The organism is Caulobacter sp. BP25 (genome assembly GCF_002737755.1).
Taxonomy (GTDB): domain Bacteria; phylum Pseudomonadota; class Alphaproteobacteria; order Caulobacterales; family Caulobacteraceae; genus Caulobacter.
On the sequence record NZ_PEGH01000012.1, the window covers coordinates 1 to 113115 of the forward strand.

Annotated in this window: 103 protein-coding genes and 6 pseudogenes (1 of these 109 only partly in view); 47 read left to right on the top strand and 62 right to left on the bottom strand. The window is 66.3% G+C overall.

The window, feature by feature from the left end; translation table 11 throughout:
• The 4 genes and pseudogenes from guaA (CSW59_RS08710) to CSW59_RS21310 form a co-directional block, all read right to left on the bottom strand.
• The coding region (gene guaA / locus CSW59_RS08710) for a glutamine-hydrolyzing GMP synthase (protein ID WP_143754978.1) at window positions 1-669 on the bottom strand (669 nt) is incomplete at its 3' end.
• A 43-nt stretch (window positions 670-712) separates the two neighbouring features.
• The gene (locus CSW59_RS08715) at window positions 713-1993 is read right to left on the bottom strand and encodes an RsmB/NOP family class I SAM-dependent RNA methyltransferase (RefSeq protein ID WP_099443678.1); all 1281 of its coding nucleotides are present in this window, start codon (window positions 1991-1993) and stop codon (window positions 713-715) included.
• The gene (locus CSW59_RS08720; RefSeq protein WP_369825755.1) at window positions 1993-2382 is read right to left on the bottom strand and encodes an MAPEG family protein; all 390 of its coding nucleotides are present in this window, start codon (window positions 2380-2382) and stop codon (window positions 1993-1995) included. Before CSW59_RS08720 ends, CSW59_RS08715 begins: the two co-directional genes overlap by 1 nt.
• A 9-nt stretch (window positions 2383-2391) precedes the next feature.
• Window positions 2392-2490 (bottom strand): annotated as a pseudogene (locus CSW59_RS21310) (hypothetical protein); the annotation flags it as partial.
• On the opposite strand from CSW59_RS21310, the pseudogene CSW59_RS08725 reads away from it, so the two are divergent.
• The 4 genes and pseudogenes from CSW59_RS08725 to guaA (CSW59_RS08740) all read left to right on the top strand — a co-directional run.
• Window positions 2488-2775: pseudogene (locus CSW59_RS08725) on the top strand (IMP dehydrogenase); the annotation flags it as partial. The pseudogenes CSW59_RS21310 and CSW59_RS08725 overlap by 3 nt on opposite strands.
• Window positions 2776-2784: 9 nt before the next feature.
• Window positions 2785-3174 carry an MAPEG family protein gene (locus tag CSW59_RS08730; RefSeq protein ID WP_369825755.1) on the top strand — a complete coding sequence of 130 codons (390 nt, stop codon included), beginning with the start codon at window positions 2785-2787 and terminating at the stop codon, window positions 3172-3174.
• The gene (locus CSW59_RS08735) at window positions 3174-4454 is read left to right on the top strand and encodes an RsmB/NOP family class I SAM-dependent RNA methyltransferase (protein WP_099443678.1); all 1281 of its coding nucleotides are present in this window, start codon (window positions 3174-3176) and stop codon (window positions 4452-4454) included. Before CSW59_RS08730 ends, CSW59_RS08735 begins: the two co-directional genes overlap by 1 nt.
• Before the next feature lie 43 nt (window positions 4455-4497).
• Window positions 4498-6060, top strand: a complete 1563-nt coding sequence (gene guaA / locus CSW59_RS08740) for a glutamine-hydrolyzing GMP synthase (protein ID WP_099443680.1) — start codon at window positions 4498-4500, stop codon at window positions 6058-6060.
• A 451-nt stretch (window positions 6061-6511) separates the two neighbouring features.
• Here guaA (CSW59_RS08740) and CSW59_RS08745 read toward each other — a convergent pair whose 3' ends face one another.
• Window positions 6512-7846, bottom strand: coding sequence for an ATP-binding protein (locus CSW59_RS08745; protein ID WP_099443681.1), 1335 nt, complete (start codon window positions 7844-7846; stop codon window positions 6512-6514).
• A 13-nt stretch (window positions 7847-7859) separates the two neighbouring features.
• The gene (locus tag CSW59_RS08750) at window positions 7860-8582 is read right to left on the bottom strand and encodes a response regulator (protein WP_099443778.1); all 723 of its coding nucleotides are present in this window, start codon (window positions 8580-8582) and stop codon (window positions 7860-7862) included.
• A 156-nt stretch (window positions 8583-8738) separates the two neighbouring features.
• Between CSW59_RS08750 and CSW59_RS08755 the strand changes: the two genes are divergently transcribed.
• Both CSW59_RS08755 and CSW59_RS08760 read left to right on the top strand, forming a co-directional pair.
• A complete protein-coding gene (locus CSW59_RS08755; RefSeq protein WP_099443779.1) occupies window positions 8739-9143 on the top strand; it encodes a hypothetical protein in 405 nt (134 codons plus the stop codon).
• Window positions 9144-9295: 152 nt separating this feature from the next.
• Window positions 9296-10231: an alpha/beta hydrolase gene (locus CSW59_RS08760; protein ID WP_099443682.1), complete on the top strand. Its 936-nt coding sequence runs from the start codon at window positions 9296-9298 to the stop codon at window positions 10229-10231.
• 206 nt (window positions 10232-10437) lie between these two features.
• Here the strand turns inward: CSW59_RS08760 and CSW59_RS08765 are convergent, their stop codons facing one another.
• The 7 genes and pseudogenes from CSW59_RS08765 to CSW59_RS08795 form a co-directional block, all read right to left on the bottom strand.
• Complete coding sequence (locus CSW59_RS08765; protein WP_099443683.1) at window positions 10438-10941, bottom strand: nuclear transport factor 2 family protein; 504 nt, start codon at window positions 10939-10941, stop codon at window positions 10438-10440.
• Window positions 10942-11326: 385 nt separating this feature from the next.
• Window positions 11327-12340 carry an alpha/beta hydrolase gene (locus CSW59_RS08770; RefSeq protein WP_201722753.1) on the bottom strand — a complete coding sequence of 338 codons (1014 nt, stop codon included), beginning with the start codon at window positions 12338-12340 and terminating at the stop codon, window positions 11327-11329.
• 152 nt (window positions 12341-12492) lie between these two features.
• Window positions 12493-13680 carry a carboxymuconolactone decarboxylase family protein gene (locus CSW59_RS08775; protein ID WP_099443685.1) on the bottom strand — a complete coding sequence of 396 codons (1188 nt, stop codon included), beginning with the start codon at window positions 13678-13680 and terminating at the stop codon, window positions 12493-12495.
• A gap of 28 nt (window positions 13681-13708) precedes the next feature.
• The gene (locus CSW59_RS08780; RefSeq protein ID WP_099443686.1) at window positions 13709-14812 is read right to left on the bottom strand and encodes an aldo/keto reductase; all 1104 of its coding nucleotides are present in this window, start codon (window positions 14810-14812) and stop codon (window positions 13709-13711) included.
• A gap of 27 nt (window positions 14813-14839) precedes the next feature.
• On the bottom strand, window positions 14840-15838 hold the full coding sequence (locus tag CSW59_RS08785) for an aldo/keto reductase (RefSeq protein ID WP_099443687.1): 999 nt from the start codon (window positions 15836-15838) through the stop codon (window positions 14840-14842).
• Between the two features lie 22 nt (window positions 15839-15860).
• The gene (locus CSW59_RS08790; RefSeq protein WP_201722754.1) at window positions 15861-16517 is read right to left on the bottom strand and encodes a flavodoxin; all 657 of its coding nucleotides are present in this window, start codon (window positions 16515-16517) and stop codon (window positions 15861-15863) included.
• A gap of 2 nt (window positions 16518-16519) precedes the next feature.
• Window positions 16520-17200, bottom strand: a pseudogene (locus CSW59_RS08795) (aldo/keto reductase); the annotation flags it as partial.
• Window positions 17201-17241: 41 nt separating this feature from the next.
• Here CSW59_RS08795 and CSW59_RS08800 point away from each other — a divergent pair.
• The gene (locus tag CSW59_RS08800) at window positions 17242-17775 is read left to right on the top strand and encodes a hypothetical protein (protein ID WP_099443689.1); all 534 of its coding nucleotides are present in this window, start codon (window positions 17242-17244) and stop codon (window positions 17773-17775) included.
• Window positions 17776-17814: 39 nt separating this feature from the next.
• Here the strand turns inward: CSW59_RS08800 and CSW59_RS08805 are convergent, their stop codons facing one another.
• Both CSW59_RS08805 and CSW59_RS08810 read right to left on the bottom strand, forming a co-directional pair.
• Entirely contained in the window at window positions 17815-18171 is a 357-nt protein-coding gene (locus CSW59_RS08805; RefSeq protein ID WP_099443690.1) for a hypothetical protein, read from the bottom strand.
• A 448-nt stretch (window positions 18172-18619) separates the two neighbouring features.
• Complete coding sequence (locus CSW59_RS08810; RefSeq protein WP_099443691.1) at window positions 18620-19918, bottom strand: MFS transporter; 1299 nt, start codon at window positions 19916-19918, stop codon at window positions 18620-18622.
• Between the two features lie 290 nt (window positions 19919-20208).
• Here CSW59_RS08810 and CSW59_RS08815 point away from each other — a divergent pair, with 290 nt between their 5' ends.
• The 5 genes from CSW59_RS08815 to CSW59_RS08835 all read left to right on the top strand — a co-directional run bounded on the left by CSW59_RS08815 (window position 20209) and on the right by CSW59_RS08835 (window position 28380).
• Window positions 20209-20799: an RNA polymerase sigma factor gene (locus CSW59_RS08815; RefSeq protein ID WP_099443692.1), complete on the top strand. Its 591-nt coding sequence runs from the start codon at window positions 20209-20211 to the stop codon at window positions 20797-20799.
• The gene (locus CSW59_RS08820) at window positions 20729-21727 is read left to right on the top strand and encodes a FecR domain-containing protein (protein ID WP_099443693.1); all 999 of its coding nucleotides are present in this window, start codon (window positions 20729-20731) and stop codon (window positions 21725-21727) included. Before CSW59_RS08815 ends, CSW59_RS08820 begins: the two co-directional genes overlap by 71 nt.
• A gap of 86 nt (window positions 21728-21813) precedes the next feature.
• Window positions 21814-24597: a TonB-dependent siderophore receptor gene (locus CSW59_RS08825; protein ID WP_099443694.1), complete on the top strand. Its 2784-nt coding sequence runs from the start codon at window positions 21814-21816 to the stop codon at window positions 24595-24597.
• A gap of 88 nt (window positions 24598-24685) precedes the next feature.
• Window positions 24686-26848, top strand: coding sequence for an acylase (locus CSW59_RS08830; protein WP_236632187.1), 2163 nt, complete (start codon window positions 24686-24688; stop codon window positions 26846-26848).
• A gap of 11 nt (window positions 26849-26859) precedes the next feature.
• Window positions 26860-28380: a CRTAC1 family protein gene (locus CSW59_RS08835; protein WP_099443782.1), complete on the top strand. Its 1521-nt coding sequence runs from the start codon at window positions 26860-26862 to the stop codon at window positions 28378-28380.
• Between the two features lie 102 nt (window positions 28381-28482).
• Here CSW59_RS08835 and CSW59_RS08840 read toward each other — a convergent pair whose 3' ends face one another.
• On the bottom strand, window positions 28483-29067 hold the full coding sequence (locus CSW59_RS08840) for a TetR/AcrR family transcriptional regulator (RefSeq protein ID WP_099443695.1): 585 nt from the start codon (window positions 29065-29067) through the stop codon (window positions 28483-28485).
• Window positions 29068-29171: 104 nt separating this feature from the next.
• Here CSW59_RS08840 and CSW59_RS08845 point away from each other — a divergent pair, with 104 nt between their 5' ends.
• Both CSW59_RS08845 and CSW59_RS08850 read left to right on the top strand, forming a co-directional pair.
• Entirely contained in the window at window positions 29172-29987 is an 816-nt protein-coding gene (locus CSW59_RS08845; RefSeq protein ID WP_099443696.1) for an oxidoreductase, read from the top strand.
• Window positions 29988-30034: 47 nt separating this feature from the next.
• Entirely contained in the window at window positions 30035-31060 is a 1026-nt protein-coding gene (locus tag CSW59_RS08850) for a zinc-binding dehydrogenase (RefSeq protein ID WP_201722755.1), read from the top strand.
• Between the two features lie 138 nt (window positions 31061-31198).
• Here the strand turns inward: CSW59_RS08850 and CSW59_RS08855 are convergent, their stop codons facing one another.
• The 5 genes from CSW59_RS08855 to CSW59_RS08875 all read right to left on the bottom strand — a co-directional run bounded on the left by CSW59_RS08855 (window position 31199) and on the right by CSW59_RS08875 (window position 37143).
• Entirely contained in the window at window positions 31199-31567 is a 369-nt protein-coding gene (locus CSW59_RS08855) for a helix-turn-helix transcriptional regulator (RefSeq protein ID WP_369825756.1), read from the bottom strand.
• A gap of 723 nt (window positions 31568-32290) precedes the next feature.
• Window positions 32291-32917 (bottom strand): TetR/AcrR family transcriptional regulator, encoded by a 627-nt coding sequence (locus CSW59_RS08860; RefSeq protein ID WP_099443698.1) that lies wholly within the window; start codon window positions 32915-32917, stop codon window positions 32291-32293.
• A 63-nt stretch (window positions 32918-32980) separates the two neighbouring features.
• Window positions 32981-34516, bottom strand: coding sequence for a DHA2 family efflux MFS transporter permease subunit (locus CSW59_RS08865; protein WP_099443699.1), 1536 nt, complete (start codon window positions 34514-34516; stop codon window positions 32981-32983).
• A gap of 19 nt (window positions 34517-34535) precedes the next feature.
• Complete coding sequence (locus CSW59_RS08870) at window positions 34536-35693, bottom strand: HlyD family efflux transporter periplasmic adaptor subunit (protein ID WP_201722756.1); 1158 nt, start codon at window positions 35691-35693, stop codon at window positions 34536-34538.
• A 19-nt stretch (window positions 35694-35712) separates the two neighbouring features.
• Entirely contained in the window at window positions 35713-37143 is a 1431-nt protein-coding gene (locus tag CSW59_RS08875) for an efflux transporter outer membrane subunit (RefSeq protein ID WP_099443700.1), read from the bottom strand.
• Between the two features lie 199 nt (window positions 37144-37342).
• Between CSW59_RS08875 and CSW59_RS21315 the strand changes: the two genes are divergently transcribed.
• Both CSW59_RS21315 and CSW59_RS08880 read left to right on the top strand, forming a co-directional pair.
• On the top strand, window positions 37343-37513 hold the full coding sequence (locus tag CSW59_RS21315) for a TetR family transcriptional regulator (RefSeq protein WP_236632193.1): 171 nt from the start codon (window positions 37343-37345) through the stop codon (window positions 37511-37513).
• Window positions 37431-37850 (top strand): TetR/AcrR family transcriptional regulator C-terminal domain-containing protein, encoded by a 420-nt coding sequence (locus CSW59_RS08880; protein ID WP_236632188.1) that lies wholly within the window; start codon window positions 37431-37433, stop codon window positions 37848-37850. The genes CSW59_RS21315 and CSW59_RS08880 overlap by 83 nt, the downstream gene beginning before the upstream one ends.
• Before the next feature lie 151 nt (window positions 37851-38001).
• On the opposite strand, the gene CSW59_RS08885 is transcribed toward CSW59_RS08880, so the two are convergent.
• The 8 genes and pseudogenes from CSW59_RS08885 to CSW59_RS08920 all read right to left on the bottom strand — a co-directional run bounded on the left by CSW59_RS08885 (window position 38002) and on the right by CSW59_RS08920 (window position 46837).
• A complete protein-coding gene (locus CSW59_RS08885; RefSeq protein ID WP_099443701.1) occupies window positions 38002-38547 on the bottom strand; it encodes a DUF1697 domain-containing protein in 546 nt (181 codons plus the stop codon).
• A gap of 268 nt (window positions 38548-38815) precedes the next feature.
• Window positions 38816-39106 carry an AlpA family transcriptional regulator gene (locus CSW59_RS08890; protein WP_099443785.1) on the bottom strand — a complete coding sequence of 97 codons (291 nt, stop codon included), beginning with the start codon at window positions 39104-39106 and terminating at the stop codon, window positions 38816-38818.
• 78 nt (window positions 39107-39184) lie between these two features.
• Window positions 39185-40318 (bottom strand): PepSY domain-containing protein, encoded by a 1134-nt coding sequence (locus tag CSW59_RS08895; RefSeq protein ID WP_099443702.1) that lies wholly within the window; start codon window positions 40316-40318, stop codon window positions 39185-39187.
• Between the two features lie 2 nt (window positions 40319-40320).
• Window positions 40321-42354: a TonB-dependent receptor gene (locus CSW59_RS08900; RefSeq protein WP_099443703.1), complete on the bottom strand. Its 2034-nt coding sequence runs from the start codon at window positions 42352-42354 to the stop codon at window positions 40321-40323.
• 81 nt (window positions 42355-42435) lie between these two features.
• Window positions 42436-43298, bottom strand: a pseudogene (locus CSW59_RS08905) (DJ-1/PfpI family protein).
• Between the two features lie 26 nt (window positions 43299-43324).
• Window positions 43325-45432: pseudogene (locus tag CSW59_RS08910) on the bottom strand (TonB-dependent siderophore receptor); the annotation flags it as partial.
• 172 nt (window positions 45433-45604) lie between these two features.
• Window positions 45605-46270, bottom strand: a complete 666-nt coding sequence (locus CSW59_RS08915; protein ID WP_099443705.1) for a GntR family transcriptional regulator — start codon at window positions 46268-46270, stop codon at window positions 45605-45607.
• Window positions 46271-46417: 147 nt separating this feature from the next.
• Window positions 46418-46837 carry a DUF2946 family protein gene (locus tag CSW59_RS08920; RefSeq protein ID WP_099443706.1) on the bottom strand — a complete coding sequence of 140 codons (420 nt, stop codon included), beginning with the start codon at window positions 46835-46837 and terminating at the stop codon, window positions 46418-46420.
• A gap of 813 nt (window positions 46838-47650) precedes the next feature.
• On the opposite strand from CSW59_RS08920, the gene CSW59_RS08925 reads away from it, so the two are divergent.
• A complete protein-coding gene (locus CSW59_RS08925) occupies window positions 47651-49498 on the top strand; it encodes a beta-galactosidase family protein (protein WP_201722757.1) in 1848 nt (615 codons plus the stop codon).
• 76 nt (window positions 49499-49574) lie between these two features.
• On the opposite strand, the gene CSW59_RS21320 is transcribed toward CSW59_RS08925, so the two are convergent.
• The 12 genes from CSW59_RS21320 to fucP form a co-directional block, all read right to left on the bottom strand.
• Window positions 49575-49937, bottom strand: a complete 363-nt coding sequence (locus tag CSW59_RS21320) for a hypothetical protein (RefSeq protein WP_369825761.1) — start codon at window positions 49935-49937, stop codon at window positions 49575-49577.
• 413 nt (window positions 49938-50350) lie between these two features.
• Entirely contained in the window at window positions 50351-53413 is a 3063-nt protein-coding gene (locus CSW59_RS08935; protein WP_099443708.1) for a TonB-dependent receptor, read from the bottom strand.
• Between the two features lie 394 nt (window positions 53414-53807).
• Window positions 53808-54560 (bottom strand): IclR family transcriptional regulator, encoded by a 753-nt coding sequence (locus tag CSW59_RS08940; RefSeq protein ID WP_099443709.1) that lies wholly within the window; start codon window positions 54558-54560, stop codon window positions 53808-53810.
• Window positions 54561-54681: 121 nt separating this feature from the next.
• Window positions 54682-55029: an L-rhamnose mutarotase gene (locus CSW59_RS08945; RefSeq protein WP_369825757.1), complete on the bottom strand. Its 348-nt coding sequence runs from the start codon at window positions 55027-55029 to the stop codon at window positions 54682-54684.
• Window position 55030: 1 nt separating this feature from the next.
• Complete coding sequence (locus CSW59_RS08950; RefSeq protein WP_099443710.1) at window positions 55031-55882, bottom strand: fumarylacetoacetate hydrolase family protein; 852 nt, start codon at window positions 55880-55882, stop codon at window positions 55031-55033.
• 20 nt (window positions 55883-55902) lie between these two features.
• Window positions 55903-56631: an SDR family oxidoreductase gene (locus CSW59_RS08955; protein ID WP_099443711.1), complete on the bottom strand. Its 729-nt coding sequence runs from the start codon at window positions 56629-56631 to the stop codon at window positions 55903-55905.
• Between the two features lie 11 nt (window positions 56632-56642).
• Window positions 56643-57848, bottom strand: coding sequence for a UxaA family hydrolase (locus CSW59_RS08960; RefSeq protein WP_099443712.1), 1206 nt, complete (start codon window positions 57846-57848; stop codon window positions 56643-56645).
• Window positions 57845-58141 carry a UxaA family hydrolase gene (locus CSW59_RS08965; protein ID WP_099443713.1) on the bottom strand — a complete coding sequence of 99 codons (297 nt, stop codon included), beginning with the start codon at window positions 58139-58141 and terminating at the stop codon, window positions 57845-57847. Before CSW59_RS08965 ends, CSW59_RS08960 begins: the two co-directional genes overlap by 4 nt.
• Window positions 58138-59142, bottom strand: a complete 1005-nt coding sequence (locus CSW59_RS08970) for an aldo/keto reductase (protein ID WP_099443714.1) — start codon at window positions 59140-59142, stop codon at window positions 58138-58140. The genes CSW59_RS08965 and CSW59_RS08970 overlap by 4 nt, the downstream gene beginning before the upstream one ends.
• Complete coding sequence (locus CSW59_RS08975; RefSeq protein ID WP_099443715.1) at window positions 59142-59975, bottom strand: amidohydrolase; 834 nt, start codon at window positions 59973-59975, stop codon at window positions 59142-59144. Before CSW59_RS08975 ends, CSW59_RS08970 begins: the two co-directional genes overlap by 1 nt.
• Window positions 59969-60982, bottom strand: a complete 1014-nt coding sequence (locus tag CSW59_RS08980) for a zinc-binding alcohol dehydrogenase family protein (RefSeq protein ID WP_099443716.1) — start codon at window positions 60980-60982, stop codon at window positions 59969-59971. The genes CSW59_RS08975 and CSW59_RS08980 overlap by 7 nt, the downstream gene beginning before the upstream one ends.
• A complete protein-coding gene (fucP, locus tag CSW59_RS08985; protein ID WP_099443717.1) occupies window positions 60979-62283 on the bottom strand; it encodes an L-fucose:H+ symporter permease in 1305 nt (434 codons plus the stop codon). The genes CSW59_RS08980 and fucP overlap by 4 nt, the downstream gene beginning before the upstream one ends.
• Before the next feature lie 167 nt (window positions 62284-62450).
• Between fucP and CSW59_RS08990 the strand changes: the two genes are divergently transcribed.
• From CSW59_RS08990 to CSW59_RS09005, 4 genes are all read left to right on the top strand, one after another.
• Window positions 62451-64103, top strand: a complete 1653-nt coding sequence (locus CSW59_RS08990; RefSeq protein ID WP_099443718.1) for an alpha-L-fucosidase — start codon at window positions 62451-62453, stop codon at window positions 64101-64103.
• 164 nt (window positions 64104-64267) lie between these two features.
• Complete coding sequence (locus CSW59_RS08995; RefSeq protein ID WP_099443719.1) at window positions 64268-65191, top strand: family 43 glycosylhydrolase; 924 nt, start codon at window positions 64268-64270, stop codon at window positions 65189-65191.
• A gap of 343 nt (window positions 65192-65534) precedes the next feature.
• Window positions 65535-68096 (top strand): GH92 family glycosyl hydrolase, encoded by a 2562-nt coding sequence (locus tag CSW59_RS09000; RefSeq protein WP_099443720.1) that lies wholly within the window; start codon window positions 65535-65537, stop codon window positions 68094-68096.
• A gap of 22 nt (window positions 68097-68118) precedes the next feature.
• Complete coding sequence (locus CSW59_RS09005) at window positions 68119-69471, top strand: glycoside hydrolase family 27 protein (RefSeq protein WP_099443721.1); 1353 nt, start codon at window positions 68119-68121, stop codon at window positions 69469-69471.
• A 60-nt stretch (window positions 69472-69531) separates the two neighbouring features.
• Here the strand turns inward: CSW59_RS09005 and CSW59_RS09010 are convergent.
• Together CSW59_RS09010 and CSW59_RS09015 are read right to left on the bottom strand one after the other, a co-directional pair.
• Window positions 69532-72056, bottom strand: a pseudogene (locus CSW59_RS09010) (ABC transporter permease).
• 2 nt (window positions 72057-72058) lie between these two features.
• A complete protein-coding gene (locus CSW59_RS09015) occupies window positions 72059-72742 on the bottom strand; it encodes an ABC transporter ATP-binding protein (RefSeq protein WP_099443722.1) in 684 nt (227 codons plus the stop codon).
• Between the two features lie 57 nt (window positions 72743-72799).
• Here CSW59_RS09015 and CSW59_RS09020 point away from each other — a divergent pair, with 57 nt between their 5' ends.
• Window positions 72800-73444, top strand: coding sequence for an arylesterase (locus tag CSW59_RS09020; protein ID WP_099443723.1), 645 nt, complete (start codon window positions 72800-72802; stop codon window positions 73442-73444).
• Between the two features lie 12 nt (window positions 73445-73456).
• Here the strand turns inward: CSW59_RS09020 and CSW59_RS09025 are convergent, their stop codons facing one another.
• Window positions 73457-75478, bottom strand: coding sequence for a phytase (locus CSW59_RS09025; RefSeq protein ID WP_099443724.1), 2022 nt, complete (start codon window positions 75476-75478; stop codon window positions 73457-73459).
• A 252-nt stretch (window positions 75479-75730) separates the two neighbouring features.
• On the opposite strand from CSW59_RS09025, the gene CSW59_RS09030 reads away from it, so the two are divergent.
• From CSW59_RS09030 to der, 15 genes are all read left to right on the top strand, one after another.
• On the top strand, window positions 75731-76186 hold the full coding sequence (locus tag CSW59_RS09030; RefSeq protein ID WP_099443725.1) for a DUF2147 domain-containing protein: 456 nt from the start codon (window positions 75731-75733) through the stop codon (window positions 76184-76186).
• A gap of 16 nt (window positions 76187-76202) precedes the next feature.
• A complete protein-coding gene (locus tag CSW59_RS09035) occupies window positions 76203-76766 on the top strand; it encodes a 2'-5' RNA ligase family protein (protein ID WP_369825758.1) in 564 nt (187 codons plus the stop codon).
• Between the two features lie 65 nt (window positions 76767-76831).
• On the top strand, window positions 76832-77179 hold the full coding sequence (locus CSW59_RS09040) for an ArsC family reductase (protein ID WP_099443727.1): 348 nt from the start codon (window positions 76832-76834) through the stop codon (window positions 77177-77179).
• Window positions 77180-77246: 67 nt separating this feature from the next.
• Window positions 77247-77963, top strand: a complete 717-nt coding sequence (locus CSW59_RS09045) for an HAD family hydrolase (protein WP_369825759.1) — start codon at window positions 77247-77249, stop codon at window positions 77961-77963.
• Between the two features lie 46 nt (window positions 77964-78009).
• The gene (locus CSW59_RS09050) at window positions 78010-78192 is read left to right on the top strand and encodes a hypothetical protein (protein ID WP_099443729.1); all 183 of its coding nucleotides are present in this window, start codon (window positions 78010-78012) and stop codon (window positions 78190-78192) included.
• A 10-nt stretch (window positions 78193-78202) separates the two neighbouring features.
• The gene (locus CSW59_RS09055; RefSeq protein ID WP_099443730.1) at window positions 78203-78625 is read left to right on the top strand and encodes a hypothetical protein; all 423 of its coding nucleotides are present in this window, start codon (window positions 78203-78205) and stop codon (window positions 78623-78625) included.
• Window positions 78625-79137 carry an RNA polymerase sigma factor gene (locus tag CSW59_RS09060; protein ID WP_099443731.1) on the top strand — a complete coding sequence of 171 codons (513 nt, stop codon included), beginning with the start codon at window positions 78625-78627 and terminating at the stop codon, window positions 79135-79137. Before CSW59_RS09055 ends, CSW59_RS09060 begins: the two co-directional genes overlap by 1 nt.
• Window positions 79137-79445, top strand: coding sequence for a hypothetical protein (locus CSW59_RS09065; RefSeq protein ID WP_099443732.1), 309 nt, complete (start codon window positions 79137-79139; stop codon window positions 79443-79445). The genes CSW59_RS09060 and CSW59_RS09065 overlap by 1 nt, the downstream gene beginning before the upstream one ends.
• Before the next feature lie 117 nt (window positions 79446-79562).
• On the top strand, window positions 79563-79949 hold the full coding sequence (locus CSW59_RS09070; protein ID WP_099443733.1) for a DUF6249 domain-containing protein: 387 nt from the start codon (window positions 79563-79565) through the stop codon (window positions 79947-79949).
• A 30-nt stretch (window positions 79950-79979) separates the two neighbouring features.
• Window positions 79980-80555: an RNA polymerase sigma factor gene (locus tag CSW59_RS09075; protein ID WP_099443734.1), complete on the top strand. Its 576-nt coding sequence runs from the start codon at window positions 79980-79982 to the stop codon at window positions 80553-80555.
• On the top strand, window positions 80548-80928 hold the full coding sequence (locus CSW59_RS09080; RefSeq protein ID WP_099443735.1) for a hypothetical protein: 381 nt from the start codon (window positions 80548-80550) through the stop codon (window positions 80926-80928). Before CSW59_RS09075 ends, CSW59_RS09080 begins: the two co-directional genes overlap by 8 nt.
• A gap of 84 nt (window positions 80929-81012) precedes the next feature.
• A complete protein-coding gene (panB, locus tag CSW59_RS09085; RefSeq protein WP_099443787.1) occupies window positions 81013-81840 on the top strand; it encodes a 3-methyl-2-oxobutanoate hydroxymethyltransferase in 828 nt (275 codons plus the stop codon).
• Window positions 81841-82014: 174 nt separating this feature from the next.
• Window positions 82015-82776, top strand: coding sequence for a tetratricopeptide repeat protein (locus CSW59_RS09090; protein WP_099443736.1), 762 nt, complete (start codon window positions 82015-82017; stop codon window positions 82774-82776).
• Complete coding sequence (locus CSW59_RS09095; protein WP_099443737.1) at window positions 82773-84203, top strand: PQQ-like beta-propeller repeat protein; 1431 nt, start codon at window positions 82773-82775, stop codon at window positions 84201-84203. The genes CSW59_RS09090 and CSW59_RS09095 overlap by 4 nt, the downstream gene beginning before the upstream one ends.
• Window positions 84204-84321: 118 nt before the next feature.
• Window positions 84322-86091 (top strand): ribosome biogenesis GTPase Der, encoded by a 1770-nt coding sequence (gene der, locus CSW59_RS09100; RefSeq protein ID WP_099443738.1) that lies wholly within the window; start codon window positions 84322-84324, stop codon window positions 86089-86091.
• 3 nt (window positions 86092-86094) lie between these two features.
• Here der and CSW59_RS09105 read toward each other — a convergent pair whose 3' ends face one another.
• From CSW59_RS09105 to rpsF, 13 genes are all read right to left on the bottom strand, one after another.
• On the bottom strand, window positions 86095-87597 hold the full coding sequence (locus tag CSW59_RS09105) for a PAS domain-containing methyl-accepting chemotaxis protein (RefSeq protein ID WP_099443739.1): 1503 nt from the start codon (window positions 87595-87597) through the stop codon (window positions 86095-86097).
• A gap of 196 nt (window positions 87598-87793) precedes the next feature.
• Entirely contained in the window at window positions 87794-88549 is a 756-nt protein-coding gene (locus CSW59_RS09110) for an SDR family NAD(P)-dependent oxidoreductase (protein ID WP_099443740.1), read from the bottom strand.
• Window positions 88550-88597: 48 nt separating this feature from the next.
• Window positions 88598-89581: a bile acid:sodium symporter family protein gene (locus tag CSW59_RS09115; protein ID WP_099443741.1), complete on the bottom strand. Its 984-nt coding sequence runs from the start codon at window positions 89579-89581 to the stop codon at window positions 88598-88600.
• Window positions 89582-89594: 13 nt separating this feature from the next.
• Window positions 89595-91097 (bottom strand): amidophosphoribosyltransferase, encoded by a 1503-nt coding sequence (gene purF / locus CSW59_RS09120; protein ID WP_099443742.1) that lies wholly within the window; start codon window positions 91095-91097, stop codon window positions 89595-89597.
• Window positions 91094-91723 carry a CvpA family protein gene (locus tag CSW59_RS09125; protein WP_099443743.1) on the bottom strand — a complete coding sequence of 210 codons (630 nt, stop codon included), beginning with the start codon at window positions 91721-91723 and terminating at the stop codon, window positions 91094-91096. The genes purF and CSW59_RS09125 overlap by 4 nt, the downstream gene beginning before the upstream one ends.
• The gene (radA, locus tag CSW59_RS09130; protein WP_099443744.1) at window positions 91720-93102 is read right to left on the bottom strand and encodes a DNA repair protein RadA; all 1383 of its coding nucleotides are present in this window, start codon (window positions 93100-93102) and stop codon (window positions 91720-91722) included. Before radA ends, CSW59_RS09125 begins: the two co-directional genes overlap by 4 nt.
• Window positions 93103-93173: 71 nt before the next feature.
• Window positions 93174-94256, bottom strand: a complete 1083-nt coding sequence (gene alr, locus CSW59_RS09135; RefSeq protein ID WP_099443745.1) for an alanine racemase — start codon at window positions 94254-94256, stop codon at window positions 93174-93176.
• Between the two features lie 39 nt (window positions 94257-94295).
• The gene (locus CSW59_RS09140; RefSeq protein ID WP_099443746.1) at window positions 94296-94982 is read right to left on the bottom strand and encodes a MarC family protein; all 687 of its coding nucleotides are present in this window, start codon (window positions 94980-94982) and stop codon (window positions 94296-94298) included.
• A 166-nt stretch (window positions 94983-95148) separates the two neighbouring features.
• A complete protein-coding gene (locus tag CSW59_RS09145) occupies window positions 95149-96666 on the bottom strand; it encodes a replicative DNA helicase (RefSeq protein WP_099443747.1) in 1518 nt (505 codons plus the stop codon).
• Between the two features lie 208 nt (window positions 96667-96874).
• Window positions 96875-99280 (bottom strand): TonB-dependent siderophore receptor, encoded by a 2406-nt coding sequence (locus CSW59_RS09150; protein ID WP_099443748.1) that lies wholly within the window; start codon window positions 99278-99280, stop codon window positions 96875-96877.
• 196 nt (window positions 99281-99476) lie between these two features.
• Window positions 99477-100061 (bottom strand): 50S ribosomal protein L9, encoded by a 585-nt coding sequence (gene rplI / locus CSW59_RS09155; protein WP_099443749.1) that lies wholly within the window; start codon window positions 100059-100061, stop codon window positions 99477-99479.
• 13 nt (window positions 100062-100074) lie between these two features.
• Entirely contained in the window at window positions 100075-100353 is a 279-nt protein-coding gene (rpsR, locus tag CSW59_RS09160) for a 30S ribosomal protein S18 (RefSeq protein ID WP_004615089.1), read from the bottom strand.
• A gap of 15 nt (window positions 100354-100368) precedes the next feature.
• Window positions 100369-100749 (bottom strand): 30S ribosomal protein S6, encoded by a 381-nt coding sequence (gene rpsF / locus CSW59_RS09165; protein WP_099443750.1) that lies wholly within the window; start codon window positions 100747-100749, stop codon window positions 100369-100371.
• 246 nt (window positions 100750-100995) lie between these two features.
• Between rpsF and CSW59_RS09170 the strand changes: the two genes are divergently transcribed.
• Both CSW59_RS09170 and CSW59_RS09175 read left to right on the top strand, forming a co-directional pair.
• Entirely contained in the window at window positions 100996-101511 is a 516-nt protein-coding gene (locus CSW59_RS09170) for a DUF2059 domain-containing protein (RefSeq protein WP_143754979.1), read from the top strand.
• 55 nt (window positions 101512-101566) lie between these two features.
• Window positions 101567-102226 (top strand): hypothetical protein, encoded by a 660-nt coding sequence (locus CSW59_RS09175; RefSeq protein WP_099443752.1) that lies wholly within the window; start codon window positions 101567-101569, stop codon window positions 102224-102226.
• Here CSW59_RS09175 and CSW59_RS09180 read toward each other — a convergent pair.
• From CSW59_RS09180 to CSW59_RS09190, 3 genes are all read right to left on the bottom strand, one after another.
• A complete protein-coding gene (locus tag CSW59_RS09180; RefSeq protein WP_099443753.1) occupies window positions 102201-103010 on the bottom strand; it encodes a sterol desaturase family protein in 810 nt (269 codons plus the stop codon). The genes CSW59_RS09175 and CSW59_RS09180 overlap by 26 nt on opposite strands.
• Before the next feature lie 70 nt (window positions 103011-103080).
• On the bottom strand, window positions 103081-104181 hold the full coding sequence (locus tag CSW59_RS09185) for an AraC family transcriptional regulator (RefSeq protein WP_099443754.1): 1101 nt from the start codon (window positions 104179-104181) through the stop codon (window positions 103081-103083).
• Window positions 104182-104249: 68 nt separating this feature from the next.
• A complete protein-coding gene (locus tag CSW59_RS09190) occupies window positions 104250-104792 on the bottom strand; it encodes a peroxiredoxin (RefSeq protein ID WP_099443755.1) in 543 nt (180 codons plus the stop codon).
• A gap of 110 nt (window positions 104793-104902) precedes the next feature.
• On the opposite strand from CSW59_RS09190, the gene CSW59_RS09195 reads away from it, so the two are divergent.
• The 8 genes from CSW59_RS09195 (at window position 104903) to gmk (ending at window position 111688) form a co-directional block, all read left to right on the top strand.
• Window positions 104903-105382, top strand: coding sequence for a group II truncated hemoglobin (locus tag CSW59_RS09195; protein WP_099443756.1), 480 nt, complete (start codon window positions 104903-104905; stop codon window positions 105380-105382).
• A gap of 98 nt (window positions 105383-105480) precedes the next feature.
• A complete protein-coding gene (fabD, locus tag CSW59_RS09200) occupies window positions 105481-106425 on the top strand; it encodes an ACP S-malonyltransferase (RefSeq protein ID WP_099443757.1) in 945 nt (314 codons plus the stop codon).
• 111 nt (window positions 106426-106536) lie between these two features.
• Window positions 106537-107277 (top strand): 3-oxoacyl-[acyl-carrier-protein] reductase, encoded by a 741-nt coding sequence (gene fabG, locus CSW59_RS09205; protein WP_099443758.1) that lies wholly within the window; start codon window positions 106537-106539, stop codon window positions 107275-107277.
• Window positions 107278-107417: 140 nt separating this feature from the next.
• Window positions 107418-107654 (top strand): acyl carrier protein, encoded by a 237-nt coding sequence (locus tag CSW59_RS09210; RefSeq protein ID WP_004615098.1) that lies wholly within the window; start codon window positions 107418-107420, stop codon window positions 107652-107654.
• A 165-nt stretch (window positions 107655-107819) separates the two neighbouring features.
• Window positions 107820-109100 carry a beta-ketoacyl-ACP synthase II gene (gene fabF, locus CSW59_RS09215; RefSeq protein WP_099443759.1) on the top strand — a complete coding sequence of 427 codons (1281 nt, stop codon included), beginning with the start codon at window positions 107820-107822 and terminating at the stop codon, window positions 109098-109100.
• Entirely contained in the window at window positions 109097-110167 is a 1071-nt protein-coding gene (gene mltG, locus CSW59_RS09220) for an endolytic transglycosylase MltG (protein ID WP_099443760.1), read from the top strand. The genes fabF and mltG overlap by 4 nt, the downstream gene beginning before the upstream one ends.
• A gap of 5 nt (window positions 110168-110172) precedes the next feature.
• Entirely contained in the window at window positions 110173-111054 is an 882-nt protein-coding gene (locus CSW59_RS09225; protein ID WP_099443761.1) for a YicC/YloC family endoribonuclease, read from the top strand.
• Window positions 111047-111688, top strand: a complete 642-nt coding sequence (gmk, locus tag CSW59_RS09230; protein WP_099443762.1) for a guanylate kinase — start codon at window positions 111047-111049, stop codon at window positions 111686-111688. The genes CSW59_RS09225 and gmk overlap by 8 nt, the downstream gene beginning before the upstream one ends.
• Before the next feature lie 45 nt (window positions 111689-111733).
• Here the strand turns inward: gmk and CSW59_RS09235 are convergent, their stop codons facing one another.
• Both CSW59_RS09235 and CSW59_RS09240 read right to left on the bottom strand, forming a co-directional pair.
• Entirely contained in the window at window positions 111734-111991 is a 258-nt protein-coding gene (locus tag CSW59_RS09235) for a GlsB/YeaQ/YmgE family stress response membrane protein (RefSeq protein WP_099443763.1), read from the bottom strand.
• Window positions 111992-112265: 274 nt separating this feature from the next.
• On the bottom strand, window positions 112266-113115 hold the 3' portion of the coding sequence (locus CSW59_RS09240; protein WP_099443764.1) for a sensor histidine kinase. It continues 740 nt past the right edge of the window; only the last 850 of its 1590 coding nucleotides appear in the window; its start codon lies beyond the right edge, outside the window; its stop codon occupies window positions 112266-112268.

Sequence of the window (113115 nt, forward strand, 5' to 3'; positions counted from 1 at the left end):
TTGCGAGCCGACTTGGTCGCGGATCTTCTGGACCATCTCCTGGCGGAAGGCCGCCATGGTCCAGTCGCCCTTCAGGCCGGCGATATTGAACAGGAAGTTCCGGTACATCTTGGCCCCGTTGACGGTGTGGTACACCTCGGGGTGGAACTGCAGGGCATAGATCTTCTTGGCGTCATTGGCGATGGCCGCGAACGGCGCGCCGGTCGAGGTGGCGATGACCTCAAAGCCGTCCGGGATGGCGGTGACGCGGTCGCCGTGGCTCATCCAAACAGTCTCGACTCCGCCAACACCGGCCAGACCCTCGAACATCGGGCTATCCTTGCCCACCGTCAGCTCGGCGCGGCCGAACTCGCCGGCGTGGCCGCCCTCGACCTTGCCGCCCAGCACGTCGCACAGCAGCTGCTGGCCATAGCAGATGGCGAGCAGCGGCAGGCCCAGGTCGAACAGCTTGCGGCCGATGCGGGGGCTGTCGGCTTCCAGCACGCTGGCCGGGCCACCCGACAGGATGATGGCGCTTGGCTTATATTCGTCGACGATGGCCTCGGCCTTGTCGAACGGGTGGATCTCGCAATAGACGCCGGCCTCGCGCACGCGGCGGGCGATCAGCTGGGTCACCTGGCTGCCGAAGTCGACGATCAGGACGCGCTGGTGGTTGGGTTCAGTGGTCATCGGCGAGTCTCCAGCGGCAAACATTCAGGTCTAGGCGGTCAAATCAGGGCGTGTAGGTGGATCGCTCCAGCACGGCGGCGAAGAAGCCGTCCGTCCCGGCGCGGTAAGGGGTCAGGCGCAGATAGCCTTCAGGGCTCACGTGCTGCTCGACGCCCGGCAGGGCGATCGGCTTGACGGCGAATTCGGGATGCCGTTCGAGGAAGCCTGCCACGCGGTCCTCGTTCTCGTCGGTCAGTAGCGAGCAGGTGACGTAGATCATCCGGCCGCCCGCCTTCACGAAGGTCGCGGCGTCCTCCAGCACGCTGTCCTGCTCGATCTGGCGCTTGGCCAACTGGTCGGGCGACAGGCGCCACTTGGCGTCCGGGTGGCGACGCCAAGTGCCGGCGCCGGTGCAGGGGGCGTCGACGAAGACGACGTCGATCTTGCCTTCCAGGCCCTTGAGCGGCGTCGCCTCGATCGGCGAGCGGATCTGGAGGTTGCGGACCCCTGCCCTCTGGCCGCGCCGGATCGTGTCGGCCAAGCGGCGAGCGTCACTGTCGTGGGCGAAGATCTGGCCGGTGTTGCCCATAGCGGCGGCGAGCGCGAGGGTCTTGCCGCCCCCACCCGCGCAGAAGTCCAACACCTGCTTGCCCTTGACTTCGCCCGCCACGGCGGCGGCGATCTGCGAGCCCAGGTCCTGGACCTCGAACCAGCCCTTCGAGAAAGCCGGAACGGCCTCGACCGACGGCGTGCGGTCGGCGGCGGCTGGCGCGGGGATGCGGAAGGCGTTGGGCAGGATGCCCGCCGGCGCTGCGTGGATCGGCGCCAGGGCCTTGGCGGCGCGCTCAGCGTCGGTCTTCAGGGTGTTGACCCGCAGGTCGACGGGCGCGCGTTCGGACAGGGCGCGCATCTCGACGGCCTGATCGTCGCCCAACGCGCGGATCAGCCGCTCTTCAAGCCAATCAGGATAGTCGCCGACGACCGGGGCAGCAGCGTTGTCCAACGCGATCGGGCTGGCCAGACGCTCACGCTCGGCGTCGGTCAGGGCGCCGAAGCCGTGTTCCTCGGCCGCCGCTTCGGCGATCCGCTCCGGTGCCCAGGCCCAGGTGAAGGCCAGCACGCCCAGCACGACGCCGCGCGCGCTCGCATCGCCCATCATCCAGCCCAGCGAACGCTTGCGCCGCAGACCGTCCAGCACGAGACCCGAGACGAAGGCGCGATCTTTGGAGCCTGCGTAACGCGCAGCCTCGCCCCAACGCTTCAATGCCATCTTCACCGGAAAATGCCGCGCCTCGATCTCGGTGAGAACCTCGATCGCCGCTGAAACCCGTCCTCCGTCCCGCATCAGACGACCAGAGCCAGCAGGGTCAGGATGATCCCTGTGAAGGATACGCACCAAGCGATGCTGCGCACCCAGGGCACGCCCAGCACGTAGAGCGGCAGGAAGGCTAGGCGGCCGCCGACATAGAGGCCGGCGCCCAGCATCGTCAGCGCCCCGAACCGGCCGCCCAGATAGGCGACCAGCACGGCGACGGCGAAGAACGGGAAGCTCTCGCGGTAGTTGGCGAACGCCCGCTCCAGCCGCGCGGCCAGGCCGCCGACCGGAACGGGTTCGTCGCGCGGACCGGCGCTCCACTTCAGCCCCCGCTGCGAAGCGCCCGCCACGGCCGCCGCCAGCAGGTGGACGAGGCCGATCAGGACCGCCACGCCCAGCATCTGAAGTTCGAACGCCATCTGCATCGGCTAGACCGCGCTCGGATAGTTCGGTGCCTCACGAGTGATCATCACGTCGTGGACGTGGCTCTCACGCAGGCCAGCGCCGGTGATCCGGACGAACTTGGCCGCGGCTCGGCCGACCGGCTACTTCAGAGGAAGTGACAGACAGCTTCAAGCTGGTGCGGCGGAAGGCATCGAGGGCCAGACCCCGTTCAAGGGGCCGATCTCACCAGTGCTGCACCAGCTGGTCGGCGGTCTGCGCGCCGCCATGGGCTATGTCGGTGCGCCGACCATCCCGAGCTGCAGAAGCGCGCCAAGTTCGTCCGGATCACCGGCGCTGGCCTGCGTGAGAGCCACGTCCACGACGTGATGATCACTCGTGAGGCACCGAACTATCCGAGCGCGGTCTAGCCGATGCAGATGGCGTTCGAACTTCAGATGCTGGGCGTGGCGGTCCTGATCGGCCTCGTCCACCTGCTGGCGGCGGCCGTGGCGGGCGCTTCGCAGCGGGGGCTGAAGTGGAGCGCCGGTCCGCGCGACGAACCCGTTCCGGTCGGCGGCCTGGCCGCGCGGCTGGAGCGGGCGTTCGCCAACTACCGCGAGAGCTTCCCGTTCTTCGCCGTCGCCGTGCTGGTCGCCTATCTGGGCGGCCGGTTCGGGGCGCTGACGATGCTGGGCGCCGGCCTCTATGTCGGCGGCCGCCTAGCCTTCCTGCCGCTCTACGTGCTGGGCGTGCCCTGGGTGCGCAGCATCGCTTGGTGCGTATCCTTCACAGGGATCATCCTGACCCTGCTGGCTCTGGTCGTCTGATGCGGGACGGAGGACGGGTTTCAGCGGCGATCGAGGTTCTCACCGAGATCGAGGCGCGGCATTTTCCGGTGAAGATGGCATTGAAGCGTTGGGGCGAGGCTGCGCGTTACGCAGGCTCCAAAGATCGCGCCTTCGTCTCGGGTCTCGTGCTGGACGGTCTGCGGCGCAAGCGTTCGCTGGGCTGGATGATGGGCGATGCGAGCGCGCGCGGCGTCGTGCTGGGCGTGCTGGCCTTCACCTGGGCCTGGGCACCGGAGCGGATCGCCGAAGCGGCGGCCGAGGAACACGGCTTCGGCGCCCTGACCGACGCCGAGCGTGAGCGTCTGGCCAGCCCGATCGCGTTGGACAACGCTGCTGCCCCGGTCGTCGGCGACTATCCTGATTGGCTTGAAGAGCGGCTGATCCGCGCGTTGGGCGACGATCAGGCCGTCGAGATGCGCGCCCTGTCCGAACGCGCGCCCGTCGACCTGCGGGTCAACACCCTGAAGACCGACGCTGAGCGCGCCGCCAAGGCCCTGGCGCCGATCCACGCAGCGCCGGCGGGCATCCTGCCCAACGCCTTCCGCATCCCCGCGCCAGCCGCCGCCGACCGCACGCCGTCGGTCGAGGCCGTTCCGGCTTTCTCGAAGGGCTGGTTCGAGGTCCAGGACCTGGGCTCGCAGATCGCCGCCGCCGTGGCGGGCGAAGTCAAGGGCAAGCAGGTGTTGGACTTCTGCGCGGGTGGGGGCGGCAAGACCCTCGCGCTCGCCGCCGCTATGGGCAACACCGGCCAGATCTTCGCCCACGACAGTGACGCTCGCCGCTTGGCCGACACGATCCGGCGCGGCCAGAGGGCAGGGGTCCGCAACCTCCAGATCCGCTCGCCGATCGAGGCGACGCCGCTCAAGGGCCTGGAAGGCAAGATCGACGTCGTCTTCGTCGACGCCCCCTGCACCGGCGCCGGCACTTGGCGTCGCCACCCGGACGCCAAGTGGCGCCTGTCGCCCGACCAGTTGGCCAAGCGCCAGATCGAGCAGGACAGCGTGCTGGAGGACGCCGCGACCTTCGTGAAGGCGGGCGGCCGGATGATCTACGTCACCTGCTCGCTACTGACCGACGAGAACGAGGACCGCGTGGCAGGCTTCCTCGAACGGCATCCCGAATTCGCCGTCAAGCCGATCGCCCTGCCGGGCGTCGAGCAGCACGTGAGCCCTGAAGGCTATCTGCGCCTGACCCCTTACCGCGCCGGGACGGACGGCTTCTTCGCCGCCGTGCTGGAGCGATCCACCTACACGCCCTGATTTGACCGCCTAGACCTGAATGTTTGCCGCTGGAGACTCGCCGATGACCACTGAACCCAACCACCAGCGCGTCCTGATCGTCGACTTCGGCAGCCAGGTGACCCAGCTGATCGCCCGCCGCGTGCGCGAGGCCGGCGTCTATTGCGAGATCCACCCGTTCGACAAGGCCGAGGCCATCGTCGACGAATATAAGCCAAGCGCCATCATCCTGTCGGGTGGCCCGGCCAGCGTGCTGGAAGCCGACAGCCCCCGCATCGGCCGCAAGCTGTTCGACCTGGGCCTGCCGCTGCTCGCCATCTGCTATGGCCAGCAGCTGCTGTGCGACGTGCTGGGCGGCAAGGTCGAGGGCGGCCACGCCGGCGAGTTCGGCCGCGCCGAGCTGACGGTGGGCAAGGATAGCCCGATGTTCGAGGGTCTGGCCGGTGTTGGCGGAGTCGAGACTGTTTGGATGAGCCACGGCGACCGCGTCACCGCCATCCCGGACGGCTTTGAGGTCATCGCCACCTCGACCGGCGCGCCGTTCGCGGCCATCGCCAATGACGCCAAGAAGATCTATGCCCTGCAGTTCCACCCCGAGGTGTACCACACCGTCAACGGGGCCAAGATGTACCGGAACTTCCTGTTCAATATCGCCGGCCTGAAGGGCGACTGGACCATGGCGGCCTTCCGCCAGGAGATGGTCCAGAAGATCCGCGACCAAGTCGGCTCGGGCAAGGTGATCTGCGGCCTGTCGGGCGGCGTCGACAGCTCGGTAGCCGCCGTGCTGATCCATGAGGCGATCGGTGACCAACTGACCTGCGTGTTCGTCGACACGGGCCTGCTGCGCAAGAACGAGGCCGATCAGGTCGTCACTCTGTTCCGCGACCACTACAACATCCCGCTGGTCCACGTGGACGCCGGCGATCTGTTCCTCGGCGAGCTGGCCGGGGTCAGCGATCCGGAGACCAAGCGCAAGACGATCGGGCGCTTGTTCATTGACGTCTTCGACAAGGAAGCCGCCAAGATCGACGGCGCGCAGTTTCTGGCCCAGGGCACGCTCTATCCGGACGTCGTCGAGAGCGTTTCGGCGCGCGGCGGTCCCTCGGCGGTGATCAAGAGCCACCACAATGTCGGCGGCCTGCCCGACTACATGAAGCTGAAGCTGGTCGAGCCGCTGCGTGAGCTCTTCAAGGACGAGGTCCGCGCCCTGGGCGTCGAGCTGGGCCTCGCGCCCGCCTTCGTCGGGCGTCACCCGTTCCCCGGCCCGGGCCTGGCCATCCGCATCCCGGGCGAGATCACGCCCGAGAAGGTCAAGGTTCTGCAAGAGGCCGACGCCATCTATCTGGAAGAGATCCGCAACGCCGGTCTCTACGACCAGATCTGGCAGGCCTTCGCCGTGTTGCTGCCGGTCAAGACCGTCGGCGTGATGGGCGATGCCCGCACCTACGAGAACGTGCTGGCCCTGCGCGCGGTGACCTCGACCGACGGCATGACCGCCGACTTCTTCGAGTTTCCGTGGCCCGTCCTGGGCAAGACCGCCACCCGGATCATCAACGAGGTCCGAGGCGTCAACCGGGTCGTCTACGACGTCACGTCCAAGCCGCCCGGCACTATCGAGTGGGAGTAGGGGTAATATAGTACCCCGCTCGCCGGATCTGCATCCGTCGTCTCACACTCGGCTTGGCGGCGTCGGCGGATTGCCTTGCGCGCCTTCTCGGAGCCCTATGATCTGTAGGGAACTCCGCTCGCGGTGTCGTGTAAAGCGTCGTCCCGGTGGCGTCGTGCTCTGGCGTAGAACGACAGGCAATAGGCGGGTCCGCGGGCGACGACGACCGCTAGAAGATCGAGAGCGATCTGCCGTGGGACGACCGCACCTGACTCTTCTTCGACCTTGGGAGGGCCGCTTTCGGGCGGGGTTCGTAACGCTGCCGGCGTGGGCCGGGCCTGACTCATCGCTGACGTTGGGAAGGTCTGGTCCTGGGCGCTGCGCTGGAGCCTAAATCCAGAGCGCCCGACGCGCCCGTTCCTGACCCTTCGGAATCACCGATCGCTGATCATCATGGCTTTGCGAGCCCACCCTAGAGCGTCGGCAAGGCTATGGTCGCCATTAGCCCTCCACCCTCGCGGTTGGCCAGAACTAGCCGGCCACCGTGCGCCTGGGCGAGGGCCTGGACAATCGAGAGGCCCAAGCCCGCTCCGCCGGTGCGTCGGTTGCGCGAGGCCTCGCCGCGCTCGAACGGAGCGGTGACGCGGGCCAGCGCCGCGTCGGGCAGGCCAGGACCGCGATCCAGCACCGTGATGCGCGCCTCCCCATCCGCGACCTTGGCTTCCAGCGTCACGCCGCCGCCATACGCGACCGCGTTGTCCACGAGGTTGTCCAGCATCCGCCGCAGGGCGACCGGCGAGACAAGGGCCGTGACGGGCGCGCCCGCCGAAAGGGTCACGATCTGGCCCATATCGGCGCGCAGGGCGACCAGGCTCTCGAGTTCGCGCTGGACCTCGACGGGCCGCGCGCCCTCGCCACGCCCGGCCTCCTGGCGGGCGAATAGCAGGGTGTCGTCCAGCAGCTGGGACATCTCGGCGAGGTCGCGGGTCGCCTTGGTCCGCTGCTCGGGGTCGGCGATGAACTCGGCCCGCAAGGTCAGGCGGGTCAGGTAGGTGCGCAGGTCGTGGGCGATGGCGGCCAGCATGCGCGTGCGTTCGTCGACCAGCCCCCGGATCCGTCCGCGCATGGTGTTGAAGGCGGCCGAAAGCTCGCGGATCTCTCGAGGCCCCGTCGCGGGAAGCGAAGTCGCGTCCAGGTCGTCGCCGAACCGAGCTACCGCGCGCGCTAGACTCTCGACAGGCCGGGTGGTCTGGCGCACGGCAGCCAGGATCATCAGCAGAGTCACCGCCAGCAGGGCGGCGCAAGCCAGGGTGATGCGGCCCAGATAGCGCCGCGCCGCCTCCGGCGCGCGGCGGCGCAGGGTCAGGACCGAGCCGTCTTCCAGCCGCACCGACAGGCGCAGGGCCGCGCGTCCGGGCATGAAGCCGTCACGGAGCCGGCCGCCGCGCAGCACCTCGATCCGCCAGTAGCGCCCCGCCAGCGCCCGATCGTAGGCTCCGTAACCGGGATCGCGCGCGTCGGCGGGACGCGTACGCCGCAGCGAGGCGGGAAAGTCCGCGCCGAGCGTGGCCCGGATCACCCCGGTGTCCAGCGCCTTCATCACGGCGGGCCGGGCCGAGGGCGGCGAGGCGTCCAGGGCCTCGACCATGGCCACCGCCTCGGCCGGCTGGGGCAGTTGGTAGAAGCGCACTCCGCCGCCGTCCTCGGATGGCCAGATCAGCAGCGCCGCGCCCAGGACCAGCAGGATCATCAGGCCCGCCAGCAGGATGGCGGCGATCCGCGAGGAGAGGTTGTCCAGCATCACCATCGGCGGCGCGCCCTCAAAGCCGCTCGACCGGCGCGCTGAACAGGTAGCCGCCGCCGCGCACGGTCTTGATCAGTCCCTCGCCGCCCGCGCCCGAGGCCAGCTTGCGGCGCAGGCGGCCCAGCAGGACGTCGATCGAGCGATCGTATGGCGTGGCGCTGCGGCCGCGCGTCCAGTCCAGCAGCTGGTCGCGGCTGAGCACCCGCTGAGCGTGTCGCAGGAACGCCATCAAGAGGTCGTGCTCGCCGCCCGTCAACACCACAGGCGCGCCGGCGGCGTCGAGGAGATCGCGGCTGGCCGAGTCCAGCCGCCAGCCGGCGAAGCCATAGACCTCGCCCGGCGGCGCGACGGCCACCCGATGGATTTCGCGCGTGCGGCGCAGGATGGCGCGGATCCGGGCCAGAAGCTCGCGCGGCACATAGGGCTTGGGCAGGTAGTCGTCGGCGCCGATCTCTAGCCCGACCACGCGGTCTATGTTGTCGCCCTTGGCCGTGACCATCAGGAGAGTCGCCGTGTCGCCCGTGGCCCGCAGGCGGCGACACAGCGACAGGCCGTCCTCGCCGGGCATCATGATGTCCAGCAGCACCAGGTCGACGCGACGTCGGGCGGCCAGTCGGTCGAAGGCGGCGGCGTCCTCGCAGCCCACGGCATCCCAGCCCTCCCGGCGCAGCAGGCCTAGTGTCAGGTCGCGGATCTCGGCGTCGTCCTCGACGACCGCGATCAGGGTGTTGTCGATCATGACCGAAGCCTTGCCCCAGGTGCGCGGCGCGGAAAAGGCCAAGCGGTCCACGATTACATTTCGACACGTTTCGTCGGCGAGGAAACATCAGGGCGAGCGCGCCGGCGTGTTTTCTGTCCAGCGACGAGGGACGTCACCCAAGAGATGGAAGACACCATGCGTAAGACCGTTTTCGCCGCCGCCGGCATGACCGCCACGGCCCTGTTCATCGCGCTCGCCCCGGCCGCCGAGGCCGGCCAGAACGGCCGCACCGTCCGCGTGCAGGGCGCCTATGGCCGCGGCTACGTCCACGACCGCCATGTCAACCGCCAGCCAGGCGCCGTCTCGGTGTCTCGCGGGACCCAGACCAACGGCGGCTATGGCGTCGCCAGCCAGCGCGCCGCCAGCTGGGGCGACGGCGCCTACGCCGGAAGCGCCTCTCGGACGTTCAACAACGGCGCCTCGGCCAACCGCGCGACCAGCGTCGTCAACAACGGCGACGGCACCTACAGCTATAACGCCACCCGCACCGGCTATGACGGCGACACCCGTTCGGTCAGCGGCGTTGTGAGCCGCCCCTGATCGAGGCCGGAGCGCGTCGGCGGCGAAACCCCGCCCGGCGCGCTCCGGACGCCAGAGTCCGAGCCTGCCCACGGACGGGCCCCGGAGGCCGGCGCGCGGCAGCCCCCCTAGTATCGCGCGTCGGCCATCGCTTTCTCGCTAGAGGACTGACCTTGAAGAAGACTCGCCCGCTGACCCTTGCCCTGGCCGCCGCTCTGACCGTCTCGCTGACCGCTAGTGGCGTCGCCGACGCCCAGATCGGCCCGCGCGGCAAGATGCGCGAACGCATGATGCAGCGCCTGCAGGAGAAGAAGGCCGAGGAGGAGCGCCCGATCGACCTCCAGGCCATCCTGCCCGGCGCCCGCAAGCTGACGGCCGCGTACGGCGCCGATCCGGCTCAGGCTGTCGACATCTACATCCCGCCGAACGTCCCGCGCGACGCACCGGTGATTGTGATGGTGCACGGCGGCGCCTGGAAGATCGGCGACAAGGCCAATACCGGCTCGGTCGAGAACAAGCTTCGCCACTGGCTCCCCAAGGGCTTCGTATTCGCCAGCGTCAACTATCGCATGCTGCCCCAGGCCATGGCCTATACGCAGGCCCAGGACGTGGCCGCCGCCCTGCGCTGGACGCGGAGCCACGCCGCCGACTGGGGCGCCAGCGACCGCAACATCATCCTGATGGGCCATTCGGCCGGCGCGCACCTGGTCGCCCTGCTATCGTCCAAGCCCGCGATGGTCGGCCACCCCTGGGCCGGGACGGTGGTGCTGGACTCGGCGACGATGAAGGTCTCCGAGACCATGGTCGGCCGCCATCCGAAGTTCTACGACGAGGCGTTCGGCGGCGATCCCGCCGGCTGGGCCAAGGCCTCGCCGATGGACCAGTGGACGCCGTCCGCCGTGCAGATGATGCTGATCTGCTCGACCAAGCGCCCGGACAAGCCCTGCGACGACGCGCGCGCCTTCCAGGCCCTGGCCAAGCGCTCGGGCGTGCGGATGCCCGTCTTGCCCCAGCCCCTGACCCACGCCGACGTCAACCGCACCCTGGGCCTGCCCGGCGACTACACCGACGCCGTGGATCGGTTTATCGCTGAACGGCTGCGACGCTGAAGGAAGTCGCAGTCGCTAGCTGACTGGATGTTCGAATGTCGCGTTCCCCGAGCCACGTCAAAGTCTGCTCCTGGCGCTGAGTTGCCCGCTACTCCACGCTTCTTGCGGGGTAAAAACTCGGCCTTGGAGCTAGCTTTCCCCGTGGTGCTCTAGCTCCAAACTGCGTGGTCACAGGAGAGCCACGCTCTCATCGGAACTGCGCCAGCCTAACTAGGCGCCGCAGCGGGTGTGGCGGGAGGTCCACGGAACATCGAGAAGACGAGCGCGCCCAATTTCCACTGGCCACCAACCTTCACAAAGGTTTCGGTCACTGTGAAAGGATTGTTCGCCACGTTCCCACCCACTATCGCCTGAAGTTCAATCCTGCTCCAGACAGTTGCGGTGTCATTTATAAATCTGACCGATATGTCGCTTACAGTAGCTTTTCGATACTCGATGTCGCCGGACTTGATGACGTCAATTTCCTGAGATTTGTTCATCGTCCTGCTCATGTGAACAAAGATCGATTTCTCGTCAAATAGCTTGTCCAGCGCCGCGACATTTTTTTCGGCCATCCACCGCCATTTCTGCTGGGATAGCGCGATCAACTCATTGTCCCGCTCGCTCGACGGTGATGTTTGCTCAGGCCGCGCCTCCGCCGCGGTGGCTGAAGCTGTCGCCGCGCTGCCAGCTAGCAGCAAACGTCTCGAGATCTTGATTTCCGACGGCATCGGTCATCCTCCACGGCAGCATCATCGGTCCCGCCTCTCTGGGATCCATGTCCGATGTGTTTGAGAGGAGGAGTATCCCGGCGTCGTGGCGGCGATTAGTCGGCCCTGGTGACTTGCCCTTTTTAGCAGGCCTAACAAATCCGACGGATAACGTCATGGATCGTTGTGGGGAAGAGCCTAAACGAGCAGCGAGAAAGCCGACGAGGCGCGACTTCGGCTAGGGGCTAGGGGCTAGAGGCCTTGCCGGCGACGCCCCGGCGGTCCGACCCAAGTGAACGACCGCGTCATGGTTGGCGGTGTCACGGCGCGCAAGGTCCGAATCCCGACGTGGTCCTAGTGGCCGCTCAGGGCGCGACTTCTCCTGTGTGAGCGCCATCGCTGCTTTTTAGGATGCCAGCGTGCGCGCGAAGAACTGCGTCAAATGCCCCATCGCCACATCCACATACTCCGGAACCCAGTAGGTCTCGATGTGCGTGGCCCCGTCGATCTTGAAGAACGTCTTGTCCTTCGTACCCGTTGCCTTCGGAAAAGCGTCTTCGGTCATGTAGAGGCTGTCGGCCTTGCTGCCGGCCACCATCAGCAGCGGCACGTCGATCAGATCGATCTGGTCGGTGGCGTCCCAGCGCATCAGGTCCAGCAGGCTGCTGATGGTGTACTTGAACGTCGAGCCCGCGTGGGCGTGGGTCTTCCAGTAGTACTCATAGCCCTGGCGATAGAGGTCGAAGGGCAGGGCCGCGATCTGCGTGTCGGTCAGATTGGCGTCCCCGGAATAGAGGATCTCGCCACCGGCCGCTTCCTGGGCGCGAGCGGCCGAGGCCTGGCGTAGGCGCTCCTGGACCGTCGCAAGCGCCGAGTCCTGGTAGCCGTTGCGGCGCACCCGGCCCGAATTGAACATGCTGAGCGTGGCGAGCGACTTGAAGCGCTTGTCGCTCTTCGCCGCGGCCAGGGAATAGCCGCCGCCCCCGCAGATCCCGAAGAGACCCAGGCGCGCCGCGTCGACGCCAGGGTAGCGGGTGATAAAGTCGGCCATGCCGTGGATGTCTTCAATCCTGAACATCGGCTTGTCGACGCTGCGCGGCAGGCCGCCGCTGCCGCCCTGGTAGGCGGCGTCGGCGGCGATGGTGATGTAGCCCTGCTCGGCAAGCCGCTGGGCGTATAGGCCCGCGACCTGTTCCTTCACCCCGCCATTGGGGTGGGCCACGACTATCGCCGGGTACTTGCGCCCCGGATCGTAGCCCGCCGGGGTGTAGACGTTGGCGACGATGTCCAGGTCGCCCAGCTTGTAGGCGACAGGATGGATGTTGACCTGGCCAGGCTCGTTCTTGGTGATCGCGCCGCCATAGACCAGGGTGAAGGGGTTGCTGCTCTCGGCCGCCGCGGCGGCAGGGGTCGTGCTCATGACCGTAACTCCGAGAATTGAGCCTGAAAGGACGCGTGCGGACGCTCCAAGTAACTGCCGCCTGTTTTTGCCGATGGCGTCGTTGGCCATGGGAACTCCGTCTTGGACCGTGGGCGATGTCGCCGCCCCGCCGGTCGTTGGGAACCGCGTGCTCACCGGGAGGGGGCGCGGTATTCGGCGTCGCTCACCGGGCCCAGCCAGGTCACGCTCTTGCCGTCTAGGGCCTCGGCCACGGCGACATGGGTCACGGCGCTGGTCGGGGCGGCCCCGTGCCAGTGCTTGACGCCGGGGCCCGTCCAGACGACGTCGCCGGCCTTCATTCGGCGGACCGGTCCGCCCTCGGCCTGGACCAGGCCTTCGCCAGCCGTGACGATCAGGAGCTGGCCGAGCGGGTGGCTGTGCCAGTTGGAGCGGGCGCCCGGCTTAAAGGCGACGGTGGCGCCGCCGAGACGGGCTTGGCCGGTTCCCTTGAACGGCGAGGTCACGGTGACCGCGCCCGTGAAGGTCGCTGCGGGGCCCTGGACCGGTTGCCGCCCGGGACCGGTGATCGTGAGGCCCTCGGCCGTCGAAGGCGCCTGCGCGCCGTCCAGGTCCTTGAACACGGTGTCGGCGACGGCGACTGCGGCGGTCGCCTTGGGCCAGCCGGCGTAGAATGCCAAGTGCGTCAGCGCCTCGCCGATCTCTACGCGCGTCAGGCCGTTCCGCAGGCCCAGACCGACATGGAAGGCCAAGCCCGCTTCATCGCCGTTGGCGGCCAATGCGGCCAGGGACACCAGGCTGCGGTCGCGCGGCGCCAGATCGGGCCGCCGCCACAGGTCGCCGAGGACCACATCGTTGGTCAGCGCCGCCAGCTTGGGCGCGACCGGGCCTATGGTCGCCATCACCGTCTGGGCCCGGGCAGCGTCAGAAGCGGGGAGAGGCAGGCTCGCCGTCACCGGGGCGCGCAAGGCGGCCATGTCGACGCCCCGTTCGGTGAACACCTTCTCGATCACCTCCAGCGACGACACCGCATTGGGCCAGCCGGTGTAGAAGGCCAGTTGGGTGACGGCGCCGGCGACCTCGACAGGCTTGACGCCGTTGTCGAGCGCGCGGCCCAGGTGCCCGGTGAGTTGGGCGGTCTTGCCGGTAGCGATTAGCACTGACACGGTCACCAGGCTGCGATCGCCCGGGCTCAGCGCCGGGCTCACCCAGACATCCCCGAACAGGACGTCGTCTGTGTAGCCGGCAAGCCCCGGGGCGACGGCCTGCATGGCCTTGGGCGCGACGGACTTGCGTTCCTGGGCTTCAACCGGGGTCGCCAAGGTCAAGGCCGCCATGGCGGCGACAACGGGCGTCTTCATCGGAAACTCCTTTCCGGGCGAATGGGGATCATGTCCTGGCGGGGGCCTCGACCTCCGAGAAGGCCAGGACGCCTTCGGGCAGCCGCAGGCCCTGGATCTGGATCGCAGAAGCGGCGACCGTCAGTTCCGCCAGTTCGCCGGGCGTAAAGCGGACAGCCGAGGCGCCGGCGTTGTCGACCATGTGCGCCATCTGGGTCGTACCCGGGATCGGCACGATCCAAGGCTTCTGGGCCAGCAGCCACGCCAGGGCGATCTGGCCTGGCGTCGCCGACTTGCGCTGCGCCCAGGCCTTCAGCAGATCTACCAGGGCCAGATTGTGGGCCAGGTTTTCCGAGGCGAACCGGCCCTCGACCTTGCGGATGTCGCCGTCGGCGAAGCGGGTGCCCGCGTCGATGGCCCCGTTGAGGAAGCCCACGCCAAGAGGGCTCCAGCAGACGAAGCCGATGCCGCGTTCCTCACAAGCGGGCAGCACCCACTTTTCTGGCCCTCGCCAGAGCAGCGAGTATTCGTTCTGGACCGCGGTTACGGGCAGGGCGACATGGGCGCGGCGCAAGGTCTGCGGCCCCATTTCGCTGAGGCCCCAGTGTAGGACCTTGCCGGTCTTCATCAGATCCTGGATCGCGCCGGCGACATCCTCGATCGGCACCTGCGGATCGACGCGGTGCTGGTAGAGCAGGTCGATCCGGTCGGTGCGCAGGCGCTTGAGCATACCTTCGACCGCCACCTTGATGTGCTCGGGCCGGCTGTTGAGCTCGGGCCCGCGTCGGCCGGTTTCGGGATCGATGTTCCAGCCGAACTTGCTGGTGATCACCACCTTGTCGCGGAACGGCTGGATCGCTTCGCCTAGGATCTTCTCGTTCTCGAACGGACCGGAGGCCGCCCGAAGGATATTCACCATCTCTGGTCGGTAGGGGACGGTGGTCGGATAGGCGCGGTGCATGTTCTGCACGCCCATGCCGATGCTGGAGACCTCTAGCTTGCCCAGCTTGCGCCTCGCGCTGGCGGCGCCGGGCACCGTGGTCTTGGCCTCCGCCGCGGTGGCGCCGGAAGCGGCGGCCGCTGGCAGCGCTAAGCCGAGCGCCAGGAGATCGCGGCGACCGACGCCGGCTATCTTGGTGATCTTGTCGTCCATGATGATCTGCTTTCGTGGCGGCGTGGGTTAGCGACCGGTCTGGGCCAGGACGGCTTCGGGAAGCCGCGCCCCTTGGATCGGGATCTTCGCGGCGGCCTGTTCGATCGAAGCCAGGTCCTGCGCCGTCAGTTCGACCGCGGCGGCGCCGAGGTTCTCGGCCAAGCGATGCAGCTTGGTGGTTCCGGGGATCGGCACGATCCAGGGCTTCTGAGCCAGCAGCCAGGCCAAGGCGATCTGGGCCGGCGTCGCCTGCTTCCGCTCGGCGATCGTCTTGAGCAGATCGACCAACGCCATGTTGGCGGCCCGGGCGTTGGCGGCGAAACGCGGCGAGATCGACCGGAAGTCGGTCGGGTCGAGCTTGGTGGCCGCGTCGATCTTGCCGGTCAGGAAGCCCGCGCCCAGCGGGCTGAACGGCACGAAACCAATGCCCAGTTCCTCGCAGGTGGCGAGGATGCCGTTGTGCTCCACGTCGCGCGTCCATAGCGAGTATTCGTTCTGCAGCGCGGCGACAGGCTGAACAGCGTGGGCCCGGCGGAGAGACTCCACGCTGGGTTCGGAGAGCCCGAAATGCTTGACCTTGCCAGCCGCGATCAGGTCCTTCACGGCCCCGGCGACATCCTCCATCGGCACGCTCGGATCGACCCGGTGCTGGTAGAGCAGGTCAATGTGGTCGGTGCGGAGGCGCTTTAGCTGAGCCTCGGCCACGGCCTTGATGTGCTCGGGCCGGCTGTTGAGGCCTCCGGTCCGGGCGCCGGTCTCAAGATCGATGTCGAACCCGAACTTGGTGGCGATCACCACTTGGTCGCGGAACGGGGCGACAGCCTCGCCCAACAGGCTTTCATTGGCGAACGGCCCATAGGCCTCGGCGGTGTCGAACAGGGTCACGCCGCGGTCGAAGGCCGCGCGGATGACCGCCGCCGCTTCGCCGTGCGGCGTCGGCGGACCGTAGGCGGCGCTCAAGCCCATGCAGCCGTAGCCCAGGGCGGAGACTTGGAGGCCGGTCTGGCCGAGTTTACGCTTTTGCATCTGTGTTCTCCTGAGACTGCGGTCAGGCGCGGGCGATCTGGCCGAGCCAGTCACGGACCTGGGTCATGGTACGGCGCTCCTGGTCGGCTTCCATCGAGAAGGCCGGCATCAGGTTCGCGTTCGGGGCGTGGCTTTTGAGAACCGCCAGGCTGTCGCCCAGGCCGTAGCCGCCGTGCGTGATGACGGGACGGACCGTCTTGCCCGACAGGTCGTGGGCGGCGAGGAAGCTGCGAACGACCGGCGGGGCGGTCTCGCCCCAGATCGGGAAGCAGAGGAAAACGGTCTCGTAGGCGCCGATATTCGGAACCATCACCTTCAGCGGTGGCCGGGCGCCGACGTCCCGTTCCCGTCGTGCCTGTTCGACCGTCTGCTCATAGTCCTCGGGATAGGACGCGACCGGCAGGATCTCGAAGAGATCGGCCTTGAGCTCCCGATGCAGCTGGGCGGCGATGACCCGGGTGTTTCCCGAGCGAGTGAAATAGGCGACCAGGGTCCGCGAGCCGCGAGCCGCGAGCCGCGAGCCGCGAGCCGCGAGCCGCGAGCCGCGAGCCGCGAGCCGCGAGCCGCGAGCCGCCGGCTGTTGGTCCTGGGCCGCGCAGGCGCTCGCACCTGCGGTCAGGAAAAGGGCCGCCGGCGCGCCGAGGGCGGCGCGGCGCGACATGGCTTTGACCTCGCCCATCGTCAGCGCCCCACCCGGGCCTGCAGGTGCGCCGGGTATCGGTCGCCCTCGATGGAAACCTGAGAGACGGCCGCCTCGATCGTCGCCAGGTCCGCAGCGCTGAGATCAAGGTCGGCGGCGGCCAGGTTTTCGCTCAGGCGGTGCAGCTTGGCGGTGCCGGGGATCGGCACGATCCAAGGCTTCTGGGCCAGCAGCCACGCCAGAGCGATCTGGGCCGGCGTGGCGCCCCTCTGGGCCGCCAGATCCCTCAGGACCGCGACCAGCGCCTGGTTGGCGTCCAGGGCTTGCGCGCCGAAGCGCGGCACGATGCTGCGGAAGTCGTTCTTGCCGAAGGTCGCGTCGGCGGCGATGGCGCCGGTCAGGAAACCCTTCCCGAGCGGGCTGAACGGCACGAAGCCGATGCCCAGTTCCTCCAGCGTCGGGATCACGGCCTGCTCGGGCTCGCGCCACCACAGGGAATACTCGCTCTGCAGCGCCGCGACCGGCTGCACGGCGTTGGCTCGACGAATGGTCTCGGCGCCAGCTTCGGAGAGGCCGAAGTGCTTGACCTTGCCTTCTGCGATCAGGTCCCGAACCGTGCCGGCCACGTCCTCGAAGGGCACATCGGGATCGACCCGATGTTGGTAGTAGAGATCGATGGCCTCGACCCTCAGGCGCTTTCGGATCTTGCCGCCGACTGGACGGCGCGGTCCTGATCAGCCACTCCCAGTCGGGTCCTTTTCCTATGGACGCGGCGCTGATCGAACCAAAAGGGATCGCCGGCATCGTCTCTGTCGAGCCCGGAGCCTGCCGGGCCAGCTACACCGACGAGCAAATCTCCAAGCTGGCGAAGATCCCGACGCTCGTGGTGTTTGGTGATAATCTGTCAGTCCCGACTGGGCTGGGCGCGCTGACTTGGCAAAATCGCCTCGACGGCTGCCGCGCTTATTTGGCCCGTATCAAAGCGGCTGGCGGTCGCGTGGACATTGTCGCGACAGCGGAGCTGGGCATACGGGGCAACAGCCATATGCTCATGCAGGACAAGAACAATCTCCACATCGCCGACCTGATCCTCAAATGGATTGATGCGAAAGCAACCAGTCGCGGACCGGACCTCGCGTCTATTCGATCATCATTCAATTCGCGCGCCCCTAAAGCGGCTTGGGCTAGCCGGGCGAACGTCAGGTTTCTGCGCGTGCTCCAAGGTAAGCTCGTGTTTAGGTTTCTTGGACGCTCGCCAGGCGCGGCGATGGGTTTGCCCTCGCGGGCGGGTGTCTGAGAAAGCTCAAAGTCTGACCCGCGGGATGGAGGTATTGGCCTATGGGGAGTGGACGTGCAGGTCGATCAGGCCCGGCATCACAGTCTTGCCGGTCACGTCGATGACCTCGGCGTCGCTGGCCCAGTTGGTGGAATCTGGCGGCAGGATGGCCTTGATAATCCTGCCCTCGATGACAACGGTCGCCGGATAGGCCTTCTCGCTCAGGGCGTCGAAGACCCGGCCGCCCCTCAGCACCGTCTGGGCCTGGCGTCCGGCTATCGGGCGGCGCGGAATGCGCTGGGGATCGTCTGAGGTCAGGATCGAGGGCGGCAGCACGGCGTCGCGCGTGACGCGGGCCGGAGGCGGGCTCTGGTTCTGCGCCATGGCCGGAGCGCCCAGCGCCGCGAAGGCCGCCATCGCGCATGCCCGGGGCGAGCTTCCAAAGCAGGCGGCGGGGCGCGGCGATTGGCGCGAGCATCAAGGGTCTCCGTGTGGGGCGTGAGGTCTTCACGTCATCGAGCGCCCATCCCAGGGCCGCGTCACATGGACGGCCTCGTCTCGGTCGCTCGAGTTTGCGCATCCCTATCGAACCTGTGGGGTTTTCCCGGGCGCCAGAAAATTTGAAGGCCGCTTTAGTCGCCTCGGCCCGTGGCGAGAGCGGTCGGAGCGCACGACGCGTCGTTGTCTCGTCAGGGGCGTTGGGTGTCATGTCGGCTGGGCTTCGCCTCTCTGTGAGCATCAGTGGAGCTTAAAGCCCACTAAAATGATCTGATTAGTTTGGCCCCCGTGGAGGGGCCAAGGTCGGTCATCAGTCTGGTGAACCCCCATGCCGCCGCCGAAGCGATCAACACGATCCACCCCTGCGTCAGTCCTCTTCGATGAGGCTATGATGCTTGGTGTCGGGCATGCGCAAATAGACGACCAGCGACACGGCGATCATGGCGGTGACGTAAATGTAGAAGCCGCGCTCCAGGTGCTGGCTCTTGAACCACAGGGCCACGTACTCGGCCGTGCCGCCAAACACGGTGTTGGCCAAGGCATAGGGCAGGGCCACGCCCAGGGCGCGGATGTGAGCGGGAAAGAGCTCGGCCTTCACCACGGCGTTGATGGCTGTGTAGCCGGTGACGATCACCAGGGCGGCCAGCACCAGCAGGAACGCGACGAACGAACTCGTCGTCGTCTCCAGCGTCCGGAAGATCAGCCAGGTGAACAGCACCCCGGCCACGCCGAACCCGATCATCAGCGGCTTGCGCCCGATCCGGTCGGACAGCGCCCCGGCCAGGGGTTGCAGCAGCATGTAGATGAAAAGCGCGGCGGCGGTGATCTCTGTGGCGGCCTCGCGGCTAAAGCCCGACGTGTTGACCAGGAACTTCTGCATGTAGGTCGAGTAGGCGTAGAAGGCCAAGGTGCCGCCGGCGGTCAGAAGGATGACGGTCAGCGCTTGGCGCGGATGGTGGCGGAAGAGCGCCCAGCCGCTGGAGACCGCCGTGGCGTCGCGCTTGGCGGCGTCCCGGGCCTTGGCGAAGCTCTCGGTCTCGGCCAGGCCCCGGCGGATGTAGTAGACCGCCACCGCCAGGACGCCGCCGGCCGCGAACGGGATGCGCCAGCCCCAGGCCTCCAGGTCCTTGGGCGCCAGCACCGCCTGCAAGCCCAGCAGCACGCACAGGGCGATCAACTGACCCGAAATCAGGGTCACATACTGGAAGCTGGAGAAGAAGCCGCGGTTCTTCTTGCCGGCCATCTCGGACAAATAGGTGGCCGAGGCCCCGTATTCGCCGCCGACCGACAGGCCCTGCAGCAGGCGGGCGATCAACAGAATGATCGGGGCGGCGATGCCGATGCGGTCATAGCTGGGTGTCACCGCGATCAGCAGCGAGCCGGCGCACATCAGGGTCACCGAGAAGGTCAGTCCCGCCTTGCGGCCCTTGCGATCGGCGTAGATCCCCATGATCCAGGCCCCGACCGGGCGCATGACGAACCCGACCGCGAAGATCGCCGCCGCGCTCAGGAGCTGGGCGGTCGGGTCGTCGGACGGGAAGAAGCTGGGCGCGAAATAGAGGGTGAAGGCCGAGTAGACATACCAGTCGTACCACTCGACCAGATTGCCGGCCGAGCCGCCGATGATCGACTTGATCCGTCGACGACGATCCGAAGCTTCACGCAAGATTTGTCCCTCCCGGCGCCCGTCGCCCTGGGCGCGAGCGCCTCGCGCTTCGGCCGCTATCTGGCTCAAACGAACCGCGCGCGAATTTCCGCCATCACCCCGATCATTCGGCCGTGGCGCGGCGCGTCGGCGCCTAGAAACCTCGCGCCGGACCGGCGAATGCGTCGCGCGCCGGTCATCGGCGTTCTGTCTGCGCCCAACCATGGCTTCGTCGTCGACACCGTCGGTGGACGGAGATTTCCTGACCTGGGCGCGCCTTCGCGTCGCCCGAACGCCGGAGCAGTCCCCGCATGGACGGTCTGACTGAACGCCTGAACTGGTTCAAGGCCGTGATCCTGCCGCATGAGGCGGGGCTGCGGTCACGTCTTCGCCGGCTCTGCCCGCCAGGCTTCGACGTCGACAACCTGGTGGCCGAAAGCCTGGCCCGCGCCTATGCGGCCAAGGACATCGACCGCATTGGCGCGGCCGGGCGCGGCTATCTGCACACCATCGCCCGCAACCTTCTGATCGACGCGATCCGCAAGGACACGATCGTGTCGCTGGATTTCATGGCGGATCTCGACACCCTGCGAGTCGATGATTCCCTAGAGGCCTGCCTGACGGCCCGCGATGAGCTGCGCAAATTGCAGGCGATCATCGAGACCCTGCCGCCGCGATGCCGTCAGGTGTTCATCCTGCGTCGGGTGCACGAAGTTTCTTTCCAGGAGATAGCGGATCGCATGTCGCTATCCGTTTCGACAGTCGAGAAGCATCTTGCTAGAGCAGTGATGCTCGTGGCCAAGGCGATGGCCGAGCGCGAGGAAGGCCGTCTTGAACGCATCATCCGCAGGTCCGGAGCGCCGACAGGCGATCGAGGAGCAGGCGTCGGCGTTCGTCGCTAGGCTGCAGGGCGACGCCTGCGCGCGTGAGCGTCAAGCCATTCGTGAGTGGATTGAGGCCGATCCGCATCATGCGGTGGCCTTCGCGCGCATGGAGGCCGCCTGGGAGGCCGGCGAGCGCCTGCGGGCCTGCCCGCCGGCCGTCGAGCCCGAGCACAAATCCGAAATGGCGCAAGCCACGCGAGGCTTCCCGTCCCGGCGAACGCTTCTGGTCGGCGCGACCGCCGCGACGCTGGTCGCGGCGGTCGGTACGGCGATCTGGCGCTACGCCCAGGATGTCGAACTCTATCGCACCCGCCTGGGCGAGCGGCGACAGGTGCGTCTGGCCGATGGCTCTCGTATCCACCTGAACACCGCCTCCACGGTCGAGGTCTCCCTGCGAGAGGACAGCCGGCGGGTGCGCCTGGTCCAGGGCGAGGCGCTGTTCGAAGTGGCGCATGATCCCAGTCGTCCGTTCCTGGTCGACGCCGGGGCCGCCACTTTGCGCGCGGTCGGCACCGCCTTCAACGTCCGCATCCGCGAGGCGGTGGTCGAGCTGACCGTGACCGAGGGCGTGGTGGCCGTGGCCAAGAACCTCGCGGCCGTCCGGCGCGTCGACGCGCGCCACGTCGCGGCGGGAGACGGGGCGGTTATTCGCGGCGGCGCGGTGGCTCCCACCGTCCTGAATCCGGATCTGCTGCGCCAACGGGTGGCTTGGCAGGACGGGGTGATCGAGCTGGACGGCGAGACGCTCTCCCAGGCCGTGGATGAGTTCAACCGCTACCGCGCTCGACCGATCGTCGTCGGCGATCCACGCTTGGCCAATCTGCGCGTCGGCGGCCGCTTCGAGGTCGACGAAGCGGCCAAGTTCCTAACCGCCGTCGAGGCCAGTTTCACGGTGCAGGCTATGACGGCCGAAGACGGCAGCATCCTGCTGGTGATGCGACCCTAAAAATTTTCATTTCCGGGATGGCGGTTCTCGCCTCGGCCGCCCGTTCGACTGGTTGACACGGTTCAACCGCGCTTGGGGGCGTCGTTATGTCTAAGTCCAATTTCTGGTATCGCGGCGTCCTGATGGCCACTGTCGCCCTAGCCGCGTCGCCAACGGCGGCGGCGGAGAAGGCCACCGACTTCCACATCGCCGCCCAGCCGATGCAGGCCGCGCTGAACGCGCTCTCGCAGCAATCGGGCGTGCGGCTGCTCTATCCTTACGACCAGGTCGCGGGACTGCGCTCGCCAACCGTCAGCGGCAGAATGTCGACGCGCGAGGCGCTGGACAGGATCATCGAGCGCTCGCCGCTGCGCGTGGCCATCTCGAAGGATGACCTGATCGCCCTGACTGCCGAGCCGACGCCGGCCTTGATCAAGACCAGCGCCTCGGGGGGCTTCGCGACGCAGGAGGCCACGACCTCGGCGCCGGCACAGGCCAGCGTTCCCGAAGAGCCCGCCGAGGTCGCCGAGGTGGTGGTCACCGGCACGCGCGGCGTGGCCCGGACGGTCATCAAGAGCCCGACCCCGATCGACGTGCTGAGTTCGGCCGAGCTGGAACGCACCGGCCGGGCCGGCGCCTTCCAGGCCCTGCAGACCCTGGTGCCGTCCTTCAATCTGCCGGCCCGGGCGGGCGGCGGCACGGCGACCGTGATCGCCACCGGCGGCCTGCGCGGCCTCAACCCCGACCAGACCCTGGTGCTGGTCAACGGCAAGCGCCGCCACAAGACCTCGCTGATCAACTCGGTTTCCTCGCTCTACAACGGCTCGGTGCCGGCTGACCTGGATCTGATCCCGACCTCGTCGATCGGCCGCATCGAGGTGCTGCGCGACGGCGCCGCAGCTCAATATGGCTCCGACGCCATCGCCGGGGTGATCAACATCATCCTCAAGGACACCCCCGGCGGCTCGCTGACCGTCACGCGCGGCCAGAACTTCGACCGTGACGACGGCGAATACACCCTGGTCCAAGGCAGCTACGGGACGCGGATCGGCGATCGTGGCTTCCTGAACCTGTCCTTCGCGACCAAGGACCAGGCCCTCTCCAACCGCGCCGAACCGATCGCTTCGAACGTCCGGCTCTATCCGCTGGTCAATGGCGCGCTCGATCCGCGCGAGGCCACGGTCAATCGTCTGGTCACCCGCAACTCCGGGGTCCTGCCGCAGAACGGGGTCAATCTCGGCTACAACGGCCACTACGACGTTGGCGCCGTCGAGCTCTACTCGTTCGGCACCTACAGCCACCGGGTCTCGGACCTGCCCTTCACCTTCCGGGCCCCGACCAATGTCAACGCGCTGCCGCAGGTCTATCCGGACGGCTTCCGGCCCAATCTGGTCATCAAGGAAAACGACTTCGAGCTCGCCTTCGGCGCTCGCGGCGAACTCCGGGGCTGGTCATGGGACCTTTCCTCGACCTACGGCAAGAACCTGGCCAAGGAGCATGTCTCCGAGACCATCAACGCCAGCCTCGGTCCGAACAGCCCGACCGACTTCTATGTCGGCAAGCTGGTGTCGTCCGAGTGGGTCAATTCGCTCGACGTCACCCGGGGGCTGACGGTCGCCGGCGGCGACCTGCAGGTGTCGTTCGGCGCTCAGCATCGCCACGAGACCTACCAGGTTGGGGAGGGCGAGCCGCTCAGCTACGCCGCCGGAACCTATGTTATTCCAGCCGGCCAGCCGTCGGCGGGATCGCGGCCCGCGACCGGCGCGCAGGCCGCCCCGGGTTTCCAGCCCACCGACGCCAGCAAGTCCTCGCGCAACAACTACGCGGCCTATGGCGAGGTCGGCTACACTCAGGGCAAGCTCTTCCTGGGCGGGGCGGTCCGCTACGAGGACTATGACGACGCTTCGGGCGACACGGTGGTGGGCAAGGTCAACGGCCGCTACGAGATCACCTCCTGGCTGGCGGTGCGCGGCGCGGCCAGCACCGGCTTCCGCGCGCCGGGCCTCGCCCAGGAGCACTACGCCGCCAGCTCCAGCCAGTTTCGGCAGGTCAACGGCGTTCTCGACCTCTTGCAGATCAAGACCTTGCCGGTGGGCTCGCGAGAAGCCATCGCTCTGGGCGCCGAGCCGCTCAAGCCGGAAAAGTCGAAGAACTACAGCCTGGGCTTGACGTTGGAGCCGCTGCCTCGGCTCAGCGTCACCCTGGACGCCTATCAGATTTCCGTGGATGGCCGGATCGCCATCACCAGCACCCTGACGGGCGCGGCCGTCAGCAACATCCTGATCGCCAACGGCCTGCCAGGCTCGCTGAGCGCCCAATATTACACCAACGCCATCGACACCCGCACACGGGGCGTCGACCTGGTGACGGCCTATCGCCAGGATCTGGGCGACTATGGGACGGTGCGGCTGACCTTGGGATACAATCACAACAAGACCAAGATCACCGACATCATCGCCAACCCGCCGGAACTAGCGGCGCTGGGCGCGAACTACGTCCTGTTCGACCGTCTGAGCCGGGGCTACCTGACCACGGCGTTTCCGAGGGACAAGGTCAGCCTGGGCGCCAACTGGTCGTGGAACAAGCTCAACGTGAACCTGCGCCAGACGCGCTTCGGCAGCTATCGCATCCAGCAGAACATTCCCGCCAACGACCGCAAGTACGGGGCCAAGTGGATCACCGATCTGGAGGTGGGCTACAAGGTCCTGCCGTCGGTCACCGTCGCGGTCGGGGCCAACAACCTGCTGAACATCTATCCCTCGCGCAGCGGACCTTCGACGGCGGCCAACGCCTCCTACAACATCAATACCGGCACGGGTCAGTATCCTGGCACCTCGCCGTTCGGCTTCACGGGCGGCTCGTACTATGCGCGCCTGCAGTGGGATTTCTGATCAGCGCCCAAGGCCGGGCCGCCACAGCGACCCGGCTTGACGCCTAGCGCGAGCCCGCGGAGCGGCTCGAGGGGGATGGAGTAAGAGCATGATGATGGTTCGCCGCGCCGTCGGGGCGCTGCTGTTGGCGGCGTTGGTCGAACTGGCCGCCAGTCCGACGCTGGCCCAGGCCCCGGCCGCCCGAGCAGCGGCGCCGCTGGCGGTGGTCGCGCCGACAAAGAACGAGATCCTGTGGGACACCTATGGCGTGCCGCACATCTACGGCAAGGACACCGCGGCCGTCTTCTACGGCTATGGCTGGGCCCAGGCCCAGAGCCACGCCAACACGATCTTGCGGCTCTACGGCGAGGCGCGGGGGAAGGGGGCGGAGTATTTCGGCCCAGAGTACGAAGAGACCACGACCTGGCTGCTGACCAATGGCGTGCCGGACCGCGCCAAGCTTTGGTACAGGCAGCAGGCGCCAGCCTTCCGGGCTAATCTCGACGCCTTCGCCAAGGGCATCAACGCCTATGCGGCGGCCCACCCCGAAGCCATCGCCGCCGATGTGAAGCCGGTGTTGCCGGTCACCGGCGTCGATGTGGTGGCCCACGCCCACCGACTGATGAACTTCATCTATGTCGCCTCTCCCGGAAAGACGATCGGCGAGGGTGATCCGCCCGAGATCGCCGATCAGGGCTCCAACTCGTGGGCGGTATCGCCCTCCAAGACGGCCAATGGCAATACGCTGTTGCTGCAAAATCCCCACCTGCCGTGGGGCACCGGCTACTTCATCTACTACGAGGCCCACCTGACCGGGCCGAACTTCGAGGTCTATGGCGCCACGCAGGTTGGCCTGCCGATCGTCCGGTTCGCCTTCAATCAGCAGATGGGCATTACCAACACCGTCAACGGCATGGTGGGAGCCACCAACTACAAGCTGACCCTGAAGGACGGCGGCTATCTGTTCGATGGCAAGGTGCTGCCGTTCAAGACCCAGGCCACGACCTACAAGGTGCGACAGGCGAACGGCGCGCTGGTCGAAAAGCCGCTGAAAATCCGCTCGACCGTCCATGGCCCGGTGTTCGAGCGCAAGGACGGCTCAACGGTCGCCGTGCGCGTCGCGGGCCTCGATCGGCCCAAGATGCTGGAGCAGTACTTCGACATGGTCACGGCGCCGAACTTCAAGGCGTACGAGACGGCGATGAAGCGGCTGCAGGTGCCGACCTTCAACATCACCTACGCCGACCGTGACGGCCACATCGACTACGCCTTCAACGGGATCGCGCCTCGGCGCGGCGAAGGCGACATCAACTTCTGGAGCGGTCTCGTTCCGGGGGACACCTCGCGCTATCTGTGGACCGACGTCCATCCGTTCGAAGAACTGCCGCGGGTCACCGATCCGGTCGGCGGCTTCGTCCAGAACACCAACGATCCGCCCTGGGTCGCCAGCTGGCCGGTGACGCTCAAGCCCGACGACTTCCCCAAGTACCTGGCGCCGCGCACGCCCGAGTCATTCCGAGCTCAGAGTTCGATCCGGATGATGGCCGAGAACGACAAGCTGACCCTTGAACGCTTCAAGGACCTGAAACTGTCGACCCACGCCCTGATGGCCGATCGGGTTCTGCCCGAACTGATCCCCGCCGCGCTCAAGGACAAGGACCCGGAGGTCCAGGCCGCCGCGCGCCTGCTGGCCGATTGGGACCGCGCGTTCACCGCCGACAACCGCGCCGGCCTGCTGTTCGAGGAATGGGCCAAGCTGTTCGCCGGCCCGACCTTCGCGGGGCAGGGAGGCTACGCCATTCCGTGGACGGAACAACGGCCGATCAGCACGCCCTATGGGATCAAGGATCCGGTCGCCGCCGTCGAGCAGCTGCGAACGGCCATCGCCAACACCAAGAAGAAGTACGGCGCGATCGACCGCCGCTTCGGGGACGCCTCGCGCTTCATCCTGGACGGCGTTGACGCGCCCGGGACGGGGGGCTTCGGCAATCTCGGGGCCTTCCGGGTCATCACCTGGTCGGATCCGAACGCCAAGGGCATCCGCACGCCGACCCACGGCGAGACCTGGGTGGCGCTGATCGAGTTCTCGACGCCGGTGAAGGCCTACGGGCTGATGAGCTACGGCAATAGCCGCCAGCCCGGCACGACCCACTACAGCGATCAGTTGGACATGCTGTCGAAGGATCAGTTCCGCGAGCTCTGGCTGCGACGCGAACAGGTCGAGGCGCACGTCGCCGAGCGCACCGCCTTCAATCCGAAATCCAAGCCTTGAAAGGCGATCCGATGCAAAGAACGAGCAGGCAGGCGTGGACCATCGCGCCCCTGGGTTTGCTGTTGGCCGGGCTGATGACCGGCTCGGCCCTCGCGGCGACGGATCCGGCCTTTACCGCTATCCAGCGCGAAACCTTCGAGGTTCCCGGGTCGCTGTCCAACGCCTGGGCCGATTTCGACAAGGACGGCGACCTTGACCTGGCTGTGTCGCTGAAGGGCGGCGACGTCAGGCTGTACCGCAACGACAACGGCGTGCTGATCAATATTGGGCCGGCCCTGGGCCTGCCGACCGCCGGCAAGGAAGTCCGCGGCCTCAGCTGGGGCGACTTCGACGGCGACGGCTATCTGGATCTTCTGGGCGGGTCGAACGTCATGCCGCCGGAGCCCAACCGCTCCTTCATCTGGAAGAACGAGGGCGGCAAGCGCTTCGTCGACGTGGCCGAAAAGATCGGTCTGACCATCCCGGGGCGCATCAGCCGCCAGGCCAACTGGGTCGACTACGACAATGACGGGCAGGTCGATCTCTATGCCTCGAACCGCGCTGGTCCAAACCAGCTGTTCCACAACGAGGGCGGGGTCTTTCGGCAAGTGTTCGCCGACAACGGCGTGACGGATAGCCGACCCACGGTCGGCTCCTGCTGGTTCGACTACAACCACGACGGCAAGCTGGACCTGTTCCTGGCCAACCAGTCCGGCGCCACGGACGCCCTGTGGCGGAACGACGGTGAGAAGGGCTTCACGGACGTCGCGCCCAGCCTTGGCCTGAACGCGCCTGGGCGCGCCAAGGAAGAGGGTGGGGTGGGCTGCGCCGTCGGCGACTACGATAACGACGGCAATCTCGATCTCTTCGTCGCGGTCTATGGGGCCAGTCTTTTGTATCGCAACAAGGGGGATGGCGCGTTCGAGGAAGTCGGCAAGGCAGCTGGCGTCGCCGATCCGGGCCACGCGGTCGGAGCCGCCTGGGGCGACTACGACAACGACGGCTATCTGGATCTCTACGTCACGAGCTACGAGGGCGAGGCCGGCAAGCAAACGCCGCTGGACCGGCTCTACCACAACAACGGCAAGGGCGGCTTCGATCAGGTCCTGACGCGCGAGAGCCTGCTGAACGCTGGCGACCACGGGGTGGAGTGGGTCGACTACAACGGTGACGGGGCGCTCGATCTGTCGGTGATGCGCGGCTATAGTCCGGTGGGTGGCCACTTCCTGTTCCGAAATGACCTGCAAGGTCCGGCGCGTGGCCGCAGTCTTGAGGTTCTCGTCCTGGACTCCAAGGGGCGCTACACGCGGGCGGGCGCCGAGGTCCGGCTCTACGACAAGGCCGGCAAGATCCTGGCCACGCGCCTGGTCTCGACCGGCGGCGGCTACAACGCGCAAAGCGCGGCGCCTGTCCATTTTGGACTCAAGTCCTTTGAGCCCGTGACGGTCGAGGTGTCGTTCATGAGCAATGACGGCGTGAAAAAGAAGACCGTCCGGGGCGTCTCCCCCAAGGCGTTCTCGAAAAAGCCGCTGGTGATCCGCGAGGACGGCTGAACTAAACGATGCGAGCGGCCAGCGCAGGCTGGCCGCTCGCACACATCTTTCCCATCCTACCGCCGCGGCGGAGTTTCGCCGGGCGGCCTCAGTTGACGCCGCCTAGGTCGCTGTCGATGGGCTTGTTCTCAAAAGCGTGCGCGCCGCGTCCTGGCCCGCCGCGAGAATGCGATCGGACATCTCCCTGCTATCGACGGCGCGAGCGATTTGCAGCGTGCCGATACAGGTCGCCAGAAGCGCCACGGCGGTGGCTTCCGGGTCCGTGACTTGCGGCGGCAGGTAGGCTGCGACCTGCTTGGCGAGCGTGGCGACGCGCTCTGTGTAGGCGGCCCGAGTTTCCCGAGGCTCGCGCGCGATCTCGGCGGCAAGCGCGGAAGTGGCGCAGCCGAACTGCGGATTGTCGCGATGCTCCGGCGCGAGATAGGCGGTGATCAACCCCTTGAGACCGTCAGCGGCCAGGATCTGCCGCATCTGCTCGGCCTGGGCGTCGAGCGCCGTAACCAGGCTTTCGCGCACCAACTCCGCCTTGGACTCGAAGTGCGGATAAAACGCGCCGTTCGTCAGGCCGGCGTCCTTCATGACGCGAGACAGACCCGAGGCGGCGATGCCATCGGCCCGGAAGCGTTCCGAGGCCGCCTGCAGGATGCGTTCCCGCGACGCGTCCCGACGACCTTTTTCATAGCGCATGTGCCGCCTCCGAGATTCTCGTTGCATTATGATCATAATTGCACATTATGAACATAATGCAATCTGCAACGCCGCTCTGGCGACGGCTGCCTACGAGAAGGCTCATGACCATTCAACGCAAGAAGATCGCCCTGGTGACAGGGGCGTCCGCCGGCATCGGCCTGGCCAGCGCCCAGACCCTGGCCGCGAGCGGCTACACTGTCTATGGGACCAGTCGCCGGTCGGTCGTCAATGCGCCCAAGAACGTGCGCATGCTGGTTTGCGACGTCACTGACGACGAGTCCGTCGGGGCGCTGGTCGCCAAGGTATTGGCCGAGGCGGGCCAGATCGACGTGCTGGTCAACAACGCCGGCCTTGGTCTGACGGGCGGGGCCGAGGAAAGCTCCATCCGCCAGGCCCAGGCCCTGTTCGACGTCAATCTGTTCGGCGTGATGCGGATGACCAACGCCGTGCTGCCGTCGATGCGCGCCCGCCGCCAAGGGCGCATCCTCAACATCAGTTCGGTCCTCGGGCTGATCCCCGCGCCGTATTCCGCCCACTACGCGGCCACAAAGCATGCGCTGGAGGGCTATTCGGAGTCCCTCGACCATGAGGTCCGCGCCTTCAATGTTCGCATCTCCCTGATCGAGCCGGGCTACATCCGCAGCACCTTCGACCAGAACGCCGTAGAGGCCGACTCCCAGATTGCCGTCTACGATCAGGCGCGGGCGGGTGTCCGGGCGCTGCTCGATGAGGTCATGCCGACCGCCGAACTGCCGGAGGTGGTCGCCGCCGTGGTCCGCGCGGCCGCCGTCGATCCCCAGCCGCGCCTGCGCTACCCGGCCGGCAAGCTGGCCAAGCAGATCTCGCTGCTGCGCCGGTTCGCGCCGGCCAAGGCGTTCGACAAGAGCCTGCGCAAGCAGATGCGGTTGCCCGCCTAGCTCACGCGCGACGCTTGGCGAACCCCACGTCCTCCAGGAACACCGAAGTGACCGATCAAGCCCTCGAAATGCATATCCCCCGCAAGGGGCCGGCGACGGTGCTCACCGCAGTGGAGCGCCGTCTGCCGCCCCCGGCCGCCGGCGAGGTCCGGGTCGCGATCGAGGCCGTCGGAGTGGCCTATGCCGACATCATGATGCGGCAGGGTGTGTATGCGGGGCACAAGCCTCCGATCACGCCGGGCTATGACCTGGTCGGGCGGGTCGAGGCGGTTGGGCCAGACGTCAAGGACCTGGCCATCGGCCAGCGCGTGGCCGGGATCACCGTGTTCGGCTCCTATGCGACGCGCCGCAACGTCCCGGCGCGTTGGTTGGTCCCCGCGCCCGAGGGGGTGGATGCGGGCCGGCTGGTGGCGGCGGTCCTGAACGGCGTGACCGCCTGGCAGATGCTGCATCGGGTCACCAATGCCGCGCCCGGCGAATGGGTGCTCGTGCATGGGGCGGGCGGCGGCGTGGGCGGCCTTCTGCTCGACCTGGCGCGCATCGCCGGCGTTCGCGCCATTGGAACCGCCTCGCGCGGCAAGGCTGACGCAATCATCCAGCGCGGCGGCGAGCCGGTCGACTATGCGCGAGAGGACGTCGTCGGCCGCGCCATCGCCCTGAGCGGCGGCGGCGTGGCGGCTGCCTTCGATCACCTGGGCGGCAAGCACTTCAAGACGGTGTCGATGCCGGCGCTGCGTCCAGGCGGCGTGGGCGTGTTCTATGGCGCTTACGATGTGAGCCGAGGCGGCAAGGTCAATCCGCTGGCGGTGGCCGACCTGCTCTTGAATGCGCGATTCTCCAGCCTGGGCCTATTCGCCAAGGGGCAGGGCATGGTGGCCTATTCCAGCGAGCCGTGGCGGGATGGGCGGCCCGCCGCTTACAGAAGCGATCTCGCCACCGTGTTAAAGCTGGTTGCGGATGGCGTCCTCACGCCTGAGGTCGGCGCGACCTTTCCACTGCGAGCGGCGGCGGAGGCGCATCGCGTGCTTGAGGCTCGATCCGTGACCGGCAAGATCGTGTTGCTGAACACCTGACCGCGCCGAGCTGAACGTCCAGTTTCTGGAGGCGGGGCAATGTCCGTTCATGGCGCTTGTTGGACATAGTCGCCGCTCGGGATCACCGAGCGTTTGAGACGACGCTCCCGAGCGGCATCACTAAGTCTGCGGTTGTCCTTATTGGCCGCCAGGCGCTTTGACAGGACGCGTCCGACGTACGCGGACGTCGGGAGCTGGGGATTTCGCGACCACGTTGGCGAGCGACTCTCGTCGACGTTGTTCAACCCAAGCTTCGACTTCGGCGAGATCCCAGGCGACGCAGCGGTTTGTAAGATTGAAGCGACGAGGGAAGCGGCCCTGCATCTCGAGCCCGTAGATGGTGGTGTCGCTGAGCGGAACGAGCTGGCGAAGTTGCTCGCGACGGATGGGGCGCGTTGGCCGAGCAGGAGGTATGAAGCGCTTTGAGGCGCCATTGACGTCTTGGGTCATAGCGTTGGTCCATATGTTCCGTCCGGGAGTGGACGGTTCTTGGACGCTTTTGGTCATACGTGGCCTTGCCAAGACGGGCGGTATCTGCGCGGAAAGTCGGTCACCCGCAGTGCGCGCCGGATCAGCTTGTAAGGCGGTCGCGCGGCAATGCGCCGGAACTCGCCGAGCGTGCGGTTCTAGCGTAGAGTGGCGTGCAATGGCTGGCGCGTTTCGGTGTATATTTGACTTTTATTTCGTTATGGGGCTGCGGGGTGGCTTTGCACAGGCCAATACGATGAATAGTCAAGTGATTTTATTTTCCAATAAAAACAAAACGGTAGTAAATCGACGCCTGCTGTGACGGCTACCACATTCTTGTGAACGAAAAAGCTCAATAAAAAAGGCCCCTTGGGGGCCTTGTTGATAATTGAGTGGGAGTGACGGTAATATGGCACCGCATTCGCCAGATTCTCATCCGTCGTCTCACACTCGATTTGGCGGCCCCGGCGACGACCATGCGCGCCTTCTTCTCGCCTAGTGATCTGTATAGGAACCCGCTTTCAGCAGAGTGTAAAGCGGCATCCCAGCGGCGTCGTACTGTGGCGTGGAAGGGCAGGCGATCGGCGGGTTTGACGGCTGCGCAGACCGTTGGAAGATCGAGATCGATATGTCGTGGGGCGACCGCATCTGGCTCTTCTCTGACCTTGGGAGGATCCGCTTACGGCAGTGCTCAATCTCTCTGACCGCGGGCGGTCGTCTCGAACGCAAACACGGGAGGTGGTCTTAATACGTTCTAGCGCTTCAGCCGGCGTAGGACGTCGTGGCGTCCTCCTGTTCGATGGTAGGGCTGACGCCGTGTTCGCGCATCAGGGTTTCCCACCCCCGTATCATGCTGGTGGCCGCCTGTGTGTGGCCCAGGCTGCGGAAGCTCACGCCCGCCCCCTCAAGAAGCATCACCAGTCCATCGACCAGCACATTCGGCGCCTCGACCCGCGCCTGTTCGGCGGCTTCAAACAGATGGCTTCGCAGCCGCGTTCTGTAGAGCTTGCAGACCCTGCTGATCACGTGATGGTCTTCGTGAATCTCGACCTCAAGGTTCGACAGCAGCCAGCCTCGATAGGCGGGGTGTTCGATCTTTGCCGCCGCCGCAGTCACGATCGCGCGAAAACGCGCCATGGGCGTGACCGAGAGCCGCGTGGCGATCATCGCGAGGACTTCCAGGTCATCGAGGGCCAACTTGCCCAGACAGGCCGCGGCCAGATCGTCCTTGGACTCGAAATAGCGATAGAACGTAGACTTGGTGAGGCCGCTGCGGGCGACGATGTCGTTGACCGTGACGGCGCGAAAGCCGTGTTCATAGAAGAGGACGGTCGCCGCTTCGATGAGCCGGTCACTCGGCGTGTCAAATGTCGGGATCTTGGCGCTCATGAGCAAAAATCCTTGAACCAGGCGATAAGGCCGCCCCGGCGGCCGGGGCAATGAGGTAAGGCATTAGTGAACCGCCGAGGTGTCGACGACGCGGGTGGGGCGCGGGGCCAGCCAGATGATCAGGGCGGCGGCGATGAACAGGATCGCCATCGCCAGGAAAACCTGGTTCGTCGCCAGCATCACGCTCTGGCCCTGGACCAACTGATCAATGTTCCCCAGGGCTTGCTCGGGTGACATGCCGGCCGCGTCCATCTGGTTCATCACGCCCTGAGGATCGTTCAGCAGGCCCGATAAGCTGTCGTGGTTGCGGCTGGCGTTGTCCGACCAGACGGTGCTGACGATCGACGTGGCGATCGCGCCCGACAGTGTCCGGCAGAAGTTCATCAGGCCGGCGGCGCTGGCGGTTTCGGGCTCGTCGACGCAGGCGAGAGCCAGGCCCGTCAGCGGCACGAAGAACAGAGGCATGCCAAAGCCCTGCAGCAGAAGCCAGTGACCGATATCGAAGAAGCCCATCTGCGAGTTCGCTTGGCTGCGCATCAAGGTGATCAGGCCCATCCAGACCAGGCCGATGAACACCAGCCGTCGCGGATCGACCTTGGTCGACATGCCGGCCGCGAACGGCGCCATCAACACCGCTGTCACGCCAAGTAAGGCCGTGACGTAGCCCGCGTCCGTGGCCGTGTAGCCCATGTTCTGCTGCAGCCACAGCGGGGTTAGAACATTGATGCCGAAGAAGGCGCCGAAGGCGACGCTCAGTGTCACGACACTGGCGCTGTATCCCCGATGGCGGAATACCCGAAGATCGACGATCGGATTGGCGTCGGTCAGCTCCCAGATCAGGAAAGCGATGAAACCCAGCAGGGCGACAAGGCCCAAGCCGACGATCAAGGGCGAGGCGAACCATTCGTGCTCCTTGCCCAGGTCCACCATGATCTGCAGCGCGCCGACCCAGACGACCAACAGGCCAAGGCCAACCAGGTCGACCTTCGCCGAGGTCAGCGGGGTTTCATGGCGGCGCAGCAGCTTCCAGGCGAGCCAGCTGCAGATCGCCGCGACCGGTACGTTGATCCAGAAGATGGACGCCCAGCCCACATTGTCACACAGCGTCCCGCCCAGGATCGGCCCCAGGATCGGCGCGACCAGGGTGGTCATGGCCCAGAGCCCCGTGGCGGCCGCTGCATGCTTCTTCGGAAAGACCCGCAGCAGCAGGGTCTGCGACAGCGGCATCAACGGTCCTCCACAGGCGCCCTGCAGCACACGAAACAGCACCAGAAGGCTAAGCGACGGCGCCAGCCCGCACAGGAACGAGAAGAGTCCGAAGCCGATCATGCCGGCGACGAACACCTTCACCGCGCCGAACCGGGCCGACAGCCAGCCGGTTAGCGGCACGACGACCGCTTCGGCCACGGCGTAGGAGGTGATGACCCACGTCCCCTGGCTGGGGGAGACCCCCAGGGCGCCGGCGATGTTGGACACAGAGACGTTGGCGATGGTGGTGTCCAGCACCACCAGGAAGTTCGCGGCGGCCAGGATCAGGCCGGCGAAGATCAGCGCCGGCCCGGACAGGGTGGGCGCGGCGGTGGGCGAGGCCTGGGCCATGGTGGTGGTCCTTGTGGGCTCAGCGGCGCGTGTCGATGTCAGCCGTCATCGAAAGGCCGACCCGCAGCGGATTGGCCTTCAGTTCGGCGGGATCCAGCGCGATCCGCACGGGCAGGCGCTGAACGACCTTGATCCAGTTGCCGGTCGCGTTCTGGGCCGGGATCAGGGCGAAGGCCGATCCGGTGCCGCCCGACAGGCCCACGACTTTGCCATGATAGGTCACCGAGCCCCCGTAGAGGTCGGCCTTCAGCTCGACGGGCTGCCCGATGGCGACCTTGCGCAGCTGGCCTTCCTTGAAGTTGGCGTCGACATAGGCCTGCGCGATCGGGACGACCTGCATCAGCGTCGCGCCTGGGGCGACGCGCTGGCCGATCTGGACGTTGCGACGCGTGATCAGGCCGTCGATCGGCGCGCGGATGACGGTGCGGTCTAGGTCAAGGCGCGCCTGCTCGACGCGGGCGCGTGCGGCGGCGACCTCGGGGTTGGTCTCGACCGTGGCGCCGGCCGTCATGGCGGCGTTGGCGGCCAAGGAGCCGACGGCCGCTGCGCGGTTGGCCTGCGCCTGTACCTGTGCGGCCTTGGCGGAGGTCCAGGCCGCCTGGGCGTTGGCGAAGGCGTTCTGGGCGCGGGTCAGTTCGTCGCCGGAGACCGCGCCGTTCACGGCCAGGGCTTTGCGGCGCCCCAGGTCGATCCGGGCGCGCTCAAGGTCGGCCTGGGCCGAGGCTAGGCTGGCGGCGGCGCGCGACTGGTCGGCCTCTCGGGCGGCGATCTGGGCGGCCAGGCTGTCGTCTGTGGCCAGATAGCCGCGCACGCGGCGCTCAGCGCGGGCCAGCTCTGCCTCGGCCGAAGCGAGGGCGATCCGCGCGTCGCTGTCGTCGAGAGTCACCAGGATCTGGCCCCGCTTGACGGGCTGGGTGTCGCTGACGGCGACGCTGCGCACGGGAGCCGCGACCAGCGGCGTTACCAGAGCGACGTCGGCGGCGACATAGGCGTTGTCGGTTTCGACGTGGTGCGAGCCCACCAGGGCATACCAGGCGCCCCAGCCGAGACCGGTGACCAGCACCGCGCCCGCGAGGCCGGCGAACAACTGCTTGCGCTTGGCGCCGGAGGCGGCGGACGAGGTGGAAGCGGGCGTCATGGTGCTCGCGGGGCTTTCGCTGGCTTCGTTGTCAAACATGGAAGGGCTCCGAAAGGGATCAGGTGGCGTGGTAGCCGCCGCCGAGGGCGCGAACGAGCGCGATATCCAGGGTGAAGGCGCGGGTCTCGAGGTCGGCGACCGCCCGCTGGTTGGCGATCATCGCGTCCTCAGCCGTCAGCACGTCGAGATAGGTCGACAGGGCGCCGCGATAGCGCTGCACGGCGATCGCGTGGGCGGCGGTCGAGGCTTCCAGCGCGGCGCGGCTTTGGGCCAGGCGCGCGTCCAGGGCGCGGGCGCTGACGGCGGCGTCGGCCACGTCCTGCAGCGCCTTGGCCAGGGTTCCGTTGTAGCTGGCCACGGCCAGGTCGTAGTCTGCCGCCGCGCCGCGATAGTTGGCGCGCAAGGCGCCGCCCTCGAAGATCGGCAGGCTCACCGCCGGGCCGATCGAGCCGACGCGCGAGGTGGCGCTATCAAGGAGATCCAGCCCGAGCGCTTGCTGGCCGAAATAGGCCGAAAGGTTCACGTTCGGATAGAATTGGGCCTTGGCCTGCTTGATGCGCAGGCGGGCGGCCTCGGCGCGCAGGCGGGCCGCGACCACGTCGGGGCGGCGGCCGATCAGGTCCGCGCCGACATCGGCCGGCAGGCCGAACGCCTTTATTGGTCCGCCGGTTGGACGCGCGATCGCCAAGCCTCGGTCCGGACCGGCGCCCAACAGGGCGGCGAGCTTGTTACGAGTCAGGCCGATCTGCTCGTCCGTTGTCGCCAGATCGGCGCGAGCCGTGGCTAGGCGCGACTTGGCTTGTTCGACCGCGCCTTGGTTCTCGAGGCCGTTGGCGGCGCGCTCAGCGGTTAGGGCGACAGACTGCTGGCGGATTCGCGCGGCGTCCTGGCTGGCGTCGCGGTCGGCGAACAGCTGAGCTAGATCGGCATAGGTGGCGGCGATGTTGGTCGAGAGAACCAGGCGCGCCTCGGCGGCGTCGGCCTTGGCGGCTTCGGCGTCCGAGGTCGCCGCCGCGAGGGCCGCGCGGTTCTTGCCGAAGAAGTCCAGTTCCCAGGCGAAGTCCAGCGTGGCGCGGCCGCTGTCGTTGTAGCCCTTGGGCACGAAGGCGGCCGGGATGCCGTTGTTGTAGCTTTGCCTGACCGAGGCGTAGGAGCCATTGGCCGTGACGCTCGGCAGGGTCACCGAACGCGCCTGGGCCGTGGCCGCCTGGGCCTTGGCCAGACGTGCGCTGGCCTTCGCCAGGTCTGGCGCGCCGGCCAGGGCCTCGTCCATCAGGCCGTTCAACTGTGCGTCGCCATAGGCGGTCCACCACTGATCGTCTGGCCAAGCGGTGGTTGGCGAAGCGGCCATGCTGCTTTCCGAGGCGTAGGCGGCGGGGGTGTTCAACGTCTGGGCGGGCGGCGTCTTGGGGAGGGCGGCGCAGGCGCCAAGAGCGCTGGACAGCAGCAGGCCAGCGATCACGGCGCGGCTGGGGGGCGTGAAGGGCATCAGTCGCTCGTTTTCAAACCGTACAGTCCGGTCTATTTATATTTCCGCATGGCGCGGTCAAGTGAAAATCGTACAGGTTGGTCCAGAAAAGAAATTTGGAGATACCGAGCAGATGCGGGTGAAGAGCGAGGAGAAGCGGCTAGCCATTCTGAACGCCGCCAAGGGTCTGTTCCTGGAGCGGGGCTATGTCGCCACCAGCATGGCCGAGGTGTCGGCGCGCGTGGGCGGGTCCAAGCAGACGCTCTACAGCTACTTCGCCTCGAAGGAAGGACCTCTTCGTCGCGGTGATGTTGGAGAAGGGGGCCACGCAGGTCGAACCGCTGTTCGACGCCTTCCACAGCAGTACGGATCTGGCAGGCGCCATCCGTGATTTCACGCTAAAGTTTGTAGCGTTCATCACGACCGACGAGGTCATCGCCTTCCGCCGCATCGTCTATGCCGAAGGGGCCAAGTCGGATCTGGGCAAACTGTTCTACGAGAATGGACCCAAGCGCGGCTGGATTCGCATGGCCAGCGATTTCGCCAGGGCGATGGACGAAGGGCGCATGCGCCGCGCCGACCCTTGGGTCGCGGTGAACCAGTTCCAGGCCCTGTGCGAGGCAGGACCGATCCAGCGGCTGCTGGAAGGGTATGTCATGGTGGTCAGCGAACAGGAACTGGCCGAGGCGGCCGCGGACACTTTCATCCGCGCCTACCAAGTTCCTTGAGGCTGGTTACAAGGTCTTGCGTCACTCAGCGGACTAGCCCGCACCGTCGGCGTCTTGCCGGCAAGCGGACCTCAGAAGCGTCGTGCCGTTCGCCAAAGCCAGCACGGTTGAAGAGGGGCGAGACGATGGCGACAAGAAAGCCAGTGATGGACTAGATCGGCTCAAGCATCTCGGCGAGCGCCAGCACCGCCGTCCACGTCCGCCCCGTGACCCGCGTGCCGAGGGTCTTCTCGACCAGACTGGTCGTCAGTTTCGAGCCGCCAATACCGTCGGGATAGATCGCATAGATCTGGCGGCTTTCGGCTCGAGCCTGCTCGGTTCCGCGAATCGCCGCGCGCAGGGCGCCCATGGCCTTCTTGTCGGGGGTGTCCTTGCAAAACAGAGTCATCAGCCAGCCCGGATCGGCCGCCGCGAAGTCCGGAAACGGGTTGGCCGCGACCAGGGCCCGCCAGGCCTCGGCGGTGCGGACATAGACATCGGTGCGCAGGCCCAGGCGCGCCATCAGCTCGGTTTCGATCTGGGCCTGAAGTTCCGCGCCAGTGCGCTCGCCGCACTCGAACAGCAGGTCGCCGACCTTGGGGCCCATGCGGACTTCGGTGTGACCAAGATCGGTCAGCAGGCGGGTCAGGTCGTCGGCGGTGATCAGACGACCACCGGCGGCGTTGACGCCGCGCAGCAGGGCGATGTGGAGGGACATGGTCGGGCCTTTCGAACGCGGCGGCTGTGTAAGCGCTGGGCCGGCCGCCGTCGCGGGGGATTTGAGGCCGGCGCTTCGTACGCACGGTCCGTCGCCCTTGGCAAAGACCCTAGCTGTGGATGGGGCGGCCGACGGAGTCTCGAGAATATCCAGGCGCGCTGCTCAACGTCCTTATCTTGGATACAAACCAATGTCAGCAATTGGCGCTTGTTGGACATAATCGCCGCTCGGGATCGCCGCGTGTTTGAAACGGCGATCCCGAGCAGCATCACGAAGTCGGGGAGGGGAGGACTTGCTGGCGGCGAGGCGCTTTGACAGGACGCGTGCGACGCAGACGGACGTCGGGAGCTGGGGACTTCGCGACCGCGCTGGCGAGTGACTCTCGTCGACGTTGCTCGACCCAAGCTTCGACCTCGGCGAGATCCCAGGCGACGCAGCGGTTTGTAAGATTGAAGCGACGAGGAAAGCGGCATCCCGGCTGCGCCGACCGCTGGAATATCGAGACTAATGTGCCGTGGCATAGGCGCACTTGCCGCGCCTCGGTCGGCAGTCCGCACATCAAGCGAGGCAGGCAGCAGCGGTGGGCGTCGCTACCAAAGCCGCCAACTCCGGAGCTGATAGTGGACACTACTTCTGCTCACCGCTTCTCGCCAAGGCTGTGAGCGCGCCGCCGCCACCGCACGAATCCGAGAATGAACAGCGCGCCCGGTGCAAGGCCGACGATCACGGCCAGATATCGTCCGGGCAATCCGCCCACCGAGGCGTCGTGCAGGGGATGAATCCAGTTCAACAGAATGTCGTGGGCGCCGGCTAGCCTTGCATCCGTCACGGCTAGGACCTCGCCCGTGGCGGGGGCCACCCAGACAAAGCTATGTGGGAAGCGATGACTAGGATCACCTGGCGTCCGCATGCGCAGGCGATAGACGCCGCTGTCAGTCGACGGCGTTTCGATCCAGGCTATGCCCGCGCCAGGAAGAGCGGACTGGGCGATTGCTACGGCCCGGTCGACCGAGATGCGCGTGGCGGGATCGAACGCGGCGGATTTGTCGAGCGTCGGCGCGATGGCGGGTGGGCCGAGTATGGGTGTAAGGACCGCTTCGGACTCCTTGGGCAGGGCCAGAAGAACGCCAGTTAGGGTCAGAAGCGCCAGAAGACCAAACGACCACAACCCTGTCTGCTTGTGCCAGTCGTAGAGTTTACGAACCAGTGCGGCGCGCCGCTTGATCCGCAGCGCCTTGCGCCATCCGCCTCGGCGCGGCCACCAAGCCGTCAGGCCAGCGACCATCAGAGCCAGCATGGCCAGCCCCGACCAACCCAGGATCGCGCCGCCGGTCGCCTGTAGGAGCAGACGATGATGCAGGTCGTAGACCCACGTCATCGCGTACTCGCCCCAATAGTCGCGGCGCAGCACCCGTCCGCCGTCGGCGGAGAACCAGACCATCATCGGCGCGAAGTCGCGATCGGCGCGTTCCGGAGGCTTGTAGTAGCGCGCCGGGATGTCGCCGCCCGCCTCGGTCGCCTCGAAGCGCCAGGGTCCGGTCTTCTCCGGATAGGTGGCGCGAGCTGTCTGGTAGACCCGCTCCCAGGACGGCGGCGGGGCCGCGCCTTGCAACCGGATTTCCGGATGCAGGGCGTCGTCGATCGCGGTGTAGAGCACCAGGATCGAGCCGGTCAGCCCCACCACGGCGAACAGGACGCCGATCGACAGGCCCAGCCAGAGGTGGACCTGTCGCGCGAACGCCCGAACCGAGGGCTTCGACCGGCTGGACATGGCTAGTAGCGGACCCGAGCCGAGACGAAGGCGGTCCGGCCGTCGGCCGGGCTATGCAGGGTCTGTGCGCCGTCCCACCACACATATTCGCGATCGGCGTCCGTCAGGTTCTTGATTTGCAGCGAAAGCGCCAGGCGCGAATTGACCTTGTAGGTGGCGTCGAGATCGAGCGAGACGTAGTCGCCATAGCGGCCCCGATCGTTGCTGGTCGTTAGCTCATAGGCGCTCTGGCCGGAGGCTGAGGCCGAGAGGGTCAGTTTCTCCGTCGCGGTGAAGTCGACGCCACCAGAGAACATCCGAGCGGGCACGTGGTCGATCCTATTGCCCTTCAGGGCCGGCGTGGCGGGGTCCGGCGTGCGGATCTTGGCGCGCTGCCAGGCCGCCGCGCCCCAGACCTTCAAGCGCGGCGTCAGCTTGGCGTCTACCTGCAGATCGACGCCCTCGCGCTTGGTGGCGCCCAGATTGTCGAAATCACCGCTGGGATCGTTGAGCTTACGCTTGAGTTCGCCCGTTGCGGTCTGGCCCCAAATCGCCAGGCGGGCGGTCAGACGGTCAGTCGCCGCGTAGCGGACACCCGCCTCCCAGCCCTCGTTGATCGACGGAGCAAGATCGGTGACCCGTGGCGCGATCAGATAGGCGCCCGAGCCGACGCCAACCTGGAAGCTCTTGCCCCAGTTGCCATACACCGTGACGTCATGGACCGGACGCACGGCCACGCTGAACTTCGGCTGCTGAATGGCACCGTAGTCGTTGACGGGAGCGGCCACGCCCGTCAGGCGGTTCAGGAAACGGCCATCGACCCAGTCGATGCGCCAGGCTGGCGTCAGGGTCAGCCAGTCGGTCGGCTCGATCACGCTCTGGGCATAGACGCCACCGACCGTCAGCGAGAACTTCTGGTTGCGGGTCTGGCTGGAGACCACGCGCTCGACGGTGTTGAAGCGCAGCGAGATGTTGTCCTGGCGCTGAACGTCGCCGCCGATCTCGAACACCAGGCGTGATAGCGAGGCGATTTGGGGCTCGTAACGCAGGGCGCTCATCGCGCCCCAGTGATCTTCATCGGTGTAGCGGCGCTGCTGGCTGGTGGTCGCCGAGAACTTCACATAGCGATCATCGCGCAGCGTGTTCACGTAGATCGAGTTCGACCACGACAGGGCCGACGTCGGCGTCCAGTCCAGGTGCAGGCTATATTGGCCCATCTTGCGGGTGTCGCCGTCGGTGCGGTTGTAGGCGTTGGTCGATCGCGGCGCGCTCGCGGCCTGTCCGGCGGTCAGATAGCCGGGTTCCTGAGCCGAGCCCTTGTAGTATCGAGCGATCAGACCGGCTCGCAGGCTGTCAGTGGGACGATAGAACCACTTGCCCGCCAGGCTGAGGCGATCAAGCGCGCCATGATCGCGGTAGCCGTCGGCTTCGCGATAGGCCACCAGGTAGTTCTGGCTGATCTTGTCGGTTTCGTAGCCAGCCGAGGCTTGGGCGTCGTAGGTCGCGTAGGAGCCCGTCAGGACCTTGGCGTCCAGGTACGTGCCGCCAACCCGGGTCATGATGTTGGCCGAGCCCGCGATCGCGTGCAGTCCATAGCGTGGGTCGCTGGTGCCGCGCACCACCTCGACGCCGGCGATGTCCAGCGGAAACACCATGTCGAGATACGGCATGTTGCCGTCGTTCCCGTTCGACGGAACGCCGTCGACCAGTAGCTTCACCGCGTTGATTTCGCCTTCGCCGTTGAAGCCTCGAAACGAGAACTTGCCGCTGGTCGTGCCCTGGTTGAAGTCCGTGACCAGAACGCCGGGCATCTTGCCGATCAGCTCCCAGGCGTAGTCGACATTGGCGGCTTGGGCGACATCGCCGCCCAGACGGTCCACCGAGGTCAGTAGGGATTTGGCCGAGCCGGCGGCCCCAGCAGCCGTTATCTGAACCTCGCCGACCGTGAAAGCGACGCCATCCTGCGACGACTTGGCGGCGAGCGGCGCCTCATCGGCGAAGGCCGGGGGCACCAGGGCCAGAGACGCGGACGCCAGCAGCACGATGCGAAGAGACATGGAACAAGACCTTGTATTGTAGGCGAGAGTCTGGAGCTGCTCGAGATCGAGCGGAGGGGTTTGGGGTGTTGCGTCCGAGGCTTAGAGCGGCTTGAGCTTGTCCACCTCGGCTCGGAAGGCGGTGAACATGTCGCTCATCGGACCGCCGATGGCCGGATCGGTATTGGCCAGCGTCCCGCCTGGGAAGGGCGGCGCGGGACTGTACTCCGCCTGCAGCATCAGGGCCTCGGCGTAGGGGCGTCCGCGCAGGATTTCGACGACGGTCAGACCCAGGTCCAGGCCGGCCGAAACCCCGGCGCCGGTGATGACCTTTCCGTCGCGAACGACGCGCTGGTCGACCGGCGTGGCGCCAAACCGGGAAAGCTGCTCGCGCGCCACCCAGTGCGAAGTCGCGCGTCGGCCCTTCAGAAGCCCCGCCGCGCCCAGGATGACCGAGCCTGTGCAGACACTGGTCACGCACTGGGCCCGCGCGGCGCGGTCCGCCATGAAGGTCAGCGTAGCGGGATCGGAGGCCGCGGCGATCGTCCCGTTTGTGCCGCCCGGGCAGAACAACAGGGTGAGGTCGGCGGGACAATCGGCGAGCGTCGTCGTCGGCGCGATGGCCAGCCCCAGATCGCTTGGCACTGGAGCCAGGTTGGACTGGTTGGTGACCAGATGGACTTTCGCGCCCATCATGCAGGCGAAGAAGTAGTGCGGACCAACAAGGTCCAGCGCCGTGAACCCCGGATAGAGCAGCATTGCGACCTGTTCGTCGCCGTGCATGCGCAGGCCCGGAACCTGCATTAGCCGCTCATGGGCGTCAGCCGACAGCGCGACGGGATCCTGCTGTGCCGCCACAGCAGCGGCTGCGGACTCCAGGGTCAGGAAAGGCGCCAGGGCGGCCATCCCGGTCAATCCGCCCAGCAGGGCGCGACGATCTATTTTCATGGTTTTGCTCCGCTCATGGTTTGGCCTCCCCGGCACTGCGGGATCAAAAGCGCGTCCGCAGACTGACGAACGCCGAACGGGGCTGGGTCGGGATGACGTAGGGCCCACCGAAGTACTGGTAAGGCTCAAAGCCCTTGCGACCGGCCAGATTGACCACCGACAGGCCGATCCGGACGACGCCCAGATCGTAGGACGCTTGGGCGTCGATCAGAGCCAGGCCCTTGGCGGCGATTGTGTTGGGCAAGGTCAGTTCGCGGCTGGACATGGCGGTGAGGCCACCGCCCACCCGGAGGCCCTTCAGATCGCCGGCCAGGAAGCGATAGTTGGCCGCCAGACGGCCCGAATGCTTGGGTACGGCGCGCAAGCGATCACCCACGGGCAAGGTGTTGTCCTTGCTGATCTCGGCGTCGGTGTAGGCGTAGTTGAACAGAACCGAGAGGGCCGGGGAGGGCTCGTAGACCAGATCGGTCTCGCCCCCCTTCGACCGCTGCTCGCCCGTCTGCACCGAGGCGAACGGGATCGTCGGGTGGGCCGTAATCACGTTCTGACGGGTGATCTGATAAAATGAAACCGTGCCGGTCAGCCCCTTGATGGGGGCCGCGAACTTCAGGCCGCCTTCATAGGACTGGGACGTTTCCGGCTTGGGGGTGATACCGTAGAAGCCACCCGCGACCACGCCCTTGAAGCCCTCCGCGTAGCCGGCGAAGGCCGAGACGCCCTTGGCGATCCGATAGGTCGCGCCGATGCGCGGCGTCAGGCGCTTGTCGGTGTCGGCCGTCGCAGCGCCGACATTGCTCTGGATCTTCAGTGTCGTCCAACGCAGTCCGGCCGTGATGTCTAGGCGCTCGCCAATGGCGATCTGGTCCTGAACGAAGACCGCCGTCGTGCGCATGCGGTCGTTCTGGTCGAAGAAGAACGGCGGATTGCCGCCGAAGGCGGCATAGGGACGCGCGGCGGCGTAGTCCAAGGTCGCCCAGGCCGGGTTGAAGTACATCGCGCCGAAGTAGCGCGTCTTGTCATAGTCCGCGCCCACTAGGACCTGATGGCGGACGAGGCCCTCGCCCAGACGCGCGGTCAGGCTGCCGGTCACGTAGTTCTCGGTCGTGTCCGAAGGCAGATAGGCCGTGCCGAAGTTGTAGACCGTGCCGCCAATCTCGCCGTAGGGGAAGGACGACCATTCCTTGAACGCGCCCTCGTAACGGCTGGCCGTGACGCTGGCCTCGACCTTGTCGGAGATCTTGTGCGTCAGGTTGGCGGTCAGCTGCTTGTTGGTGATCCGGGTGCGCGGCGCGTCCAGGGCGCCGGCGAACTTGTAGCGGTCGATGATTAGCGACGGCGCGAAGGTCAGCCCCGCCGGCACCCCGGCATATTCGCGCTGCTCAAGATGGTTGTAGCGGCCGCGAACGACTAGGCGCGTCTTGCCGCTCATCTCGACGGCTAGGGTCGGGAAGATCGCGTAGCGGCGGCTGTCGATGTGGTCGATATAGCTGTCGGCCTTCTCGGTCATGCCGGCCAGGCGCAGTCCGACCTTGTCGTTGACCGGCAGGTTGATCGCCGCGTCGGCCCCTAGGGTGTTGAAGCTGCCCGCGCGCAGGGCGACCGTGCCGCCGAAGGTCTCGCCCGGATCCTGGGAGACCACATTGATGATCCCCGAGAGCGGGGCGCCTGAACCGCCGCCATAGAGCGTGCTGGTCGGGCCCTTGGCGACCTCGATGCGCTCGACATTGATCAGGGTGGCCGGGTCGGCGATGCCGGCCGGCAACTGATAGGTCGGGGCGCCGTCGAAATAGTAGCTGACCGGGAAGCCGCGGATCATCGGCGGCTGCAGCACGGTCTGTTCGGTGCTGGTCGGGGTGACGCCTGAGACGTTGACCAGGGCGCCCGACAGGGTCTGCAGCGCCTGGTCCTCGATGAGCCCCCGCGTCAGGATCTGGATCGATTGCGGGATCTCTTCGACCGGCGTAGCGGTGCGCGTGGCGCTTAGCGCGTTTGGCGCGGTGAAGCTGCCGCGTGGGCTGGTGATCACGACCTCGCTGACCCAGCTGCTCGACGAGGCCTGAGCCAGGCCAAGAGACGGCGCGCCGATCAAAGCGACGGCGCTACCGAGGAAGAGTGCGATTTTCATGGTGTTCTAGCGCCCCCCGGCGCGGTTCTGAGAGATTGCTTTTGGCAGGAGGCGTATCGACCCGAAGTCGTTACGGCCCCTGTGAGGTAAAAAGGGCGGTGACGCCGCGAACCTCCGACAAGGCTCGCGGCGCCTGGACGGCGCTCGGCTGGGCGAGGGGGAACCCGCCGCATCGCAACGCCGTCGCCCGACGGGGGCCTAAGAGCCCGTCGTTCCGTTGGCGGGTTGATCTGGCAAGAGGCTGGCGACCAGGGCCTGCATGGCGCCGATGGTCTCGCCGAGCAGGTGCGCCGAGCGCTCGCGATCCTCGGCCGTCACGGCGTCGAACAGCGTCTGATAGCGATCGATCCAGGCGTCGCGGTCGAGCACCGGAAGCTCGCTGGCCAGATAGATGCGATCGACGGCGTTGCGCAGGTTCTGGATCGTCAGCAGCGTCAGGTCGCGCTCGGCCGGGCCATAGAGAGCGGCGTAGTAGCGACGGTCGGCGGCGATCCAGGCGCGTGGGCCTTCGTCGTCCTCCAGTTCGAGCATCACAGCGCGAACAGCCCGCAAGGACCGCTGCGTATGCTGGCCGATGGCGCGGGCCAGCATGTCGCCTTCCAGGAGCCGGCGCAGGTCGAAGATCTCCAGGCAGCGGCGCGCGCTGGGCGTGGAAACGAAGGCCGCGCGGTTGGGCGAGATCTCAATCAGGCCCTCCGATTCCAGCTTGGCCAGGGCGTGGAAGACCGGGATACGGCTGACGCCAAGCTCGGCCGCGACGGCCTCCTGGCGCAGCAGCACGCCTGGGCGGAGCAGGCCTTGCACAATCTGGTCGCGAAGGTGCTCGGCGACCGCGGCGGCGGCGTTGGGGGCTGAGCGGATCATGCGCGCGCCTCAAGACTGGAGAGGGCGACGCGCGGCGACAGGGCCATTTGGCCCCTCGCAGGGAGGATGACATGCGGCATGGGAGGACACCGATCTGAGCTGACGTAGGCGTGCGCAGCCGCAAGCGGCCAGCGCGCGGGCGAGGCGTCAGGCTTGGATCGGCGGTCCGGTCTGGGGCGGTGGCCGTGCGCGCAGCGGCAGTGTCAGCTCGCGGCCGGCGAGGGGGCCAAGGCGCGCGGCGGCGACGAGCGCGGCTGGCGCTAGCGTCAGTTGCGGTTCGCTTGAGGGGGCGGCTTGCGCCAGGCCCGAGAAGCCGCAATCGGACTTGGACTTTTGATGGTGGTCGTTGTGGGACTGGTCGTCGGCGGGTTCCGGATTGGCGGGCTGTCCGCTCTGGACCGTGACCAGTTTGGGACCCGCGCCCGTGCAGATCACCATGGTGGGAACGCCATTGGCGGCGAATACCGGCATGTATCCGCTCGGGATTAGCACGTGCAGGCAGACGGCCACGAGGGCGAACGCCATCGCGAGATCGGTCCACAGAGGCTTTTGCGAGGCCTTGTCCACGCGTGTCTCGTAACGCTCCTCGAGGAGCCGGCCAAGTTCGATTCCGGCGCGCGGCCGATGTATTCGTGCATACAGTCGCCGTGGGCGGATACTGCGCCTAGGGCTGGCGACTACGCTTCAAAAGGCGCGCCGGCGCGACCTGTTCACTCTGTGTGTCGTCCCCGTCCACAGCGCCTGCGCCTGATAGCGGCGCCGATCGCCCCTTCCGTCTCAGCCGCCCCTAGGTCGGCGATGAGTGTGTCACCCGCCGGGTCAAAACACGGATGCGACTCGGCGTCCGGCGCCAAGCGCCGGCGCCGCCGAACAAGGGCCTGCTTTGCTGTCGAGAGATTTGGCTAGAAAATAATATTTATATGAGAAACTATCTTGATCGCTCTATGGGGGGCGATTTGGTGGGCCGGGAAGAGCCGAGAGCCGAGGCATACAGGGCTAGCGACGACGGGCGCGGAGGGGAATCCTTCGTGAGCAGAAGCTTGAGCGCTCAACGGCTTACATGAATTGGGAGGGGGGCTTGAACACGGGAACGCCTGGGCGCCCCTCGACCATTTCGCTGGTCGCCGCCGCTTTGACGCTCAAATGTATAGATTCCGCCTTAGCTGATGGGCTCTTCGGCCGGCTAGCGGCTCGTAGGTCCATAGCCACAACAAGGCCGTACCGCTCCACAGCGAGAAGGACGGCCGCTCCGCTCTCCTAAACGCAATCAGCGCTAAGGACGGAAATTCACCTAGGGAAGAGACGTTTCGATCCGCGCGGGTTTCTGGCCTGACTTGGCGTGCGCAGGAGGTGTTGGTTGAAGTTCGTAAGGAAGAAGATATGAGGCCGCTTTTTGGATTTATGCTTTGCGCGGCGCTTTCGGCGTCGGCGCTGGCGCCGTTGCCCGCAGGCGCGGCGGCTCCGGCGCGGCGTTTCGAGGTCAGTGGCGCCGGTTTCTTGAAGGACGGCAAGCCCTACCAGGTCATCTCGGCTGAGATGCACTATGTCCGCATCCCGCGCGCCTATTGGGGGGATCGCCTGCGCAAGGCGAAGGCCATGGGTCTCAATACCATCACGACCTATGCCTTCTGGAACGTGCACGAACCGCAGCCTGGCGTGTACGACTTCACCGGTCAGAACGATCTGGCCGCATTCATTCGCGCGGCGCAGGCCGAGGGCCTGGACGTGATCCTGCGTCCTGGTCCCTATGTTTGCTCCGAATGGGAGCTCGGCGGCTATCCGGCCTGGCTGCTGAAGGACCGCAGCGTCCTCCTGCGCTCCACCGAGCCCAAGTACACCGCCGCCGTGGAGCGTTGGATGGTGCGGCTGGGGCAAGAGGTGAAACCGCTACTTCTGAAGAACGGCGGCCCAATCGTCGCGACGCAGTTGGAGAACGAATACGGGGCGTTCGGCGACGACAAGGCCTATCTCGAAGGTCTGGAAGCGACCTACCGGCGGGCCGGCTTGGCTGAAGGCATACTGTTCACGTCCAACCAGGCGTCTGACCTGGCCAAGGGCTCGCTGCCGCACTTGCCATCCGTGGTCAATTTCGGATCGGGCGGCGCTGAGAAGTCGCTCGCGAAGCTGGAAACCTACCGCCCTGACGGTCTCCGGATGGTCGGAGAATATTGGGCTGGCTGGTTCGACAAATGGGGCGAGGAGCACCACGAGACCGACGGCCGTAAGGAGGCCGAAGAGCTACGCTTCATGCTGCAGCGCGGCTACTCGGTATCGCTGTATATGTTCCACGGCGGCACGTCGTTCGGCTGGATGAACGGCGCGGACTCGCATACGGGCAAGGACTATCACCCCGACACGACCAGCTATGACTACGACGCGCCACTCGATGAGGCGGGCAACCCCCGTTACAAGTACGGGCTTCTGGCGTCGGTTATCTCCGAGGTCACGGGCAAGCCGCCCGCGCCGACGCCCGCGCCCAACCTCGCCAAGACCTTCCCTGTCTCGTCCGTGAAGCGCAGCGCCTCGCTTTGGCGCAACCTTCCTGAACCCGTTCTCGCCGATCGGCCGCTGACGTTCGAGGAGCTGGATCAGAACTACGGCTATGTCCTCTATCGCGTCCCGCTTCGCCCGGGCAAAGGTGGCATGCTGACGCTGAAGGGCGTCCACAGCTACGCGCAGGTCTATGTCGACCAGAAGCTGGTAGGCGTGATCGACCGGCGCCTTGATCAGGAAGCCGTCACCCTGCCTGAGCGGACGGGAGCGGCGACACTGGATATCCTGGTCGAGAACACCGGGCGCGTGAACTACTCGCGCGCGATCCGGACTGAACAGGCGGGGCTGACCGGCGAGGTCACCCTGGAGGGGCAGCCGCTGAACGACTGGCGCATGTACCGTTTGCCGATGGATGACGTGTCCAAGCTGCCGATGTCGGCCGAGCCCTGCGTTGGTCCCTGCTTCTACGAGGTGGAGATGACGGTCGACCGGCCTGCCGACACCTATCTGGACATGCGCGGCCTTCACAAAGGCCAACTCTGGCTTGGAAATCGCAATCTGGGACGCTTCTGGTCCGTTGGGCCCGTGCACACCCTGTACACCCCGGCGCCGTGGATGCGATCCGGCGCCAACCGGATCGTGTTCTTCGACCTGACAGGCGAGGGCGCCGAACGTCTCACGACGGTCAAAGCGCCGATCTTCGGCAAGGTGACGAACACGCGCGAGGCGCAATAGTCGAAAGGCGACCACCCTTCGCCGGAACGGTCAGGGTGGTCGCCTCATGCGCCGGTTATCACCTCTCGGCGTCGCCTCAGCGGCTAGAGAGCATCACGACCGCGCTCTTTAGGCCTTCGGCGCGCGCCGTCAGGCGGATGTCGCCGGGTGTCTTGCGCGTTTGGACAAGCGCTTGCGCCCAGCCGTTGTAGGTGGTGCGGAAGGAGGCCTTGTCGGGCTCGTGACAATTGAGGTCGCCGTTGCCGATGCCGATCAATCGCCCTGCGCCGGTCAGTTCGAAGTCCACCCGGACGGCGGCCTTGGGCACGATGACCCCCGCCTTGTCGCGCACCGACATGTTGAGCACAGCGACATCCTGGCCGTCAGGGGTTAGGCGTGTCCGATCCTGCTCAACGACGATGCTGGCCGGGGCGCCAGCGGTGCTCTGCTCGGCTTTCAGAACGACTTTTCCGCCCTTGAAGCCATAGGCGACAAGTCGGTCGGATGCATAGGGAACTGACCATTGGAGATGGTTGTCCTTAGGCGAGCAAGGCTTGGATGAGGGGCCGGCGGTGAATAGGCAAAGGGCGTCCCCTAGCTAGTGGTGCTGCAAAGAGACGCCCGCCACGTCAACGGGGGGCGAACGTGGCGGGCAAGGGGGAGGCGGACTTGCGTCGCGCTTGCAGTCGCGACGCATTTTTTCGGCGCTATCGGTCAGATGGCGCCGATCCGGCCGCTCGGCCACGCGCCGGCCTGCAACCAGATTTCGTTGTAGACGCCACCGGTGAGCGACCTCGCTCGATATCGCCCGCCACGGTGGCTTGGAGGGGTAGGGGCCGCTCCGCTAGTGGAGCGGCCCCTCGGCCTTAGTCATCAGAAGGTGGCGCGCGCCGTCACGGTGAAGGTGCGGCCGTCGTAGTCGACCCAACGCGAGACCTTTTGGTCGTTTTCAAACTCGAACCGCGCGGAGTCGGTGAGGTTGTAGGCGTCCACCGAAAGCGTGAAGGTGTCGGTGACGTTGTAGGAGGCCGACATGTCCAGCTGGCCGCGCGCCCTGACCGAGCGTGCGCCGCCGGTGTAAGTGCCGTTGGCGTTCAGCGGGTAGTCCGAACGATAGTTGTAGACCGCCCGGATGCCATACTTTGGCGTCTCGTAGTAGCCGATCAGGTTGACGTTGTGCTTGGAGATGCCCGGGAACGGAGCGATCGCGGGGCTCTTCGACGTCGTGTAGGCGTAGTTGAAGCTGCCGCCGAAGTTCTTCCAGAAGCCGGGCAGGAAGTCGAGGTTCTGCTGGATATTGAACTCGACGCCCTCGACGGTGGTCGGCTTGTCGAGGTTGTAGGCGCCGCTGGCGTTGACGTGCACCTGCCGGGTGGCGGTGGAGAGGCTGGTGGCGTTGCAGTAGGTGCCGTCCCAGGACAGAGCGCCGAAGCCCCAGGTCGAGCCGTCCGCCGGGCAGATGATCGACGTATCCGTCGTCGTCGCGATGCGGCCGGTGATGTTCTTGTGGAAATAGGCCAGCGAAACCAGGCCGTTGGGGCGGTTGTACCACTCCAATGACAGGTCGAAGGATTCGGCCATGTAGGGGCGCAGCTTGTTATTGCCGATCTGGACCGAGACGTCATAGACGCTGACCGAGCCAGAGCTCAGACCATTGTTCAGGATCTGGCCGGGGTTGACCTTGGTCGCTGGCGAGTACTGGCGCGGGTGCGGGCGGACGTAGGTCTTGTAGTAGGCGCCGCGCAGGACGAGGTCCTCCGTGACATCGGCCACGAAGATCGCCGACGGCAGGAAGAAGTCGTACTTGTTCTTGTATTGGGTGGTCACAAAATCGTTCGGCGAACCGATCGAGTTGGCCGGCGGAGTCTTCCGGTCCAGGACCGTGATCGTATTGACGGTGTCCTCATAGCGACCGCCGAAGCTGCCGCGAACGCGATGGCCCAGAACCTCGGTATCGTACTTCGCCTGGATGTAGAACTGATTGATATCGTTCTCGTTGGTGAAGTTCTTGTCGAAGTAGGCGCCGTCCGCGTACTGGATGTTCAGGCCGGTCGGCGAGAGGCTGCCGCCCGGAAAGACCGCAACAGGGGTCACCGCGCCCAGGAAGCGGCGGATGTCCAGGGTCTGCCAGTTCTTGGTGTAGTTGCCGGCGATGCCGCCCATGAAGTCATCCACGAACGGCGCGGTGCTCAGCATGTCCGGCGTGATCTTCGACGTCTGGATGCCGTAGCCGAAGACGCGGTAGCCCGTGGACACGTACTTTTCGCGTTCCAGGCGCAGGCCGCCCTGGATGCTCGTGATCGGGCCCCATTCGACGAAGCGCTCGCCATCTAGGCCCAGGCTGTTCAGCTCGTTCTTGGCATAGCTTTGCGAGCCTTCCATCCCGAGGCGGATCGAGCTGTTGGCCGAGGTGCCGTTGTTATAATACGAGACCGGATCGTTGACCCCGCCCCAGGTCCAGGTCGTGCCGGCCGCGCCCAGCGTATTCTGCGGCGTGGAGCCGGTGACGTAGGAGAAGCCTCCGATATCGTCCAGACCGGTGGAGATCGAACCGTTGATGTTGCTGCCGCCAACGCGAGTGGGGCTGACGACGTCGACCGAGGTTTCGACCGAGGCGTTGGAGCCCGACGACAGGCTCAGGGCCGCGGCCAGGCGCCACTTTTCGTTGCTCCAGTCGATATTCCCGATGACGCCCCTGGATTTCTGGCGTTGCGAGTAGAGGCGGGTCGAGGAAAGCCCGTTCATGTTGGTGAAGCCGTAGCTCTCGTACAGGTAGCGGCCGTCATTGGTCTGGATCGGCGTGCCCGTCGGCGTAATCACCGTACCCGCGCCCGGCGTCGCGGACGGAGCGACGTAGTTGATCAGGAAGTATTGGACCGTGTCGGGCAGGTTGCGGTCGGTCGAGAAGCCGATCAGCCCGACCTTGGTGTTGTCGTTAGGCTTCCACTCGATGCCCGCCGAGCCCGACCAGACCTTCCCCACGTTCATGCGAGTGTATTGGCGGATAGCGCTGTTAGCCCAGACGCCGTTGGTGGAGGTGGAGCCGGTGTTGCTGGTCACGAAGGCCGACGCAGCGGTCGGAGACAGGCCCAGGGCTTGGCCCAGGGAGCGGCAATACGACGTGGAATTGCTGGCGCAGGCGGTCGGCGAGAAGTACTGGCCGTAGGTTGAGTTGAACTGGGTCGGCGTCAGGCCCGTCATGGCCGCCGTTAGATAGTCGTAGTTGTTCAGGCGGACCGTATCGCGGCGGAAGTTTTCTTTCTTGTAGGCGATGGTCCCGAAGACGGCGAGATCGTCGGTCAAGTGCTTGTTGTAGCCAATCGTCGCGGCCGGGGCGTTCAGGTCGCCGAGAGTGTTGTGCTCATAGGACAGTTTGGCGAAGCCGCCATCCTTGCGCGACAGCGCCGGTGCGATCTGCAGATCGACATTGCCCGAGAGGCCGCCCGAGGTTGTGTTGGCCATCGGCGACTTGGCGATCACGAAGGCCGAGAAGATGTCCGAGTTGAACGCGCCCAGCGGCGAACCCTGGTTGTCGCGCAGCAGCGCGGGGCCGGCGAACGATTGGCCGTTCAGCGTGGTGCGCGCGTACTCGCCGGGCATGCCGCGAAGGTTGATTGTGGCGTCGCGCCCTTCTGCCTCGCGGTTGATCTGGACGCCAGGAATGCGTTGCAGGGCTTCGCCGACGTTGAGGTCCGGGAAGCGGCCCAGGCCGTCGGACGAGATACCGTCGGTGATTTCAATGGCGCTCTTTTTCGAGCGGATCGCGTTGGCGTAGCTCTGCTTGAAGCCGGTCACGACGACCGCTTCCAGGGTGTCGCTCTGAGCGGCGGCTGGGGCGTCGGTTTGTTGAGCGACTGCGGCGGCCGGAAGACCGATGATCGTCGCTGACAGCAGCGCCATGCGAAGAGCGCGCGTCCGACCATTGTTGAAACTCATATTATTCCCTCCTTGTCTGGCTCGCCCTTTTTTTGGCGGCTCATATTGGCCTGACCGCTTCTGTTTCCCCGCTGCGGCCAGCTACGCATTATTTCTCATATAAATAGATTTTTTTGAAAGAAACTTTGTAGCGATCGTGTAGTATTTCTTATAATATATTGAAAATAAAGGAAAAAAATTGCATCCACCGGTTCTTTAGCTTGCCTTGGTTTTGACCTATGGTTGTGAACTTCGGGCTAAGTGATCAAATTTGGTCAGGCCAAATGGGCGCGTGAGGGGGCGGTCGTCATCGACTCATGCCCGACGCTGGTCGCGTTTAGGCGAACCCGCAGAGTGTCCAGATCGCGGGTTGCAGGCATTCGAGCGACGGCGTGTTCTCGCGCGAGGCCCGCGCCTAGCTCACGCCCTGTATCTCGCTCGATATCAGGCGAGCGGTCGTTCGCAGCAGCTCGATTGCGGTTTCGACAGGACGCGCGCCCTTGCGCGCCATGTAGGGCATGGTGAGCGCGGCGATCGCAGCGCCGTCGACCGCGACGGGGGCGGATATGTCCACGATGCCGGGCGTAAGATCACTCTCGGCGCGCCAATAGCCTTGCTTCGCAACACCCGCCGCGTTTGCTAGGAAGCGCTCCCGAGCGGCGTTGTCGACATCCGAAAAGATATCGCTCTGCCATCGGACTTGAATGGCTTCGGGCTGGAAGGCGTACAGCACCATGCCGGACGTCGCCTCTACGATCGGGCGGCGATGACCTGTCCGCACGGAGTAGCCGAAATAGCCTGGGTTCTCGATGCGGGCCACCACCACGATTTCATCATACGAGACGATGGCGAGGTGACAGGACTGCTCGGCCTCGGCAGCGAGATTGCGCATCAGGGGGAGGGCGGCTTCGAGCAGGTTCTTCACGGGCGCCCGCGCCATGCCGAGCGTGAACAGCCTGTTGGTCAGCTGGTAGCCGTCGCCGGATGGCGTCGCCTCGATAAAGCCCTTGAATTCCAGCACGTGGATCATGCGGAAGAGCTCGCCGACCGACCGGCCCAGGGCCACGGAGATCTGGGACAGTGTCATGGCCTGACCGTGCTGAGCGAGCAGATCGAGGATGTCGAGGCCCTTCTCCAGGGCCGGGGCCGTGTACTTACGCTCGGTCAAGCCAGGTTCCTATATGTTCGCATCGCGGCTGTCGCGTTGACTTCTATCGTCTCCCAAGCGCTCAGGCGACGCAGATCGCTTGGGCGGCGCGCTTCTACCAAGTTCGGCCGGACAGGCGCCCTCACGGTTGCTGGCTCAGGGCGTAGATGCGTTGCATGGCCACCCACTTCTCCCCAGGCGGGGCATGGGGCAGGGGGCGTTGAAACTCCCACATGAGGCGCTCCCAGGCCTGGACATCCTCGCTGGCCATGTCCGCAGCAGCCTTGGCCTCGGGCGAGAAGCCTGGCCCCGTTTCCATGATCAGGAAAAGCCGGTCGTGGGCGCGCCAGATCTCCATCTCGACGATATCGGCGTCGCGGATGGACCGCGTCACCGCCGCCGGAACGGCGCCGGGCGCATGCCAGGCCTCATAGCGGGCGATGGCGTCGGCGTCGTCCACGAGGTCTAGGGCAAGGCAATGGCGCATCATGTCAGACCCGCGTCTCGACGACGACCGTCTGGCGCTGGGCGCCCAGGCCTTCGATGCCCAGCTCCATCACGTCCCCTGGGACAAGATAGCGCGGCGGCTTCTGTCCCATGCCAACGCCCGGTGGTGTGCCGGTCGAGATGATGTCGCCGGGTTGCAGGCTCATGAAGCGCGAGACGTAGGAGACCAGGAAGGCGGGCTTGAAGACCATGGTCTTGGTCGAACCGTTCTGGAAGAGCTCGCCGTTGACCTTCAGCCACATGCCAAGGTTTTCGACATCGCCGACCTCGTCCTTCGTGACCAGCCACGGGCCGGTCGGGCCGAAGGTGTCGCAGCCCTTGCCCTTGTCCCAGGTGCCTGTGCCGTCGATTTGGAAAGCGCGCTCAGACACATCGTTGATCACGCAATAGCCGGCGACATACTCCAGCGCCCGCTCTTCGGAGACGTAGCGAGCCTCCGTGCCGATAACGACGCCCAGTTCGACTTCCCAGTCCAGTTTGGTCGATCCTATCGGCTGGATGACGTCGTCGTCCGGCCCGCAGATGGCGCTGGTCGCCTTGGTGAAGATCACGGGCTCGGTCGGAACCGGCAGACCGCTTTCGGCGGCGTGGTCGGCGTAATTCAACCCGATGCAGATGAACTTGCCGACGCGGCCGACGCAGGGGGCCAGACGGCCCGGAGTAGCGACCACTGGCAGACTGGACAAATCCAGCCTAGCCAGTTTGGCCAGGCCGTCGGGTGAAAGAGCCGCGCCGTCGATGTCGTTGACGACGCCGGAGAGGGCACGGACCTGGCCCTGGCGGTCCAGGAGACCTGGGCGCTCTTGGCCGTTGGGGCCGTAGCGGAGAAGCTTCATCGGTTATGCCTTCTGGGGGATCAGTTGATCCAGCCGCCGTCGATGATGTGGATTTGGCCGGTGGTGAACGCGGACTCGTCGCTTGCGAGATAGAGCGCCAGCATCGCCAACTCCTCGGGTTTGCCCAGCCGCCCCATGGGCTGACGGGCGGTGAACGCCTGATGTGCGGCTGCATAGTCGCCGGTGTCGGCCAGGCGCTGGTTCAGGGAGGGTGTGTCGACGGTGCCGGGGCAGATGGCGTTGCAGCGGATCCCCTGGCCCACGAAGTCGGCGGCCACGGCCTTGGTCAGGCCGATGACGGCGGCCTTGGTCGCGCCATAGGCGAAGCGATTGGGCACGCCTTTGATCGAGCTGGCCACCGAGGCCATGTTGATGATCGAGCCGCCGCCCGCCGCCAGCATGGCCGGTAGGAAGGCGCGAATGGCGCGGTATTGCGCCGTGACGTTCAGGTCGTTGGAGAGCGTCCACGCCTTCTCGTCGCAGTCCAGAATGGTGCCAGTGTGCACGTAGCCGGCGCAATTAAACAGGACGTCGATCGCGCCGAGTTCTGTCGCCAGCGCGTTGACGGCGTCCGGGTTCAGGACATCCAGCTTGCGCGGCTCGCAGCCCTGGACCTGAGCCAGCAGAGCCTCGTTGATGTCGGTGGCGATCACCCGCGCGCCCTCGCGCGCGAAGAGCTCTGCGCTGGCCTTGCCGATGCCCTGCGCGGCCGCCGTCACCAAGGCGGTCTTGCCGGATAGTCTTCCCATGATGCTGTTCCTTAGCTCGCGCGCCGCAGCGGCAGGCAGGCCGGACCGATCGGGTCGAAGGCCTTGTAGGTTAGAATGAATTCCTGATGCCCAAGGGCCTCGGACACCGTTCGCTGACCGCCAGCGACGGCGAGGACAAGGTCGAAGATCTCATCGCCCACTTCGTCCAGCGTTCCGCGGCCTTCCATGATCCGGCCGGCGTCGATGTCCATGTCGCCCGCGAGCTTGCGATAAGTCTCTGGGTTCGCGCAGACCTTGATCACCGGCGAGATCGCCGAGCCGACAACTGAACCCCGGCCCGTGGTGAATAGGGTGAGGTGGGCGCCGCAGGCGATCAGCTCGACGATTTCAGCGTTGTCCGAGATGTTGGGGAACCCGTACCGAACCTCGCCGTCGGGAACGACGTCCAGCAGATAGAGGCCGCCCGTCGGAGGATGATCGCCTGGCTTGAGGATGCCGACGATCGGGGCCGAGCCTGATTTGGAATAGGCCCCCATCGATTTTTCTTCCTGGGTCGTCAGGCCGCCCTCGGCGTTGCCTGGCGCGAAGCTGCCGTAGCCCATGACGGTGTAATAGGCCTCTGCCTTGCGAACGCTGGCTTCGAGTTCCGCGCCCAGTTCGGGCGTGATCGCGCGGCTGGCCATGATCTTCTCGCAGCCTACCAGCTCGCCCGTCTCCTCGAACACGCAGGCTGCTCCCGCTGCGCCCAGGCGATCAAAGGCGCGGCCCACGGCGGGATTGGCCGTGATGCCGGAGGTGCCGTCCGAGCCACCGCAGATCGTGCCAATGACCAGCTCGGACACAGCCATCGAGACCCGAGGCGTGGCGGCGGCCTGGGCTTTGAGACGGGCGACCGCCTCGACGCCCTTGCGGATGGTCTCGGCCGTGCCGCCGCTCTCCTGGATGATCAGGGTTTCGACAGGGCGGCCGCTGGCGGCGACCGTCGCCGCCAGCGCCTCGCGATTGAAGCTCTCACAGCCCAGCGAGACCAGCAGCACGCCGCCGACGTTCGGGTGCGTACCGATCGCCTGCATGACCTTGAGGGCGTAGGCGTTTGGATAGCAGCCGGGAAAGCCGATCAGGTGGACGTCGGGATCGTCGCTTCGCGTGACGATCGTGCGGGCCACGTGGTGGGCGCACTCGACCAGATAGGCCACGGCCACCACGTTGCGGATTCCCTTACGGCCGTCGGAACGGAGATAGCCTTGAATGCTCATGCCGGATCCTCGCCTGTCGCCTGGCGTGTGTGGCTGGCGATGTAGTCGCTCTTCATATTGTGCATGTGCACGTGCTCGGCGGGCTCAGCAGGGGCGGTCATCGAACCGATGGGCGCGCCGTACTTCAGCACTTTCTCGCCGATCGAAAGCGCGCGACGGGCGATCTTGTGGCCGACCGCAACGTCGCTGGCGGCGACGATGGATTGACCGTTGATCTGCAGCGTCTGGCCAGCCCGGATCGGCGCGGCAAGAACCAGGATGTTGTCGTCCGGATGCAGCAGAACCATGCTCATGCGCGCACCTCGTCCTCGGGGACGGGCGCGTCGGCATGGAGCAGCCCGGCCTGGCGCAGGTCCCGCCAGAACGCCGACGGGATCGGCGCGGCGAGCCAGCCAAGCGCCTGGGTCACCTGAGTGGCGGACGCCAGGCCTGGAATGACGCTGGTCACGGCGGGGTGGGCGAGCGGGAAGCGCAGGGCCGCAGCGGGCAGGGCGACGCCGTGGTCGCGGCACACCGCCCTAAGACGCGCCACGCGCTCGATGATCTCGCGGGGGGCTGGTTCGTAGTTATAGTGCAGCGGCGCCCCAGAGGTCGCATCCTCGACCAGGACGCCCGAATTGAAGGGGCCGCCGACGATCACTGACACGCCCTTGGCAGCGCAGATCGGAAGGAAGCTGTCGAGCGCCGACTGTTCCAGAAGCGTGTAGCGGCCGGCTAGCAGGAAGACGTCGAAATCGGTGTGGGATGAGGCCTCCAGGCAAACCCCCCACTCATTCACGCCCAAACCGATGGCGCCGGCGAGGCCCGCCTCGCGCAATTCGACCATCGCCCGGTAGCCGCCTTCGAGGAAAGTCTTCAGCTGCGCCGAGTGCGCGTCGCCGTGGGTCATGCGACCCAGGTCATGAGCCAGAAGTACGTCGACCCGGTCGCGACCCAGCCGTGCGAGGCTAGCCTCGAACGCCGCCATCACGCCGTCGTAGCTGTAGTCGAACACGGGCTCGAACGGCGCCGCGCCGGCGAACCCATGCCGCACGGCGTCGGCTGGGGCGTCGATGGGTTCGAGCCGCCGGCCCACCTTCGTGGAAATCTTGGCAGAGCGGGGAAGCAGGTCGCCCAGCCGGCTCTCGCTGAGGCCGAAGCCATAATGCGGCGCGGTGTCGAAATAGTCGACGCCGGCGGCGAGCGCGGCGTCGACCGCCGCCCGAGCGGTCCCATCCGAGACCGACGTATAGAGGTTTCCGAGCGCTGCGGCGCCAAAGCCGAGACGGGGCAGATCGGGTCGGCGGGGCTTCATCACAGTCCTGCATCCAGACGATAGAACCGACGCGCGACGTCCGAGAATACCGCTTGAGCGAACGTGGGCGCGCGCAGGGCGGGGACTCTTCTCGCTTGCTCGAGCCATGCGGCGTAGTCCGTCGCGAGGTTCACCACCGGCCAGTCACTGCCCCACATCAAACGATCCGGCCCAAACAGCGCGATCAGCTGATCGACATACGGGGTGATCACCTCCGGCGGCTGATCGGGTCTCGCCTCGGTCAGTAGGCCCGAGAGCTTGCAATGCACTTGGGGCAGGGCGGCGAGCCGGGACATTGCGTCGGCCCATTCGTCGAACGCGTCGCGAGCGATCGGCGGCTTTGCGCCGTGGTCGATAACGATCCGCAGATCGGGCCGCCGCGTCGCCAGGGTCAGCAGGTGCGGCAGGTGACGCGTGAGGACCAGGGCGTCCAGCGACAGATCATAGGTCACCAGGGCGTCGATCGCCGGCGCCAGCTCCGAGCGCGCGATCCAGGCGTCATCGGGCAGGTTCTGCAGCATGGGTCGCACGCCCTTGAACTTCGGGTGAGCGGACAGCGACGCGATCCGCGCGGGCGCCTGCGGCGAGAGAAGATCGACCCAGCCGACCACGCCAAGAACGAGGGGCTCTTCGTAGGCGAGCCGCAGCAACCAGTCGGTGTCGGCGTCGCTCGCCTGGGACTGGACCGTTACCGCCCCGACCAGATCCGGGCCGGCTACATCCCGCAGGTCGCGAGGTTCAAAGTCCCGGTGGATCGCCGCGAGATCGGATGTTGGCCAGACACAATCGTTCTGTCCGATACGCCAAAAGTGTTGATGGGCGTCGATCAGCACGAGACGATCGCCTTGATCACGCCCGCTTCGGGCGTCATCCATTGGGGCAGATCGGTCGCAAGATCGGACAGCCGGCCACTGTGCGTGTTCAAGGCGCGCATGGGCGCCTTGCCAGCACGGATCGTCTCCACCACCATTTCGAAGTCCTCCAGCGTGGCGTTTCGACTGGCCAGCAGCGTCGTCTCGCGCTTGTGGAATTCCGGGTCGGAGAACGTGATGTCGGCGCTGACGACCGAGATCAAAACGTAAGCCCCGCCGTGGCCGACATAGGCGAACCCTGCTTCCATGGCTTTCGGATTGCCGGTCGCGTCGAAAACCACGTCGAAGAAGTCGCCCTCCGTTAGCATGCCCAGTTGATGGGCGGCGTCCGGACCGAGATCGACGGTGTGGTCGACGCCGATGTGTTCGGCGCAGAAGTCCAGGCGATCGCGCCGACCGTCCAGCGCCGTGACGACCCCGCCCGCGAGCTTGGCGAACAGGGCTGCGGCGATACCGATGGGGCCCGCGCCAACGACGAGGACGCTTTGTCCAGGCGTGATCCGGGCGCGGCGCACCGCATGGGCGCCGATGGCCAGGAACTCGACCATGGCCGCCTCATCCAGGGACAGGCCCGAGGCCTTGCCCACGAACTTGGCCGGGACACAGAGATATTCCGCAAGCCCCCCATCGACGTGGACGCCGAGCACTTGGATGTTGCGGCAACAGTTGGGCTTGTCCTTGCGGCAGGCCGAACAGGCGCCGCACGACATGTACGGCATGACGTAGACGGTGTCGCCAGGCGCGAGATCGACGTTGTCCGGCGCCGAGACCACCTCTCCCGCCAGCTCGTGTCCCATGATCCGCGGGTAGGCGAGGTAGGGCTGCGTGCCACGGAAGATGTGCATGTCCGTGCCGCAGACTCCAACGCGGCGAATACGGACCAGAACCTCGCCCTCGGCAGGAACGGGGCGAGGGCGTTGCTCCAAGACTAGCTCGCCCGGCGCTGTGCAAACCAGGGTGTTCATCATGCGAGAGGCGCCTTCGGAGCGGAGTTGGTGTCGGTGGACAAAGCCGCGCGCGCCGCTGACAGGCCGTAGGCCGCGACGACCGCGAAGCAGGCGCTGGGGATGAGGATGGCGTAGTTGATGGCGCTGAGGTCCGAGACCGCGCCCATCAGGGCGGTAAAGACCGCGCCGCCAATGATCGCCATGACGAGGAACGACGATGCGGTCTTGGTCAGTGGACCAAGGCCCTTGATGGCCGTCGCGAAGATGGTCGGGAACATGATCGACATGAAGAAGCTGGTCGCGGCCAGAGCGAGGAGGCCAGACTCGCCGCCGGCAAACGCCGCGAAGAGCGTCAAAGCCGTATTGATCGCAGCGAACGCCGCCATCAGCTTATTCGGGCTGACCTTGACCATCGCCGCGGTCCCCACGAAGCGTCCGACCATGAAGCCGACAAGCGACCAGGTGAGGTAGGTTGCAGCCGTTTTCTCGCCCATGCCGACCTCGTGCTGGGCATAGCGGATCATGTAGCTCCACACGCCGACCTGCGCGCCGACGTAGAAGAACTGCGCCATCACGCCGAACAGGAAGTGTGGGCGACGGAGCAAGGCGGCGATCGCCGTGCTCGCCGACGGGGCGTTGGCGACGTCTTCCTTCTGTGGCCGGGTTGCGGCGGCGGGGAAGCGCGTGAAGGCCACGAGAAGCGCCCAGGCAAAAACGACGGCGGCGATGACCAGATAGGGGACCTGGGTCGATCGGGCTTCCTGCGCCTGGAAAGCGGCCAATTGCGCCGCGCTCATGGCGTCGAACTGCGCCTGGGTCGGCTCGACGCCGGAAAGGATGAACTGGCCGCCCAGGACGACCGCCGTGATCGAGCCCAGCGGATTGAAGGCCTGGGCGAAGTTCAGGCGGCGCTCGGAGGTCGCCGGATCGCCCAGGACGGTGATCAGCGGATTGGCCGAGGTTTCCAGGAACGCCAGTCCCGACGCGATGACGAAGAGGGCGGCCAGAAAGAGAGGGTACTCGAGAACGGCGGCGGCCGGGTAGAACATCAGAGCGCCAAGGCCAAACAGGCTAAGGCCGACCAGAACCGCAGTCTTGTAGCCATATCGCCTCATGACGATCGAGGCTGGCAGGGCGAGGAAAAAGTATCCGAGGTAGAAGGCAGACTGCACGAGGCCCGATTGCAGATCCGAAAGGAAGAACGCCTTCTTCAGGTGCGGGATCAGCACGTCATTCAGATTATTTGCGACGCCCCAGAGAAAGAACAGCGCGATGATGATCGCCTGGGTCAGAAGCGACCCGTCCTGACGTGCCCTAGTCATCTTCTCTCCCAAACTGTCCGGCGCCTTCGCGCTCTCGTGTCCAGCGATTGCAGTCGCTGCATTCCGCTTATCGTTAGTAAAAAGCATTGCATCAATAAAATTCTTTGGTACGCAAGTTCAACAGCGTCGGCGCGAATGACCGATGCGCCCACGGATCGAGGAACGTTATGGGGCCTACAAGACGCGATCTTTTTGGCGGGGTCGCTGCCGCAAGCATGGCCGCCGCGAGCGCGAAGGCCGAGATGTTGGCGCCGCCTGGGTTCGACAGGATCGCCGATGGGCCGTTCAAGCCGACATGGGACTCGCTGAACGCAGGCTACGAGACTCCCGACTGGTTTCGCGACGCCAAGTTCGGCCTATGGGCCCACTGGGGCGCTCAGTGCGTCCCGGAAGCGGGCGACTGGTATGCTCGCGGAATGTATGAGCAAGGCAGCCGAGCCTATGACCATCATCTGAAGACCTACGGCCATCCCGCCGATACCGGTTTCATGGACATCTATCCGCAGTGGCGCGCAGAGAACTGGAACCCTGACGATCTGCTCGATCTCTATGTGAAGGCTGGGGCCAAGTACTTCGTGGCCATGGCCAACCATCACGACAACTTCGACGCTTATGACTCCAAGTTCCACGACTGGAACAGCGTTCGCATCGGGCCCAAGAAGGACATCATCGGAATCTGGGAAAAGGCGGCCCGCAAGCGGGGCCTTCGGTTCGGCGTGTCGAACCACTCGGCGCACACTTGGCATTGGTTCCAGACGGCTTATGGCTATGACCCCGAAGGCCCTCGGCGCGGGGAGCGCTATGACGCCTTCAAGCGGTTCAAGGCCGATGGGCAGGGAACCTGGTGGGAGGGCCTTGATCCGCAGGAACTCTACGGCGGCGCGGTGATGCCTCTGCCGCCTGGCTTCACGAGCATCGCCGAGGCCGACAAGTGGCGCGAGGCCAATGACCGCGTCTGGAATGAGAAGGCGCCGCTGAACAATCCGGCCTTCGTCCGCCAGTGGTACCTGCGCTGCAAGGATCTGATCGACAGCTACAAGCCCGACCTCGTCTATTTCGATAACTACGACTTGCCGCTCGAGCAGGCCGGTCTGGACGTCACGGCGCACTTCTACAACGCCTCCATGCGTTGGCATGGCGGCAAGCTGGAGGCCGTGGTCAACATCAAACCCGGAGATCGCAAGGTTCCTGGTGTCGTCGCCGACGTGGAACGCGGTCTGCGCGCCGAGATCAGCCCTACGCCTTGGCAGACCGACACCTGCATCGGCTCATGGCACTACAGCCGTGAGATCTTCGACAAGAAACACTACCTGCCGGCTGCGGAAGTGATCCACCGCCTCTGCGACATCGTCTCCAAGAACGGTAACCTTTTGCTCAGCGTGCCTGTGCGTGGCGACGGGACGATCGACTCCGAGGAGCGGCGCATCGTCGAGGAGATTGGCGGCTGGATGGGGCGGTTTTCCGACGCGATCTATGGGACCCGCCCCTGGGCGGTCTACGGCGAGGGGCCAACCTCGGTGGCCACGGGCATGTTCAGCGAGGGCAAGCAGAAGCCGTTTACCGCCAAGGACATCCGCTTCACCACCAAGGGAAAGGCGCTTTACGCCATGACCCTCGGGCAGCCCGAGGCAGGGCAGGTGAGTGTCGTCTCGCTGGCTCAGGGCGGTCCCCACGCGCGGCGCGCGGTCAGGCGGGTCACTCTGGCGGGGGACAAGACGCCCTTGTCCTTCCGTCAGGATCGCGCCGGCCTGCACGTCGTCGTGCCTGACGCCGCGTTGCATCCGTTTGGCGTGGCCTTGCGAATCGACGGCGTGCTTTAGTTCATAGCGACTCGCCTCGCCGGTATCGGCGGGGCGCGGATGCTTCAAGAATGACAGGCGGCGTCGGCGAGACGACATGTGGAGTACTGCGTCGGTCTTGCCTACGCCCCCGCCCCCGTCAGCGTCCGCCGCAGCGATGCCAGCGCATACGAGGATTGTGACACATGACCTGGAGAAACATTCTTCGGAGCGGCCTCGCGGTCGCGGCGCTGGCGAGCCTCCCGGCCTACGCGGCCGAGCCGATCACCCCGCGCTTCAGCGCCGATCCGTCGCCGCATGCGTTTGGCGGGCGCTACTATGTGTACGCCACCGACGACGCCTCGAACTCGGGAACCTATTGGGACTCCACGACCTGGCGCCTCTACACGTCCAAGGACCTCAAGCGCTGGGACGACGCGGGCGCCTTCATGGCCGTAACCGCCTTCAAGTGGGCCCGGCCAGACGCCAAGGCCTGGGCGCCGGAAGCCGCGCACCATAATGGTCGGTACTATTTCTACGCGCCCGTAGGCGGCGACAAGATCGGCGTCGCCGTCGCGTCGCGGCCCGAAGGGCCATTCGTCGACGCCATCGGCGCCCCGCTGGTCGACAAGGCGCGCGACGCCAACGCCGGCGCCGAGCCGATCGACCCCCAAGTGCTTATCGACGACGACGGCCAAGCCTATCTCGTCTTCGGCACGCGGGTCCCCAAGATCGTCAGGCTGGGCGCCGACATGATCAGCCTGGCGGGGCCGATCCAGGACCTGGTGATCACCGGCTTTCCAGCCGGCGACCCCAAGAAGAAGTATGGCGAAGCCCCGTTCCTGCATAAGCGGAATGGGCTCTACTACTTCAGCTTCTCGACCGGCTGGCCAGGACAGATCGTCTACGCCGTCTCCACGTCGCCGATGGGCCCCTACGCCTACAAGGGCGTGATCCTCGACTATCGCAAAATCTCGACCAACCATCAGGCGATCATGGAGGCCGAGGGGCGCAGCTGGCTGTTCTATCACGACAACCTGCTGCCCGGCGGCGGCGACCATCGCCGATCCATCACCCTGACGCCTCTGACCTACGCCCCGGACGGCGCGATCAACGAGGTCAAGCCCTGACCATCGGAGCGTCTCCGCAAGTGTGATCCCGCGCCCAGCGGAGCGGGGCGCTTGGGTTGCGAGGCTGAACCACGCTAACGCCTCGCGCTCATACTGGATTGCTGCAAATGGATGAGGTTTTGGTCTGGCCAATCAGTTTTTGCGGGTTGTTGTGATCATCTAATTTTTCGACCTGAAACGCCGGCTTGTGCTTTGAGAAAAGGTCTTCGCTTCGATTGAAGTCGTCGTTGCGGCCTGATACGGGTGAAATAGGTCAGGCCAATTAGGCAGGCGCCGAGCGGCGTGCTCACAGAACGCCGCCGTGCGCCAAGGACCATAGGGCGGATATCGGGAAGAGTTGTCTATGTGGCCACGCGCGCAAACCTTGTTCTGTGTCCTGGCGTTGGCGTTCTCCGCCTCGATCGTCCAGGCCGCCCCCGGATCCGCGCCAAAGAGCGCCTTTTTCCGGCTCCCGGAGCTGTCCGTGGGCCTGGGCAACGACAACCAGGGCGACACGATCCCAGGGCCCACGCGGCCGAACGGCTCCATCCATCCGTCGCCAGACACGCTGAACGCCAGCAACGCGGGCTACAATCCCGCCGAGCCGATTAGCGGCTTCGCCCAACTGCACTCGCAAGGATCGGGCGGCGTGACGACCTATGGGACGTTCCTGCTGTCCCCGCAGGTCGGCGAGGCTGTTTTCGACGAGGCCGCGCACCTGTCGCCCAAGATCGACGAGGTGATGGCCGCCGACGCCTATTCGGTGCGGCTGGTCCGCTATGACACGAAGGTCGAGATCACGCCGGCGCACTATGCTGCTATCTACCGGCTGACCTACCCGAAGACCGATCAGGCCCAGCTGGTTTTCGACGTCACCCGCAAGATCGGCGGTCTCGTGGCTTCCGAGCAGGCCGAGGTGCGCTGGCTACCCGCCGAGCGGCGAATGGTCGGTCACGTCAAAGCCAAGGGTTACTGGAACCCAGCTCTGATCGACATCTGGTTCGTGGCCGAGGTCAGCCAGGCGCCGGACGGCTACGGCGTTTTCGAAAGGGCCGAGCGCAAGGTGGGCGCCAGCGATGGTCGGACCGGTCCGGACGAGCGCTTGGGCGCTTGGCTGACCTTCAGAACGGCTCCCGACAAGCCTGTTCTGGTCAAGATCGCGGTGTCGTTCACCAGCGCCGAGACCGCCAAGGCCCTGCTGGACCGGGACATCCCCGACTGGAGTTTCGAGCGGGTCCGTCGTGAGGCCCAAGCGGCTTGGGACGAGCGCCTTGGGCAAGTGCGCGTCGACGGTATGACGGACGCCCAGGCACGCCGCTTCTACACCGCGCTCTATCACGCCTCGACCCACCCGCGGGACCGCAGCTTGGACCAGCCGGCCAAGGCGCTTGGACGACCAAACTGGGATGAGCACTACACGCTCTGGGACACATACCGGACCCTGTTTCCGCTGATGTCGGTGCTGAGGCCCAGCCTCTACAGCGCCAACGTCAACTCGCTGATTCATACCTTCGACAAGTTCGGCGCGGCCGATACGGCGATCATCGGCGGCCAGAACTATCATGTCGGCCAAGGGGGCGACGAGGTCGACAATGTGATCGGCGAAGCCCTGCTACGCGGCGCGAAAGGCGTGGACTGGAAAGACGCCTGGCGCGTTACCCGCTTCAACGCTTTCGAGCGGCGCCGACCGCGCTATCTGGAGAGCGGCTATTTCGCGGTCGGCGATAGGAGCCCCGAGCCCAACAATCAGCGCGCCAAGTCAGGCTCTTCCACTCTGGGCTTCGCGCTGAATGACTTCTACGCCGCTCAGGTGGCGGCGCGGGCTGGCCACGAGGAGGCGGCCAAGACTCTGATCGCGCGCTCTTCGAACTGGCGGAAGATTTGGAACGCTCAGGCGACCAGCGACGGTTTTTCGGGCTTCCTCATGCCGCGCTACGCCGACGGGCGGTTCCAGGACATCGACCCCAAGCTGGGCTGGGACGGTAAGGTCCACAATAATGTCGGCTACTACGAGGGCACGGCCTGGATCTATTCGTACGGCGTGCTGCACGATCTGCCCAACCTGATCGAGTCGATGGGTGGGCGCGTGCGCTTCAATGAGCGCCTGAACCACGCGCTCGACGCGGATCTGATCGACATCACCAACGAACCGTCCTTCTCCACGCCCTGGCTGTTCCACGATCTGGGGAGGGCGGACCTGTCGTCGCATTGGGCGGGAGAGGTGGCCAAGCACTTCACCGAAACCGCCTATCCGGGCGATGAGGACGCGGGGGCCATGAGCTCCAACTTTGTGTTCAACAGCCTGGGCCTGTTCCCCAAGCTGGGAAGCGACCTCTACTACCTTCACGGGCCGCGCCACGCTCGCAGCGTCATCCGGCTGGAGAATGGCAAGACGCTGGAGATCAAGGCGAACAACGCTGGGGCGGGGCGGCCGTACATCGCGCGCGCCAGCCTCAACGGAAAGCCCCTCTCTGGTCCGTCCGTCTCGCAGGCTCAGCTGCTGGGTGGGGGCGTCCTGTCCCTGAGCATGAGCGATCAGCCCGGCCAGTGGATGTATGACGGTGCGGTGCTGACAGCGCGAGCCGATCAGCCCAGCCTCGTCGATGGAAAGACTTCGACCGTCTGGACCGCCAAGCCCGGTCAGGTCGCGACCTTCATCTTACCGGCCAAGGCCTGCGTGAAGGCTTATACGTTGAGCGTCGGTCAGATCGCCGCCGATCCTACTGGCTGGCGGTTGGAGGGCTATGACGGCAAGGCGTGGTTGGGCCTGGACCATCGCCAAGGGCAGACCTTCGCGCACCGTCACGCCACCCGCGCTTTCGCCCTGACACCCAAGGCCTATGACCGCTTCCGCCTGCGGATCGAGGGCGGCGCTGCGGTTCAGGTCGCCGAGGTCGAGCTGATCGCCGGTGCGACTTGCAGATAGACCTGAATTCAATGGAGTTCGCATGACGTCCTTGAACACCAGCCGCCGGACCCTCCTCGGCGGGGCTGCCCTGCTGGGCGCGGCTCCAGGCGTCGCTCTCTCGAAGCCTAAGGCGCGGAAGACGCCTGCGCTGGCGCCGACGCCACCCATGGGCTGGAACAGCTGGAACAGCTTCGCTACCACCATCACCGAGGCGCAAACGCTGGAGCAGGCCGATATCATGGCGCGCGAGCTGCTGCCCGCCGGCTACGACATCCTGACGGTGGACATCCAGTGGTACGAGCCCACGGCCAGCAGCTATCAATACGCCGCCAAGCCGGTCCCAACGATGGACGCCCATGGCCGTCTGCTGCCGGCGCCCAATCGCTTTCCCTCGGCGGTGGACGGCAAGGGTTTTAAGCCGCTGGCCGACAAAGTGCGCGCCCTTGGGCTGCGGTTTGGCGTCCACCTGATGCGCGGCGCGCCGCGCCTGGCCGTGGAGCAGGGGCTGAAGGTCAAGGGAACCGATATCGCCATCGCCGATATCGTTGATCGGACGAGCATCTGCTCGTGGAACCCCGACATGTACGGCGTCGACATGAGCAAGCCCGGCGCCCAAGCCTATTATGACAGCGTCTTCGCGTTGCTAGCCTCCTGGGGCGTCGATTTCGTCAAGGTCGACGACCTCAGCCGGCCCTATGACGCTCACATGGCCGAGATCGAGGCGATCCACCGCGCGATCGGCCGGACGGGACGGCCGATGATGCTCTCGATGTCGCCCGGCGAGACGCCTGTCGTTCGCGGCGACCACGCCCGCCGCCACGCCCAGATGTGGCGCATCTCGGACGACTTCTGGGACGACTGGAAGATGCTGGACGCGCAGTTCACGCGACTGGAGAACTGGTCGCCCTACATCGGCCAGGGCGGTTGGCCCGATGCGGACATGCTGCCGCTGGGGCGCCTGGCGCTCGGGGAGCGTGACACCAAGTTCACACCGGCCGAACAGCGCACGCTGATGACCCTTTGGTCCATCGCGCGCTCGCCGCTGATCATGGGTGGGGACCTTCGCCATCTCGATGCGCCGACCAAGGCGCTGCTGACCAATCCCGAGGTGATCGCGGTCAATCAGACGTCCAGCGCCAACCGACCGCATTTCGTCGAGGACGGCGTTCGGGTCTGGACCGCCAGGGCCACAAACGGAGATGCTTACGTCGCACTGTTCAACACCGGAGAGAAGGCGCGGGTCGTTGGGGTGGCGCTGGGCCTCCTGGGCCTGCCGGCGAGCGTGCGAGTGCGCGACCTCTGGAGTCGGAGCGATACCGGTCGCGTCCGGGACAGGATCCAGGCGGACCTGCCGTCGCATGGCGCGGCGCTGTATCGCTTGAGCGCGGCTTAGAGGATAAGCGCTCTTATGGCGGCGGCTTGCCTCTTTCGTCCGCTTACACTTGGAGGACGGCTAGTCGCCGCGTAGGACGGGCGCTGGCCGCTGGGACAGCGCTAGACTTGCGGCGATCAGGCCGCCCAGGGTGGTCAGTGACGTCGCGCCCGCGAGCAGCAGTAGCACGCCGCTCCAGTCGACGCTCCAGCTGGCCTCGAACACCTTGACCACGACGGGCCATGCTGCGGCGAAGCCAAGAAGAACCCCGGCCGAACCGGCGATCAGACCGACCGCGCCGTACTCGATGACATAGGCGGCGAGGATTTGCGATCGGGTCGCGCCCAGCACCTTCAGAGTGGCTGCTTCGCGAGCGCGAGCGCGAGCGCCAGCCGCGATCGCGCCGGCGAGCACCAGCAGGCCAGCTAAGCCGGCGACGGCCGCGGCGCCGCGAACCGCCAGGGCCAGCCGGTCGAACAGGGCCGCTGCTGCGTCCAGCTGTTCGCGGACGCTGATCACATTCACGCCCGGAAACGCCTTTCCGAGCGTTCGGGTCAGCGTCGCCTCTTGGTCGCGGCCCATCCGCGCGATCGCGACGCTGCGCAGGTCCGCGCCCTCCAAGGTGGCGGGATTGAAGATCAAGGCGAAGTTCGGCCCGAAGCCACCGAAATCGACCTTTCTGAGCGCTGCGATGCGCGCCTCGATCTCTCGGCCCAGCACGAGAACGGTGATGGTGTCGCCGACCTTCAGGCCGGCGGCCTCGGCGATTTCGACGTTCATCGCGACCTGCGGCGGGCCCGCATGGTCGGCGCGCCACCATTGGCCGGCGACCACGCCGGCGTTGCGGGGCTCCTTGGCAAACAGAGAGAGGCTGATGTCATTGTCGAACGCCCAGCGTTCCGATGGCTTAGTGGCCTTGACGTCGATGGGCTTGCCCTTGACCGCGACGATCCGGCCCGTGGCGAAAGGCATGCGCAGATAGGTTTCGGCATTGAGCGGTCCGGTCACGCTGGCGACGGCGGCGTCGAAAGCTTGGGCGCGGTCGGCGGGAATCTCGGTGAAGACCATGGCGGGCGCGGTGCGCGGGGCGACGTCGCTGACCTGAGCCAGCAAGGCCGATTGGATCAGCACCACGCAGGCCAGAAGGGCGACGCCTAGGCCGATGGCGGGGCTGGCGGTGTGCGCCGCCGAGCCTGGTCCGGCCAGGTTGGCCAGGCCGAGCTTGACAGGTCCGCGCGTGAGGCCGCGCGCGCGTCCCGCCACGAAGGCTGCGGCCCGGCCCAGCGCGGCCAGCAGGGCGAAGGCCACAGCGACACCCGCCATCATGATCGCCGCTGCCATGGGTGTGGGCGCGGTGGCGACGGCCATCGTCGCGAGGCCAACCCCCGCGACGATGGCGCCGGCCGTTTCCACGCCCAGGGGGAGGCGGGCCTTTGGCGCGCGGCGGAACAGCGCCGAAGGCGGCGTGGCCCTCGCCCGGGCCAGGGGAACGAGGGAGAACGCCGCAGCCGCAAGGAGTCCGAACAGGCCGGCTTTTACCAGCGGCCAGGGGTAGATCTTGAATAGCGCGGGGATAGGCAAGCTGGAGCCGGCAAGCTGACCGAGAAGCAACGGCGCGGCGGCCCCAATCGCAAGACCAATCGACACGCCCAGCAGCGCCAGAACGCCAATCTGGATCAGGTGGAGGTCGCGGATCAGGCCGCTGCGCGCGCCTAGCGCCTTAAGAACAGCGATCGCGGGTTCGCGCGTCGACAGATAGGCTGAGACCGCGCCGGCCACGCCGAGTCCCCCGCCACCAGCGAGGCCAGGCCGATGAAGCCCAGGAAGTATTCTAGCTGGTCGATCAGACGGCGCGCGCCCGGCGCGGCGTCGATGCGGTCACGAATCCTGAAGCGCGCGTCCGGGAAAGCCTTCTGGATCGCCTGACCGGTGGCGCGAGGGTCCTGGCCTGGAGGCAGGGCCACGCGGACTGTACGCCCGGACAGACCGCCCGGCGTCAGCAGACCGGAGCGTTCCAGCACATCTTCTCGGATCAGGACGCGGGGCGCGATGGCGAAGCCCCGCGACAAGCCGTCGGGCTCGCTAACCAATCGCGCGCGCACGACAAGGGTCACGGTCCCGGCTTCGAACCGGTCGCCAATCTTGAGATTCAGACGATCCAGCAGCGCCGGTTCGACCGCTGCGCCGGGCAGCCCCTCCTGGTCAGAGAGCGCGGCCGCGAGGCTTGGCGCGCCGTTCAGCTTTACGGCGCCGGCGAGAGGAAAGCGTTCGTCCACGCCGCGCAGGCTGACCAAGCGACGGTCTCCGCTGGGCGCCTGCGCCATGGCTCGGGCGCTGGCGGAATAGGTCGTCGGCCCCAGCCGACCGATCGCGGCGCGTTCCTCTGGTGTGAAGTCGCGGTTCTCGATTGAGAACGACAGGTCGCCGCCCAGGATCTCGCGCGCCTGACTGGCCAGGCCCTGGCGGAAAGCTTCGGCGGTCGAGCCCGCGGCAGCGATCGCGGCGACGCCCAGCGCCAGGCAGGCCAGGAAGATGCGAAAGCCGCGCACGCCCGAGCGCAGCTCGCGCGCGGCCAGACGAAAGGCCAGGGGAAGTTGAAGCGCCATGGTCAGTCTTGGATCCGACCGTCCGCCATCCGCACGATGCGGTCAGCGCGCGTGGCTAGGCCCGGGTCGTGCGTGACCATGATCAGGGCGGCCCCGACCTCGTCCACGAGATTGAACATCAGATCGGCGACCGAGCCGGCGGTCGCACCGTCCAGATTGCCAGTCGGCTCGTCGGCGAACAGCAGGGCGGGACGCGCGGCCAGCGCGCGAGCCAGCGCCACGCGCTGTTGCTCGCCACCCGACAACTGATGCGGATAGTGGGTCAAGCGTCCCGCCAAACCCACGCGCGCCAGCCAGTCCCGGGCGGTGGCGGCGGTGTCGCGCGCCCCAGCGATCTCCAGGGGCGTTGCGACGTTTTCTTCGGCGGTCATGTTGGGCAGCAGGTGGAAAGACTGGAACACCAGGGCCGCGCGACCTCGCCGCAACCGGGCCCGCCCGTCCTCGTCCAGTTTGGCCAGGTCTTCGCCGAACAGCCGTACCGTTCCGGCGGTCGGTTCTTCCAGCCCCGCGCCCACCGCGATCAACGAGGACTTGCCCGAGCCCGAGGGGCCCACGATCGCCACGCGCTCGCCGGCGGCGACGATCAAGTCGACGCCTCTGAGGATGTTCACGGGACCGGCTGCCGAGGGCAGGGTGAGGGTGACGGCGTCGAGGACCAGGGGGGCGTGCGGCTGGACGTCGGTCATAGGGCTTCCTGCAAGGCCGGTCCTTGTTCCGCCGGCGACTGAACTACATAGGAAGACATGAGCTCGACCGCACACCGTTTTCCCAGTCGTCGTCGATTTTTGCTGGGCCTTGGCCTGCTGAGCCAGATCGCCGCCGCACCCAAGCCGCCCGTGGTGACCGTTCTTGGAGACTCCATCACGGCGGGCCTAGGGCTAACGGCGCGCGACGCCATGCCTGCCCAGCTGCAGGCGGCGCTCGCGCGGCGAGGCGTGTCCGTTGTCGTGCGCGCAGCCGGCGTTTCCGGTGACACCAGCGGCGGCGGCTTGGCGCGTGTCGGCTTCAGCGTGGCCAACGACACCCGGGTCTGTGTCGTCGCACTGGGTGGCAATGACCTTTTGCAAGGCGTTGATCCCGCTCAGACCATGGCCAACCTTCGCGGGGTTCTTCAGAAGCTGAAGGCTCGGGGCGTGGGCGCGGTCCTGGTCGGCGTCGCCGCCCCGCCCGCGATTGGCGCCGCATACGCCCGGGAGTTCAACGCGATCTTTCCCAACTTGGCGCGCGAGTTTGGCGTGCCGCTCTACGCCAACATCTTGGCTGGCGTGAGCGGCAATCCCGCGCTTATGCAGAGAGACGGCATCCATCCCAACGCAAGCGGCGCCAAGCGTATCGGTGAAGCCCTGGCCCCGGTTGTCGCCAGGGCCGTGAGAGCGCGCGCGGGCTGAAGGCCAAGGGTATTACAGCTTCAGCTTCGCCGCGATCGCTGACCATGGGACCAGCTTGAAGTTCTGGTGCTCGGGCGGGGCGATGTTGCGGCCATCCTGGGCGACGAAGGCGCCCGCCTCAAGCCCGAAGCCCAGCGGCGTGCTCGTAACCTCCAGACCATCAGTTTCGGAAATGCCGTCGACGCCATTGTCGCCATTGGCGGTGACAGCAAAGCTGCCGACATAGGCGTTGTCGCCCTCCCGGCGGAACACGGCATAGCTGTTGTTGCCCTGGCTGGAGACGACCAGGTAGCCTTTGCCCTTCGGCTGGATGTACAGGCCTACCCCTTCGAGGTCGTCCTTGAGCGCAGGATTTTCGCCGATCCGGGCGATGAGCTTTCGGTTCGAGCCGGCCTTGGCGTCGGCGCCCAGTTTCCAGAGCGCGACGTCCTCCTCGGCGACATAAAGTGCGCCCGTTTCGTCGTCGGCGACGCAGCCTTCGGTCTGGGTGTCGAAGCGGATGTCGCGCACGGGTTGGGCGCGGACCTTGCCGGCTGGTGTGGCGATCAGCTTCCACTGACGGACAAGGCCGTCAGGATCGCTGACGAACACGAAGGTCTCGCCCTTGCGGTCGCGATACATGCAAAGGCCGTAGGGGTCCGAGAGGTTCGTGGCCTGCACGCCGTCCGCCACGCTGGTCAGCAGACGGGTTTCGGGATTGATGATGTAAAGCGCGATCGCCTTGTGCGTCCTGTCGCTGGCCGCCACCAGGGTTACGGCCTTGCCGCCCAGCTTGAATCCGCCGCGCAGGTCGACATTGTTCATCTTGCCGTCGGCCATGTACTGCAGGCGCTTTCCCGACAGGTCGTAGACCAGCATGCCGCCTTTCTTGTCGGTGGCGATGATGGCGCTTTTGGCCGGATCCGTCGGATGGACCCAGATCGCCGGGTCGTCGGCGGCGTCGCCGTCATGATCGACAGGCTCGGTCTCCATGGTGGGGCGGACCAGCGCCAGCGCGCTTGGCGTCGCCTCTACGACGTCTTGGCCGAGCGGCAGCTTCAGCGCGGCGGCGACATCGGCCCACGAGATCAGCTTCGTGTCTCCGCCGCCATTTCGATCATCGGCGATCAGCAGGGCGCCGGCGGAGAAATCCCGGTCGAGGGGCGCGCGAAGGCCAAACAGGCCAGAAGGCTTGGCGATAGCCGCCGTGCCGTTTGCCTCGATCCGGAAGCTCCCGACGAAGCGATCATCGGCGGAGCGATCGTAGACATTATAGTCGCCCTGGTCCGGATTGGCGGCCACCAGGAAATCCGCCGCCTTGCCGCCATTGATGATGGCGAGGCCCTCGACCTCGCCGGCGACTTTGCCGAGTCGATTGATGTCGACGATCGTGGGAACCGGTTCGGCTTCCGGATCTGCGTCGTAGCGCCAAATCCCGACTGCGGCCTGGGCGACGTAGAGCGCTCCGCTAGCGTCGTCGGCGACGCAGAACTTGGCTTCCGACGAAAGACTCAGGCGCCTCACTGGGCGGCCATCCATCTTGCCGTCGGCGGCTTGGAACAGCAGCCACTGATCCAGTTGGCCGTCGCGCCCCATGGCGAAGGCGTAGAGAGCCCCATCGCGGGGGCTGCGATGCAGGCAAACGCCCTCACCGGAGTAGCCCAGCAATAAAGGGCGCGCGTCGATCGCCGCGACTTGGCCGCTCACCTGGTCGCGAGAGAACAGGCGTAGGCGGCCGGCCTGCCGGTCGAGCGCGACGATCAGGCTGCGGGCGCCATCCTCTCGTGCGTCCACGGCGTCGATCTCGCCGCCGGGTACGGCGGCGATGCGGTCACCCCGCAGGCTGTAGAGCTCCAGCCCGCCAAGCTTTCCGCTGGCGACGATGACGCTCTTGGTCGGATCGGTCGAATCGCGCAGCAGCGCCACGCCATTTGCGCCGCCCTGGACGGTGGGTGTCGTGGAGCGGATGACGCCAACTGTCGGCGATGTCTGGGCCAAGACCGGCGCGGCGGCCGCGATAACCAGAAGACCCGCGACCAGATTCAAACGATTCATAGCGTTCCCCCGCCAGGCATGATTTTCCGTCAACGACGGACGACGAACCGCCCTTCTGAAGCAGAATTTCATCAGTATCGTGACGGTGGCGGCTTTCATTCTTCAACAGCGCAGATCCCATCTCGCGTTGAGGCGTTACGCCGGAGCGCTCAATTCGCTGCTGTAAACCGCGAAGGGGCGATATAGGCGTTGTCACATGGGGCTTCAGGCCCGCGTGTACCTGTTACCCGAGCGGCGAAAGGATAGGTCAGTATGAACCGAGCGGTGCTGGGACTTGCGATCTTAGGTATGGCCTTGGCGACCGCGCAGGCGGCCCAGGCGGCCCAGGCGGCCGATCCGACGCCGCCGCGCACGGCGGACCTCTATGGTGTCTGGCGCAATCCCAAGGGCAGCGTTCACATTGAGATCAAGCCTTGTGGCGAGGGCACTTGCGGTAATGTCGTCTGGGCTAACGCCGAAGCCCAGGCGGATGTGCGAAAGGGCAGCAACCGCGAGCTGGTCGGCATGCAGCTGTTGCGTGATTTTTCGCCGACCGGTCCAAGCGACTGGAAGGGCCGGGTGTTCGTGCCCGATTTGAACATGACGTTCTCGGGACAAGTGCGGCTGCTGGATCGCGCGTCGCTGCGCGCCAAGGGCTGCCTGCTGCCAAACTTTCTCTGCAAGTCGCAGGTTTGGACCCGCGTCGACGCCTCCGGTCGCACCTCCTAGGCTTTAAATGATGCAAATGGGTTTGCCGGGGTTCGACCCGCCGACACCGACCGACCGGCTGATGTTTCTACTGTATCCGAATCCGGCCGCCGCCCAGCGGATCGCGGCGGAGGCGCGCCGGCTGCGTGACGTTCTTCAGTTGCGGGGCCAGCCCCTGCAGACCGATCGTTTCCATGTCACCCTGCATCACCTGGGCGACTATGTGGGTCTGCCCGCCGACATCGTGCGCAAGGGCGAGGCCGCCGGCGAGGCGCTGGCGACCGCACCGTTTGAGGTGGTGTTCGACCGCGCCCTGAGCTTCGCGAACCGTCCGGGAAACAATCCATTCACGCTGCAAGGCGGTGAGGGCGTCCAGGCTCTGGTCGGCTTCCAGCAGAAGCTCGCGCTGGAGATGGCCAAGGTTGGCCTGAAGCCGGACAAGGCGTTTGTCCCTCATGTGACGCTTCTCTATGACGCACAGATCGCGCCGGCCCAGACCATTGCCCCAATCGGCTGGACCGTTGACCGCTTCGTCCTCGTCCAAAGCAAGTTGGGTCAGACTCGCCACATCGTGCTGAAGAGCTGGAGCCTCGTCGGCTGAGGTTGGCGGGCCGCCGCCGCTCCTCTAGAGCCTGACGTGACGCGGATTCGCCGAGGAAGACGGCCATGACCCTGACGATGTACGGCATCAAGAATTGCGACACGGTCGCCAAGGCCCGCAAGTGGCTGGAGGACCATGGGCGGGCTTATGCCTTCCACGACTACAAGGCCTCCGGGATAGACCGTTTGCGCCTTGAGGCCTGGGTGGACGAGCTGGGCTGGGAGCCGCTGCTGAACCGCGCTGGAACCACCTTCCGCAAGCTGGATGAGGCCGACAAGCAGAACATCGACCGCGAGAAAGCGATCGGTCTGATGCTGGCGAACCCTTCGATGATCAAGCGTCCAGTCCTCGATCTTGGAGAACGGCGTCTGGTCGGCTTTAAGCCGGATCTCTACGACGCCGCGCTGGGCTAGGCGCGGCGGCTTCGAAGCGCGTCCGATCAAGTTTAGGACGACAAGCTTTCGGGGATCGGTCTATCACTTGGAGGAGCGGCCGCGATCGCGCGGCTTTCAGGAGGACTGTGAGCGGGTGGGGGATAAGGGTGTCTCGCGGTACGAGCTGGTCATCTTCGACTTCGACGGCACGCTGGCCGACAGCGCCGCGTGGATGATGCGCGCGGTCAATCCGATGGCGCGCCGCTACGGGTTCAAGACCGTAACCGAAGATGAGATCGAGATGCTGCGCGGGCGCAGCACGCGGGAAGTCATTCGTTATCTGGGTGTTTCGCCCTGGAAGCTCCCTTTGATCGCGCGAGCCGGCAAGAAGCTGATGGCCGCCGACGCCCATACGATCCCGCTGTTCCCCGAGACGGCCAAGATGCTGCGCGCTTTGCACGCGGCTGGCGTGAAGATCGCGGTGGTCAGTTCCAACAGCGAAGACGTTATCCGTCGGGTGCTGGGGCCGGAGCTCTCCGAACTGATCAGTCTCTATTCCTGCGGCGCGTCTCTGTTCGGCAAGGCCCGCAAGTTCAAGCAGGTGACCGCGCGCGGCGTTTCGCGCGACAAGGTCATCTGCATCGGCGACGAGACCCGCGACATCGAAGCCGCCCGCGCGGTGGGGCTGGATTGCGGCGCTGTTTGCTGGGGCTACGCCAAACCCTCGATCCTGGCCGAGCACCGGCCTACGGTGTCGTTCAGCTCAATGTCGGAAATTATTTCGTACGTGGCTGCATCCAACGCCCGGGCTGGCGGCGACTAACCTTCGACAGCGCGGATGACCGCGCTGTGATCGAAGGAATGACGCCATGGCCTACGACCTGTTTCGCGACTTCTGGTGGCTCCTGTTCCCGCTGAGCTTCATGGTTCTGGGCGCCTTCCGCGCCTGGCTGACCTATCGCGCCCGGCGCGAGGTGATGACTGTTCTGCGCGATTTAGCCGCGAAGGGCCAAGAGCCTCCAGCCGCTCTGCTGGCCCAACTGAACCGCTAAGGAGACGGGGATGTTCGAGGATCTTTTCCGCCAATTCTGGTGGCTGCTCTTCCCGCTGGCCGCGTTCGTCTTCGGCGCCTGGAAGAACTGGCTCGACTACAGGGCCAATCAGGCGATGCTGGATCTGATCAAGACATACGCCGCTTCGGGGCGTGAGCCGCCAGCCCAGCTTTTGGCCCGGCTGGACAGGCGTTGGCGCGACTTCGACGAACAGGACGAGGATCGTCCGCGTCATGGCTTTCGTTGGCGCCGCGAACGCACTTGGTACCGCGTGGTCCTGTTCGGCATGCTGAGCAGCGGGTTCGCTTTCGCGGCCGTCACCAATATCTACGGCGCGGGAGAAGCTTTCACGATCGTAGCCTTTGTTCTGGGCTCGATCTGTGTGGCCACGCTGGTCCAGGTCCTGCTGGATCGGAATGGGCCGACCGTCTGATGGACGCCGCGCTCGTCAGACAGGCGCGCGCGGGTTCCCAGGCCGCTTTCGCCCGTCTCGTGGCGATCCATGAAAAGCCTTTGCGGGGCTTTCTTCGCAAGAGCGGCTGGATCGACGCGGACGATATCGCTCAGGAGGCCTTCGTGGGCGCCTGGTCTGGGCTCCACAAGTTGCGCGACGACGACGGGTTTCGGGCCTGGTTGTACGGCGTGGCCTGGAAGAAGGCTCTCTCCCAGAAGCGCGGCGCTCAGCGCGCGGCGGCTCGGGACGAGGCTTGGCGCGGCGAGCAGGAACTGGAAGCCACCGCCGAGGTCGGCGCGGAGGATCGCTTGGCGCTCGAGGCCGCCCTGGCGACCTTGACCGAGGATCAGCGGGCGTGTGTCACCCTTTGCCTGGGCCAGGCTTGGTCCCACGCCGAGGCGGCCGATGCGCTAGGGCTTCCCCTCGGCACCGTCAAATCGCATGTTACCCGTGGCCGCGAGCGGCTACTTTCGGTTCTAGGAGGCGCTTGATGAGCCCCGACGATCAACTTTCCGCTTTCCTGGGGGAGACACCCAGGCAGAGCCGCGCTGATCTCTTCACGCTCGAAGTGATCAAGCGCGTCGAGCGTCGGGCCTTTTTTTCGCGCCTGGTGGTTGCTGCTGGCTGGGCGGCCGTTCTGGCCGTGGTCCTGTGGGCCTTCGCCCCGGTGCTTGATCTGGCGGTAGCCAAGCTCGCGCCGGCCCTGGCGCCGACGGCGACGTTGCTGGCTTTCGTGGCGGCGATCCTCATGATCTGTGGATCATCGGCTTGGCGTGGGACGGGTCTTTTCCCGCGTTAAGCCCGCCTTACGAAAGTTTCATCCCGGCGGGCGCCTCCAAACAGAGCCGTGAACGCCTCTTACTTGTGAAGGCGGCGCTTGGGGGCGTCGCTCCACGAAATCCAGGAGGATTGAGTCATGGGTCCTGAAATCATTGTCCCGATCGGCGCCTTCGCCATGGTCGTCGCCATCGTCGTGCTGCCGTTCTACTTCAAGAGCAAGGAGCGTCGCGAGATGCAGGCCACGGTCCGCGCCGCCATCGAAAAGGGCCAGCCCCTTCCGCCCGAGGTCATCGAAACCCTGACCAAGAGCGTCAAGCTGCCGCCCAGCCGCCTGCGCGACCTGCGCACCGGCGTCATCTGGCTGGCCGTGGGCATCGGCGTGGCGCTGGCCACTTACTTCGGCGACTTCCTCGATGGGGATGGTGACTTCGACGGCTTCGCCATCGCCAGCATTCCGGCGGTGATCGGCGTCGCCTACATCGTCCTCAGCTTCTTCAATCCGAACAAGGAGCCGCGGGTCTAGCGCCCGGAGCCTTGGGAGGGGCTTGAAACCATGGGCGCTCAAAGCCCGCCAACCGGTCACGATATCGAACTCGCCGCAAAGGCGGCGAGCGGCGATCGTCAGGCCTACGGAGAGCTGGTCCGGCGTCATGGTTCCGCTGTGCGCGGCCTGCTGCGGCGGCTCGGCGCCGACTCAGCGACGGCCGACGACCTGGCCCAGGACGCCTTCATCACCGGCTTCGAGCAGGTGGCGGAGTTCCGGGGCGAGGGGACCTTCGCCGGTTGGATCAAGAAGATCGCCGCGCGGCTCTATCTGAAGAAGGTCAAGCGCGAGGCGCGATTGATCTTTTCGGACACGATCGAGCCAGCGGAGGAGCTCGGGGGGCGGGACGCGTCGGGAGACGCCGCTAGCCGCATTGACCTCGACGACGCGCTCAAGGCGCTCTCTCGCGGCGAACGGCTCTGTGTCTCGCTCTGCTACGGGGCCGACTGGTCCCACGCCGAGGCGGCCGAGGCCTTGAACCTCCCGATCGGCACGGTCAAATCCCATGTCAAACGTGGTCTGGATAAACTCCGGGCGAAGCTCGCCCGACCCGAGGAGGGGGCGAGGAGGGAAGCGCATGGCTGAATCCGATTTCGAAGCCCAGTTGACCCGTCTGTTCGCCGAGCCGCCGTCATTCCCGGACGCGCCGCTGTTCAACGCCGAAGTCGCCGCCAAACTCGACCGAGGCTGGGCGATGAGACGACTATTCATCGGCGGCGCGGGAACCGTGGCGGGCCTTTTCGGCGCGTTCCAGATTCTGTCCACGCGCTTCGCGGACGAGATCGCCCAGCTGTCTCGCAACGGGGGTCACAATCTCGAGGCCGAGTACAGCGTGGGTGTCGCCAAGATCAATTCCGTGCTGACCACGCCCGCCAGCGCCGAGGCGGTTTGGCTTGCGGCGGCCTTGGCGGTGGTTGCGCTGGCCTTTGTCGTAACGCGTCTCGTCGAGGAGCTTTAGGCGGCTTATCGTTGTTCATGTTGCGGCGCGGCGCGATCCGGCCCACAAACGGCGCCCAATCGCGTTGCTTGAGGAGCGTTGGTCCTGTCCGCTCACCGTGAAGAGACGGTTCGCCGTCTGGCTGCCCCTGACATCGCCGCCCGCAAGGGCGGCAAGCCGATCGTATGCCTGACAGCGTACACGGCCCCCGTGGCGGCCGCGCTCGACGACGCCTGCGATGTGCTGCTGGTCGGCGACTCCGTCGGCATGGTCGTCCACGGCCTGCCCAACACCGTCGGCGTGACCCTGGATATGATGATCCTGCACGGCCAGGCGGTCATGAGGGGCTCTCGGAAGGCGATGGTCGTGATCGACATGCCGTTCGGCTCGTACGAGGCCTCGCACGAGGAGGCCTACGCCAACGCCGTGCGGATCATGAAGGAGACCGGCGCCCAAGCTGTGAAGGTCGAGAGCGGGCCGACGGTGCCCCAGACGATCGCCTACCTGACCCAGCGCGGGGTTCCGGTGATGGGTCATGTTGGCCTGCGTCCCCAGGCTGTGCTGCTGGAAGGCGGCTTCAAGGCCAAGGGCAAGGATGAGGCCGGCTGGCTCAAGGTGCTGGAGGAGGCGCGTCTGACGGCCGAGGCGGGCGCCTTCGCGATCGTGGTCGAAGGTGTCGCCGAGGGCCTGGCGCGCGAAGTGACCGAGGCGGTCGGCGTGCCGACCATCGGCATCGGCGCCTCGGCGGCGTGCGACGGTCAGGTGCTGGTAGTCGACGACATGTTGGGCCTGTTCGACTGGACCCCGAAATTCGTGCGCCGCTACGCCGATCTCAAGGGCGAAATCCAGCGTGCGGCGGCCCAGTACGCCCGCGACGTGCAGGACCGGAGCTTCCCGGGCGAGGCCGAGACCTACTACGCCAAGAAGGCCTGACCCCTCATGACCGATCGCAAAGCGGCGGGCGTTGCGGCAGGGCGCGGCACGCTATAGGTTCGCCGCCTCGGCGAGCGGCCCTTCGTCCGCCACAATCTGTCTTAAACCAGCGATGTCGGCCCGGTTCGTGCGCGACGTCCCTTGGCCTCACCGCCTGTTCTGGAGCCTCGTTTCGTGGTCGATGTTTTTGACGAAGTCGAAGAACAGCTCCGAGCGGAGCGCTACAAGTCGCTCGCCGCCAAGTCTTTGCCCTGGGTCATCGCGGCGGTCGCCGCGGCCGTGATCGGCGTTGGCGGCTATTGGGGTTGGAAGTCCTATCAGACCAGCCAGGCCGACAAGGCGTCCGAGGCCTACCAGGCCGCGCTGGAGACCGCCCAAACCGCAGGCCCGCTCAAGGCGTTCGGCCAGTTCAAGGCTGTCGCCGACGGCGACGCGCGCGGCTACAAAGCCCTGGCGCTGCTGCAGATGGGTGACATCCGCATCCAAGAGAACAAGGCTAAGGAAGCCGTCGCCTATTTCGACGAGGCCGCCAAGGCCGCGCCCGATGCAATCCTTGGTGATCTTGCCCGCCTCAAATCCGCCTTCGCGCTGATGGACACCGCGTCCTACAAGGACATTGAGTCGAGGTTGACGCCTTTGGCGGGAGAAAAGAGCCCTTACCGCGTGTACGCCAAGGAAGCCCTGGCCTTCGCCAAGCTTCAGGCTGGCGATGTCGCAGGCGCGAAGGGCGATTTTGTGGTGCTCGCCAATTCGCTGGACAACACGTCTGATGAAGTCCGCCAGCGCGCCCAGGCCGCGATGCAACTGATCGACTCAGGCACGGCCAAGGATTTGGCCGCAGCGGTGAAGGCCGCCGCCAGCTTGCCGGCTATGCCGCCTCTCGGCCAGCTGCCGTCCACCGTGGCCCCTAGCGCCGCCCCCAACGCCGTTCAATGAGCCGCCTTATGATGTCCAAGCGTTCCGTCGCCCTGGTGGCGCTGATGTCGGCCTCCGTGGTCGTCAGCGGCTGCTCGACGGTCTCCAAGCTCAATCCGTTCAACAAGGACGACGAGAACAAGAGCACCGCCAGCCAAGGCCAGCGCATCTCGGTCATCGCCTTCGATCAGAAGGTCGAGGCCAACGAATCGTTGAAGGGCGCTGACTTTTTCCTGCCCGATCCGGTCGCCCAGACCGAATGGCGCCTGCCGGGCGGCAATCCTGAGCAATCCGTCGAACACGTCGACGCGGGCAAGGCCTTCGAGGTCGCCTGGAAGCGCGGCTTTGGCAAGAAGGGCGGTCGCACGTTCCACGTCACGGCCCCGCCGGTGTCCGCCGGAGATCGCATCTACGTCATGGACGGCGCGGCCGAGGTCGCGGCGCTTGACGCCAAGACCGGTTCGACCGTGTGGCGCAAGGACCTGCGTCCCGCTGCGGGCCCGACTCTGAAAGGCGGTTTCCTGGGCTTGCTGCCCAAGAAGAACGACCGCCTGGGATTTGGCGGTGGCCTGGCCCTTGGGCCTGACAACAAGCTGTACGTCGCATCGGGCTACCGTTTCGTGGCCCAGATCGACTCGGCCACCGGCGCTCTAGGCTGGACGCAGCAAAGCTCGACCCCGATCCATGCCGCGCCCACCGTCGTCGACGGCCGGGTGTTCGTGGTCTCGACTGACAACGAACTCCTGACCTTCGACGCCGCCACCGGCGCGCCGGGTTGGACCTATCAGGCGCTCAGCGAGCCGGCGCGCATCCTGGCCGCTTCCACGCCCGCCGTCAGCGGCGACACCGTGGTCGCTGGCTTCGCCTCGGGCGAGTTGGTGGCCCTGCGCGCCGCCAACGGCAACGATCTTTGGAACGAGGCGCTGAGCCGCGCCAGCCGCACGAACGCCCTGTCGGAAATCCGGGACATCCCTGGCCGTCCGGTCATCTACAAGGGTGATGTCTTCGCCGTCAGCCACTCGGGCGTCTTCGCCGCCACCGACCTGCGCACGGGTCAGGCCCGCTGGAGCCTGCCGGTCACCGCCATCACGACTCCTTGGGTCGCAGGCGATGTCGTCTATGTCGTGGACAAGGCTGGCCAGGTCATCTGCGTCTCGCGCGAGAGCGGTTCGGTCTATTGGATCCAGGACCTCAACAACACCGAGTCCCTGACCAAGAAGCAGAAGAAGAAGCGCGCCAAGCGTCCGATCCTGTGGTCGACGCCGATCCTGGCCAATGGCCGCCTGATCACGGTCTCCAGCCAGGGCGAGGCCGTCGCGCTGAACGCCAAGACCGGCGCCAAGGAAAAGACCCTCAAGATCGGCTCGCCCGTTCTGATCAACCCGATCGCGGTCGGCAACATGATCTACGTGGTCACGGACGACGCCGAACTGGTCGCCATCCGCTGATCCTTCGGCCCTTTCGCGGGGGCGGAAAGACAATCAAACGCCTTCGGGCCCGGGACGGTGAGAGCCGGCCCGGGCCTTCGCTTTTGCGAAGAGGGCCAAAATCGACTACTGGACGCCTATGCCTTTGAAACTCGCGATCGTCGGCCGGCCCAATGTGGGCAAGTCCACGCTGTTCAACCGTCTTGCCGGCAAGAAGCTGGCCATCGTCGACGACCAGCCGGGGGTGACCCGCGATCGTCGCTACGCCGACGGCCGCTTGGGCGACCTGGACCTGCAACTGATCGACACCGCCGGCTTCGAGGACGTCGCCGACGAGAGCCTGGAAGCGCGCATGCGCGCCCAGACCGAGCTGGCGATCGAGGAAGCCGACCTCTCGCTGTTCATCTACGACGCCCGCGAAGGCGTCACGCCCTTGGACGAGGTGTTCGCCACCCTGCTGCGCCGTCGCGGCAAGCCCGTGATCATCGCCGCCAACAAGGCCGAGGGTAAAGCGGGCCAGTCGGGCATCGGCGAAGCCTACAAGCTGGGTCTGGGCGAGCCGATCCCGATCTCGGGCGAGCACGGCGAAGGCATGGCCGAGCTCTACGCCGCCATGCTGGCCGCCGTGCCCGAAGACCAGTATTCCGACGACGAGGATGACGAGGACAAGCCGATCCGGCTGGCCATCGTCGGCCGTCCGAACGCCGGCAAGTCCACCCTGATCAACCGCCTGATCGGCGAGCAACGCCTGCTGACCGGTCCCGAGGCCGGCATCACCCGCGACTCGATCTCGGTCGACTGGGTCTGGGGCGACAAGAAGGTCCGCCTGGTCGACACCGCCGGCCTGCGCAAGAAGGCCAAGGTTCAGGAGAAGCTGGAGAAGCTCTCCACTCAGGACACCATCCGCGCCATCACCTTCGCTGAGGTCGTGGTGCTGGTAATGGACGCCACCCATCCGTTCGAGATCCAGGACCTGCAGATCGCCGACCTGACCGAGCGGGAAGGGCGGGCGCTGGTGTTCGTCCTGGCCAAATGGGATCTGATCGAGGATCAGGCCGGCACCCTGGCCGCGTTCCGGGAACATGCCGAGCGGATGCTGCCCCAGGTGCGCGGCGCGCCGGTGGTGGCGCTGTCGGGTGAGACCGGCAGCGGCGTCAACAAGCTGATGCCGGCCGTGCTGAAGATCCACAAGGACTGGTCGACCAAGGTCAAGACGCGAGACCTGAACGACTGGCTGCAGATGGCCATGCAGCGCCACCCGCCGCCCGCCGTCAGCGGCCGCCGGGTAAAGCCGAAATACATGGCCCAGACCAAGGCTCGCCCACCGACCTTCGTGCTGTTTTCCAGCCGCGCCGACCAGATGCCCGATCACTATCGGCGCTATCTGATCAACTCCCTGCGCGAGAGCTTCGACCTGCCGGGGGTGCCGCTGCGCATCACCATCAAGTCGGGCGCGAACCCCTATGCCGACGGCGAGGCCAAGGGCCACAGCGGCCGTGGCAAGCGCGAGTTCGAGCGGCGCGAGCGCGAGGAAGAACGCATCCGCGCTTCCCGCAATACGGTCAAGAAATCCAAGCGCCTGGCCGACGAAGCCGCCGCCAAGGCTGCGGCGGAAGCAGGTCTGCCCGATCCGACGCTGAAGCAGCCCGTCAAGAAGAAGGCTCCCGCCGCTCCGAAGGCCGCCCCAAGGGGCGCCGCCGGGGACGCGCCGCCCGCCGAACCCGGCAAGGCCGCCGTCAAATCGGTGAAGGCCAAGGGGCCCCGCGTTCAGAAAAAGGTCTCGACGACGCCAAGCTACAAGGTTGGCGTCAAGTCGGCCGGCGGAAAGGCCGGAGCGCCGCGCAGGCCAGCAGCGGGCTCGCGAACCGTGCGCGGCAACACGGGTCCAGGACGCCCCAAGGGCCGATAAACCCTAGAACTCTTCCCACTCGGCGGCCGGAGCCGTGGCGGCCGCTGCGCCCGGGCGGGTGAAGGCGCGAAGGCGGGCCTGCTGCTCGGCCACGGGGTTGCGCGCGGGCGCGTGACGCTCCGCCTGGGCGGGCTCAGGACGAGCGCTGCCCACCTGGAAGCGTGACACCTGCCGCGTCAGGTCCAAGGCTTCGGCTCGCAAGGTGGCCGAGGCGGTGTTGGCCTGCTCGACCATGGCGGCGTTCTGCTGGGTCACCTGATCCATCTGGTTCACCGCAGCGTTCACCTCGTTGAGACCGAGCGCTTGCTCCTGGGACGAGACGGCCATATCGCGGATCAAGCTGTTGATCTGCCCGACCTTGGCGACGATGCCTTCAAGCGCCTGACCCGTATCGTCAACGAGGCGCACGCCGCGCTCGACCTGGGCCGTGCTGCCGGCGATAAGGGTCTTGATCTCCTTGGCCGCTTCGGCGGAGCGTTGCGCCAGGGCTCGTACCTCCTGCGCGACAACGGCGAAACCTCGACCGGCTTCACCCGCCCGCGCGGCTTCGACGCCTGCGTTCAGAGCCAAGAGGTTGGTCTGGAAGGCGATCTCGTCGATCACGCCGATGATCTGCGTGATCTGACCCGAAGACTTCTCGATCTCGCCCATGGCGGCGACGGCCTCGCGCACGACCTCGCCAGAGCGGTCTGCTTCGGCGCTGGCGGTCGCTGCGGCGTCAGACGCCTGTTTGGCGCCCTCGGCGCTACGCTTGACTGTGGCGGTGATCTCGTCGAGCGCGGCGGCGGTCTCCTCCAGGCTGGAAGCCTGCTGCTCGGTCCGCTTGGCCAGGTCGTTCGAGGCGCTGGCGATCTCGTTCGAGCCATTCTCCATGCTGCGCGCCGTCTGGGCGATCACGGCCATGGCGTCCTTCAGGCTTTCGATCGCAGCGTTGAAGTCCTGCTTGAGCTGCGCATAGCGACCGTCTAAAGCGGCGTCGATGCAGGCGGTCAAGTCGCCCTGGGCCAGGCGACGCAGGCTTTCAGCCAGAGCAGACACGACCATGTCCTGCTCCTCATGGGTCTGCTTGCGTTCGGCCTCGGCGCGTTGACGCTCCTGCTCGATGGCGGTGATGTCGATGGCGAACTTGATGACCTTCGACGGACGGCCGTTCTTGTCGAAGATCGGATTGTAGGAAGCCTGTATCCAGATCTCCTTGCCGCCCTTGCCCACGCGGCGGAACTTGGCCGACAGATACTCGCCGGCGTTCAAGCGCCGCCAGAACTCGCGATATTCCGTGCTCGACGCGTAGGCAGGGTCGACGAACAGGCTGTGGCGCTGGCCTTGGATGTCGCTCAGGCTATAGCCCATCGTATTCAGGAAATTCTCGTTGGCGCTAAGGACCACGCCGTCGAGATTGAATTCGATAACCGCCTGGGAGCGTTGGATGGCGTCGACGACGCCCTGCAAGTCGGCGAGCTTGTTCGAGGCGTCGCTGTCTTGGCGATTGAAGGAGAACAGCGCCATCGTCGCGCCCCTGCTGCATTGAGATGAATGTTCTCAGGTGTCTGACGGTAGCGTTAATGGAGGAATAATTCTCGACCCAGAGGGCGGAATGTCGCGCCGTGTCGGCCACGGCCGATCACGCCAGGCGGTGGGCTGGCTAGGGGGCAACTCTGGCGGGTTGGCGCCGAGGCGATGGCTGGACCGTCCGCGAATCGCCTCAGGCGTCGATGCTGGGAGACTCCTGGCCACGCTCCTTGAAGCGGACCACGCCCTTTGGAGGTTCCCGACCGGGGCGAACCAGATCGACGATGAACGGAACGATCGTCTCCGGCGCGGGCACGGTCTTTGGGTCTTCGCCCGGGAAGGCGCCGGCGCGCATCTTTGTGCGCATGGCGCCCGGATCGACGCAGAAGGCGCGGACGGCGGTGTTCTCGGTCTCGTCGGCATAGACGTCAACCAGGGCCTCAAGCGCCGCCTTGGTGGTCGCGTAGACGCCCCAGAAGGCCGGGCGGGTGCGCGCGACGCTGCTGGAGAAGAACAGGGCCCGGCCAGCGTCCGACGCGCGCAGCAGTGGGTCCATCGATCTGATCAAGCGCCAGTTGGCCGTCAGGTTGGTGCTCAGCACCATGTCCCAGCCCTTGGGCTCCAGGTGACTGATCGGGGTGAGGGGACCCAACAGGGCGGCCGCGCCGACCAGGATGTCGAGCTTGCCCCAGCGTTCGTGGATCGCCGCGCCCAGGTGATCCAGACCATCGGCCTCGCGCAGGTCCAGCGGGACCAGGGTCGCGCGCTCGCCGGTGGCGGCCAGGATGGCGTCGTCCAGGGCCTCTAGCGCGCCTTGGGTGCGGCCCACGGCGATGACGTGAGCGCCGGCCTTGGCCAAACCCAGGGCGACCGCCTCGCCGATGCCGCGCGTGGCGCCGGTGACGAGAGCGATGCGGCCGGCCAGTGGCTTGGAGGAGTCGAAGGTCATGGGCGCGTTCTAGAGCAGGGATGGAGAAACGGAAACCGCGGGAAACCCTTAAGCCTCGGCTTCCTTGGTCTGCTTGGCGTAGTGCTGGGCGATGATCGAACAGGCCATCAGCTGGATCTGGTGAAAGATCATCAGTGGCAGGACGATGATCCCGGCGGTTGGGCCGGGGAACAGGATGCCCGCCATTGGCACGCCGGTCGCCAGGCTCTTCTTGGAGCCGCAGAAGGTGATCGCCTTCTCGTCCTCGGGCGAGAAGCCTAGAGCGCGCGCGCCGAAGGTCGTCGCCGCCAGCACGATCGCCAGCAGAACGCCACAGACCACCAGAAGGATCAGAAGCTGCAGCGGCGAAATCCTGTGCCAGATGCCGCCGACCACGGCCGCGCTGAAGGCCGAGTAGACGACCAGCAGGATCGAACCGCGATCGACATAGCCGATCAGGCCCTTGTGCTTGGTGATCCAAGCGCTGACCAGCGGCCGCGCCAGCTGGCCGGCGATGAACGGCAGCAGCAACTGGACGACGATATCGCGCACCGACTGCCAGCCGCCCGCCGCGCCGCCTTGGGTGTGCATCAGCAGGCCCACGAGCACCGGCGTGATGAAGATGCCGAACAGGTTCGAGGCGCTGGCCGCCACGACGGCGGCGGCGACATTACCTCGCGCGATCGAGGTGAAGGCGATCGACGACTGAACGGTCGAGGGCAGGCAGCACAGGAACAGGATGCCGGCCGCCAGGGTCGGCGGCAGCACGCCGATCTTGCTGATGACCAGGCCCAGCACCGGGAACATCACGAAGGTGAAGCCCAGGATCAGCAGGTGCAGGCGCCAATGGGTGACGCCGGCGACGACGGACTCCCGCGACAGCTTCGCGCCATGCAGGAAGAACAGCAGGGCGATCGCCAGCTTGACGACGATCGACAGGCCATGCGCCGCCTCGCCCCGAACCGGCAGGATCGAGGCCAGCACGACCATGCCGAACAGGGCGATCACATAAGGCTCGAGCTTCAGCTTCTCGAGCAGACCCTTCAGACCCATGCGGGCGGCGACTTTAGGCGCTGACCAGCAGCGACAGCTGCTTGTCGTTGGCTTCGTTGCGGCCTTCGGCGATCTCGCGGTCCGTCAGGCGGGTCGGATAGTCGCCGGTGAAGTAGTGGTCGGTGAACTGCGGCGCGGCCGGGTCGCGGGTGCCAGCCTCCAGGGCGTCGTACAGGCCCTCGACCGACAGGAAGCCCAGGCTGTCGACTTCCAGGAACTTGGCCATCTCTTCCAGCGACTTGTTGGCCGCCAGCAGTTGTTCACGCTCGGGCATGTCGATGCCGTAGAAGTCGGGCCACTTGATCGGCGGGCTGGCCGAGCGGAGGTGGACCTCCGTGGCGCCGGCCTCGCGGACCATACGCACGATCTTCAGCGAGGTGGTGCCGCGCACGATCGAGTCGTCGATCAGCACCACGCGCTTGCCGGCCAGAACGGCGCGGTTGGGGCTGTGCTTCATGCGCACGCCCAGTTCGCGGACGCCTTGCGTCGGCTGGATGAAGGTGCGGCCCACATAGTGGTTGCGGATGATGCCCATCTCGAAGGGCAGACCGCTTTCCTGGGCGTAGCCCAAAGCAGCGGGCACGCCGCTGTCGGGCACCGGCACCACGACGTCGGCCTCGACGCCGGTCTCCTTGGCCAGGTTGTGGCCCATGCGCTTGCGCACGCCATAGACCGAGCGGCCGTTCACGACGCTGTCGGGACGGGCGAAATAGACATACTCGAACACGCAGGGCCGAGCGGCCTTGGCCTGGAACGGCTTGGTCGAGGTGACGCCGGTCTCCTCGATCACCACCATCTCGCCGTGCTCGACGTCGCGCACGAAGCGGGCGCCGATCATGTCGAGCGCGCAGGTCTCGGAAGCCAGGACCGGCTTGCCATCCAGATCGCCCAGCACCAGCGGGCGAATGCCCAGCGGGTCGCGCATGCCGATCATCTTCTTGTTGGTGATGGCCACCAGGGCGTAACCGCCCTCGATCTGGCTGACCGCGTCGACGAAGCGGTCGACGATCTTGGCCTTCCGCGAGCGGGCGATCAGGTGAAGGATCACCTCGCTGTCCGAGGTCGACTGGAAGATCGCGCCTTCCTGCACCAGGCGCTCGCGCAGGGTCAGGAAATTGGTCAGGTTGCCGTTGTGGGCGATCGCGACGCCGCCGGTCTCAAGATCGGCGAACATCGGCTGGACGTTGCGAATGCCCGCGCCGCCGGCCGTCGAATAGCGCGTGTGGCCGATGGCCATGTTGCCGGGCAGGCGCTGGACGAGGTCCGCGCCGGTGAAGGCGTCGCCGACATGGCCCATATGGCGTTCAGTGTGGAAGCGGTTGCCGTCGAAGGCGGCGATGCCGCAGGCTTCCTGGCCGCGATGCTGTAGGGCGTGCAGGCCCAGGGCCGCGATGGCCGCCGCGTCTCGGACGCCGAAGACGCCGAACACGCCGCACTCCAGGCGCAACGTGTCATCCTCGGGATCGCGCCAAGCGGGGGACGAATAGCGGTCGGTCGACTGGCCCAGGAAGCTCATCGCGATTTCTCCACCAGATCGTCGAGGTCCCGACGCTGGTTCTTGTCATAGCCTTTTCCCGACGATTCCTCGCCGGACGTATTGTCGCCGCCGTCCTTAGCCCCGTCGTGGACAGCGTCCTTGATCGCGGGAGCCAGCTTGCCGGCCAGCGCCTTGCCTTTCGGTGCAAAGACCTTGAGGGCTTTGCCGCTGACTTCGGACAGAGGATAGAAAATTGAGTCCTCGACCCAGCGCGGCATTCGATCCGGCGGCGTCGCCAGGTGCAGCAATAGATTGAAAACGCCCAGCACGACGCAGGCGCGGACCAGGCCAAAGCTCGCGCCGATGGCGTTGTCGAGCGTTCCGGCCGAGGTCTGCTGCAGGCTGGCGGTGAGCCGCGCGCCGATCAGGCGGAAGATCAGGAAGAAGACCACGAACACGACTAGCACCGCCGCGCCGGTGGCGGCCCAGTCCGGGTCCATCAACTCGCGGAACAGAGGGCCGCTGAAGCGCAGACCGAAGAGGGCGATGGCGGCGGCGAGGATGAAGGACAGAAACGAGGTCAGCTCGCGTGAAGCGCCGCGAATCCAGCCCGTGACGCCCGAGATGAGCAGCAGTAGGCCGGCGATGATGTCGAAAGGCGTCACGTCAGGCTCGTCCAGATCTCGTCACCGATGCGGCGCACGGCGTCGGCCAGGCGGGCCACGCCTGCGACCGGCAACGATCCGCCGCCTTCAGGCAGGCCGGCGAGCGGTCCAAGCGCCCGGCCAAATCCCAATTTCGCGGCTTCCTTCAAACGAGTCTCCATCCGGCTGACGGGTCTGACTTCGCCCGACAGACTGACCTCGCCGAACACGACGCAGTCCTGGGGCAGGGCGACGTCCAGGGCGGAAGAGGCCAAGGCCGCCGCCGCCGCGAGATCCGCCGCCGGTTCGGTGATGCGAAGGCCGCCGGCGACGTTCAGATAGACGTCCTTGTCGCCAAAACCAAGGCCGCATCGGGCCTCGAGTACGGCGAGCACCATGGCCAGACGTCCGGAATCCCATCCGACAACCGCTCGGCGCGGTGTTCCGTACGCGGAAGGCGCGACCAAGGCCTGGAATTCCACCAGCACGGGCCGGCTGCCCTCGATGCCGGCGAACACCGCCGCGCCGGCCGCGCGCTCGCCGCCTTCGTTCAGGAACAGGGCCGAGGGGTTCTTGACCTCGCGCAGGCCGACGTCGCCCATCTCGAAGACGCCGATCTCGTCGGTGGCGCCGAAGCGGTTCTTGGCCCCGCGCAGGATGCGGAACGGATAGCCGCGCTCGCCCTCGAAGCTGAGGACGGCGTCGACGAGGTGCTCGACGACTCGCGGGCCGGCGATCTGGCCGTCCTTGGTGACGTGGCCCACCAGCAGGATCGCCACGCCCTTCTTCTTGGCCAGGCGCACCAGCTCGGTGGCGCAGGCGCGGACCTGGGTGACGGTGCCGGGACCGGCCTCGTGGGCGTCGCTCCACATCGTTTGGATGGAGTCGATGACCACGAGATCGAAGTTGTCGCGCTTGAGGCCATCCAGGATGTCGCGCAGCGCCGTTTCGGCTGCCAGGCTGACATTGGATTTGGCGAGACCCATCCGGTCGGCGCGGCCGCGGATCTGCTCCACGGCCTCTTCGCCGGAGATGTAGGCGCAGGACACCCCGCGCGCGGCGGCGCTGGCGCAGACCTGCAGCAGCAGGGTGGACTTGCCGACGCCCGGGTCGCCGCCGATCAGGATGGCCGAGCCCGGCACGACGCCGCCGCCGCAGACGCGGTCGAACTCGTCGACGCCGGTCAGGATGCGCGGGGGCGGAGCGGTCTCGCTTTCCAGGCCGGTGAACTGCAGGCCGCGCACGCGCGTGGCCTTGGTCGTCGACAGGGCGCCGGGTGGCTTGGCGCCCACCTCCTCGACCAGGGTGTTCCAGCTTTGGCAGGCGGGGCACTGTCCGGACCACTTGGTCTGGACCGCACCACAGGACTGGCAGGCGTAGACGGCGCCGTCGCGGGCCATGAGGTCTCCTGATTCTCGGATGACGGGAGACTACAGGGTGTGGGCCGGCTGCGCCAAAGCCGGACGCAGGCTCAGCGGTAAATGCGCCGGGCGCGCGGGGCGATGTTGGTCAGCAGTTCATAGGCCGTGGTACCGGCCGCTGTCGCGGCGTCGTCGATCGGCATGTTCGCCCCCAGCAACTCAACCATGGCCCCGGGACGCGCGGCGTCGCAGTCGGTCACGTCGATCGCCATCAGGTCCATCGAGACGCGACCCAGCATTGGCCGGCGGGCGCCGTCGAACCAGACCTGGCCCCTGGGATGGCTCGCGCGTGGGACGCCGTCGGCATAGCCCGCGCCGACGATGGCGATGCGGGTGGTGTCGGGCGCCGTCCAGGCTGCGCCGTAGCCGACGGTCTCGCCGCGCGGCACGACCCGAACCTGCAGGATGGGCGCTTCCACGGTGGCGACGGCGCGGATCTCGGGATGCGGCCGGCCTTCGGGGCCGCCGCCATAGAGGCTGATCCCCGGCCGAGCCTGATCGAAGCGATAGGCCTCGCCCAGGAACAGGCCCGCCGAATTGGCAAAGCTCTTGCGGGCGTTCGGCAGCAGCGCGACGGCTTCGCTGAAGCGCTCCAACTGCCTGGGGTTCATCGGGTGGTCAGGGACGTCGGCGCAGGCTAGGTGGCTAATCACCAGCTCCAGGTCCAAGCGCTTGAGCCGATCCATGGCCCCCAGCAGCACCTTCAGCTCTTCTGGGCGCAGGCCCAGGCGGTTCATGCCGGTGTCGAGGTGTAGGGCGGCCTTCAGGCGTCCTGATCGGGCCTGGACGTTCCAGGCCTCGATCTGCGGCAGGCTGTTGAGCACGGGGATCAGGCGCGCGCCCTCCAAGGCGTCGCCAGAGCCCGGCGTCGCGCCGTCCAGGACGTAGATCGCCGCCTCGCGATCGCCCAGCGCCGCGCGCAGCGCAACGCCCTCGGCCACACGCGCGACATAGAAGCTCCGAACGCCTTCGTCCCAGAGGCGATCGGCGATGCGCGCCGCGCCCAGGCCATAGGCGTTGGCCTTGACCGCTGGCGCCAACTCAGCGTGGCCCGCGCGCGCCTTCAGGGCCGCATGGTTCGCGGCCAAGGCGTCGAGGTCGATCGTCAGGCGGGCGTCGTTGAGGTTGGTCACGGGGTGGGCGTAGCCGACGCGGGCCAGCGGTTCAACGATTTAGCCGTGGTGGGCGGCCAGGAACTTGGCCACCAGGTTCTCCGCGCCGGAGGCGATGATCTGGACGCCGATGCACAGCAGCAGGAAAGCGACCAGTCGTGAGAGCACGCGGGCGCCGGCCGGACCCAGCATCCGCATCACGCGCTCGGAGGCGCTGTAGAGCAGCCAGACCATCAACGCGACCAAACCCGCGGCCAGACCCGCGCCGATGAAGAACGGCGCCACGGCGTCGCCTTCGGTCGGGCGCTGCGAGGAGAGGGCGATCGCGACCGAGATCGAGCCTGGGCCGGTCGTGAACGGCATGGTCAGCGGGAAGAAGGCGACGTCTTCGTGGCTCTGGGCCGTCTCGGTCTGGCTGGTCTTGCGATCCTCGTTCTCCTGCGGGTCCATCAAAAGGCCCCAGGCGCGGATCGCCACGACGAGGCCGCCCGCCACCCGCAGGGCGCCCAGGCTGACGCCGAAGAAGTTCAGGATGTAGCCGCCCAGCAGCAGCGAGCCCAAGAGCACCAGGAAGGCGTAGAAGCCGATCTGCCGCGCCAGCTTTAGCCGCTCTTCGCGCGCACGGCCCGCCATCGCCTGGTGGAAGATCAGCGAGGCGCCGACCGGATTGACGATCGAGAACAGCGCCGGAAACGCGATCAGGAACGCGCCGACCAAGCTGGAGGTGGGCAGGGGGCTGAAATCCATGCGACTCGTCTGGGTTCAAGGGCGAGGCGGGGACGGTGGCTTAAACGCCAGACCTTGTCATCCCGGGCTGCACGCAGCGAAGACCCTGTGCCCCCGCAGGCGCCTGCGTTTCCAGCGGTCCCGGCTCGGCGCGCTACGCGCTTGGCCGGGATGACAGTTCCAGGCGCTATTCGTCCGACGGAATATTCCGCGCCTGGGCGAAGTAGTGGTCCTTGGCCAGGTTGCCGAAGCGGGTGGTGTCGCTGTTGAACGACAGGCGCACGGTGCCGATCGGGCCGTGACGCTGCTTGGCGATGATGACTTCGGCCAGGCCCTGCAGGCGGTCCATCTCTTCCTGCCAGGTCAGGTGCTCGGGCGTGCCTTCGCGCGGCTCGGCGCGGCCCACATAGTAGGCCTCGCGATACACGAACCAGACCATGTCGGCGTCCTGCTCGATCGAGCCCGATTCCCGAAGGTCGGAGAGCTGGGGCCGCTTGTCGTCGCGGGCTTCCACCTGACGCGACAGCTGCGACAGGGCGATGACGGGGCAGGCCAGTTCCTTGGCCAGGGCCTTCAGGCCCATGGTGATCTGGCTGACTTCCTGCACCCGGTTGGCGTTTGCGCCGAGATCCGAGCCGGTGACCAGCTGCAGGTAGTCGACGACGACCAGGTCCAGGCCGACTTGGCGCTTCAAGCGTCGGGCGCGAGCGGTCAGCTTGGCGATCGAGATGCCACCGGTGGCGTCGATATAGAGCGGCGCTTCTTGCAGCTCCATGGCCGCGTCGCGGACCCGACCAAATTCGGAGGCGTCGATCTCACCCTTGCGGAGCCGGTCGCCCGACACGCCCGAGGCGTCAGCCAGCATACGCAGGGCCAGCTGCTCGGCGCTCATTTCCAGCGAGTAGAAGGCCACGACGCCGCCCTGGACGGTCTTCTTGGTTCCGTCCGGCTGGATTTCGTAGGCGTACTTCTTGGCGATGTTGAAGGCGATGTTGGTCGCCAGCGCCGTCTTACCCATCGAGGGACGGCCGGCCAGCACCACAAGGTCGGAGGGATGTAGGCCGCCGATCTTCTGGTCGAGGTCGATCAGGTCGGTGGCGACGCCCGACATGCCGCCGTCGCGGCTATAGGCCTCGGCGGTCATCTCGACCGCGCCGCGCAAGGCGTCGCCGAACGAGACGAAGCCAGAGGAGGCCGTACCACTTTCGGCTAGGGTGTAGAGGCTCTGTTCAGCCGCCTCGATCTGGTCGCGGGCGGCGCGCTTCTCATCATTGCCGCCTTGAGCGGCCGTGGCGATGTCGCCGCCGATGCGGATCAACTCGCGACGCAGGGACAGGTCGAAGATCACCCGTGCGTAGTCGCCGGCATTGGCCGCTGGCGGGGCGCGGTCGACCAGGTCGGCCAGGTAGCGCAGGCCGCCCAGCTCCTGGAACGCCGGGTCGTTCTTGAACTCGTCGGCGAGCAGGATCGGTTCGGCCAGCTGGCCTTTGCGGACGTGGGTCTCGATGGCCTGGAACAGGCGCTGGTGGAAGGGCTCGTAGAAGCAGCGCGCCTGCAGGCTGTCGGTCAGCCGCTCGTAGGCGGCGTTGTCGTAGAGCAGGACGCCGAGCAGAGCCTGCTCGGCTTCCATGTTGTGCGGCGCCACGTTGATCGTGGGCTCTTCGGTCGGCGGGCGCAGGTCGAGCGCGGGTACCAGGGACATCATCGGAAGTTAACGCGATGCGGGTTTCGACGCGCGGGGGGAGTTGGCCCCGCGAGTCAGATGAACGGGGATATTCTGTGTATGTTCTGACCTATGGATCGTGCAAGAGCACGGGCTTGGGCAGGCGTCCGTTCCTGACGTGAGACCAAAGAGAATGGGCGCGAAGATCGCTCTCCGCGCCTATCCGGTTGTGTCCTGGTCTAGCCCTGGATCACCAGTTGTAGGCGAGGCGCGTATAGAGGAACCGTCCGTTGAACCCGAAGGGCGAGAAGCCGGAGAAGGCCGTCACGCCAGTGGTGTTCACCGCCGCGGGCGCCTTGTTTGGATAGGTGTCGAACAGGTTGTTCACGCCCACCGCCCAGGTGATGTTCTGAGCGAAGGCATAGCGGCCTTCCAGATCCCAGACCGACTTGGCGCCAGTGCGGTAGTCCAGCGCCTGGTTTGAGTTCGGGACCAGCACCGAGCCGTAGTAGGCGCCCTTGAGGGTCGCGCTGAACGGGCCTCTGGACCAATCGCTTGACGCCACGAATTTCTTATCGGGCGTGCCTTCCTCGAAGATCGCGACATTGACGCGCGAGAACAGGGCCGGCGGGACGGGCAGGGACGAGAGCGTGCTGGTGGTTGGCACGCGCTTGACCTTGGTGTCGTTGAAGTTCGCCGCCAGGGTGAAATCGAACCGGCCGGCGGCTTCGCTGTCCAGGCGGTAGCGGCCCACGACGTCCACACCCTTGGTGCGGGTGTCGACGCCGTTGATGAAGAACCGCGCCGTAGTCACGCCGAAGGGCTGCAGCAGCGTGTAGATCGCTCTCTGCGTGGCTGTCCCCGTGGCCGAGCCCTGGATGTTCTCCGAGAGCACGATCCGGTTGTCGATGTCGATCTGGTAGGCGTCCACCGTCAGCTCGAACGGGCCTTTGTGGAAAACCGCGCCGAACGAGTAGTTCTTGGACTTCTCTGGCTCCAGCGCCTTGGCCCCAAGGGCGGCGGCCGTGGCGCTGGTGGCGGGGAAGGTGCCGACATCCACCGCCGCGCCGCCGATGATGTTGATCGAGGTGGTGGTGAAGTACTGCTGTTGCAGCGCCGGGGCGCGGAAGCCTGACGAATAGGCCCCACGGATGGCGAAACTGTCTGTCAGGTCATAGCGCGCGGCGATCTTGCCGGTCGTGGTCGAACCGAAGTCCGAGTAGTCCTCGTAACGGACCGCCAGGGCCACATCCAGCTTGTCGGTGATCTGGTTGTCGAGGTCGGCGTACAGGCTGGTGGCGTTGCGGCTGACGTCCACTTCGTTGGACGGTCGGAAGCCAGGGAAGCCTTGCGCGCCAGCGCCCCTGCCGTTGCCGCCGTTGACCCATGAAGCTGTCTCGCCGGCGCGGATCTTGTAGCTCTCGTCACGATACTCGACGCCGAACGCCAGGGTGCTGGGCTCGGCGAAGTTGAACAGCTCAAGCGGTCGGGTGAAGTCGAGGTTCGCCACCCATTGACCGTACCGCATCGACCCGTCCTTGAACGAGGTCGGCGATGTCGGGCCGAGCGACGCGTTCAGCGAGTTGATGGTGCCGTAGGCGACCTTGTTGGCGCCGTAGTTCACCCCGGCGTCGACCGTGAAGCCGGCCACCTCGCCCTTGGCGCCGAAGGCCAGGTTGTAGTCGTCGATGTCGGTGGTGATTTTCGGGACGTAACCGTTCGGATAGACCGAGATATAGTTGTTGGCGTTGTCGGCCAGGCGCGGGAAGGCGGCGCTTTCACCCTTGCGGTTCTGATAGCCGGCCAGGCCATAGAGCTTCCAGGTCTCGTTCAGCGGCACGCCAAAGTTGGCGTAGACCGTCTTGGTCTCGACCTGAGGGTCGCCGAAGATCCCGGTGACCTTGTTGGGTGTGACGCGCGGGTCGAGGTCGGCGCGGTTGGTCGGGTTGCGGTATGAGTACTCGCCGGTCAGCGTCAGGAAGCCGTCGTTGGGCAGGGAAAAGCCCTGCCAGACCGAGGCGCTGTAGACCGGGCCGTCGTTGGCCTTGCGACCGTCGGGATCGCGAGTGGTCTTCACCTTGGTGTTGTAGACGCCATAGCTGGCGCTCGCCCCGCCGCCGCTGCTGGCCTCGCGCAGGCGCAGGTTGATCACGCCGGCGATGGCGTCCGAGCCGTACTGGGCCGCCGCGCCTTCACGCAGAATTTCTACGCTCGACAGCGCCGCCGTGGGGATGGTGTTCAGGTCGAACGGGGCAGAGCCTCGGCCGATCGAGCCGTTGATGTTCACGAGCGCCGAGGTGTGGGCGCGGCGGCCGTTCAGCAGCACCAGGGTCTGGTCGGGCGCAAGGCCGCGCAGCGTGGCCGGGCGCACCGAGTCGGTGCCGTCGGTCACGGCCGGGCGCGGGAAACCGATCGACGGCGCCAAGTTGGCCAGCGCTTGGGCTAGTTCGGGCGTGCCCTGTCGGGTCAGCGCCTTGCTGTCGACGACGTCGACGGGCGAGATGGTGTCGAGGCGTGAGCGCGCGACGCGCGAACCGGTGACGACGATCTGCTCGATCGTCGTGTCATCGGCCGCCGGTGGGGCGGTCTGGGCTTGGGCGGTGGCGGAGAAGGCCGTCAGCGAGGCGGCGGCCAGCAGCAAGGCTCTGTAACGCATGAGAAATCCCCTCTCGTGGCCGGGGCGCGGACATGCGTCCATACGCCCCGAGGCGGGGGTCTTGATCGCCCCCTCATCGAACATGGGATTTCGATCGGTTGCACACAAGCTGAGCATTTCTACGCGATGGCACAGAAAAAAACGGCGCGGATTGCTCCGCGCCGTTCTCTTGAAACGCTCAGAACCCTGACGGGTCTTAGGCTTCGTAGTGGTCGCCTTCGAACGAGCCGGCGCCGCCTTCCGCCATGTCTTGGGCGGCTTCGGCTTCGGCCGCGCGATCTTCCTCGAACTGCGAGTTGATCACGTTTTCGCCGCGCGCTTGGCGCTCGGCTTCGTCGGCGCTGCGCGCGATGTTGAGGGTGACCGTGATGGTCACTTCAGCGTGCAGCTTCACCTTCACTTCGTGGACGCCGAGCGTCTTGATCGGCTTGTCCAGCACGACCATCGAGCGGTCGACCTTGCCGCCTTCGGCGCGGATGGCGTCAGCCACGTCGCGACCGGCGACCGAACCGTACAGCTGGCCGCTTTCGCCAGCCTGACGGATCAGGACGTATTGCGTGCCGTCCAGCGACTCGCCGTTCTTTTCGGCGGATTCGCGGTTCTTGACGTTGCGGGCCTCGATCTCGGCGCGTTGCGCTTCGAAGGTGGCTTCGTTGGCCTTGGTGGCGCGCAGGGCCTTGTGGCGCGGCAGCAGGAAGTTACGGGCGAAGCCGTCCTTCACGGTGACCACGTCGCCGAGGACGCCGGTGCCTTCAACGCGTTCGAGCAGAATGACTTTCATCGTGGCGTCTCCCTTACTTCACGACGTAGGGGAGCAGAGCCAGGAAGCGGGCGCGCTTGATGGCCTTGGCCAGTTCGCGTTGCTTCTTGGCCGACACCGCGGTGATGCGCGACGGCACGATCTTGCCGCGTTCGGAGACGTAGCGCTGCAGCAGCTTCACGTCCTTGTAGTCGATCTTCGGCGCGTTGGCGCCCGAGAACGGGCACACCTTGCGGCGACGGAAGAACGGACGGCGGGCGCCGCCAGCGGCGGCGGCCGGAGCGCCGGCTTCGGGAGCAGTCGTATCGGTCATGATCTTCAGTCTCCCTTACGCTTGCGCCTGAGCGCCGAAGTCGTCGCGGGGACGCTCCGGACGGTCACCACGGTCGCGACGCGCCAGAACCGGCGAAAGCTCCAGGTCCAGCTCTTCCACGCGGATGGTCATGAAGCGCAGCACATCTTCGTTGATGAGCAGCTGGCGCTCCATTTCCTTCACGGCCGGCGCCGGGGCGTCGATCGCGAGCAGGGAGTAGTGACCCTTGCGGTTCTTCTTGATGCGGTAGGTGAGGTTACGCAGGCCCCAGTACTCGATCTTGGCGATGTGACCGCCATTTTCTTCGATGAGGGCTTTGAGTTGCTCGTTCAGAGCTTCGGCCTGTTGCGGCGAGATGTCCTGCCGCGCGATGACCACGTGTTCGTAGAACGCCATGTTTTCCTTCTTCCGTTGTGGAAGGCGGCGCGGACGACGACGGAAGTCCGTCGACCACGATGGATCCGACACGCCGAGCGGGGAGACCCCGGTCCCGGATGGGTGCGTGCAAGACCGCCTTCCGTGAGAACGCGCGCTACTACAGGAGATAGGGCTGAAAGGCAAGGAAGCTTTGGCTCTTGTCCGTCTAGGTCGAGCCGTTCCAGGCTGAGCGCGGACACGGGGAGTCTTTAAGTCGTGCGGATCGTGAGTCTTGTTGTTCTCTGCGTTGGATTGACGGTCGGCGGGCTGGCCGAGGCGAAGGTTCAGGCCAGCGCCGCCGCGCCCTCCGCCGAGGCGATGGCGCTGACGCGTCGTTACATCGCCGCCATGCGCATGGAGCAGAGCATGAAGCCGATGATGCTCTCGATGGTCGACGCCATGATCGAGCAGCAGGCGCAGCGCTATCCCAACTTGAACGACGATCAGCGCAAGCGATTGGCAGGCGCCGTCATGGCTGCGGTCGAGGACGTCTACAACAACGGTCTGATGGCCCGGATCGCCGACAAGATGGCTCCGGGCATGGCCACGGTCTATTCGGTCGACGAGTTGAAGGCGCTGGTGGCTTTCTATGAAAGTCCGATAGGGCAGGGGATTATCGAAAAGATGCCGGCCTTGGGCCAGATTAGCGGTCGGGCCATCATGGAGCTGCTGCCGGAAATGCAGAATGATCTCCAGTCGCGCATCGTGAAGAATGTCGAAGCCCTGAATCTCGGAAAATAGTCGTTCGCGGTGACTCCGGACTTGTCTCGTCGGGATCCTATGCTACGCAGATCGCATGAAAGGCTTGGCTGTCATTTCATTCGGAGCTGCGGCGCTCGCCTTTGGTGGCCCGGCCTGCGCCGAACTGATTCAAAAGCCCGCCATGTCGGTCTCGGCCCGGGATGGGCGGTTTGCCGGCTATTCGGCCGCCCTGCCGCTGGACCTGTCTACGGACAGCGAAAAGGTTGCTCTGACGGTCAAGTCCTCGGGCATGCTTGAGAACCCGACCTACGATTTCGACCTGAACCTGAGCCAGAAGCCAGATGAACGCCGGATCGGTCAGCGTTCGTTGGCCCTGGGCGCGTCTTGGAACCAGGACGAGGCTCGCCTCCGCTCGTCCATGTCGAAGATGTTCGGTTTCGGCCTGCTGCCGCGCGCCAACTATGTCAGCGTGTCGATGGACATGGACGCCAGCCAGGCGATCGCCGTGCCCAGCAGAATCCCCGTGACGCGCGCCAACATCCGTTCTTCCCTGACCCTTGACGGCAAGCCGATCGGCTCGATCGCCTTTGGCGGCGGCTCGGCCGGGGAAGAGGGCGTGGATTTGTCTCTCACGCGCCCCTTTGATATCCCGGCCGAGTTCACGGTCAGCCTGCGCGGCGTCAACACCGACCGTGAGCAATGGCGGCTGCAGGACGCCCGCGCCATGGTCAAGCTGGTGAAGGCGAACTGGTAGCCTTCCGTTGGCGGTCCTTGCGGGCCGTGGCCTCGGAAAAGCGCTTCAGATAGTCCGGGTGCTCGGTGCCCATAAGCTTGTCCCACCAAGTGAAATAGAGCCCATAGTTCCAGCCGGCCTGGGCGTGATGCAGATCGTGATGCGTCACGGTCGTCAGCCAGGGGATCAGCGGCCGGCCGTCCTTACGGGCGGGGAAAAGCTCGTATCCCGAGTGACCGATCGTGTTGCGGACGATCTGGTGCAGCATGAACAGGCCAATCACCGGCCACTGGGTCGGGACCAGGATCATCCATAGCGGCACGAAGACGCCGTTGATGAAGGCCTCGCCCAGGTCGAAGCTATAGGCCGTGAACGGCGAGGGATTGTTCGACCGGTGATGCTGCCGGTGGAAGCGCCGGAACAGGCGGCGGTCGTGGATCAGCCTGTGGGTCCAGTAGAACCAGGCGTCGTGGGCGATGATCATCAGGACAAGGCTGGTCCAGAACCAGGCGGGGCCCCAGCTCTTGGCGATGTAGGGGCCCGGTAGCAGACCCGCTCGGAACAGTCCGAACGTCAGCAGGCCGAGCGTTGAGAAGATCATTATGGACCGGATCGAGACCGCGAACTCGATCAGCAGCTGGCGCGCCGGCGGGCGGTTGTCGCGGATCTTGCGGTTGGCCAGGGGCGCGGCCAGCATGACCCACAGGACCAGCCAGACGCCGACCGAGAAGATCACGTAGCGGGTCACGTCGACCTGCATGCCGCCCAGCCAGTTGCGGCCGAAGGCGAGAAGGGTGTCGGACATCGAAAGCTCCTTGGCGATGGACCTCGCCAGGGAAGCGCCGCCCGCGCCGCCCGTCGCGCCGTTCGCGAAATCAGGCTTGTTTGTCGGCTTTCGGCGCGGCTTGAGCGGTTTCGACCAGCCGCAGATGGGCGATGGGCGGCGTCGCCTGCTGGCGCCAGGCGGTCGGGGTCACGCCGACGGCGGCCCGGAAGGCGCGATTAAATGGCCCCAGCGAGCCGAAGCCGTGCTCATAGGCGATGGTCGAGACCGACTTCAGCGCTTGTTCCGGATCGGCCAAGGCGGCTTTGGCCGCCTCGATCCTTCGGCCGTTGACGTAGTCGGCGAAGTTGCGGTGACCCAGCGTGCCATTGATCAGCTTGCGCAGCCGATGCTCGGGCGCGCCGACCAGGGCCGCGAGACTGCCGATCGAGAGATCTTCCCCGCGCCAGACCTCGGTCTCGTCCATGGCCTTGTCCAGCCGCGCCAGGATCAGCCGGTCAGCGGGTGTGAGAGCGAGCGGCGTTTGGGCGGCCGTGTCAGTCGCGGGAACGATCTGGACCGCCACCAATTGCGGCTCAGCGCGAAGCAAGACCAGCGTCGTGGCAAGCGCCAGGATAGCCAGAAAAGCAGCCTGGATCAGTTCCATCGCGCCGCCGGGCAGGAAGACCAGCCAACGCATGTCCTTGGCCGCGATGATCAGTACGTAGCCGCAGGCGGCGGCGGCGAGTAGAGGTCGGAGCCGCCGCCTTTGCGGCACCAAGTCGCCGCGCCAGCCTCTCCAGGCGACGACAAGCACGTGTGCGACCATCAGCATCTGCATGGCGATATAGCCGCCCCAGATGGTCTCGCACCACGCCTTGGGCGCGACCTGGGCGGCGAGCCAGAACAGGAAGGCGATCCCGGGGCCCGCCAGTCGCCAGAGCGGCGGCTTGGGCGCGTCTTCCAGCAGATCCAGGGCGAACATCCAGAACAGCCCCGTTCCGACGACCGAGGCGGCCCAAAGGGGATCGAATCTTCGGAGTTCAGGGCCCCAGCCCGAGGTGACGTGCGCGATAACGCCGAGAAAAAAGGCGGCCCCGAGCCAGCGGATGGGCGAGGGGCGTGGCGTTGCCAACAGAACAAGGCCGCTCGCGGCGAAGCCGCCGATGGCCACGCCGCGTATGATGGCTTCTGTCTGCGCGAGATCGGTCATGGCCGATCATGGCCGCCAGCGCGCGCGAGCTTCAACCCGCGCGGATGGCTGGAACCGGAAAAGGCTCGTTATTTCTTGGCCGCCTTGTAGGCCTTCACCGCGCCCATGGTCTGGGTCACGTGGCCCATGAAGTTGCCGTCGGTGTAGGACAGCAGAATCTTGCCGTCCGGGGCGATGACGTAAGAGGTGCGGTTGGACCAGTCCGGCTTCACCGCCAGGGCGACGTCGTAGCTCTTGACCAAAGCCTTGTCGGCGGCGGCCACCGCGAACTTGTCGCGGCAGTGCTCCTTGGAGAAGTCCTTGATGCGGTCGACATTGCCAGCCGTGACGCCGATCACTGTGGCGCCTAGCTTCTCGAACTCGGGCGTCGCCTCGGCGAACTCGTGAGCCTCGGCGGTGCAGCCGGCGGTGTAGGCAGCTGGGAAGAAGTACAGCACCACGGGGCCCTTCTTGAGCGCCTTGGCCAGGTTGAAATCGAAGTCCTTGCCAGCCAATGCGGCCTTGGCGCTGAAGTCGGGGGCCTTGTCGCCGACCTTGAGAGCGGCCAGGGCGGGAGAAGTGGCGGCGAGCGTTAGGGCGGCCGCAGCGATACCAGCGAGCAGGCGAGACATCGGAAGACTCCGGAGGAGAGGGATGTTCATGGTCATGTCTTGGATAACTCCATTCTCTCGACTTCCAAACCTCTACATGCGTGGCTAGGCGCCAGACGCAGGAGCACGACATGCCGGCCGAGGAAATTGAGACGCCGACCCTGGCCGCCTGGGCCGGCGGCCCCGAGCGGTTCGAGACGCTGTTTTCGACCTTCTACGTCAGGGTTCCCGAAGATCCGGTGTTAGCGCCCGTGTTCGCCGGTATGGATCCTCGGCACGCCCAGCACGTGGCGGCCTTCGTCGGCGAGGTGTTTGGCGGGCCCAAGGCCTACACCCAGGCCGGCGGTAGCCACGCCGCTATGATCCGCAAGCACTTGGGCCGCCACCTGACCGAGGCGCAACGGAAGGCGTGGGTGGCGCTGATGCTCGACACCGCCGACCAGGTCGGTCTGCCCACAGATCCGGAATTCCGCGCCGCCTTCGTCGGCTATCTGGAGTGGGGGACACGTCTGGCGGTGATCAACTCGGCCGACGGCGTCGCCGAGCCCGAGGACGATCCGCCCATGCCGGTCTGGGGCTGGGGCCCGCCCGGCGGTCCCTGGTTGGGGTGAGGTCCCTTGTCGGCGCGCGCAACGGCCTGACTTGCCGCCCGGCGACCTTTGGCCTAACCCTCCCGGCCTTGAATCTCATAAGAACGGAGCGGGCTTTCATGAGCATCGCCTTCATTTTCCCCGGTCAGGGCAGCCAGTCTGTCGGCATGGGCGTGGATCTCGCCGAGGCCTTCGCCAGCGCTCGCGAGGTGTTCCAGGAAGTCGACGACGCCCTGGGCCAGAAGCTTTTCGCCCTGATGAAGGAAGGCCCCGAGGGCGACCTGACGCTGACTGAAAACGCTCAGCCGGCCCTGATGGCCGTCAGCCTGGCGGTGACTCGGACGCTGGAGAAGGAATTCGGCGTCGGGATCGACAAGGCCGCCTTCGTCGCCGGCCACTCGCTGGGCGAATACTCGGCCCTGGCGGCCGCCGGCGCCATCAGCCTGTCCGACACCGCGCGCCTCCTGAAGCTGCGCGGCCAGGCCATGCAGCGCGCCGTGCCGGTGGGCGAGGGCGCCATGGCCTCGCTGATCGGCCCCAAGACGGACCTCGCCCTGGCCGAGGAAGCGGCCAAGGCCGGCTCGGAGGTCGGCGTCTGCGTCGTGGCCAATGACAACAACAACGGCAATGTCGTGATCTCGGGCGCCAAGGCGGCCGTCGACAAGGCCATCGAAAAGGCCAAGGAACTGGGCGCGCGGGCCATTCCGCTGAACGTCTCGGCGCCGTTCCACTGCCCGCTGATGCAGCCGGCGGCGGATGAGATGGCGCAAGCGCTCGCCAAGACCACGATCCTGGCGCCGCGCGCGCCGTTGGTCGCCAATGTCACCGCAGCCCCGGTCCATGATCCGGACGTCATCCGCAAGCTGCTGGTCGAGCAGGTCACCGGCCGCGTTCGCTGGCGCGAGAGCATGACCTGGCTGGCCGGCCAAGGCGGCGTCACCCGCTTTGCCGAAGCCGGCGCCGGCAAGGTTCTCTCGGGCATGGCCAAGCGCATCGCCCCGGACGCCGAGTCGACGCCGCTGAACACGCCCGCCGATCTCGAAGCCTTCGCCGCTTCGCTCTAGAAACTTTCATCCCGGGCGAGCGCAAAGCGCGGTTACCCGGGACCGCAACACGCGCCGGCGTTTCCGGCGATCCCGGCTCTGGGGCCGGGATGACACTGGGAGACAACCCAAATGTTCGACCTCACCGGCAAGACCGCTCTCGTCACCGGCGCCACCGGCGGCATCGGCGGCGCTATCGCCCGCGCCCTGCACGCTCAGGGCGCCCATGTCGTGCTCTCCGGCACCCGCGAATCGGCCCTGGCCGAGCTGAAGGCGGAACTGGGCGATCGCACCTCGACCGTCGTCGCTAACCTGTCCGACGCCGAGCAGGTGGATGGCCTAGTCGCCAAGGCTGAGGACGCCGCCGGCGCCCCGCTCGATATCGTGATCGCCAACGCCGGCATCACCCGCGACGGCCTGATCGTCCGCATGAAGGACGAGGACTGGGACACCGTGATCAAGGTGAACCTGGAGGGCTATTTCCGCCTGTCGCGCGCCGCCGCCAAGGGCATGATGAAGCGCCGCGCCGGCCGCATCATCGGCATCACCTCGATCGTGGGCGTCACCGGCAATCCCGGCCAGACCAACTACGCGGCCTCGAAGGCCGGAATGATCGGCTTTTCCAAGGCCTTAGCCCAAGAACTGGCCAGCCGTGGCGTGACCGTCAACTGCGTTGCGCCGGGCTTCATCGCCAGCCCGATGACCGACGCCCTGAACGAGCAGCAGAAGGCAGGCATCCTGTCGACGATTCCCGCCGGCAAGCTGGGCGAGGGTAGCGACATCGCCGCAGCCTGTGTTTACCTGGCCAGCGACGAGGGGGGGTACGTCACCGGCCAGACCTTGCACGTCAACGGCGGCATGGCGATGATCTAAGCCGTCCCCGTTCCTTTGTCGGCGACCCGCTAGTAAGCCGAAAAGGAACGTGATAGGCGGTGCCCGACAATTCCTGCGGAAAGCAGACGCCTCGTCTGTCAGCCCGCAGGTCGATATTTCATAACGAGGGACTGAACAGAATGTCCGACATTCTCGAGCGCGTGCGTAAGATCGTCATCGAGCACCTGGATGCCGATCCCGAGAAGGTCACCGAGAAGGCTTCCTTCATCGACGACCTGGGCGCCGACAGCCTCGACAACGTTGAGCTGGTGATGGCGTTCGAAGAAGAGTTCGACATCGAAATCCCGGACGACGCCGCCGAGCACATCCAGACGGTTGGCGACGCCGTGAAGTTCATCACGGAAAAGACCGCCTAAAAGGCGTCGCGTTCGCATAGCGAACTAGACCATATTCCGCCGCGTCGCACGGGCTCTTGCCATCGTGCGCGCGGCGGTTTTCGTTTGAGGCCAAGATTCGCGGCTAGCGCGTGCTTGGGGTAATCCCCAGATACCGCGCTCCGCGCCGAAGGTTGGGAGTGATCCATGCGTAGAGTCGTTGTCACTGGGCTGGGCCTGCTGACCCCTCTGGGCCAGGGCGTTGATGTCACCTGGAAGAACATTCTGGCCGGCAAGTCCGGCGCGAACCGCATCACGGCCTTTGATCCGACCGAATACGCCTGCCAGGTCGCCTGCGAAGTGCCGCGCGTCGATGGCCGTGGCGGCGGCGGTCCGGACGTCGAGGGCAGCTTCGATCCCGATCAGACCATGAGCCCGCGCGACCAGAAGCGCGTGGACGATTTCATTCTCTACGGCATCGCCGCCGCCGACGAGGCCATCAAGGATTCGGGCTGGGTTCCGGAGACCGACGAGCAGAAGTGGCGCACTGGCGTCATCCTGGGCTCGGGGATCGGCGGCCTGTCGACGATCGCCGACACCGCCATTGAACTTGAGGCCAAGGGCCCCCGCCGGGTCAGCCCGTTCTTCATCTCCTCGGCCCTGATCAACCTGATCTCGGGTCAGGTCTCGATCAAGTACGGCTTCAAGGGCCCCAACCACGCAGTCGTGACGGCCTGCGCCACCGGCGCCCATGCCATTGGCGACGCCATGCGTCTGATCAAGTACGGCGACGCCGACGTGATGGTCGCCGGCGGCGCGGAAGCGGCCGTCTGCAAGGTCGGCATCGCCGGCTTCATCGCCTGCCGCGCCGTCTCGACCGACTGGAACGAAACGCCTGAAAAGGCTTCGCGCCCTTATGACAAGGACCGAGACGGCTTCGTAATGGGCGAGGGCGCGGGCGCCCTGGTCCTGGAGGAGTATGAGCACGCCAAGGCGCGCGGCGCCAAGATCTACGCCGAAGTGGTCGGCTACGGCCTGTCGGGCGACGCCCACCACATCACCGCACCGTCGGAAGACGGCGAAGGTGGCGGTCGCGCCCTGGCGGCGGCGATCAAGGACGCGGGCCTGAAGCCCTCGGACATCGACTACGTCAACGCCCACGGCACCTCGACGATGGCCGACGGCCTGGAGGCGGGCGCCGTCGAACGCTTCCTGGGCGACCACGCCAAGAACGTCGTCATGTCCTCGACCAAGTCGATGACCGGCCACCTCTTGGGCGCGGCCGGCGCGATCGAAGGTATCTTCTCGATCCTGGCGATCCGCGACCAGATCGCCCCGCCGACCATCAACCTCGACAACCCCGACGTCCACGTCGCCATGAACCTGGCGCCGAACAAGGCCGTGCCGCACAAGATCGACGTGGCCGTGTCCAACAGCTTCGGTTTTGGCGGCACCAACGCCTCGGTCGTGTTCAAGAAGGTCTCGTGAGCAAGAAGCCGTCTCCCCGCAAGAAGACCACGCGGGGCAAATCCTCCCGCCGGGAGACCGCGTCGGCCGCCAGCCGGCTGACGCGCGGCCTGCTGGGCGCCGTCGCCACCTTCGTGGCGGTCGGCGTGCTGGTCCTTTTGGTCGCGCTGTGGGCCTATAATGGGCCCGGCCCTGCCGCGTCCTCGGGGGACACCACAACGGTCGTCCTGCGCAAGGGCTCCAGCCTGCCGGAGATCGCTTCCAGCCTGGAGAAGGGCGGGGTTATCGGCTCGTCCTCGATCTTCATGACCGCCGCCAAGCTGACCGGCGCGGCGCGCTCGCTGAAGGCGGGCGAGTACGAGTTCAAGTCGCGCGCCTCGATGGCCTCGATCCTGGACGCCATTCGCCGCGGCCGCATCGTGCGCCACTGGATCACCGTTCCCGAGGGTCTGACCTCGGACATGGTGATGGACATTCTGGGCAAGTCCGACGTGCTGACTGGCGAGGCCGCGACGCCGCCGGAAGGCTCGATCCTGCCCGAGACCTACGAGGTCCAGCGCGGCGAGGACCGCGCTGCGGTCCTGCAGCGGATGATGGACGACCGCGACAAGGTGCTAAACGCCCTGTGGGCTAGCCGCCAGCCGGGCTTGCCATTCTCCTCCAAGGAAGAGGCCGTTACCCTGGCCTCGATCGTCGAGAAAGAGACCGGGCTCGCCGAGGAGCGTCCGCGCGTGGCCGCCGTGTTCGTCAACCGTCTTCGGACCGGCATGCGTTTGGGTTCGGATCCGACCATCATTTACGGCATCTCGCGCGGCCGGCCGCTGGGTCGGGGCATCTTGCTGTCAGAGCTGCGCCGCCCGACGCCCTACAACACCTATCTGATCGCCGGTCTGCCGCCGACGCCCATCGCCAATCCGGGCCGCGCGGCTCTGGCGGCGGTGCTCAATCCTCCGACGAGCGACGAGCTCTACTTCGTCGCCGACGGTACGGGCGGGCACGCCTTCGCCACGAGCCTGGAACAGCACAACGCCAATGTCGCCAAGTGGCGGCAGATCGAGCGCGAGCGCGCCGCCAAGACGGGGGGCTAGAGGTCATGCCACTGTCTGGAATGACCGGCTTTTCCCGGGTCGAGGGCGCGCACGGCGCCTGGTCCTGGTCCGTGGAGGCGCGCAGCGTCAACGGCCGCAATCTCGAGACCCGCTTTCGCGGCCCGCCGGGCTTCGAGGGGCTTGAGCGCGCCGCCCGCGACGGCGCCCAAGCGCGCTTCCAGCGCGGCCAGCTGACCGTCGGCGTCCAGGCCAAGCGCGCCGAGAGCGGTGGCGAGACCAAGGTCAACATCCAGGTTCTGGAGCGCTACCTGACCGCCGGCGGGCCCTATGTCGCCACCGGCATGGTCGCTAAGCCTTCGCTGGACGGCCTGCTGGCGCTGAAGGGCGTCATCGAGGCCCGCGAGGACGAGGACGACGCCGAGACCCGCGCCGCCGTCGAGGCCGCCATGGCCGCCTCGATCGCTCAGGCGCTGGACGGCCTGAAGACGGCGCGCTTGGAGGAGGGCGCGGCTCTCTCGCCGGTGCTGCATGGCCTGGTCGACCGGATCGAGGATCTGAACCGCCAAGCCGAGACCGAGGCCGCCGGTCAGCCTTCGGTGCTGAAGGAGCGCTTTGCTCGCCGGATGGCCGAACTGATCGGCGAAAGCGCCAGCGAGGAGCGCATCGTCCAGGAAGCCGCCGCCCAGGCCGTGAAGGCCGATGTGCGCGAGGAACTGGACCGTCTGGCCAGCCATGTCGCCGCCGCGCGCGGCCTGCTGGCGGGCGAGGGGGCGTCGGGCCGTCGGCTCGACTTTCTCTCCCAGGAATTCATGCGAGAATCCAATACCCTCTGCTCGAAGTCGGCCCTGACCGCTCTGACCGCGATCGGTCTGGAGCTCAAGGCCGTGATCGAGCAGTTCCGCGAGCAGGTCCAGAACGTTGAATAAACCCCATCATCCCACGCGCGGCCTGCTCCTGATGGTCGTCGCGCCCTCGGGCGTCGGCAAGACCTCGCTGACGCGCCGCCTGGTCTCCGACCATAGCGACCTGCACCTGTCGATCAGCGCCACGACCCGTGATCCGCGTCCGGGCGAGCACGATGGCCGCGACTATCATTTCGTCACGCGCGAGCGGTTCAAGGAGATGATCGACCAGGACGCGTTCCTGGAGTGGGCCGAGGTCTACGGGAACTTCTACGGCAGCCCCAAGCCGCCGATCATGCAGGCCTTGGAGCGGGGCGAGAGCGCGCTGTTCGACATCGACTTTCAGGGCGCGATGAAGGTGCACGCCCAGGCGAAGGAGGATAGCGTCCTTGTCTACATCCTGCCGCCGTCCCTGGCCGAGATGAGCCGTCGCCTGCACACGCGCAGCCAGGACAGCGAGGAAGTCATCCACCGTCGCCTGTCGCGGGCCAAGGACGAGGTCGCGGCCTGGGAGCTGTTCGACTACGTGATCCTGAACGACGACTTCGACCGCGCCTATGCGGACCTTGCCCACATTTACCACGCCGAACGTCTGAGGCGGTCGCGTAACCCCTGGATCGGTAACCTGGTGGGCGATCTGCTCAAGGAAGAAGTCTAAATTCCAGTGGCGGGCCGCTTGAGGACCCGCCGCCGGGGCCGCGCGCTACAGGGCGCGGCGGCTGAAGACCAGGTGGTAGATCGCCAGCACGACGATCGCGCCGATCGTGGCGACCAGCAGGCTGTAGAGGTTGAAGCCGGACACGCCGCTGTTGCCGAACTGGTTGAACAGCCAGCCGCCGACGAACGCGCCGACGACGCCGAGCACGATATCCAGCAACAGGCCGTTGCCGGAGCGGTTGACGATCTTGCTGGCGATGAAGCCGGCGATCAGGCCGAGAAGTAGCCAGGCGAGAATGGACATCGGGGGGACTCCTTGGGTGGCCGCCCTGCGCGACCTTGTCCAAAAAAGGCCCAACGGCGCCGTTAGTTCCCGCGCATGCGCTCCTGAACGATCGCGATCAGCTTCTCGGCGGGCGCGCGGCCCAGGGCGATGAACAGGCCCGAGCCCAGGATGGCTCCGATCAGAAATGACAGGCTCACGCGGGACCTCCCCTAGGACGATGGTTCTCTATGCAGGCGCTCCATGGCCGGGCCAAGGCGACAACGCGGCGCTGCGACGATCGGTCTTCCCTGGCTCAGGCCCGCGTCGTGGCGAGGATGGTCAGAACGCAGGTGAGCCCCTCGGGCGCGTAGTCGAAGGTCGCCGACCCGGCCAGTTCTCCTTTGAGACTGGCGGCGACCAGCCGCGAGCCGAAGCCCTTGCGCTGGGGCGGACTGACCGTCGGTCCGCCGTCCTCTTCCCAGCGAATGATGGCCCGGGTTCGGCCCTCGCGCCGCCAGGCAATGGTCACGCGGCCAGCTTCGCGGGAGAGAGCGCCGTACTTCGAGGCGTTGGTGGCCAGTTCATGGAAAATCATCGCCAGGGCCACCGCTCCATTGGGCGATAGCGGCAGCGGCGGTCCCTCCAGCGTCACCTGGGCGGCGTAGGGCTCAAGCGTCTCGGCTAGGATCTCGCCAAGGTCCGCGCCCTCCCAGCTGCGGCGGGTCAGGAGATCGTGGGCGCTGGCCAGGGCGTGGATGCGATCGTTGAACTGGCGCAGGCCATGTGGTCCGCCGTCTCGCAGGCTGTGCCGGGCTAGGGACTGCACGACGACCAGGGTGTTCTTCACCCGATGGTTCAGCTCGTTGATCATCAATTGCTGGCGTTCGGCCGCCTGGTTCGCCTCGGCCTCGCGCTGGCGCAGCACGTGGGCGGCGGCCCGAAGCGAGCGGCGCACCTCGGCGATTTCCACCAGATGAGACGGGGCGGGATCGAGTGGCGCGCCGGCCGCAAGCGCCTCGGCCTCGCCGACCAAGGCGCGGACGTCCCGCGAGATGGGGCGCGCATAGCCGAGGGCGGCGGCCACCGCCAAGGCGATCATCAAGACCGAGCCGACCAGGGCGGGCCCCAGAGACCCGAGGACGGCGCGAGCGATCTCGTCGCGG

Bases quoted from the DNA above. Each gene is read 5' to 3' on its own strand.
- CSW59_RS08715 (WP_099443678.1), bottom strand. From the start codon at position 1,993: ATGCGGGACGGAGGACGGGTTTCAGCGGCGATCGAGGTTCTCACCGAG.
- CSW59_RS08720 (WP_369825755.1), bottom strand. From the start codon at position 2,382: ATGGCGTTCGAACTTCAGATGCTGGGCGTGGCGGTCCTGATCGGCCTC.
- CSW59_RS08730 (WP_369825755.1), top strand. From the start codon at position 2,785: ATGGCGTTCGAACTTCAGATGCTGGGCGTGGCGGTCCTGATCGGCCTC.
- CSW59_RS08735 (WP_099443678.1), top strand. From the start codon at position 3,174: ATGCGGGACGGAGGACGGGTTTCAGCGGCGATCGAGGTTCTCACCGAG.
- guaA (WP_099443680.1), top strand. From the start codon at position 4,498: ATGACCACTGAACCCAACCACCAGCGCGTCCTGATCGTCGACTTCGGC.
- CSW59_RS08745 (WP_099443681.1), bottom strand. From the start codon at position 7,846: ATGGTGATGCTGGACAACCTCTCCTCGCGGATCGCCGCCATCCTGCTG.
- CSW59_RS08750 (WP_099443778.1), bottom strand. From the start codon at position 8,582: ATGATCGACAACACCCTGATCGCGGTCGTCGAGGACGACGCCGAGATC.
- CSW59_RS08755 (WP_099443779.1), top strand. From the start codon at position 8,739: ATGCGTAAGACCGTTTTCGCCGCCGCCGGCATGACCGCCACGGCCCTG.
- CSW59_RS08765 (WP_099443683.1), bottom strand. From the start codon at position 10,941: ATGCCGTCGGAAATCAAGATCTCGAGACGTTTGCTGCTAGCTGGCAGC.
- CSW59_RS08770 (WP_201722753.1), bottom strand. From the start codon at position 12,340: ATGAGCACGACCCCTGCCGCCGCGGCGGCCGAGAGCAGCAACCCCTTC.
- CSW59_RS08775 (WP_099443685.1), bottom strand. From the start codon at position 13,680: ATGAAGACGCCCGTTGTCGCCGCCATGGCGGCCTTGACCTTGGCGACC.
- CSW59_RS08780 (WP_099443686.1), bottom strand. From the start codon at position 14,812: ATGGACGACAAGATCACCAAGATAGCCGGCGTCGGTCGCCGCGATCTC.
- CSW59_RS08785 (WP_099443687.1), bottom strand. From the start codon at position 15,838: ATGCAAAAGCGTAAACTCGGCCAGACCGGCCTCCAAGTCTCCGCCCTG.
- CSW59_RS08790 (WP_201722754.1), bottom strand. From the start codon at position 16,517: ATGGGCGAGGTCAAAGCCATGTCGCGCCGCGCCGCCCTCGGCGCGCCG.
- CSW59_RS08800 (WP_099443689.1), top strand. From the start codon at position 17,242: ATGGACGCGGCGCTGATCGAACCAAAAGGGATCGCCGGCATCGTCTCT.
- CSW59_RS08805 (WP_099443690.1), bottom strand. From the start codon at position 18,171: ATGGCGGCCTTCGCGGCGCTGGGCGCTCCGGCCATGGCGCAGAACCAG.
- CSW59_RS08815 (WP_099443692.1), top strand. From the start codon at position 20,209: ATGGACGGTCTGACTGAACGCCTGAACTGGTTCAAGGCCGTGATCCTG.
- CSW59_RS08825 (WP_099443694.1), top strand. From the start codon at position 21,814: ATGTCTAAGTCCAATTTCTGGTATCGCGGCGTCCTGATGGCCACTGTC.
- CSW59_RS08830 (WP_236632187.1), top strand. From the start codon at position 24,686: ATGATGATGGTTCGCCGCGCCGTCGGGGCGCTGCTGTTGGCGGCGTTG.
- CSW59_RS08835 (WP_099443782.1), top strand. From the start codon at position 26,860: ATGCAAAGAACGAGCAGGCAGGCGTGGACCATCGCGCCCCTGGGTTTG.
- CSW59_RS08840 (WP_099443695.1), bottom strand. From the start codon at position 29,067: ATGCGCTATGAAAAAGGTCGTCGGGACGCGTCGCGGGAACGCATCCTG.
- CSW59_RS08845 (WP_099443696.1), top strand. From the start codon at position 29,172: ATGACCATTCAACGCAAGAAGATCGCCCTGGTGACAGGGGCGTCCGCC.
- CSW59_RS08855 (WP_369825756.1), bottom strand. From the start codon at position 31,567: ATGACCAAAAGCGTCCAAGAACCGTCCACTCCCGGACGGAACATATGG.
- CSW59_RS08860 (WP_099443698.1), bottom strand. From the start codon at position 32,917: ATGAGCGCCAAGATCCCGACATTTGACACGCCGAGTGACCGGCTCATC.
- CSW59_RS08865 (WP_099443699.1), bottom strand. From the start codon at position 34,516: ATGGCCCAGGCCTCGCCCACCGCCGCGCCCACCCTGTCCGGGCCGGCG.
- CSW59_RS08870 (WP_201722756.1), bottom strand. From the start codon at position 35,693: ATGTTTGACAACGAAGCCAGCGAAAGCCCCGCGAGCACCATGACGCCC.
- CSW59_RS08875 (WP_099443700.1), bottom strand. From the start codon at position 37,143: ATGCCCTTCACGCCCCCCAGCCGCGCCGTGATCGCTGGCCTGCTGCTG.
- CSW59_RS21315 (WP_236632193.1), top strand. From the start codon at position 37,343: ATGGCCGAGGTGTCGGCGCGCGTGGGCGGGTCCAAGCAGACGCTCTAC.
- CSW59_RS08880 (WP_236632188.1), top strand. From the start codon at position 37,431: ATGTTGGAGAAGGGGGCCACGCAGGTCGAACCGCTGTTCGACGCCTTC.
- CSW59_RS08885 (WP_099443701.1), bottom strand. From the start codon at position 38,547: ATGTCCCTCCACATCGCCCTGCTGCGCGGCGTCAACGCCGCCGGTGGT.
- CSW59_RS08890 (WP_099443785.1), bottom strand. From the start codon at position 39,106: ATGTGCGGACTGCCGACCGAGGCGCGGCAAGTGCGCCTATGCCACGGC.
- CSW59_RS08895 (WP_099443702.1), bottom strand. From the start codon at position 40,318: ATGTCCAGCCGGTCGAAGCCCTCGGTTCGGGCGTTCGCGCGACAGGTC.
- CSW59_RS08900 (WP_099443703.1), bottom strand. From the start codon at position 42,354: ATGTCTCTTCGCATCGTGCTGCTGGCGTCCGCGTCTCTGGCCCTGGTG.
- CSW59_RS08915 (WP_099443705.1), bottom strand. From the start codon at position 46,270: ATGATCCGCTCAGCCCCCAACGCCGCCGCCGCGGTCGCCGAGCACCTT.
- CSW59_RS08925 (WP_201722757.1), top strand. From the start codon at position 47,651: ATGAGGCCGCTTTTTGGATTTATGCTTTGCGCGGCGCTTTCGGCGTCG.
- CSW59_RS08935 (WP_099443708.1), bottom strand. From the start codon at position 53,413: ATGAGTTTCAACAATGGTCGGACGCGCGCTCTTCGCATGGCGCTGCTG.
- CSW59_RS08945 (WP_369825757.1), bottom strand. From the start codon at position 55,029: ATGATGCGCCATTGCCTTGCCCTAGACCTCGTGGACGACGCCGACGCC.
- CSW59_RS08950 (WP_099443710.1), bottom strand. From the start codon at position 55,882: ATGAAGCTTCTCCGCTACGGCCCCAACGGCCAAGAGCGCCCAGGTCTC.
- CSW59_RS08955 (WP_099443711.1), bottom strand. From the start codon at position 56,631: ATGGGAAGACTATCCGGCAAGACCGCCTTGGTGACGGCGGCCGCGCAG.
- CSW59_RS08960 (WP_099443712.1), bottom strand. From the start codon at position 57,848: ATGAGCATTCAAGGCTATCTCCGTTCCGACGGCCGTAAGGGAATCCGC.
- CSW59_RS08965 (WP_099443713.1), bottom strand. From the start codon at position 58,141: ATGAGCATGGTTCTGCTGCATCCGGACGACAACATCCTGGTTCTTGCC.
- CSW59_RS08970 (WP_099443714.1), bottom strand. From the start codon at position 59,142: ATGAAGCCCCGCCGACCCGATCTGCCCCGTCTCGGCTTTGGCGCCGCA.
- CSW59_RS08980 (WP_099443716.1), bottom strand. From the start codon at position 60,982: ATGATGAACACCCTGGTTTGCACAGCGCCGGGCGAGCTAGTCTTGGAG.
- fucP (WP_099443717.1), bottom strand. From the start codon at position 62,283: ATGACTAGGGCACGTCAGGACGGGTCGCTTCTGACCCAGGCGATCATC.
- CSW59_RS08990 (WP_099443718.1), top strand. From the start codon at position 62,451: ATGGGGCCTACAAGACGCGATCTTTTTGGCGGGGTCGCTGCCGCAAGC.
- CSW59_RS08995 (WP_099443719.1), top strand. From the start codon at position 64,268: ATGACCTGGAGAAACATTCTTCGGAGCGGCCTCGCGGTCGCGGCGCTG.
- CSW59_RS09000 (WP_099443720.1), top strand. From the start codon at position 65,535: ATGTGGCCACGCGCGCAAACCTTGTTCTGTGTCCTGGCGTTGGCGTTC.
- CSW59_RS09005 (WP_099443721.1), top strand. From the start codon at position 68,119: ATGACGTCCTTGAACACCAGCCGCCGGACCCTCCTCGGCGGGGCTGCC.
- CSW59_RS09015 (WP_099443722.1), bottom strand. From the start codon at position 72,742: ATGACCGACGTCCAGCCGCACGCCCCCCTGGTCCTCGACGCCGTCACC.
- CSW59_RS09020 (WP_099443723.1), top strand. From the start codon at position 72,800: ATGAGCTCGACCGCACACCGTTTTCCCAGTCGTCGTCGATTTTTGCTG.
- CSW59_RS09025 (WP_099443724.1), bottom strand. From the start codon at position 75,478: ATGAATCGTTTGAATCTGGTCGCGGGTCTTCTGGTTATCGCGGCCGCC.
- CSW59_RS09030 (WP_099443725.1), top strand. From the start codon at position 75,731: ATGAACCGAGCGGTGCTGGGACTTGCGATCTTAGGTATGGCCTTGGCG.
- CSW59_RS09035 (WP_369825758.1), top strand. From the start codon at position 76,203: ATGGGTTTGCCGGGGTTCGACCCGCCGACACCGACCGACCGGCTGATG.
- CSW59_RS09040 (WP_099443727.1), top strand. From the start codon at position 76,832: ATGACCCTGACGATGTACGGCATCAAGAATTGCGACACGGTCGCCAAG.
- CSW59_RS09050 (WP_099443729.1), top strand. From the start codon at position 78,010: ATGGCCTACGACCTGTTTCGCGACTTCTGGTGGCTCCTGTTCCCGCTG.
- CSW59_RS09055 (WP_099443730.1), top strand. From the start codon at position 78,203: ATGTTCGAGGATCTTTTCCGCCAATTCTGGTGGCTGCTCTTCCCGCTG.
- CSW59_RS09060 (WP_099443731.1), top strand. From the start codon at position 78,625: ATGGACGCCGCGCTCGTCAGACAGGCGCGCGCGGGTTCCCAGGCCGCT.
- CSW59_RS09065 (WP_099443732.1), top strand. From the start codon at position 79,137: ATGAGCCCCGACGATCAACTTTCCGCTTTCCTGGGGGAGACACCCAGG.
- CSW59_RS09070 (WP_099443733.1), top strand. From the start codon at position 79,563: ATGGGTCCTGAAATCATTGTCCCGATCGGCGCCTTCGCCATGGTCGTC.
- CSW59_RS09075 (WP_099443734.1), top strand. From the start codon at position 79,980: ATGGGCGCTCAAAGCCCGCCAACCGGTCACGATATCGAACTCGCCGCA.
- CSW59_RS09080 (WP_099443735.1), top strand. From the start codon at position 80,548: ATGGCTGAATCCGATTTCGAAGCCCAGTTGACCCGTCTGTTCGCCGAG.
- CSW59_RS09095 (WP_099443737.1), top strand. From the start codon at position 82,773: ATGAGCCGCCTTATGATGTCCAAGCGTTCCGTCGCCCTGGTGGCGCTG.
- der (WP_099443738.1), top strand. From the start codon at position 84,322: ATGCCTTTGAAACTCGCGATCGTCGGCCGGCCCAATGTGGGCAAGTCC.
- CSW59_RS09105 (WP_099443739.1), bottom strand. From the start codon at position 87,597: ATGGCGCTGTTCTCCTTCAATCGCCAAGACAGCGACGCCTCGAACAAG.
- CSW59_RS09110 (WP_099443740.1), bottom strand. From the start codon at position 88,549: ATGACCTTCGACTCCTCCAAGCCACTGGCCGGCCGCATCGCTCTCGTC.
- CSW59_RS09115 (WP_099443741.1), bottom strand. From the start codon at position 89,581: ATGGGTCTGAAGGGTCTGCTCGAGAAGCTGAAGCTCGAGCCTTATGTG.
- purF (WP_099443742.1), bottom strand. From the start codon at position 91,097: ATGAGCTTCCTGGGCCAGTCGACCGACCGCTATTCGTCCCCCGCTTGG.
- radA (WP_099443744.1), bottom strand. From the start codon at position 93,102: ATGGCCCGCGACGGCGCCGTCTACGCCTGCCAGTCCTGTGGTGCGGTC.
- CSW59_RS09140 (WP_099443746.1), bottom strand. From the start codon at position 94,982: ATGGATTTCAGCCCCCTGCCCACCTCCAGCTTGGTCGGCGCGTTCCTG.
- CSW59_RS09145 (WP_099443747.1), bottom strand. From the start codon at position 96,666: ATGATGTCCCTGGTACCCGCGCTCGACCTGCGCCCGCCGACCGAAGAG.
- CSW59_RS09150 (WP_099443748.1), bottom strand. From the start codon at position 99,280: ATGCGTTACAGAGCCTTGCTGCTGGCCGCCGCCTCGCTGACGGCCTTC.
- rplI (WP_099443749.1), bottom strand. From the start codon at position 100,061: ATGAAAGTCATTCTGCTCGAACGCGTTGAAGGCACCGGCGTCCTCGGC.
- rpsR (WP_004615089.1), bottom strand. From the start codon at position 100,353: ATGACCGATACGACTGCTCCCGAAGCCGGCGCTCCGGCCGCCGCCGCT.
- rpsF (WP_099443750.1), bottom strand. From the start codon at position 100,749: ATGGCGTTCTACGAACACGTGGTCATCGCGCGGCAGGACATCTCGCCG.
- CSW59_RS09175 (WP_099443752.1), top strand. From the start codon at position 101,567: ATGAAAGGCTTGGCTGTCATTTCATTCGGAGCTGCGGCGCTCGCCTTT.
- CSW59_RS09180 (WP_099443753.1), bottom strand. From the start codon at position 103,010: ATGTCCGACACCCTTCTCGCCTTCGGCCGCAACTGGCTGGGCGGCATG.
- CSW59_RS09185 (WP_099443754.1), bottom strand. From the start codon at position 104,181: ATGACCGATCTCGCGCAGACAGAAGCCATCATACGCGGCGTGGCCATC.
- CSW59_RS09190 (WP_099443755.1), bottom strand. From the start codon at position 104,792: ATGTCTCGCCTGCTCGCTGGTATCGCTGCGGCCGCCCTAACGCTCGCC.
- CSW59_RS09195 (WP_099443756.1), top strand. From the start codon at position 104,903: ATGCCGGCCGAGGAAATTGAGACGCCGACCCTGGCCGCCTGGGCCGGC.
- fabD (WP_099443757.1), top strand. From the start codon at position 105,481: ATGAGCATCGCCTTCATTTTCCCCGGTCAGGGCAGCCAGTCTGTCGGC.
- fabG (WP_099443758.1), top strand. From the start codon at position 106,537: ATGTTCGACCTCACCGGCAAGACCGCTCTCGTCACCGGCGCCACCGGC.
- CSW59_RS09210 (WP_004615098.1), top strand. From the start codon at position 107,418: ATGTCCGACATTCTCGAGCGCGTGCGTAAGATCGTCATCGAGCACCTG.
- fabF (WP_099443759.1), top strand. From the start codon at position 107,820: ATGCGTAGAGTCGTTGTCACTGGGCTGGGCCTGCTGACCCCTCTGGGC.
- CSW59_RS09225 (WP_099443761.1), top strand. From the start codon at position 110,173: ATGCCACTGTCTGGAATGACCGGCTTTTCCCGGGTCGAGGGCGCGCAC.
- CSW59_RS09235 (WP_099443763.1), bottom strand. From the start codon at position 111,991: ATGTCCATTCTCGCCTGGCTACTTCTCGGCCTGATCGCCGGCTTCATC.